A 115,343-nucleotide genomic window follows, 5' to 3' on the forward strand; every position below is an offset into this window, starting at 1 on the left:
ATTTATAACGGTTAAAGATTAAAGGAATATGTTTAATGAGAACACAGTATTTACCATATGAGGACATCCATTTATGGATGTCTTTTTTCAATGAGAATGCATATAAATGTACTACACATGTGGACGAAAGGAGGACTCTGCGTGCAAGAGTATATTCGTAAACGGGTACTCGATATAGGGACATATATTTTAGAATCGAGTGCAACAGTAAGGCAAACGGCAGATGTTTTTGGTGTATCAAAGAGTACTGTACATAAAGATGTGACAGAAAGGCTGCCTTTGGTTAATGAAAAACTATCTATGGAAGTCAAGCACATCCTAGAAACGAATAAGGCAGAGCGTCATATTCGGGGAGGAGAAGCGACAAGAAAGAAATATCAAGAAAATTAGCCAAAATCATGGACTAGAAAATAAAGAGAATGTGTAAAAAAGTTAAGAATCATAAAGGATTTAGAAATTATATCACGAATTGATACCATAGAAGTAAGCAAATCTCCCGTAAGGGAGATTATGCTATTTGATGCTATATTTGGAATTGAATTTGGACAAGCTATTGATAACGAAAGGGGTATTTCCGGGAATGTTTGGAATAGACTTAGGGATAGATTTAGGTACGGCAAGCGTTTTAGTTTATGCCAAAGGGAAAGGGATCGTCTTACACGAACCTTCAGTAATTGCTATTGACCGTAATTCCAGCAAACGTATAGCAGTAGGAGAAGAAGCGCGCTTAATGATAGGACGGACGCCGGGAAATATTGTTGCCGTGCGGCCTATGCGTGATGGCGTAATTGCAGATTATCAGACAACTGAATTAATGTTGAAATATTTTTTGGAAAAGGCGGGAGCAAAACGCTTGCCCTTTTTTAGGACTCGGGTGGTTGTCTGCATTCCCTCTGGGGTAACTGAAGTAGAGCAGAGGGCGGTGAAACAAGCAGCCTATCAGGCTGGTGCCAAAGACGTCAAAGTCGTTGAAGAACCCTTCGCGGCAGCCTTAGGTGCAGGCCTGGACATTTCCGGACCTACTGGCAGCATGGTTGTTGATATTGGCGGAGGAACAACAGATATCGCCGTTCTTTCTCTCAATGGTATTGTAGCAAAACGCAGTCTTCGAGTTGGCGGCGATAAATTTGATGAAGCCATAAGTCGATATATTCGAAGAGAACATAATTTAATGATTGGTGAGAGAACCGCTGAGGAAATTAAAATTGCCGTCGGAGCTGCAATACCTGAAGGCAGACCATCTGCAGATATTGATGTACGCGGACGGGATCTTATCACGGGGTTGCCCAAGACAGTAAAAGTCAATTCACAAGAGTGTTACGTCGCCTTAGAGGAATCCGTTGAAGCCATCGTCGCAGGTGTCAAGGAAGTCTTAGAGAGAACTCCGCCAGAGCTTTCTTCGGATATTCTTGATAAAGGAATAATAATGACTGGCGGAGGCTCTTTGATTTATGGATTTGATACGCGTATTTCCCGCGAAACAGGATTGCCGGTTAGTTTGGCAGAAGATCCTATTTCCTGTGTAGCCTTAGGCACGGGCAAAGTTCTCAATGGGTTTTAGGACTTCAGATCATAACTCTTTATCCCCCACGATATTGTCCAAGGTGAGTGCCCTGGCGGATGGAGCCTTCCGTTCGATTTTAGGCCTCCCCTTGGATTTTTTACGTGATACCCTAAGCGAAAGGAAAGATTGTTGTGAGAGTAACTGTCTTGGGGATTACTGTAGATACATATTCCATGGCTGAAACCGTGGAGAAAATCAAACTAGCGGTTCAAGTTCAGACAGCGATTCGAATTGTAACGGCAAACCCTGAAATGATATATGCTTCTCAGTATAAGTCTGATTTGAAGAACGTATTAAATTCGGCCGACATAATTACCGCAGATGGAATTGGAGTCGTCTGGGCAGTGCGTCAATTAGGAGCTCAAATTAAGGAGCGAGTGACAGGGATTGACTTAGTACAATCGCTTTTTCCAATTGCTAATGTTGAGAAATGGCGGATATTTTTTTTAGGTGGAAGACCGGGAGTTGCAGAGCGGGCAGTGGAAGAAGTTTCTTCTGACTATCCTGCAATAACGTTCTGCTTCAGTCATGGTTATTTTAGCTTACAAGAAGAGGCCGACATTATAAAAAAAATTACAGATTTCAAACCGGATGTTCTGCTGGTTGGTTTAGGGGCCCCGCGCCAGGAATTTTGGCTGGAGGAGCATCCGGGTTTAGCATATGTGGGTATTGGTGTAGGGGGCAGTTTTGATGCGCTTGCCGGGACAGTCCAACGTGCACCTAAAAAAATTCAGGACCTTCATGTTGAGTGGCTCTATCGTTTGCTGAAAGAACCTTGGCGGTGGAAGCGTCAAAGCGTTTTGCCCCGATTTCTTTTTAAAGTATTGTGGCAGCGTTTTAAACTAAAGAGCCTTTGAGGCAGAGTCTTGGTTACGATATTATGCAAGCAGCATCCTATATAGCTCCTCAGTCGCTCGAACCATCTCTTCAATGGAAAATAAAGGCCAGCGTCTCTGCCCTGAAGAAACAAGGGAATGAGCCAGCTCAGGATTTTCAAGAAGCAGAGTACAGGCTTTGATAAGTTCCGGAACATTTTCAGGAGGTACTAATAAAGCCTCTTTCTCAGGGCGAACAATCTCAGGAATTCCGCCAACGTCACTAGCCACAATGGGTATTCCTATTTGCATGGCTTCGAGAAGAACTAAGCCCATACCTTCACTGACGGAAGGCAGCACAAAAATATCCATGGCTGGGAGAGCCCTATAAGCTTGTGGAAGATATCCGGCTAAAGTATAAGACAACGAAGTTTTTTGCAGCTCTGATTCTAGACTTGCATGCAGGGGTCCCTCACCAATGATCAAAAGATGAAGTCTTGGGAAGCGGCGACTTAGTTCGCTGGCAGCACGGCCTAAATAAACATGACCTTTGGTAGGATGCAAACGGCCGATAGTTCCTAGCACAAGAGCATCATTGGGAATCCCCCATTGCTTTCGAAATCGATCCCGTAGTATCGATGCATCGAGAAGGGGAACAGGAGCTTGCCCGTTATAAATCGTTGTAAGGTGTTTACCTCCTCGGGAAGAGACTTCGTTCGCGAGGTAGCGGGAGACAGTAATTATAGATGAGGTCAACGGGAGGGTGAGCCGATCGAGGCCAATTGCCAGACGTGCCGACCAAGGAGACAAATAATCATGAGCAAGTGAACTGTGGACAGTTGTTACATTAGGGATCTTAAGCAGACCTGCTCCAAGTCGGCCAAGAAGATTGGCCCGTGAACCATGGGTATGGACAAGGTCAATGTTTTGTTGACGGATCCAGCGCATAAGGCTGGGAAGGAGGGAAAGATCCAGGGGGTGGCGCATAGAGAAGGTTTGAGTAGGCACAATGGGTTCTGCAAGTGCAGCAAAAGGCCCCTGGGTCAAACAGACTAACGAGGGAAAAAAATGTGATCGATCCAGATTTTGAAGAAGGGTAAGAACATGCTGTTCAGCTCCTCCAATTTCCCCTCCTCCTATAATATGTAAAATTTTGAAGGTTTTCATAAGGCTTATCATCTTCCCTTCACCTTGAAACTTAGGTATACTAGGTATAAGAATTATCATGAAATAAGATATGGATGTCAACGTTATGAAGAGTATCTGATTCTCATCATAAGATAAAGGTGTACATGTCTGCAAGTATTTGCTTTGGCAAGATTCAAGGAGGAGTTTTCGTGCTAACTAGTCAAGAGATTCAGGAGATTATTCCTCACCGCTATCCTTTCTTATTGGTGGATCGTATTATTGAATTGGAGGAAGGAAAACGGGGTGTAGGAATTAAAAATGTATCGATAAATGAACCTTTTTTCCAAGGGCATTTTCCGGGCCATCCTATTATGCCTGGGGTTTTAATTCTTGAGGCTTTGGCTCAAGTTGGGGCAGTAGTCATTCTGAAAATGCCTGAATATGCCGGATTCTTAGGGTTATTTGCCGGTTTGGATGAGGTGAAAATTCGAAGACAAGTTACCCCCGGAGACCAATTGCGTTTGGAAATCGAGCTATTAAAACTTAGGAAGACCTTCGGAGTTGCCAAAGGCAAGGCCTATGTGGGAAATGAACTGGCCGTTGAAGGTGTTCTTAAATTTTTCTTAGAGAAACGACAAGACACGTAAGACACCCGCTAGTCCATCCATCGACTGAACGAGTTCACTGCAGTAACTATACTATAAGTCAGCAAAGCCAGGAGCAGCTTCGTACGCCTCCTGGCTTTTTGTACTATCAGCACACCTGCTTCTTTCGCCGGAGGCTGCAAGAGAATTCACTCACCTTCTGATTAGAACATAAGTTGTAAGCAGGAGGTGAAAAGAATGTTATTGTGGTCGCTTATGATAACGCTGATTATTTTACTGTGGAATACGAATCCCCATTGGGAATGGAGAGTTCCCCTGAAATTGCAAAGGTATATTCATGCAGGAAAGGAAACGTTAGAACGTAAGACGAAACGAATAGTCTATGATCGGAAGAAATTAAGGGAAGATGAACTAGAGAAGAGTATAAGAGATCTTCATAAAGAATTTTTCCGTCTGCATAATATCCATCATTGTCCCGTTTGGATTGAGGTTCTAGTGGACCAAACAATGTCCCTAGAACCAAGAAATAAATACTTAGCATGTCTTCAGCGCAGATTCCCAGATATAGAAATTTCAGCGAGTCAACAAGAGTATGGAGAGTTAGGGTAATGACTCGAACATAGATTGGAATATGAGGATTATTATGTACTTTTATCTGACGTTAAATGAAGACGGTGACGTCGGTTATACTTTTAATAAAGAAATGGACAGGTTATCTTCCAAGGCCGGCTGTCTTAAGATACCACTGCCTTTGGGGGTCATTCAGTCTGTACAAATTCAAATGACAAAATTTAAAAACCAAAGGTGTTTTGGATTGCGAAGAAACCGCCATGAAAGGATAAAATCTGAGCTATGCCGGGTATTAAATAACCGTGACTGGGACGTGCCGAACGTTTCTTGGGAAGAGGACTTTGTAAGTTTAACGAGTGAAATGTCAGTTTCAACAACTGGTCAAGGAGATGACAAGGGGCCTGCTTTTCAATCCTTTGATCGGCTTGTTCGGGGAAGACAACTTTTTTGGGAAGACTTAAAAATCTTGGCTCATGAGTTAAAGTGTCATGAGGAGACTATTTTACAGTTTGCCCAGATAAATGTTGCAGAGAAGAAGGCAGCGTGGATCCCTGCCGTGCTGCGCCAAGGAGAGGACTGGCAATGTCAGCGATGCGGCGAGAAAAATATCAAAGAGTGGCCTAGTTTTTACGGCAGGGCAGGGACTTGTCTGAGCTGTAAGTCCTTGGGATCAAGCACTTCACTGAAGGCAATTTACCGTGACTATCGTTCCTTGCTTGGGAACTCGGAAAAGGTTGATTTCCGTCCGCATTGGAAATTAACAGAGGCTCAGCGCCTTGCCGGTGAGGAAATCTTGGATTTCTTAAAGGATCCTTCCGAGACAAAAGCTCTTTTATGGGCGGCATGTGGCAGCGGGAAAACAGAAGTGTGTTTTCCTTCTGCAGCTTGGGCTCTCGAACAAGGAAAGTCAGTTCTATTCGCAGCCCCCCGCCAAGATGTTATTAATGATGTAGCCCCAAGACTGAAACGAGACTTTCCTGGAGTCGACATCCAAGTTCTGACAGGTAATGCACCTGTTAAATTTCAAAGGGGAAGGATGGTCTTGGCAACAACCCATCAAGTCCTTAGATTTTGGCAGGCTTTTGACTTAATAGTTCTTGACGAGATGGATGCATTTCCGTATCAGGGAAACGGGGCTTTGGAGTGGGGCCTGAAACACGCCTTACGCTCAAATGGCAAGCTGCTATATTTAACGGCCACGCCTTCGCCTGATGGTTTAAAAGAAGTTTACCTCAGGAAGATGCGTCTGATTCGTCTTCCGGCACGGCATCACCGCTTTCCGTTGCCGGTTCCGATTATCGAGAGATCTTCTCAGGGGTTTGATCCCGAACGGAATCCGCCGTCTCTGAAAAGGGGCCGTTTTGAATCATTACGTCATGAAGGGCAAATTCTGGTTTTTGTCCCGAAAATATCTTGGCTTCAGCCCTGGATCAATCGATTTCGCCAAGGCTTTCCTGAGTGGGAGATTGACGGAAGCTATAGTTCAGATAAGGAGCGGTCGGTAAAACTCGAAAAGTTACGCCAAGGCAAATTTGATCTGTTTTTAAGTACGACAATTTTAGAACGGGGAATAACCTTAGAAGGGATACAGGTTGTTGTTTTAGGAGCTGATCATCCAGTATTTGATGAACGAGCCCTGGTCCAAATGGCAGGCAGAGTTGGGAGGACCCGGAAAAATCCTGGTGGTAACATTTTATTTATGGCTCATTTGGAGACAACGGCTATGAAAAAAGCAATCCGGTGGATTGAAGATCAAAACCGATTGGCGCTTAAGAAGGGACTTATTGACTAAGGCCTTAAGGGGATTTCAAATGAATGAGCTTGTTAAAGAAGGAATTAAAATAATTCGTGCCTTATGGTATTTGGAAAGATCCGGCTGTGCTCTCTGCGGAAGACATCCTGGCCCAATTTGCCCAAACTGCAGTGAAGAGCTCCTTCATCCGGAATTAAGCCGCTGCCTGAGATGTGGGAAACTAATTGCTCAAGAAAGGATTCTTTGTACAGATTGCTCAGAGGGAAGAGGTCCCAAGCATTTAAAAAAGGTAATTGCCTGGGGGCATTATACTGGCTGCTTAAAGGAATTTATCCGAGACGTAAAGTTTGGAGCAAATCCCATGCGCTTGATGCAGATTAGTCGGCCATTAGCTGATTGGGCGATTAAAGAGCTGCCTCTGGTTGACGGTATTTTAGCAGTGCCAATGCATTCAGCACGCTTGGCGGAGCGGGGATTTAACCAGGCAGAGGTTATAGCATCACGAATACACTGGGAGCTGGGGCTGCCGATTCTTCAAGGAGTCAAACGGGTTAAAGCAACTCCGCCTCAAGTTTCCCTCTCCCGCCAAGAACGGCTGCTGAACTTAAAAGACGCTTTTGCCTTGCAGGGCAAAGAGCCTTTTAAGGGACGAAGTGTATGGATTATCGATGATGTCACAACTACAGGATCTACTTTAGATGTTGTGGCAGAAGTCCTGTATGAAGGCGGCGCCAAAGAGGTTTATGGTTTATGTTTGGCTGCCGGCTTTGAAAAAGTACTTGTGCCCGAGTTTGATTAGAGTTATAATAACAAGTGGATGGGCAGAGCCTGTTACATTTTTTTACGTAAGGGGAATATCTTTCATGGCCTTTGAAGACAAAGAACTAGTATGTAAGGACTGCGGAGCAACATTCATTTTTACCGCCGGAGAACAAGAATTCTACGCTGAAAAAGGGTTCGAAAATGAACCACAACGTTGCCGCGAGTGCCGTAACGCACGTAAAGCCAGCCGTAATGCACAAGAGGGCAGATCACGTGAAATGTTTACTGTAGTTTGTGCGGATTGCGGAGTGGAAACTCAAGTTCCTTTCCAACCGACATCCGATCGCCCGGTATATTGCCGCGAGTGCTATCAACATCATCGTCCTGCTCGTGAACAATATTAATTTGATGCATTTAGATTGATTAATTACGATTTAACAAGCATTGGTTGACTATGTCGGCCAATGCTTTTCTTCTTGTCTGCCTGGAAATATTCATCGACAAAGTTACCCACAACCTTTCTGGGAGAAAAAGCGCATTTTTGACACTTATCCACATTATCCACAATTGGTTGTGTGTAACTTTCGAGGGATAACTTAATAAGAGCCATTCTTTTAATATCTACGAAGGTATGTAGATAGTTTTTTATAAGAAAACTTCATCAGTCACAAGAATAGAGTTAAAACTGCATTGAGTAGTATTAGCGTTAAATAATTTGAACAAAGGAAATTAAAGAAGGGAAAAAATAGGTATTGAATAATTATGCATCTATATGTATAATTGTAACCACAAGGATAAGCTGCCTGAATGTACACCTTATTTTAGGATTATTCAAGGACAGTGCGTAAAAAGGGAGGAAAATTAAAATGTTCAAACCAAAGTTTCGTGTGATTTTGGCTGGATTACTTAGTCTCAGTTTGTTTGCTCTCGCAGGATGCGGAAGCACAAGTGCCTCTTCATCAACGTCAACTCCAGCATCGTCGTCCACCGAGAAGGTTCTGAAAGTCGGTTCTGATATCACCTATGCACCCTTTGAATTTATGGATGATAAACAACAACCAACGGGATTCGACATGGAACTCATTCAAGCTATCGGAAAAGATATTGGATACAAAGTGAGTATTGAAACGTGTTCCTTTGATGGTTTGATCACCGCTCTGCAAGCGGGCAAGTACAATGCCGTTGTTTCTGCCATGACAATTACCCCTAAACGTGAAAAGAGCGTAACTTTTAGTGACAAGTACTTTAAATCTATGCAGTATATCGCTATGAAAAAGGGTTCAAACTTTAAAACTCTTGAAGATTTAAAAGGGAAAAGAGTTGGGGTTCAACTCAATACGACTGGTCAATTTGATTGTGAAGATAAGGGAATTACCCCCAAAAAATATGATACTACTCCAGACGCTCTTACTGACTTGCTCAATGGCGGGGTGGATGCTGTTGTTGCAGATTCACCGGTTGTCCTGTGGTTCCAAGCCCAAAATCCAACGGCTCAAATTGAAGTGGTTCCGGCAAATGTTGATCCTGAGTATTATGGAATTGCTATGAAGAAAGGAGATACGGAACTAGCCAGCAAGGTCAATGCTTCCTTGAAAAAACTGATCGATAATGGAACATACGGCCAAATTTACAAAAAATGGTTCAAGAAAGATGCCCCTAAATTATAAAAGCCCCAATCAACAAAAACTAATGATGTTATTCTTTAAATACTAGAATGAATTTATCCTGGTAAATCATCTTTGATAAATAATTAATACTAAAGAGAGAAGGTAATCTAAGTACCTTCTCTTTTGCTTCTAAAAAGCTCATCCAAAATTAATATTTAGTGGCATAAAATTGTATTCATGGCTTATGTGGGTATTTTGGCTTGTATAAATTTAAGCAAATAGGTATAATTTTAGACAGCGATCACGGAATCATAAATTTCTATTGCCCGTTATTGGATTGTCCTGACAAAATGAAAATGAGGAGGATTTTTCGTGGGATTGAACTGGAATGCAGCCATTGAAAGCATCCCTGTATTAAATCGTGCGGCTCTACTTACACTGGAATTAACAGCCGGTGCAGTGGCCATCGGGGTTGTGATTGGACTTATTATGGCCTTAGGACGGTTGTCGAAAATAACAATTTTGCGCGGAGCTGCTATTACCTATATTGATTTTTTTCGAGGGACCCCTTTATTAGTCCAAATCTTTTTGGTATATTTTTTAATACCTAAACTTCTCCATTGGCAGGAGCTTCCTGACAACTATCAATATATTGCGGGTATTGCTGCGATGGGGCTTAATTCGGGAGCATATATAGCCGAGATTTTTAGAGCAGGGATTCAATCAATTGACAGGGGACAAACCGAGGCTGCTCGTTCCTTAGGTATGACGCATTCACAGGCCATGCGTCATGTTATTCTTCCACAAGCCTTCAAGCGTGTTATCCCGCCGTTAGGAAATGAGTTCATTGCTTTACTGAAAGATTCCTCCTTATTGTCGATTATTGCTATTGAGGAGCTTTTTTACAGTTCCAAAATTATTGCCGGGCGAACCTTCCAACCGATACCCATGTATATTGCAGCTGCATTGTACTATTTAGTAATGACTCAATTAATTTCTCGGTGGGTTGCGTATATGGAGAGGAGGCTGGGCAAAAATGATTTACGTTAAGAATTTGCATAAATCCTATGGGAAGCTGGAAGTGCTTAAAGGGATTGACTGTCATATTCGTGAAAAAGAGGTCGTCGTGGTAATCGGACCCAGCGGCTCTGGGAAAAGCACTTTCCTGCGCTGCCTCAATAAGTTGGAAGAGCCAACCAAAGGGGAAATAATTATTGACGGCATCCCCCTTAATTCTGAGGTAAATGTTAATGCCATTCGCCGCGAGGTCGGAATGGTTTTTCAACGCTTCAATTTATTTCCCCATATGACAGCTATTCAGAATATAACCTTGGCTCCGGTAATCGTAAGAAATATGAATAAAGCGGAAGCTGAAAAAATAGCCCTGGAGCTTTTGGCCAAAGTTGGACTTTCCGACAAAGCCCATGAATATCCGGATCACCTCTCAGGCGGACAACAACAACGGATAGCCATAGCCCGGGCACTGGCCATGAAACCAAAAGTCATGCTCTTTGACGAGACAACATCAGCCTTAGACCCGGAAATGGTTGGAGAAGTTCTCGCAGTTATGAAAGACTTGGCTCGGGAAGGTATGACTATGGTGGCAGTAACCCATGAGATGGGTTTTGCTCGTGAAGTCGGGGACCGAGTGATTTTCATGGATGAGGGAATTATCATGGAAGAAGGAGAACCTGATGAGGTGTTCTCAAATCCCAAGAATTCCAGAACGCAGGCATTTTTGAGTAAGATATTATAAAAAACCCTTTTAAGCGCGCCGAGGCTACAAGCTAAAGGCGCGCTTTTCTGTGCAGCGTGTCAGGCGTGTCAGGGCGTGTCGGGGGGACGGTCCTAGTGACACGCAAAGGTTGCGTGTCGCCAGGACCGTCCCCCCGACACGCGTCCCCGACACGCTGACGTTTAGACTTTCCCAAACTTGGTTATCCTCCTTAAGGTAAGTATTAGTTCAAGGAGTTATCCTTTGAGCTATAATAATCAAGGAAGGTGTATTTTTTGTGGTAGGTAAAGTCAAATGGTTTAACAAACAGAAAGGCTATGGCTTCATCGAGCAGGAAAATGGCCAGGATATCTTTGTCCATTTTCAATCGGTTGTCGGAGAAGGCTTTCGTACTCTCGAGGAAGGCCAAAATGTAGAGTTTGATATTGTTCAAGGCCCGCGAGGGGAACAGGCTTCTAATGTAATGGTTCGTTGAGAAGGGTTTGGACTGCCAGGGAAAGAATCGTTTTTTTAAAACGATTCTCTCTTTAGGTTTAAACAAAAATATCTTGGAGAAAGTTAAAAATCAGCAGGATTTTTTCGAGAAATCGGGAATGTTACATATACCAGCTATAAAGGGGGTTGAAATATGAATATCATTATTCGTGGTAAACATATTGAACTAACAGACGCATTGAAAGAATATGTTACAAAACGGGTAGGAAAACTTGAAAAATTTTCGGATGAGTTTATGGATGTCCAAGTAACATTACTTGTTGAGAGAGATCGCCATCGTGTTGAGGTAACTGCACCGATTCATGGAATGATTCTACGCGGTGAAGAAGAAACTGAAGATATGTATTCATCAATTGATATGGTCGTAGAAAAGCTGGAACGTCAAATTGATAAATATCGGACACGAATTAATAAGCGCATGCGTTCTAAAGTTATGAAAGATCATGATATTCAACCGGCTTCAACCGTCGAGGAACCGCGTGAGGAAGTTGTGCGCCATAAGAAATTCCCAGTGAAACCCATGTCCGTCGAGGAGGCTATTATGCAAATGAACCTCATTGGACACACCTTCTTTGTATTCACAAATTCCGAAACGCAAGAAATGAATGTGGTATATCTGCGTAACAATGGAGACTATGGTTTACTTCAGCCCCAATTTTAAAGTGTCAAAATAATTATACTTCAAGCGCAGGCCCGCGTTCGCGGGCCTTTTAATGTGAAGGAAAATTATCCCATTGACAAATCGCCTGCTTCAGTTGCAGAGGGCTGTCTGGAATGTTAAAATTATGAAGACATAAGATGAAGAAGGGTGGATATAATGGGGCTTTTAAATTTATTTGATGATAATGCCCGGGAAATCAGGAAGTACCAAAAACGTGTTGATGTGATTAACAGCCTTGAACCAAAGATCCAAGCCTTGAGTGATGATGAACTGAAGGGAAAGACTATTGAATTCAAAGAACGCTTAGATCAAGGGGAAAGTTTGGATAGCTTATTGCCGGAAGCTTTTGCCGTTGTTCGTGAAGCCAGTCTCAGGGTTATTGGACAACGTCACTATGACGTGCAGCTTATCGGAGGAATGGTTTTACATGATGGCCGGATTGCTGAGATGCGTACTGGGGAAGGAAAAACTCTTGTAGCGACATTGCCGTCCTATTTGAATGCACTGACCGGACAAGGAGTCCATGTCGTAACAGTTAATGATTATTTGGCCCGCCGCGACAGTGAATGGATGGGCCAAATTCACCGCTTTTTGGGGTTAACTGTGGGCCTCATTGTTCACGGTCTAAGCTATGAGGAGCGACGCACCAGTTATGCCGCGGATATAACCTACGGAACTAACAACGAGTTTGGGTTTGACTATTTGCGGGATAATATGGTTACACGTCCGGACAGTCTTGTTCAACGGGAACTCAATTATTCCATCGTTGACGAAGTGGACTCAATTCTCATTGATGAAGCCAGGACTCCTTTAATTATTTCTGGTGAAGCGGACAAGCCAACAGAACTATATTTTAGGGTTGCTATGGTTATTCCCCGCTTAAAGCCGGAAGAAGATTACAAGGTCGTTGAAAAAGAGCGTGTTGTTACCCTGACAGAACAAGGGGTAAGCCGCGTAGAGAGCATGTTGGGCGTGGAAAATCTCTATGAAGATATCCATACAGAGTTAGCCCATCACGTGAACCAGGCCTTAAAAGCTTATACTCTTTTTAAACGTGATCGCGATTACGTAGTAAAAGACGGTGAAGTTATCATAGTCGATGAATTTACCGGGCGGTTAATGTTTGGCCGTCGTTACAGCGAAGGGTTACACCAAGCTATTGAGGCCAAAGAAGGCGTGAAAGTCGAAAAAGAGTCACAAACCTTAGCGACAATTACCTTTCAAAATTACTTTAGGATGTATAAGAAACTTTCCGGCATGACGGGAACAGCTATGACCGAAGAACCGGAGTTTCGAAAAATTTACAAACTTGATGTTGTGGAGATTCCTACCAATAAGCCTGCGGTCAGGAAAGATGAGTCTGATGTCATTTATCGCACGGAAAAAGGCAAATTCTTAGCGGTTGTGGAAAGCATAATTGAACGAAATGCTAAAGGGCAGCCCGTTCTTGTCGGAACCGTTTCTGTAGAAAAATCTGAACATCTTAGTGCTATGTTAGAGCGGCGGGGAATCCCCCATCAAGTTCTCAACGCCAAGTATCACGAAAAAGAGGCTGAGATTGTTGCCCAAGCAGGGCAGCTCGGCATGGTTACCATCGCGACGAATATGGCTGGTCGTGGAACCGATATTATCCTTGGCGAGGGTGTCGACGAACTTGGAGGTCTGCACATTATTGGTACGGAACGCCATGAATCCCGCCGGATTGATAACCAATTGCGAGGCCGGGCAGGACGTCAGGGAGACCCAGGTTCAACACAGTTCTTTATTTCTCTGGAAGACGATTTAATGCGGATGTTTGGCGCGGAAAATATTATGGGGATTATGGATAAATTGGGAATGGACGATTCTGTGCCGATTGCTTCCCGTATGATTTCCCGCTCCATAGAGTCTGCTCAACGCCGCGTCGAGAATCGCAACTTTGATATTCGGAAACACGTCCTTGATTATGATGATGTCATGAATCAACAACGTGAGGTCATTTATGCTCAGCGTCGTGCTGTATTAATGGGTGAGAATCTCAGAGATAATATTCTCGATATGCTTGAAAAAACCGTTAAAGACAGCATTGCTATGTTTAGCGGAGAAAGTCCTTTCCCGGAAGAATGGGATTTGGAAGGTTTGGCTGGTTATGTAGAAAACTTCTATTTGCCTGGAACCCATTTGGACCCTGAAAAGTTAGGCGATCTTTCCAATGAAGAGGTTGAAGAATTCTTATTGGAAAAAGCTAAAGAACTGTATCAAAAACGTGAAGAAGAGTTTGGCTCGGAATTAATGCGTGAAGTTGAACGTGCGGTTATGCTGCAAGTAGTGGACAGCAAATGGATGGATCATCTTGACGCTATGGACATGCTGCGGGAAGGAATTGGGCTGCGAGCTTACGGACAAAAAGATCCTTTGGTTGAATATCGGCGTGAAGGATTTGAAATGTTCCAGGCGATGATCGATTCTATTCAAGATGATATTATTCGTTATGTTCTCCGAGTGACTCCTCAGGTTCGAGAAGAAACTTCAGAGCAGCCTCGAAACATTACTGAGAACCGCTATGAGGAAGAACCCAGCGCCCCGGTGCATACGGGGGATCAGATTGGTCGGAATGATCTCTGTCCTTGTGGCAGCGGAAAAAAGTATAAGAAATGCTGCGGCGCAGAAGACAAAGCGAAATCAAAATAAAACGAAAAAGTTATACGTTTAAAAATTAGGTTTGGAAGGGTGAATTGACAGTGCTTTCTGATTGGAAAAAGGATCTGGAAACTTTAAATGCACGCTTGGCAGATTTGAGGGTCTCCCTTTGACGTCACCCAGAGAATAGAAAAGATAAGTGCTCTGGAGACCGAATTTCATCGCCCTGATTTATGGGATGATCCTGTTCTTGCTCAAAAGATTATGCAAGACTTAGCGTTTCACCAGGGAAAGGTAAAACTCTATGAGGAGTTAAAAAAGGATCTGGAAGAAACGGAAACTCTTTGGCAGTTAGCGATGGAGGAAGATGATCTAACTCTTGAGCCGGACGTCGAGCAGGGAGTTAAAGCACTGTTAACCAAATTTGAAGCCTTGGAACTGGAACTTCTTTTAGCAGGTCCCTATGACAGGAATAATGCCATTGTCACGCTCCATGCCGGTGCAGGGGGCACCGAGGCCCAGGACTGGGTACAAATGCTCTGCCGGATGTATACCAGATGGGGCGAACAACACGGATTTAAAGTCGAAACTTTGGATTTCTTACCCGGTGAGGAAGCGGGTATAAAAAGTGCCACGCTGTCTTTTAGCGGTGAAAATGCTTATGGATACGCTAAGTCGGAAAAAGGAGTCCATCGACTGGTACGAATCTCCCCCTTTGATGCTTCTGGTCGTCGTCATACTTCCTTTGCTTCCGTTGATGTTATTCCGGAAGTTGCCGACGACAGCGAAATTACAATTGATCCGGAGGATTTGAGGGTAGACACTTACCGCTCAGGCGGAGCGGGCGGTCAGCACGTCAACAAGACTGATTCGGCCATTCGGATTACTCACTTGCCTACCGGAGTTGTTGTTCAATGCCAAAGTGAACGTTCCCAGATTCAAAATCGAGCCTACGCTATGAGGGTTTTGCAGGCTAAGCTGCTGGAGTTAAAACGCAAAGAGCAAGAAAATGAGATCTCGGAACTACGAGGTGAACAACAAGAGATTGCTTGGGGCAGCCAAATTCGTTCCTACGTCTTCCATCCCTACAGTATGGTGAAGGACCATCGAACGAATGTTGAAACAGGGAATGTGTCTGCCGTGATGGACGGTGAACTTGATCCTTTTATTGCAGCCTACCTGCAAAAAACAAAAACAGTCCGTTAATGTTAGCGATAAAATAATCTTGTTGTGAGTATTGAAGAAAAACCTCACTCGGAAAAGGGATCTAAAGGAGGGAATCTCTTGAGCATTGTTGATTTAAAACGCAAAGCGAATCTCATTCGCCAAGACATTATTACCATGCTGGTGCCCGCAAAGGCGGGACATCCCGGGGGAAGCCTATCAGCTGCCGATATTGTGGCAACTTTGTACTTTAAGGAAATGAGAATAAATCCACAAGAACCTAATTGGGCAGATCGAGATCGTTTTGTTCTTTCTAAAGGACATGCTGCCCCAGTTCTCTATGCTGCTCTTGCTGAAAAAGGCTATTTCCCCAAGGATGAACTTTTGGGTCTGCGGCAAACGGGCCGAATGCTTCAAGGGCATCCCGATATGAAAAGGACGCCTGGTGTCGATATGTCATCAGGTTCTTTAGGACAAGGCCTTTCAGTAGCCAATGGTATGGCTCTGGCTGGGAAGCTTGATCAGAAAGACTATCATGTTTACGTATTGCTTGGTGACGGAGAAGTGGCTGAAGGACAGGTTTGGGAAGCGGCGATGGCTGCAGCGCATTATAAACTGGATAATCTTACAGCCATCTTAGATTATAACGGCTTGCAAATTGACGGACCAACAGACAGTGTTATGTCGTCAGCGCCTTTGGCGGATAAATGGCGTGCATTTTGCTGGCATGTGATTGAAGTTGATGGGCACGATATTGAGGCTTTAGAAAAGGCCTTTGCTGAAGCAAAACAGGTTAAAGGAAAACCAACAATTCTCATCGCTAAAACAGTAAAGGGCAAGGGGGTTTCCTTCATGGAAAACCAAGTGGGTTGGCATGGCAGCGCACCGAATGCTGAACAAGCTGAACAGGCCCTCAAAGAATTACGAGAGGAGGGACTATCCCTTGGCTAATAAAGCAGCAACACGAGACGCATACGGCAAAGCTCTTCTTATCTTAGGGAAGGAAAATCCTAATGTCGTTGTTTTAGATGCCGATTTATCGAAGTCGACGAAGACTGCGGAATTTGGCAAGAACTATCCCGAACGTTTCTTTAATATGGGCATTGCTGAAGGGAATTTGTTGGGAACGGCAGCGGGGTTAGCTGCCGCCGGAAAGATTCCTTTTGCCAGTAGTTTTGCTATTTTTGCTACCGGCCGGGCATTTGAGCAGATTCGTAATTCCATTGCCTATCCGAAACTGAATGTAAAGATTGCGGCAACTCATGCAGGAATCTCTGTCGGGGAAGACGGCGGTTCTCATCAAGCCATCGAAGATGTCGCTATTATGCGTGCTCTCCCGAATATGGTAGTCCTAGTTCCCGCAGACGGGGAGGAAACTCGCCAGATGATTTTAGCGGCTGCCGAGCACCAAGGCCCCGTTTACATTCGCATGGGACGCTTAGAAGTGCCTGTGCTCTTTGACGAGGACTATCATTTTGAAATCGGGAAGGCAACGGTTCTCAAAGAAGGAACCGATGCTGCTATTATGGCCAATGGCCTGATGGTAGCTGCCGCCATGGAAGCTGCTGAACTATTAGCCGGTGAAGGAATCAGCGTCAGTGTCGTTAATGTTTCTTCAGTAAAACCTCTTGACGAAGAGACAATCCTGCGCGTGGCTAAAGAGACAAGAGCTGTTGTAACTGCAGAAGAGCATAACATTATCGGCGGTCTGGGCAGTGCCATTGCCGAGGTTTTGGGAGAAAAACTGCCGACACCTATGGTACGGGTCGGTCTCAAAGATACCTTTGGAGAGTCCGGACGTCCTTACGAACTTCTTGAGAAATTTGGCTTAGGGAAAGAAGATCTCGTGAAAGCCGTTCGCGAAGTGCTGGCGAAAAAATAAACTGAAATCTATCTGATTGTAAATAATCCCGTGGGGAACAAAACTCTGAGTTTTGTTCCCCACGGGATACTTTTTTGTATTTGTAAAGTTTCTCGACCCTAAGGATCACTTTCATGCTTCCGAGCAAGGCAGGTTCGCCCACAAGAGTGAACTCATTGTATGGAGAGGCGGTAAAGTCCACGAAGATTGCGTAGGAGAGCGGAGCCATGGTTCACATCAGGTATTACCCGGAGGTTTGGTGGAGCTCCCTCGCAACCGAGTGGGCGAGCCTTGGAATGCTGAGTGAACGGTGTGGGCGAATCTGCCTGACCCGAGGACTTTGTTTCATTCCTTCACGCATAAAGGAGATTAGACTCAGGCTGTCATCAGATACCCGTGACTTAGAATTCCCTATGGGCATAAAATCTCAGCGATAGTCCGGCAGATAGACTAAACATAATAATGTTCAGCGCCGCCAGATAACAGCCAATTTGCCAATCGGTTTGGAATTTCAGCCACCCGGCAAACTTCAGCAAAGCCGCTGAAACCGATTGCAGAAGCAGGCCATGATATATTCCGGAGGAATAAGCCAGAAGTCCGGCAGCAAAAGGAATAGAAAAGAAACAAGCAAAAAAGAGAATCATACCGAACATTCGGGAACGAAGGTATCCGAATTTGAAGTAAAGAGGAAAATAGATTGAAACAAGGATAATGAGAGCACTGACAGCACCTATAAGTCCGGGAATCGTGATTTTCTGGACCTCAAGGGATATTCCTAAGAACGACACGACGACCTGAGCCAGGAGATAAGAAAATAAGCCGATAATCCCGTAGAGAAGGGCTGAGAAATACTTAGCCAGGACTATATCTCTTCGTAAAAGGGGGAGACAAATGACCATAATTTCAGATTTGTTTTTTTCGTCCTGGGCACAAGCTTGGGTAATAAGACTATAAGCTACACCAACAAAAACAGCGCTTAGTACTCCACTTTTAAGGTTGCTAAAAGCAATGAGAGCAAAAAAACCATAAAAAACTGGAATCCATAAAGACCTTTTTAAAATGAAAAAATCTTTTTTGATCAGATTAAGGATGGTCAGCATGCAGATTCCCCCTTTACGGTATAAAGCATGATATCTTCTAAGGTTGGCTTTTCCAAAACGACACGTTCTTTAAAGCTTTGAGCTAAGCTTCTTTTATCCTTGATTAGTCCCTCGAAACCATAACTATTTATTTTTAGGCCAACGAATAGACGTTTTGTTTCAGAGGTTAGCAGCTCTTGTGCTCCTTTAACAATTCCGTAATTATCTAAAATGTCATCCTTGGGCGAACTTAAGACAATTCGGCCCTTGTTAAGAAAGGTAACAAAATCGGCGATCCTATCGAGATCAGAGGTAATGTGGGTTGAGAAGAAGACGGATTTTCGCTCATCTTGGAGCAGAGCGGTTAGGATTTCCAACAGTTCAGAGCGAACCAGCGGATCCAGGCCTGCCGTTGGTTCATCCATAATTAAGAGTTCTGCTTGATGGGAGAGAGCAATGGCAAGGGAGAATTTCATTTTCATTCCTTTGGACAGTTGCTTAATTTTTTGCGTAGGATTGAGATCGAAGTCCTTTAAATACCGGGCAAATACCTTAGAATCCCAGTACTTATAAAAAGAAGCAACGATTCTACTCATGTCCCGCAGGCTTAGTTCGTCATAGTAATGGTTCTCATCGAAGACGAAGCCAATTCGCTCTCTAATCTCTAGGGCGTGGGCCTGATGATCCAGCCCGAAAATATTGATCTCTCCGCTGTCTTTGCGCAGCAAATTCATAATTAACTTAAGAGTTGTAGTTTTCCCGGAGCCGTTGGGACCGATGAATCCCATGACATAACCCCGTGGCAAATTAAAACTGACCGATTGCAGGGTAAAATCTTTGAAGTGTTTTGTCAAATTTTGCACAGAAAGAATATCATCTGTTGAAGTCATACCGCTTCCTCCTTAGAAAAAAATTTGTGGGAATTCAATCTTGCAGGCAAGGTTTCAGCTGTCTTCATAAAGTAACGTGAACATTTCCAGAAGTTCTTGTTGGCTTAAACCAGCGATTCTGGCCGCGGTAATAGCTTCAGAAACTTTTTCCTCAACAACACGTAAGCGTTTTTCCCGCAATAGTTCTTTATTCTGAGCTGATACAAAAGAACCCTTTCCGGGGACAGTTTCTATATACCCATCTCTTTCCAGATCTTCATAGGCTCTCTTAGAAGTAATGACACTAATTTGCAATTCCTTCGCCAGAGAGCGAATGGAAGGGAGCGCTTCGGCTTCGGAGAGTTCTCCATTGAGAATGAGGTGTTTGAATTGGTTGACAATTTGTTGGTAGATAGGCTCAGGAGAAGAATTAGAAATAATAATGTTCATAGCCAGACATTCACTTCCTTCCAAATAAGGCTGCCTGAATTCCAGTTCGCCTGTACTGTGCATAAACAATATATACGGTATGAGCGGTATTGTCAAGGGTGCCGTAAAAGAGGTTTAACAAAATCTTTAGATTTAAAAAGAAATTGGCTGAATTTATGAACAGGAAAATCGCGAGAGGTGTCGAATAAATAAGGGTTATGCTAAAAAGGGCGTGGCTCACGAAAATCAAGGAGGACTGTATGATTCAGTTAAGAAATGTATCCAAGATTTATCCGAATGGTGCCAGAGCCCTCGTAGATGTCAATCTGAAAATTGACAAAGGGGAGTTTGTGTTTTTGGTGGGACCAAGCGGAGCCGGAAAGTCGACTCTGATTAAATTATTCTACCGCGATGAAACTCCGACTCGGGGACAGGTTCAAATCAACGGAAAAAACTTAGTTCGGATGAAAGAAAGGGAAGTTCCCTACCTGCGGCGCAGTATTGGGGTAATCTTTCAAGATTTTAAATTATTGCCCAATAAAACTGTTCAGGAAAATGTGGCCTTTGCCCTTGAGGTAATTGGTGTCCCTAGGAAAGAGGTTCGGGCTCGTACCAGCAATATGTTGGAACTTGTTGGGCTTGCGGGTAAGGAGAATGCCTTTCCCAATGAATTGTCCGGCGGGGAACAGCAGCGTGTTTGTGTGGCACGTGCTATAATTAACAACCCGGCTTTATTAATAGCAGATGAGCCGACAGGGAATCTTGATCCTGAGACTGCATGGGGGATTATGGACTTGCTTTTTAACATTAACAAGCGAGGAACAACGATCGTTATGGCTACTCATGCTCGCGCTATTGTTAATAAAATGCAAAAACGAGTAATTGCGATTGAAAATGGTCGAGTTGCACGAGATGAGGAAATGGGAGGATACGGTTATGACGTTTAATTTTCCTCGCTATATTTTGCGCGAAACTGGCCATTCCATGAAACGAAATCCTTGGCTAAGTATTGCATCGGTACTGACGGTTATGGTATCCCTCGTTATCTTAGGCTTTTCCATCTTCTTTTTAGCCAATGCTTCCAATGTGGCCCAATCCTTCGAATCTCAGCTGGAAATTGCTGCCTTTGTCAAAGACGATGCTACCGTGGACCAAGTTCAGACTCTTCAGAGTCAAATTCAAGGGATGACGGGGGTTTCTTCTGTGACTATTGTAACCAAGCAGCAAGCCTTAGCTGATTTTGGGAAAAACATGGGAGGTTCGCAAAGTAATCTTGTGACAGATTTGGGGGGGACTAATCCTTTTCCTGATAAGTTAACGATTAAAGCAACCAATCCTCAAGATGTTGAAAACCTTGCCGCCGCCATATCGGCTTTACCGGAAATTGATACTGTACGTTATGGACAAGGGTATGTGGATAAGCTTTTGCAATTTACTAAATGGCTGCGCTGGATCGGTTTTGCTGTCGTTGGTGCCTTTAGTATTGCATCGGTGGTGCTTATTTCTATTAATGTTAAAATGAATGTTTTTTCCAAACGCCGCGAGATTCAGATCATGAAATTAGTAGGAGCAAGCAATGGATTTATACGCTGGCCGTTTCTGATTGAAGGGCTGACCTTAGGCCTTCTGGGAGGGGGGCTCGCAGCTCTGGTTGTCGGAATGGGCTACAATTGGATAACGATGTATATTCAGTCAACACTTACCTTTTTGCCGGTTGTGCGCAATGTTGTCCTCTTCCGTCAAGTATTAGGAGGGCTTTTACTTGCCGGTATGGCTATGGGTGCTGTTGGCAGCGGGGTTTCTTTGCAGAAATTCCTGCATTCCTGACCAAAAATGAGTTATGTGCTAAGGATAATGCGTAATAATGCATTCCTTAGCACGTTTTTGAATCTGTGAGTCCTAGGGGGGAGTGTATGTCCAAGAAAAAAGTGAGCCTAATCATGACATTATGTCTTGCGCTGCTTATAACCTCAAGGGTGCCCACTCAGGCCAGTGAGCTTAACGACGCAGTAGATCAGCAGCAATCAATCTCCAGCCAAAAAAATCAAGCACAGAACAAATTACACCAATTGACCTATACTGCTGATAAATTGAAAGTACAGCTTGCTCAGTTGGATACCCAAATTTCCGCCGCCCAGTCGCTGCTAGCACAAAAGCAGATTGCTTTTACCCAGGCACAAACTCAAGTCCGGATTGCCCAGAAAGAATTGGCACAGAAACAACAGGAGTTAGACGATCGCAGAACTGCCCTTGGGAAACGAGCGCGGGGAATTTATGAGAATGGGCAAATTAGTTATTTTGAACTGCTCTTTCAATCTGCCAATTTGGGTGATTTTATAACGCGAATGGAATACTTTAACAAATTGATAGCTAATGATCACAAGTTATTAACAGACATTAAGGATCAAAAAGAAAAAATCACTCAGAAAACGCAAGACTTGCAAAAAAAGAGGGATCAAGCCGCTCAGCTGCAAGTTCAGGCGGCAAAGGCCAAAGCGGATCTAGATGGCAAAAAGGCACAACAGCGAACAGCCTTGGAGGAAAATCAGAAAGCAGTACAAGCTTCTTATGACGAAGTAGAACGTCTGCAAACAGAGGCTAATGCTCTTAATGATAAGATTCGAAAACTTCAGGCGGCTCAAGCCGGAAAAAACAAAGGAGACGGGACTATCTCCACCTGGCCCTTGCCAGGGCATTATGAGATCAGTGACCCTTATGGTTGGCGGACTCATCCTATTACCCATCAGCAAAGCTTACATACGGGGACGGATATAATGGCTCCCATGGGTACCGAGATTCATGCTGCCGGAAGCGGGGTCGTTATCGTGGCCGGTTGGAATGTTGCCTATGGCAACATGGTCATCATCGATCATGGTCATGGGATTTCCTCGCTTTATGGACACCAATCAAAATTGAATGTTACCGAAGGGCAAACCGTGGAAGCGAATCAAGTGATTGGCTATGTTGGTTCCACTGGCTGGAGCACCGGTCCGCATTTGCATTTCGAGGTAAGAGTTAGTGGAAACCCAACGGATCCGCTGCAATTTTTCCCCCACTAAGGGATAAGCAGTATTTCTGCAGGGGGATAAGCATATAATAGAGCAAGACTTGAGGAAAGGGTTTGACTTTGAGTGCAGGAGTGGAATTGGAAAAGAATATTAAAACCTATTGGCGTTGTCTTACTTATAGTTTGTGTTCTGGTAACTGCCACCGTAGGCGGAATTGTGATCGCCAACGTCGATAATATTGGACGTTTGGTTCACGTTGTCCAACTTATTCACAACGATTATCTCGAGAATGTTTCGAATGCTCAGTTAGTGGAGGGGGCTACGAAGGGAATTGTTGACATTTTAGGGGATCCCTACTCAACCTATATGAATGCTCAGGAGAACCAAGAATTGTTTCAAGCTCTGGAGGGCAAGTTTGGCGGTGTGGGAATCGTTCTAAGTTTAAAGGACCCTAAAAAACTTGTAGTTTTGCGTCCAATCAAAAATTCGCCGGCAAGCAAAGCGGGAATTCAGCCTGGGGATGTTGTAAACAAAATTAATAACACTGATACAGCCGGGATGGATCAAGATAAAGCGGTGAATTTAATGCGTGGTGACCCTGGAACAAAGGTCGTCTTAGGCTTATATCGGGCGAGCACAAACAAAAATTATACGGTGAGCTTGACGAGGGAAGATATTACAGTTCCCACCGTCGATGGGGAAACATTGCCGGGGCATCCTAATATTGCTTATATTAATATTACTCAGTTTGCCTCAGATACCGGTGATGAATTAAAAGAGACATTAAACACGATGAATATCAAAAAATACAAAGGCATAATCTTAGATTTAAGATATAATCATGGCGGCGAGCTTAATGCAGCAGTTCAGGTTGCGAGTTATTTTGTTCCATCGGGACCTGTAGTGTATATAGTTGATAAACAAGGTAACGTAGATACTAAAATGGCTGCCGGGACGTATCTAGGAATGCCCTTAGTTGTCCTTGTCAATGAAGAGAGTGCTTCAGCTGCTGAGATTGTCTCCGGTGCCATTAAAGACGATAAAACCGGAACTTTAGTAGGCGTGAAGACTTTTGGCAAAGGGATAGTCCAAACAATTTTCCCCCTTGACGCAGGGACGAGCGTTAAACTAACGACGGCGAAATATCTCACTCCTAAAAAGATCTCCATCCATAAAATTGGAATTGAGCCCGATGTGAAGGTTGAACTGGGTAAGGGCCAGCAGGCTACTCTTTCACCGACGGATACTAATTTTGATCCTCAGCTTTTAAAAGCAGTTCAAACGTTGCAAGGAAAATTTAAGTAAACTCGGGAATAATTCCTGCTCGCAGAAGTGGGTATCATACGATTGAATAAAACTAAACTAAACTAAACTAAACTAAACTAAACTAAACTAAACTAAACTAAACTAAACGAGGTTGCTGCAAACCATTTTGCACAACCTCGTTTTTTATCCACTAGCTATAGATTCACCCCCGCAGGCCCAGCTGCATAGACTACGCTGATATAAAAAAACAACGGGGGTTGGTTGAGGATGGGAAATAAAACAGGGGTGAGACATTACTTTGGTGAAGGAATAACGACACGAGGGTATATTTCCCTGCTGCCCAATATGATGCCTAATTGGCAAAGAGTCTATGTGCTGTTAGGGGGGCTCGGAACAGGTAAATCGACCCTAATTAAAGTAATTGGCTTGGAATTATTGGATCGGGGATATGAGATTGATTTTATGCGTTCTGCTCGAGACCCGGATTCCATGGCAGGTTTTATTATGCCGCGTATGGGACTGGTGATGCTGGATATGATGGAAATCTCGCCACTGCGCTGGCGTGCGCCGGGAGTAGTGGAAACGTTTATAGATTTCAATCGTTTTTGCGATCAGCAAAAGCTTGAGAAGCAGCGGTTACATATTCTAAAGCTTGAAACCCAGCTTCAGCTGCTTCAACAGAGTGTGGAAGAAGAATTGGCAGCTGAATTAAGTTCTTTAATCGGGAGAAGCACAGCAAGAAAGCAGAAAGGTGAAGATATGTCTTGGATTTTGGGCAATTCCGCTCATTTAAAGGTGAAAAAGGAAAACACCGGTCCTTGGCCACTGGCAGAGAATGCTGTAAAACTACTGCAAAAGAGTAGTATTAATCCGTACTTTTTGCATGGCTTGACTGCAGAAGGCTGGCTTAACCTTGCGCCTTATTTCCTCATGGACTTCGATCAGATACGTCTTGAAGGAGACGAAACGTTGGATGCTTTAGATTGGGTTTTAAGTGAAGCTCAGCAACTTGGGCAATTGATCGAAATTGTGTTACATCCTCTTAACCCAGATGAAGTCATAGGAATTGTATTTCCGGAGCGTCATTTGGCTATTTGGCAAGGTAATCCGGATAACTTAGCTGACCAGAGTTTGGAACGGCCATTTGGTGAAAAACTGATTGAAGCATTGGCAGTTTGGCAGACCCATAGATCACAGCTTAAAGCTTATTATACCGAAACCGTAGATTTTGAAAGGCTCGATGGCTGCAGGGAAACTATTCTCAATAACATTTTGGGAGACTTAAAATTAATGGGTGATTTAAAGCGAGTTTGATGTCTAGCCAAAAATGGAGGGATCAACGAGGTACTCGCCAACTTCTGCAATAAGACGTTCCAGATCTTTTTCCTTGAGGTTAAAGCGGTCTAGAATTTCTTGCTGCAGGGGGTTGAAGAAGCTGTCCACACCGCCGCCGGTACCGAGTAAGCTTGCCAGGCCATTAGCAATATGGATGATTGATGCTAAATCAATGTGGTTTTGGGCCTTCAAGGGAAAATGATGGTAAGAGATCCCCTCCACCAGGTCATCCGGCAGATTCCAGTTGATGGCTAAGTATCCGCCGACCGTTGCATGGTCATAGCCAATTACTTTTTCTTCTAGTTCAACATAAGAAAGGGCAGATTCCTGGACTTTCCTAACCAAAACAGCATTGACTTCCTGTATATAAATGGAAATGACTAATTTTCCAATGTCATGAAGCAAACCGGTGGTAAAGGCTACTTCGGTAAAGGGAAGTTTTAAATATTGACACAGGCGCTTTGCTGCCATAGCTGTGAGCATGGAATGTTTCCAGAGGCCTTCTTGTTCAATTTCGTAGCCGATAAGACCGGTTTTAAGCATTGGAGCTACGGCAGAGGCCATGGCCAATCCTTGAACTGCCTGAAATCCCAACATAACTATTGCTTCTTGCAAAGAGGAGATGCGGCGAGCGTAGCCATAGTAGGCGGAGTTAGCCTGTTTCAGCATCCCGGCAGCTAAAGCAGGATCTTGTCCAATAACAGCTTCCAGTTCTTTTACTGTAGTAGAAGGATTTTTTGTTAATGTCACGACTCGTACGGCTGCAGTAGGCAGAGGAGGAAGAGCATTAACACGATTAAGAATATGTTCCAATTTGACAGGCAATTTCAGCCCTCCTTTAAGCTATTGAGAATGTCATCCAAATTAAGAAATAGTCAAATGTCACTTAAACAAGCAGTTGGACAAACTGCATTATTTTAAAGGACAAGGGAAAACTAAAGGCAAGACAAAATTAGGAGTTCGAAAGGAGCGTTTCCATGGCAAAAAGAAAACGAACCCTAGTTAGTTTTTTCAGTTTTTGTTTATGTCTTAGTTTAACCACAAGTGGCTGTGGTCTTCAAGCCCTTTTAGGCAACAAAAACAAAACTTCTTCAGCCAGCACGTCGAAAACTTCAACTATAGCAGTTTCGTTAAATGATAATGATCCTAATAAATTGCTGATTACTAAAGGCATTGATGATTTGGCAAAGAAAGAAGAGGTTAAAGTCAAATATCTTGGCGCCAGCGGATCCGGAGATGATTCAGCCTTAAAAGGGGCTAAAGTTTTGATCTATCAGGCAGGGAACGCCAATCTCTTAAAAAATGCCCAGACGAATAAAGTCCCCGTCCTAGCTCTCAGTCAAGTACCGGCAGGCATTAACCTCGCAGGAGTAGTAACGCCGGATCAAGAAAAAACGGGTGAGCTTATGGCCCAAGCTCTGGTAAGCAAAGTTTCAGAGGGGCAAGTCGTCATTTTACAGGGCGATCCCAGTGAGACAGGTTCACAAGAACTTTTGGCCGGGAATAAATCGGTGCTCAGCAAGTACCCAAAAATATCTCTGCAAACGTTTGCCAGTCCTTCGGGATCGGAATCAACGGTTAAGCAAAGCCTGACTGATTACTTGCAAAAAAATTCCGGAAAGGTTCAGGCTGTTTTGGCTCATACGGCAAAATTGGAGGAAGCCGCCAGCGATGCTTTGAAACAATTACAATTAGCTAAAAAGGTTTTGTTGATTGGAGGGCAGGCAACTATCCCTTCCCTGGAACGGATGGCGAGTGGAAGTCAGGTGAGTGATGTGGATACCAACCCCTATCTCCAAGGTGCAAACGCCTTTCAGTGGGCTCAAAAAATTATTAACAAAGAGCCTCTTGATATCAGCGATTCTATTACCAGCGAGCAAGGAGAAATTCCTGCCAAGATAATTCAAGTTAAAACAGTGACTCCGGAAAATCTGGCTGTTATTCAAAAGAGTTATGTTAAAACGATGCAGAGTGCAGAACAAGATCAAAAACAGCAGACCGCAAAGGCTAAACCACAGAGCAAAAGCCAAGGAGACAGCAAAACCCAGGGAGACAGTAAAAGCAAAGGAGGGGATCAGCAAGGGTCAGGCGGCGGCGATAATCAAGGCCAAAATTCAAGCAATGTTCCTCCGGGGGTAAAAAAAGTTACGGAAACAGTTAAGACGGAAACTACGCGAGAGTATTTAGATGGCCAGGGAAAAGTCATTGGAACCGAAAAAACAACCAATGAACAAGTTAAAACGGTGCCCCCGGAAATGTTGCAGCAAGAACAAAAAGCTCAATCCTCACAAAGTTCGTCGCAAGGCCAGGGAGATCAGGCAGCTCAAGAAAAAGTAGGCAGTGGAGGCAGCGGAGACAGCGGAGGCTGATAAAACCATATAAAAAATGATTCAGGGGGAACATACTGGGCAGCTCCCCTTTTAGTAGACGGTTTAACAATGAAAAACTATTTACTAAAAGGAGGAGCTTTTAACATTGCCCAGCGAGAGACTCCCATCCTCTATAGGTAAGATGAAGCGCCGTCTCAAAATATTACCGGAACATCAGTTCCAAAGTTGTTCTCTATGTAGTAAAATAAGTATCAGATCAACAACCGCTATTTCTCTTAGATAATTTCGGAAAGGTTAAGAATAATAAGGATCTTAGGGCTGCCTAAGTAAACTAAGGTCTGATTTGTTGAATGTACATCTCTTTAGAGGTAAAATAAACTTAGAAAAATTATAATTATATGCTTTATCATTGAGTTAAATACTAACTTGCATATTTCCAAATAAGAGATATCTTATTGTAATTATCTTGCTTTTATAAAGGGGATCGAAGGATGGAATTTCGTTTGCATGCTCCATACCAATCTTCGGGGGATCAACCCCAAGCCGTCGAATCTTTGACAGCCGGCGTGAAGGAAGGACGGCGTTTTCAAACCTTGCTTGGGGTCACCGGCTCGGGTAAGACTTTTACCATGGCAAACATTATCACGAAAGTCCAAAGGCCAACCCTTGTTCTGGCCCATAATAAAACATTAGCGGCGCAGCTCTATAGTGAATTTAAAGAGTATTTCCCGGAAAATGCCGTCGAGTATTTTGTGAGTTATTACGATTATTATCAGCCGGAGGCTTACGTTCCCTCCAGCGATACCTTTATTGAGAAGGATGCTTCAATTAACGACGAGATAGAAAAATTGCGTCACTCCGCTACGGCGGCACTTTTCGAGCGGCGAGATGTTCTGGTAGTTGCCAGCGTTTCCTGCATTTATGGTTTGGGTTCACCTGAGGAGTATCGTGATCTGGTGCTTTCTTTGCGACAGGGACAAGTTATTGACCGCAATGATATTTTACGCAAATTGATTTCAATTCAATATGACCGCAATGACATCGCTTTTACTCGGGGAACTTTTCGTGTGCGCGGTGACGTTGTAGAAGTTTATCCGGCATCGTCTAGTGAAAAAGTTCTTCGGGTCGAGATGTTCGGTGATGAAATTGAACACATTTACGAAATCAATGTTTTAACAGGGGAAATATTAGGCGAAAGAAACCATGTTGCAATTTTCCCTAATTCTCACTATGTAACTGCCCACGAAAAGGTCATGAAGGCTGCAGAGAATATTGAACTCGAATTAACTGAACGTCTGCAGGTATTGCAATCGCAAAATAAACTCTTAGAGGCCCAACGTCTTGAACAGAGGACACGGTATGATTTGGAAATGCTCAGAGAAATGGGCTTTTGCAACGGGATTGAAAATTACTCCCGACATTTAACGTTCCGTGAACCGGGAGAGACGCCTTATACCTTGCTCCACTATTTCCCGGAAGATTTCTTGCTTTTTGTCGATGAGTCTCATGTTTCAATTCCCCAGGTGAGAGGAATGTACGAAGGAGACCGTTCACGGAAGACTACGCTCGTAGATTTTGGCTTTAGGCTTCCATCTGCTTTAGATAACCGCCCCTTGACCTTTGCCGAGTTCGAAAGGATAATTAACCAAATAGTTTTTGTCAGTGCTACACCTGGTCCTTATGAACTAGCTCACTGCCCGACAGTCGTTGAACAAATTATCCGCCCAACGGGTCTCCTGGATCCGGAAGTGGTGGTCCGTCCGACGAAAGGTCAGATTGATGATCTATTGGGAGAAATCCGCGAGAGAATTTCTCGCAGCGAAAGAGTCCTAATTACTACGCTGACCAAAAAAATGGCTGAGGATTTGACCGATTATTTAAAAAATCTGGAAATAAAGGTAAAATACCTTCATTCTGATATTAAGACCCTAGAACGTGTGGAAATCCTGCGCGAGCTGCGCCTGGGCATGATTGACGTTGTTGTCGGGATCAATCTTCTGAGGGAAGGACTGGATTTGCCTGAAGTTTCCCTGGTAGCCATTCTTGATGCTGACAAAGAAGGCTTCCTCAGATCGGATCGCTCACTGATCCAGACCATTGGCCGCGCCGCGCGTAATGCCCAAGGAAAGGTCATCATGTACGGAGATAAGATAACTCAATCGATGCAAGTTGCCCTCGATGAGACAAATCGACGCCGGGCAATTCAAATGGCTTATAATGAGAAGATGGGAATTATCCCGCAAACGATTCGCAAGATAGTTCATGATGCGCCGGAAGCAACAAAAGTGGCCGAAACCAAACAAGCATACGGATCGCAGCTTCCGCCTGAGGAGCTGGCTGCCCTTATTGCGAGCTTAGAGCAAGAAATGCGTCTCGCTGCTCAAAACCTAGATTTTGAACGAGCCGCAGAAATTCGTGATGCGATGATAGAATTAAAAGGTGAAGAAAATAAGTATAAGATGACAAGCCAGCAGCGCGGAAGCGGCAGTCGTTACAACCGGGCTAAAAGTAATAGTAAAAAGAGAAAGAAAACAAGTTAGACAAGGGAGTGGATCTCTTGTCCCGTATATACAATTTAGGAGGCAATCATGAGCCAAGAATACTTGCGTGTGCGTGGAGCACGCGCCCATAATTTGAAGAATATTAATATTGATATCCCCCGGGACAAACTGGTTGTAATTACCGGCTTGTCTGGTTCCGGAAAATCGTCGCTGGCTTTTGATACGATCTATGCTGAAGGTCAGCGGAGATATGTAGAATCTCTTTCTGCCTACGCCCGGCAGTTTTTAGGGCAAATGGACAAGCCGGATGTCGATTCCATCGAGGGCCTTTCGCCGGCAATTTCCATTGATCAGAAAACAACGAATCGAAATCCCCGTTCAACGGTGGGAACGGCAACGGAAGTTTCGGATTATTTGCGTTTGTTATATGCTCGTATAGGTCACCCCCACTGTCCAAAATGCGGACGTGAAATTTCACAGCAAACTGTTCAACAAATGGTAGATCAGATTTTGGGGCTGCCGGAGCGAACGAAACTTCAAGTTTTGGCTCCTTTGGTCAAAGGGAAAAAAGGAGAACATCTTAAAGTTTTTGAGGAGGCCCGCAAAGCCGGATATGTGCGAGTCCGAGTTGACGGCGAAATTCATGATTTGAGTGAAGAAATCAAATTAGTGAAAAACAAAAAACATTCAATTGAAGTCGTGATTGACAGAATAATTCTTAAATCTGAGAGCGCTGAACGTTTGGCGGATTCTTTAGAGACGGCACTTAAACTTGGCGAAGGAAATGTTATTATCGATGTCACGGAGGGAGACGAACTGCTGTTTAGTGAAAATTTTGCCTGTCCTGACTGCGGTATAGCATTGGAGGAAATTTCGCCCCGGCTTTTTTCCTTTAACAGCCCTTATGGTGCCTGCCCCACCTGTACGGGTTTAGGTGCTAATTTGGTCGTGGATATTGACTTGATTATCCCGGACCGTTCTAAATCCTTGTCCGAAGGCGCCATAGCGCCCTGGGCCAAATCGACCTCGACCTACTATCCCAAAATGATGGAGGCCGCGGCTCAGAATCTCGGCTTTAAGATGGATACTCCACTGCAGGATCTCTCTGAAAAACAATGGCAGGGTCTGCTCTATGGCACAGAAACACCTATTCGCTTTCAATACCACAATATTTTTGAACAGTTAAAAACCTATCATTCAAACTTCGAAGGGCTAGTCCCATTGTTTGAACGTCGATATCGGGAATCCACCTCTGACATGGTACGTACCGAAATCGAAAGTTATATGACGGAACGGCCTTGTCCTGACTGTCAGGGAAAACGCTTAAAACCTGAAGCCTTGGCAGTAAAGGTGGGCGGGATTTCCATTGATGATTTATCCCGGCTTTCCATTACGGAGGCCATTGACTTTATTAATCATTTGACATTAACGCCGAAAGAAGAAACGATCGCTCATCAAATCTTAAAGGAAATCAGAGAGAGATTAGGCTTTCTGATTAATGTGGGATTAGACTACCTTACCATGGCTCGTTCCGCAGGTACGCTCTCCGGCGGAGAAGCTCAGCGAATTCGCCTTGCCACCCAAATTGGATCAAGCCTTATGGGTGTGCTTTATGTCCTGGATGAACCAAGTATCGGGCTTCATCAACGGGACAATGCCAGGCTGCTTTCCACCCTAAAACACTTAAGGGACTTAGGAAATACCTTAATTGTTGTCGAACACGATGAAGACACAATGCTTGAAGCTGATCATATTATTGACATTGGCCCGGGGGCCGGGGCCCACGGCGGTTATGTAGTCGCTGAGGGAACAATGCAGCAAATTAAGGCCAATAAGAAGTCCGTAACGGGCCAGTATTTATGCGGGGAAAAACAAATCCCCGTACCGGAGAAGCGGCGAGAAACTAATGGTAAATGGTTGGAAGTATTCGGGGCTCGGGAAAACAATCTCAAAACCATTAATGTAAGGATTCCTTTGGGGCTTTTGACTTGTGTTACCGGGGTTTCCGGGTCGGGAAAGAGTACTCTGGTTAATGAGATCATTTATAAAGGCTTGGCTGCAAAGCTGAACGGAGCTCGGAAGCGCCCTGGTGCTTTCGACAGTTTGGCGGGATTGGAGCACCTGGATAAGATTATTGATATTGACCAATCTCCTATCGGACGAACCCCCCGTTCCAATCCGGCAACGTATACAGGTGTTTTTGATCTGATACGCGAGCTGTTCTCCTTGACTCCTGAAGCTAAGATGAGAGGTTATAAACCGGGTCGGTTTAGTTTTAACGTTAAAGGCGGACGCTGTGAAGCGTGTCACGGAGATGGAATTATTAAGATTGAGATGCATTTTCTCCCCGACGTCTATGTTCCTTGTGAAGTTTGCGAAGGAAAGCGATACAACCGGGAAACCCTTGAAGTTCGCTATAAAGGGAAAAGCATTTCTCAAGTTCTGGATATGACCGTAGATGAGGCCGTAGAGTTTTTCCAGGCCGTTCCTAAAATCTCCAGGAAACTTCAAACCCTTCAGGATGTCGGGCTCGGGTATATTCATTTAGGACAGCCCGCGACAACCTTATCCGGAGGAGAAGCTCAACGCATTAAACTAGCCACAGAACTGAGCCGGCGCAGTACGGGAAAAACCATCTATATTCTTGATGAACCTACTACCGGACTACACATGGCGGATATTGACAAGCTTCTCCAAGTCCTGCATCGTTTAGTGGACGCTGGAGATACTGTACTAATTATTGAGCATAATCTCGATGTAATAAAAACTGCCGATTGGCTTATCGACCTTGGACCTGAAGGAGGCGATAAAGGAGGCGAAGTTGTTATTACAGGGACGCCTGAGGAAGTGGCTGCTTTCCCTTCATCCTATACGGGACAATATCTCGGACGTTTTCTTTCGCGGGCGCAGGCGGAGGATCTAGCTAAGATTATTAATTCCTAATGGAGAATTTTAAACTATATATTGGGGCCTCAGGCTTATATTATTAGGGAATGTGGGGTATGAGTAATGAAAATGACGATGAAGACAGTTCGCGAAGCCGCCCGTGAAAAACTTAAGGGATATTGCCGAGTTTGTCCTGAATGTAATGGCAAAGCTTGTGTCGGAGAAGTTCCGGGGATGGGCGGTGCCGGCACCGGTGCTTCCTTTAAGAATAACGTTGAAGCCCTGGCCGCTTATCGGATAAATTTAAGGACACTCCATGGGGCGAAAAATCCCAATACAAAGCTGGAGCTTTTTGGCCAAGAATTGACTACCCCGATCATTGCCGCCCCGATTACCGGCAATAAGTTCAATATGGGCGGGGCCTTGAACGAAGAGGAATGGGCGGAGGCTATTCTTCGAGGTTGTCAAGATGAAGGATCTTTGGGAACAACCGGTGACGGCCCGGACGTAGCCCTGTATAACAGTGGTGTGGATCAAATCGCTAAATTTCAAGGACGCGGTATACCTTTCACAAAACCCAGAGAGCCTGAAGAAGTCATTAAATGTCTTAAGCGTGCTGAGGAAGCGAACGTTGTTGCCGTTGGTATGGATGTTGACGCTGCAGGTTTGATTACTATGGCTGTAGGCCCTAAGCCGCTGGATGATCTGAAATTGATTATATCCAGTACGAGGCTGCCGGTGATTCTTAAGGGAATTATGACTGTTGATGAAGCAGAATTGGCAATTGAAGCCGGTGCGGCGGGAATTGTTGTTTCTAATCACGGGGGACGAATGATTGATCATACTCCGGGAACGGCAGAGACTCTGCCGGAAATTGCGGCAGCTGTCGATGGACGAATTGCCGTTCTCGTTGACGGGGGAATTCGATCAGGGGTTGATGTCTTAAAGATGCTGGCACTTGGAGCGGATGCAGTCCTGATTGGACGTCCTCTTGTCATTGCTGCTTATGGCGGAGGCGCTGAGGGAGTAGCCTTAACTGTTCGCAGGATGACAAACGAATTGAAACAAGCTATGATCTTGACAGGATGTGCTTCCCTGAATGATATCAGTATGGACGTCATCTTTTAAAAATAGGAAACTAGCATAGCAGAATGTACGAGGGCCTTCCATTAATATAATGAATGGAAGGCCCTCGTGCATTCTGGCACATGAATTGCATTAAAAGGTTTAAAACGCTATACTTAGGGCGAAGGGGGATTTTATTTGCGTGTTCTCTTGGTGGCACTTAATGCAAAATATGTCCATACTAATTTGGCCCTTCGTTATTTGAAAGAAGGACTTTTGCGCTCCGTAACTTCGGATGTAATTTTGCGGGAATATAGTATTAATGATCGCCTTGAGCGTATTGCCGGGGAAATTTATGAAACCAGAGCTGATGTCATTGGCTTCTCATGTTATATTTGGAACATCAAGGAAGTCCTGAGTGTCGTTAGGCAGCTGCATCCCGTTTGCCCTGATGTCCGCTTTGTACTTGGAGGTCCGGAGGTATCCTTTGACGTCGAAGACCTGTTAAGCGCTCATCAGGAAGTGGATGCCGTAATTCTTGGTGAAGGTGAGAAATCTTTTAATGACTTGCTTTTAGCTTGGCAGAAGGGAGAGGACCTTTCGCAGGTTGAGGGCTTAGCCTGGAACCATAATGCGAAAGTGATTGTTAATCCTCCCAGTCGGAAATCACTTAATTTGAATGAACTTCCTTTTCCCTATGCAGATGAAGAGGATTTTTCCGGTCGAATTGTATATGTTGAAACGACTCGAGGCTGTCCTTTTTCCTGCCAGTATTGTCTGTCCTCCACCTTCCAAGGTGTTCGTTATTTGGAGCCCGAAGGGTTTCGCCGAATGTTTCGCCGTCTTTTAAGCCAAGGTGCGCGTACAATTAAGTTTGTTGACCGGACCTTTAATGCCCATAAACGACATGCTTTTGAAATTTTAAATATTGTCCGCGACGAGTGCTGCTCTCTGGGATTATCCAGTCAGGTGCGGGTTCACTGTGAAATAGCAGGGGATCTTTTAGATGACGAATGGATGGATTATTTCAAGAATTATCCTCCAGGTTTGATTCAACTGGAAATTGGTGTTCAGTCCACCTACCAACCAACATTAGAAATAGTTGCCCGGCATCAAAACTTCGATGCTTGGAAAAAGTATGTACCTATTATGCAGAAATTGAAAATTCCTTTGCACCTCGATTTGATTGCCGGCCTGCCTCTCGAAAACTGGTCGAATTTCCGGAATTCCTTCAATGACGTTTATGCAGTCAAACCAGATATGCTTCAATTGGGATTTCTGAAAGTCCTCAAAGGATCTGGCCTGCGTCTGAACAGCCAAAAGTATGGTCTTCTGTTTAACCCTGAGCCTCCATATACTATATTAGAAACAGCTGTCTTAGCGCATGAAGAAATGCTTCAATTGCAGCGTATGGAAGAGGTTCTTGACAAATATTATAATTCAGGGAAGTTCGTTCACTCATTGCGTGAAGCCCTTCACATGTTTCCTTCGGCCTTTGACTTCTATCATGAATTGGCCGAGTATTGGGAGAAAAAAGGTTGGTTTCAGCGCTTATGGCCGGGTAAAGCATTATTTGATAAATTGTGGGAGTTTATAGAATGGGCTCAATCTCAAAGGGTGAGCCGGAGAGCGTTTCTGGATGCTTTGCGTTTCGACTATTATTTATGGGAACGTCCCAAGACGCTGCCTGACTATTTTGTCAGAAGTGAAGGGCAGGGAGAATGGACCAACGGCGGGGAAGCAAAGAGCACCGGCGAAGAGATTCAGCGAGATGGCTGCTGGGCCAATGTAGTTCCTGAGTTTGCAGCCATGGATCGTCGCCAGTGGAATCGTAACACAGCCGTGGCCTATTTCGAGACAGATGTGTTAAAAGAGGGTGAATCTGGTCCGGGCTGGTTCCTCTTCCTTTATCAGCAGGGCAAGGCTAGGATTTATCGCTATCAAGTATGAATGGAGTGCAGAGCCATGATTTCCCGTACTCTACCCCGCAGTATTTTCTGTTTGCTTATCATTATTTTCTTAGTTATTGGCTGCGCCCAGGCGCCTCAGACAGGACAGCCCGGCGGTCCGGCTCCCGCCGTCATCGAAGTTTGGCATTCCCTCCTCGGGGCCCAGGCAGACGCCTTACAGGCCCAGACTGAGGCAATCATGAAAGCTCATCCAGAGGTGATCGTTAAACTTAAATATATTCCCGAAGAGAAGTTTGCATCTTTTTCTTATCAGGCTGAAGCAGGCGGAGAAGGACCGGAAATTTTCATTGCCCGACGAGAGGTTATTCGCCAGCTCTATAGTCAGGGAACCTTAGCCAAGACGGCCTATTCTGATCAAGAAAGTTTTCCAGCTGCTTCGGCCGGTTTTCGCTTTGGGGATACCCAGTATGCCTTACCTTGGTTAACAGATGTTCCTCTGCTTTATTACAGAACAGATATGGTAAGTGCTCCTAGTACTCTTGCCAGCCTCTTTTCATCCCAAGGAGGCACTTCTGTCCTTGCGGCGGATACTGGGACCCTTTCCGCTTGGTGGAATGGACAAGGCGGAAAGTTGATGAATGCCGGGAAGCCATCTCTGGATGATCCAAGTAATCTTGCGTTTTTACAGAAGCTAATAGCTTGGCAAAGCGCAAAGACACTGAGAATTGATCCGCAGGCTATGTCTGCCTTTGCAAATGGTAAAACTCCCTATGTGATTGCCGGAGCGAGCCAGGCAGCACTTTTAAATCAGCAGAAAGTCCCCTGGGGATGTATTCCTCTGGCTGATTTAACGGGGGGTCAGGGAGAGCCCCTTTTAGGTTTAACTTTCGGGATTGCGAATTCTGCGATCATGACAAAAGATCTTGGCCCGGAGATCCAGATCGTTGAAAAGGGACTTCTGCAGCCTGAGGCTGAGGGAGCTCTTGTCAAGGCAGGATCCCTTCTGCCGGCGAATATGGCCTATTATAAGTTACCCGAAGCTCAAACAGGAGTTTATCCCCAAGCTTATCAAGCTTTTGCAAAAGCCTGGGTCCTGTCGGGCAGTGCTCAGGAGTGGAACTTGATTTCTCTTCAGGATACAGCCTGGAGCAGTGCTTTGGCGGGAAGTCTCAGTCCGCAGGATGCTTTGACAAATGCTCAGACCCAAGCCTTAAAAGCTTTAACGAAAAGTTCTTAAATGAAGATATAACTATGCAGAGGGGGTGAAAGGAATGGATAAAGAGGGGTTGGAAATCATTGTAATTACTGGCTTGTCCGGGGCTGGAAGAACTCAGGCCATGCAGAGTCTTGAAGATCAAGGGTTTTTTTGTGTCGACAATTTGCCGCCAACCTTCTTGGTCAAATTTGCTGAGTTGTGTGCTCAATCTCGCGGCAAGGTTTCCAAAGCGGCTATTGTTTGCGACTTGCGGGGAGGGGAATTCTTTTCTTCACTGAGTGAAGCATTAACTAATTTGGAGAAAGAAGGGTTTCATCTTCAAGTCCTCTTTTTGGATGCTGCGGATAAAACCTTGATCAGGCGCTATAAGGAATCTCGCCGTCGTCATCCCCTGTCACCTCAAGGAAGAGTCTTAGACGGGATTCAGGCAGAACGTCAGCAGCTTGAAGAGTTAAGGATCCGAGCTGATGAAATTATTGACACTTCCGATTTAACAGCCTCGCAGCTTCGTGCAAAGGTGGCCGAACGCTTTGCCAAAGGGCAAGGCAGGCAAATGGCGGTATCTGTAATTTCCTTTGGCTTTAAATACGGAACACCTCTCGATGCTGATTTGCTGATGGATGTGAGGTTTTTGCCTAACCCGTTTTATGTGGAATTATTGCGTCCTTTGACTGGCGAGGATAAGTTAGTGCAGGATTATGTTTTCGGCAATCAAATGGCTCAAGAATTTATGGAAAAATATTTAGCCTTGCTCGAATATATTCTTCCTAACTATGTGAAAGAAGGAAAAACTCATTTAGTCATCGGTATCGGCTGTACAGGCGGGCAGCACCGTTCCGTGGCCATCGCTGAACGGGTTGGGCAATTTTTAAGGGAACGCAATTATGCAATTAGTATAAAACATCGGGATGCCGCAAAAAATCGGAAGGGCGGAATCCCTCGATGAGAAGTGTAAGACATGATAAGATTGTTCAATATCTGAAATGGCTTTACCCAAATTTGAAAGTGAAACGATGGTTCCTAGTAGCAGTCTTTGGAATTTTTCTATTTGCTACAGGCTTTGCCGTTATGAATGATGGAGTGGCCTTGGGATATGCGGAATTGCAATTTCGGGAAATAATTTATCATCTTACAGGAAGCACTCAACACGTAGCAATACCGACAGGTTTGATTATAAGTGCCCTTGGAGTTTTAGCAATTGCTATCGGTTTTAAGCGCATGTTGTATTCGATTATTTCCGGTGTTTTACCGGGAAACGAAGGTAAAATTGTTGATGTTATTTATGCTCGGCAACATTTAATGAGGGGGCCCAAGATTGTCGTTGTAGGTGGGGGAACAGGGCTGTCATCGCTTCTGCGCGGTTTAAAACACTACACGCGCAATCTTACAGCCATCGTAACAGTTTCAGATGATGGCGGAAGTTCCGGCCGTTTACGTGAGGAGATGGGTATTCAGCCGCCGGGTGATGTGCGAAACTGTTTAGTGGCCCTCGCCGACACCGAGGATATTATGGATACCTTGTTTTCCTACCGCTTTGAAAGTGGGACTCTCGAAGGCCATAGCCTGGGAAACTTGCTTTTGGCAGGGCTGACCGATACCTTTGGCGATTTTCAGAAGGGAATTGAACGAGTCAGCAAAGTTTTTGCCCTGCGCGGCAAGGTTTTTCCTTCAACCTTGGAACAAGTTGAGTTAATGGCCGATTTTGAAGACGGGCGACATATAAGGGGCGAGACATCTGTGCGGGAAACTGATGGTAAGATCTGCCGAGTTTCTTTAGATCCCAGTAACTGTACTCCTTTACCTGGTGCTTTACGAGCTTTGGAAGAGGCCGATCTTATCGTTTTAGGTCCCGGAAGCCTTTATACCAGCGTTTTGCCTAATCTCTTAGTTAACGGTCTTCGCGATCAAATTCGAAAGGTCAATGCGCCCTGTGTTTACGTCTGCAATGTTATGACCGAAAAAGGGGAAACTGATGGCTACAGTGTGTCTGATCATTTGAAAGCAATCTTGGATCACTGCGGACCTGGTTTTGTGGATGCAGTATTGGCAACCAAAGGAGAAATTACAGCCTCAATTTTGCAGCGATACGTTGAGGAAGAGGCTGCTCCTGTAGTCACGGATCCTAAAGAAGTGGAACGGTTAGGTGCAAGGTATTTTGAAGCTAACCTTGTTCAGGAGAGAAATGTCGTCCGTCATGATCCTGATCTTCTGGCTAAAGAACTCATCCGTTTGCTGTTTCGCTTAAAACCTATGGGTGAACGTATTGCACTTGTCGATGCTTATTTATTATCCCAGAAGCTCCGTAAAAATTCATAAAAGTATTGAATTATGTGAGTCAAGCTTCTATCCTGGTGTTCAAACCACGATAAAGGAGGGCTTAGCATTGTCCTTTAGTGCTGTAACCAAAGAAGAGTTGGCACGTTTGTCCGAAAAAAAAGTGTGTTGTGAGCTGGCAGAATTAGCTGCTTTAGTTCGCATGGATGGTACCCTTCAAATTAGTGCTCATCAACAATACACTCTGAATGTTATCACGGAAAGTGCGCCTGTAGCCCGCAAAATCTATCGCTTAGCGAAAGATGTCCTGAAGAGACCCGTAGATATCGTCGTCCGGCGTAAATTAAGGCTGCGCAAGAATAATTCCTATATGGTTCGAATTTATCCCCGGGGAACAGAAGACTTACAGAGTCTCGGCTTACTTAATGAAGATGGGCAAATATACCATGGCATTTCGCCGGATTTAATCAAAAAGCGCTGTGATCAAAGGGCTTATTTGCGCGGGGCTTTTTTGGCCGGAGGTTCCATTAATAATCCTGAAGGAACGTATCACCTGGAAATCGTCAGCAATGACGAAGAACATGCCCAAGCATTATGTCAGTTGGTTAATTGCTTTAAATTAGGGGCTAAAGTTAGTATGCGGAAGCATTGGTATGTTGTTTATATTAAAGAAAGTGAACGAATTGTGGAGTTCCTCGGCTTTATTGGAGCACATCACGCTCTCTTGGAATTTGAAAATGTCCGGGTTCTTAAAGATGTTCGCAATCAAGTTAACCGTCTTGTCAATTGCGAAACGGCAAACCTGGATAAAATTGTTGATGCTGCCGTAAGACAGCTGGAAAATATTCAGCTTATTCAAAATACAATTGGACTTCAGGCCTTGCCACCTACCCTTAGGGGTATGGCTGAACTGCGTCTGGAATATACAGATGCCAGTTTAAAAGAACTTGGCGAAATGCTCCAGCCTAAAGTCGGCAAATCAGGCGTTAATCATCGGATGCGCAAAATCGAAGAATTAGCCGAGCGAATTAGGAACGAAAAGACAGGAAATTCTAAGCTTATGGTTTAAAATATTTTGAATAACGATCCCGTGACATTTAGAGGAGATGGGGGGATTAGGTGCGGTTAGGATATGGCTTAAGTTTAGAGCAGACTCAAAAACTAATTATGACTCCGGAATTGCGACAGGCGATTACAATTTTGCAATTGTCCGCACTTGAATTGTCCACATATGTTGAGGAACAGCTGTTAGAAAACCCCTTACTGGAAACACAGGAAGAAAATTCGGATGTTAAAGGAGAATCTGAGCAAAATAGTGCGGAAGAAAGTCCTTTAGACAATAAATGGGATGTGGATTGGCAGGATTATTTCCATGATCAAGATGAAAATCGTCCCCGGCAAGAACGGGTAACTCCTGACGAAAAGCAGCGATTTGATCCTTTTATATCTGCTGCACCGACCCTTCAGGAACATTTGCTGGAACAACTTCATGTTCAAAAGATTTCGGCTCCTTTAAACGTTGCTGAGTATATTGTTGGGAATCTTAATGATAATGGCGGTTTGACCTTGACCTTGGAAGATATAGCTCGGGAGACTCATGTTTCTCTGGAAACAGCGGAAAAGGCTTTGGCGGTCGTGCAAACTTTGGACCCATTAGGCGTAGGAGCGCGCAACCTTGAAGAATGTCTGAGACTTCAGCTCCCGCTCATTCCCGATTGTCCTGCTGAACTGTCTGAATTATTAAAGTATCTTGAAGATTTGGCGGCAGGACGTCTGCAAAAGATTGCCCATGCTCTGAAACTGTCAATTACTCGTGTTCAGGAACTTGCAGATATGATTCGAAAATTAGACCCTAAGCCTGGTCTGCGTTTTTCTGGTCCTGGAGATGTGCGCTATATTGTTCCCGACGTTGTCATTGAAGAGATTGGCGGAGAGTTTATTATTTTGGTTAATGATGTTACTGTTCCTCGCCTTGGGATTAATAAAGCCTACCGCGAAGCTTTAAGCCATGAGGAAGAAACGGATACCCGCAAGTTTGTCGAGCAAAAACTAAACGCAGCTGCCTGGTTGATTCGCAGCATTGAGCAGCGGCGCTTAACACTCTATAAAGTTGCTAATGCTATTGTGAAATGGCAAACTGACTTTTTGCGCTATGGTATTCACCGTCTGAAACCACTTACCTTAAGGGATATTGCTGAGGAAATCGGGGTCCACGAGTCGACGGTCAGCCGGGCAACCTCTCATAAATACGTTCAGACGCCGCGAGGAATTTACGAATTTAAATTTTTCTTTGCCAACGGCATGGGGCGTGGGCATAGCAGCGAGTCAAATATCACAACGGGGGAGATTAAGCTCGCCCTGAGAGAGATTATTTCTGCGGAAAATCCTAAGAGCCCTTACTCTGATCAGAAATTAGCGGATCTGCTTAAAGCTAAAAATATGGAAATTTCCAGGCGGACGGTAGCCAAGTATCGAGATGAGTTGGGGATACCTACGGCTACAGTAAGAAAACGATATTAATATAAGTTCTTTCTGAATTGAACAAAAGGACAATGTTAATATTTCTAGTATAGGAGAGTGAAGCAAGGTATGGGAATCACTCTCACTTGTAGATTTGGGAGTCTTACGATTGGGCAAAGGAATAAGAATTATTGGAAATTTTATTATTTTAGTCTTGAAAAACGCTAAGAGAAAGAATAGACTAATAGCAACGATAGAATGATGTCATAGAATGGTGTCATGAATTTGAAAGTTAATCAGATAATCCAATATGTGGCAGAGTATCAGAGAAGCCGAATTATATTAGTTGTTTTAATGAATGACTAGTATAATTGGGCTTTTTGTTTTTTTAATAGGTTAAGAATACTTCAATAATTAGGGATTTTGCCTAAATTCTCTGTTCATAGGTACCTTGCCCCTAGAATTGCTTTCATACTATTCCCGATACTTGGAAAAGGAAAATCATATACTTTGGCTGGAAACTCATAAAAACTTAACTATAATTAGAAGAGGAGGCCTTATTATTATAGTGAAGAAATATGTCATGGCTCTTGACCAAGGGACTACGAGCTGCAGAGCAATCCTATTTGACCGGGAAAGTAAAATTGTGGGAATAACTCAAAAGGAGTTCACCCAGATTTACCCTAAAGCAGGTTGGGTTGAACATGATCCGGAAGAGATATGGAGTACGCAATACGGGGTAATTGCTGAACTCGTTGCCAAAACAGGTATAAAAGTCGATGAAATAGCTTCGATCGGCATAACGAATCAACGTGAAACAACGGTGGTTTGGGATAAAAATACCGGTAAGCCGGTTTACAACGCCATTGTCTGGCAGTGCCGCAGAACGACTGCCATTTGCGACGATATAAAGGCGAAGGGCTGCGAAGAAATGGTTCGGAAAAAAACAGGCCTGGTGGTTGACGCCTATTTTTCCGGAACTAAGGTAAAATGGATTTTGGATCATGTTGAAGGAGCTCGTGCTAAAGCCGAAATAGGCGATTTGTTGTTTGGGACAACAGATACCTGGCTGATCTGGAAGCTCACGGGCGGAAAGGTCCATGTTACGGATTATTCCAATGCCTCTCGAACGATGATGTATAATATTCGTGAATTGCAATGGGATCAGGAATTACTCAAAATGCTGGATGTTCCCAAGGAAATGCTGCCAGAGGTGCGAAATTCCAGCGAAGTCTATGGTCATACTGATGCCGGAGTCTTCTTGGGTTGTGAGATTCCTATTGCCGGTGTGGCCGGCGATCAGCAAGCTGCTTTGTTTGGACAAGCATGCTATGAGCCTGGAGATGCGAAAAACACCTATGGAACAGGCTGCTTTATGCTTATGAATACGGGAAGTAAAATTCATGTTTCCAAACACGGTTTATTGACCACGATTGCTTGGGGGATTGACGGTAAAGTCGAATATGCCTTAGAAGGAAGTATCTTTATTGCCGGAGCAGCGATTCAATGGCTGCGAGACGGTCTGAAGATGATTGACGTTGCCCCTGACTCCGAGTATTTTGCCAAGAAGGTTAAAGACACTGATGGAGTTTATTTTGTCCCTGCTTTCGTGGGCTTAGGCGCTCCCTATTGGAATATGCGCGCCAGAGGCGGAATCTTTGGGCTTACTCGCGGAACCACAAAGTCCCATATTATTCGCGCGGCTCTTGATTCCCTGGCCTATCAAACCAAAGATGTTCTGGGATCAATGGAAGCCGATTCCGGTATTTCCTTAAAATCCTTGAAAGTTGACGGCGGTGCAGTGGCCAATAATTTGCTCATGCAGTTCCAAGCAGATATCTTAGGAACAAAGGTTGACAGACCGGAAATCATCGAGACGACAGCCCTGGGCGCTGCCTACCTTGCCGGTTTAGCGGTGGGTTTTTGGAAGAGCAAAGAGGAATTGGCAAGCCGCTGGCTGCTGAATCAGCGTTTCGAGCCTGCAATAGAAGCTGAAAAGAGAGAGAAATTGTACAAGGGCTGGCTAAAAGCCGTTGAGCGGACAAAAGATTGGGAAGAAGACTGAGCTGTGCTTGTAAACTCTGATAAGAATAGATAAGGCGGCTTGAGAATAAGTGAAGCCACCAAAGAGGCCATTGCGAAACAACGGTTTCTTTGGTGGCTCTTAATTTCTGGCAAGGAGGAGCTATGGATGTGTGAGATTGAGACCCAAGTTGTGGTAATCGGCGGAGGAGCGACAGGGGTTGGAATATTGAGGGACCTGAGTATGCGTGGTATTCCAGCGCTTTTATTAGAACAAGGAGATCTGGCACATGGGACAAGTTCACGCTTTCATGGACTTTTGCACAGCGGTGCGCGCTATGCAGTTAAAGATGGTAAAGCAGCCCAAGAGTGTATCGAGGAAAATAGAATTGTGAAACAGATTGCGGCTCATTGTATCGAAGATACCTCCGGCTGGTTTGTATATTTAAAAGAGGATGATCCGGGCTATTTACAGTTATGGCTTCAAGGATGCGATCAAGCTGGAATACCTGTGAAGGAGGTTCCTCTTGAAGAGGCCTTTCGCCTTGAACCTTTATTATCACGACAAACAGCACGGGTTTTTGAAGTGCCGGATGCTACGGTCGACGGTTTTAAACTGTTATGGGCCAATGTGAAATCAGCAGAAAAATACGGAGGAACGTATCGTACGTATTGCAAAGTAAAATCCCTGTGGCTAGAGAATAAAGACATCAAAGGTGTGTACGCCGAGGATCTCATTACCGGGGAAATGATTCAAGTCCGCAGCAAAATTGTCGTCAATGCCGCAGGTCCTTGGTCGGCTGAGATTGCTGCTATGTCTGGTTTTGATGTCCATATGCTGAAAAATAAAGGTTCACTCCTAGTGTTTAATCAACGGATGTTCAATCGAGTAATTAATCGTTTGCGAACTCCGGGTGATGGGGATATCTTTGTACCTCATGAAACCGTAACCATCTTGGGGACGACCTCACAGATGGTCGATCTGCCAGATGACAATCAGGTTAGAGAACAAGATGTTTCGTATTTGTTGGAAATGGGCAAAGATCTTGCGGAAGAAATTGAACAGCACCGTGTTTTGCGTGCCTTTGCAGGCATTCGTCCCTTGTATGAAAGTGAAGATGCCTCAGAGCATGAAGGACGAGGGGTAAGCCGCAACTTTGCTCTCATTGACCATGAAAAAAGAGACGGAGTTCACGGGCTGGTTAGTATAGTGGGCGGTAAATTAACGACCTATCGCTTAATGGCTGAAAAAGTGACGGATTGGGCGGCCGCCAGATTAAATGTTACAACCGCTTGCCGCACAGCTGAGGAGCCTTTGCATCATGAACTCCCGGCAGACGTCTGGAATAAGGCGCGCCAACTGCTAGGAGCTGCAGCTGCGGATAAGATGATGGAACGTTTGAACGAAGAAGCTGCTTCTGTCATAGCGGCCATCGAAAAACAGCCTGAACTTGGACAATTTATCTGTGAATGTGAAATGGTCACACAGGCCGAAGTCCTCCATGCACTCCAAGATCCTGCGGTTCATTCCCTTGATGATCTGCGCCGTAAGACAAGGCTGGGAATGGGGACCTGTCAAGGAACCTATTGTACCTATCGCTCGACGCCTATGCTTAAAGATACCTTTGGCAGTTGGGAGAGAACCCTGAAAGAATATCGGATTTTATTAAGTGAACGCTGGCGGGGGATAACCCCGGTGCTTTGGGGAGATCAGCTGCGTGAGAGCGAATTGGCACGGGCTTTGTATTTAAACGTTTTGGATTTTAAGGCAGTTGAAAGTGAGGAATGAGCAAAATGTGGGATGCCATAGTGGTGGGGGGCGGTTTAGCAGGTTGGACAGCAGGAATTCGTGCCGCACAACGGGGCAAAAAGGTGCTTATTGTGACAGAAGGAGTCGGTACACTCTATTATTTCTCAGGGATTTTTGATTATGGAGATGTGGAGGGTTTGCGCCATTTGCCGAAACACCCTTATTCCTTATTTGATGCTGAGACAATTGATCGCGGCAAACGCTTTATCCAAGAGCTATGCCCGGAATATATAGAAACAAACAGGTCCCAGTATGCTTTAACGGTATTGGGAACAGCCCGCCAAGGTGATCTTATGCCCCGCGGCATGGTTCTGCCGGATTATCAGGAACAGGGGACCTTCGTACTATTAGTGCCTGAAGGATTGAAGGATTTCTTTCCGGAAATTGTAGAGTCGAACCTGGTTCGCGAATTTCCCAGATGGCAAGTGAATGTAAAGAGAGTACACGCGGAAAGTTTTGCAGAATGGCAAAGAATGGGCAAGAGTGCATCCGGTATTGATTATGCGGCTATCTGGAGATCAAAGGAGGGGCAAAACCTTCTCGCCCAGGAAATTGAGACGATTAAACGAGAATATCAAGGAGCAGGCAGCAGATCGGGAAGAATCGCTGTGGTTTTGCCCAGTCTGGTAAACGAGTACTTTGATGCTTCGCGTACTAAAACTTACGTGCAGGATTATTCCTTGCCGGTCATAGAAATGAGTTCCTTTCTACCAAGTCCGCATGGCCGTTACTTTGCGGAATATTTAAAGCATCAATTTACGGATTTGGGCGGTGAATTAATGATTGGAGCGCGCGTGGCTGCTCTGACTGGAGAGCAGGTGTCGGCTAAGCCTCCTAAGTCCTGTCAGGAAATAATAGTCCAGAGTATGGGTAAAGTTTTGCACTTAAAAGCCAAGAAGTTCATTCTGGCTACCGGCGGACTCTTAGGCGGCGGAATTAAAGTGGGCATAGAAAGAAAATTGATTCAAGAAGACGTTTTTGATTTGCCCTTATATGTGCCCCAGGAATGGAGCACTTCCCAGTTCTTTGCTTCCCAGCCATTTGCCCAAATTGGCGTAGAAACGGATAGCTATCTGCGTCCCTTGGACACGAATCAAGGACAAGTTATCTGGGATAATGTCCATGTCGTGGGAAGAATGCTGGCCCATTGGGATCCCTGGACTCAACGCTGCGGCGGAGGTGTATCGGTAACCTCAGGCTGCGCTGCAGCTGAAATTATATAGGGCCTATCCACTTGAGACGGAAAGGAGGATCCTTGACAATGGATGTAAGAAATGAATTGACGGCACGGTTGGATGCTTGTCAAAAATGTAATGTATGTACGGCTCAGTGCCCAGTGGCCAAAGTAAATCCTCATTTTCCGGGACCGAAAGGTTTAGGACCGGATATGGAACGATTCCGCAGGGGGCAGTTTATTCCAGGGGAGACAACTTTGGATGATTGCTCAAATTGCAAAACTTGTGAAGTAACCTGCCCCTCAGGGGTAAAAATAACGGAGATGATCCTTGAAGCCCGGAGGGCAGCCCGTAAAGGGCCCCATAAAACGCTGCCCAGCCTCAAATTACGCTTAAGAGGATATGTTCTGGGCCGGGCAGAATATCTTGGCAAGCTCGGGGTTTTATGGCCTGGGATGGCCAATCAAGCCTTGAAACTAAATTTAGTACGGTGGGCCCTTGACAAAGGACTTGCGGTCAGTCAAAAAAGTCCCTTGCCTGCTTATGGAAGACCTTTAGAAGTAATTGAGGATAAGGGCGGAAGAGCTGGAGGCGCGTTCGGTAAGCAAGTAATCTACTTCCCAGGTTGTTATACGCGTTATAATGAAGGAGATACAGGCCGAATCATGATCAAAGTTTTAGAGCATCTTGGCTATAAAACTATTGTGCCTAATTTTCACTGTTGTGGTTTGCCGTTAGAAGCTAATGGCCAGTTCGACAAGGCCCGTAAGAACGGACTTTATAACTTGGAATTAATGCGCCCCTATCTGGAGGCAGGCGTGCCTGTTATAACCTCCTGTACCAGCTGCGGTCTGACCTTGAAAGAAGACTATCCTAAGCTATCGGCACCGGGGGCTCAGATGATTGGGGCTCAGACCTATGATTTGTTCGAATTTTTATGGCAGCTTTACGAAAAGCGAGAATTGCCTCTGGACTTTCAAGAGGTCAAAGCTTGTTTTGGCTACCATCTCCCGTGCCACTTAAAAGCTCAAGGGATCGGAACTCCTGCTTTGCGCATTTTACGCTTAATCCCCGGCGTTAAAATACGCAATCTTGATGCCGGATGCTGCGGCTTATCCGGGAGTTATGGATTTAAAGCTGAAAAGTATGATAAGGCAATGAAAATTGGAAACCCCCTTTTTGAGGCGGTCAATGTCGGAGTTGAACGAGGAGACTTTCAGGAAATGTTAACGGAATGCGGGGTTTGTAAAGTTCAAATTCAACATGGTACTTCTATTCCTACGAAACACCCTTTGCGTATTTTGGCAAAAGCATATAAGATAATACTCGAATAAGCTTGGGGCAGCAAAGAGTATAGTTTAATCCTTGGCTTGTGATATAATCAAAGACTGTTGCGGGTTTTGATTTGATAATGAATAAGTTAATTAATTAAACCTTGGGGGATAGTAACATGGATTTTTTAAGTACTGTTATGAAGGGAAAAAGGGTTGGTGCAACAATTCGGAGAGTCGAGGATTTAAGTGAAGCCATGCTTCATCCCAATATCAGCGCTATCTTTCTTTTAGGTGCGAACATTAATCTCCTGCCTTCCATTGTGAAAAAGGTTCATGGTGATAATAAAGTTTTGATGGTCCATCTTGACATGCTGGAAGGTGCCGGAAAGGACAAGGCGGGGATACATTTGTTGGCGAGAATGGGACTGCGCGGTCTTGTCACGACGAAGCCAAACTTAGTTAAATATGCGCTTGACGAAGGTATGGTGGTGATTCAGCGCCTGTTTGTTTTAGATTCGGAGTCTGTTAAAACAGGGATAAAAATGGCTGCCGCTGTCAAACCAAATGCCGTGGAAATTTTACCGGCCACGATCCCGCGCTTTGTTATCCAGGAAATGAAAGATTCCTTGGGGATACCCGTTCTTGGCGGAGGATTATTAAGAACTGAAGAAGACGTTACGACTGCTTTAGCAAAGGGAATTGATGCTGTTTCTACAAGCTTGCGCCATTTATGGGATATGAGCTTTGACTGAGGTTTTAGTAAAGTCAGGCAGGAATCTCATGTTTTAACGAAGAATTTAAAGTTTTAATGAACTATTAAATTTGAAACTCTTCTGGAGAAGATACCATCAATAGTTTTATAAACTTGGAGTTTGGGAGAGTAGGAAGTTTCTTTTCTCGGTATACTAAGATATATTATTGAAGTTATATAAAACACTGAGAAACACCAAACCCTTGTGCCTAAGAAAGGGGATTTTTGTATGAACAAGAAAAGCGTTAAAGATGCCGCTGTTAAGGGAAAGCGAGTATTAGTTCGGGCGGATTTTAATGTGCCGTTAGACGAGCAAGGGCAGATAACAGATGATACGCGCATACGTGCTTCTCTCCCCACCGTTGAATATCTCGTTAAAGAGGGAGCCCGTGTCATCCTTGCTTCTCATTTGGGACGCCCCAAGGGCCAGGTCAATGCGAAATATTCTTTGGCGCCTGTTGCTAAACGATTGAGCGAACGACTGGGACAAAATGTCGTCCTGGTTCAAGATTGTATTGGGGAAGCGGCTAAAGAGGCTGTCGATAAGTTACAAGATGGTCAAGTTCTTTTGTTGGAAAACGTTCGTTTCCACAAAGAAGAAGAAAAGAATGATCCAGAGTTTGCTCGTGAGATGGCTTCCTTGGCAGATATCTTCGTCAATGATGCCTTTGGAACAGCACATCGTGCTCATGCTTCGACGGAGGGAGTCACTCACTATATTCCTGCGGTGGCAGGGCTGCTGATGCAAAAAGAAGTAGAGTTCATGGGGAATGCTTTGGAACGACCTGAGCGCCCCTTTGTGGCAATTATCGGCGGAGCGAAAGTAAGTGATAAGATCGGAGTTATCGAAAATCTCTTGGCTAAGGTTAATGCCTTGATTATCGGCGGAGGAATGGCTAACACCTTTCTCAAAGCCCAGGGTTATAAGGTCGGTAAATCCTTGCTGGAAGAGGATAAGCTCGAGCTGGCGAAACAACTGATCGAGAAGGCCAAGAGCAAAGGCGTCGCTTTAGAATTGCCTATTGATGTTGTTGCAGCTAAGGAATTTGCCGCTGAGGCCTCACATCGTATAGCTGCTTTATCAGATATTCAGGATGACGAAATGGCCTTGGATATCGGTCCGGCAAGTGCTGAACGGTTTAGTACTATCATTTCTTCAGCCCAAACCGTTGTTTGGAACGGTCCAATGGGAGTTTTTGAGATGGAAGCTTTTGCTAAAGGAACTGAACGAGTGGCTAAGGCTGTTGCAGATTGTCAAGGTACTACGATTGTTGGGGGCGGAGACTCTGTAGCGGCTGTTGAAAAGACCGGTGTGGCAGAGCGGATGACGCATATTTCTACAGGCGGGGGAGCATCTCTCGAATTTTTAGAAGGGAAAGTTTTGCCAGGTGTTGCGGCCTTACAGGACGCATAAAGGATGAATTGCGGCTGAACCTTTTGCTTTTTAGAAAGATCACATCGTATAAATTTTATTAAGAACTAGGAGACAAAGTTTCAATTGATTGCGGGAGGAATTGCACTGTGGTAAAGCGAAGACCTGTCATTGCGGGTAACTGGAAAATGTTTAAAACCGTAAAGGAAGCTGAAGATTATGCTGTAACGTTTTTAGAGGAAATTAAAGATGTCACTGCTCTTGATATTGTTCTCTGTGCTCCCTTTACTGCCCTCTATTCCCTTAAAAATGAAATGGAAGAAAGTATTGTCCATTTAGGGGCACAAAATATGTCCTGGGCTGATCAAGGTGCCTATACAGGTGAAATATCGGCCCAGATGCTGTTAGAAGCTGCTTGTACTTACGTAATCTTAGGACACTCCGAGCGCAGAGAAATGTTTGGCGAAACCGACGAAACTATTGCCAAGAAGGTCCGCAAGGCCTTGGCTGCAGGGCTGACTCCTATTCTTTGCGTAGGAGAAAATCTCAGCATTCGTGAAGAGGGAAAAGCTGTTGAACGAGTGCAGGGTCAGGTGTCTAAGGCCTTGGAAGGTATTTCTCCGGAAGATCTTAGCCGGGTTGTTATTGCTTATGAACCTATCTGGGCTATTGGAACGGGGAAAACGGCTTCGAGTCAAGATGCTCAAGAAATGTGTGCCGCCATACGTTCCACACTTGCCGAGTTCATGGGAGCAGCTTCCGAAAAGGTGCCGATTCTTTATGGAGGAAGTGTTAAGGCGGACAATATTGCCGAATTATTGTCGGAATCCGATGTTGACGGGGCACTCGTCGGAGGGGCTAGCCTTGATCCTCAGGGATTTGCCAAATTAATACATAACGCTGCTTCAGTTTAGGCACGCGTGGAAGGAAACTAGAAATGAGTACTGACAAACCACTATTGCTGATGATTCTTGATGGCTGGGGATATCGCGCAACCCGAGAGGGGAATGCCATTGCTCAAGCGAACTTGCCCAATTTTCGGCGTTTGGAAAAGGATTATCCTCATACTCTGCTTCAGGCGTCAGGGGAAGCGGTGGGATTACCCAATGGTCAAATGGGCAACTCGGAAGTAGGACATTTGAACTTGGGAGCGGGGAGAGTTGTTTATCAGGAATTAACCCGTATCTTTAAAGCCGTCAAGGACAAAACACTTTTTGAGAATCCTGTTCTCATAGAGGCTATGAAATCTGCCCGCCTTCATAATCAGGCCTTTCATCTGATGGGCTTGCTGTCTAATGGCGGAGTGCATTCTCATATTGAACATTTATTTGCACTTCTCGAGATGGCTAAAAAAGAAGGTTTAAAGAAGGTGTTTATTCATGTCATTCTTGACGGTCGAGATGTCTTGCCCCAGAGTGCCAAAGAATACATTGCCCAGCTTGAGGAAAAGATTAAAGAACTGGGCATTGGACAAATTGCTTCAGTAAGCGGGCGTTATTACCTGATGGATCGGGATAAACGCTGGGAACGTTTGGAAAAGGGCTATCAAGCCTTGGTTTACGGCCAAGGAAAATTTGCTCCCAGTGCTCTTGCAGCAGTAGAAAATTCTTATGATATGCGTGTAACCGATGAGTTTGTACTTCCCACGGTAATTCTTGGGGATGATGAAAAGCCTGTAGGCTTAATTCAAGAAGGAGACAGTGTGCTCTTTTATAATTTCCGCTCTGACCGAGCGCGGGAAATTACCAGGGCTTTTGTGGACGAGGAATTCGCAGGTTTTGAGAGGCCGAATCGTCCCCATGTAAATTATGTGTGTATGACACAATATGACGACACGATTCCGGCTCCCATTGCTTTTCCCCAGCAAGACTTGAAGAATACTCTGGGTGAAGTCCTTTCCAAACTGGGGCATAAACAATTGAGAATTGCTGAGACTGAAAAGTACGCCCACGTAACTTTCTTTTTTAACGGCGGAATCGAAGAACCTGATCCGGGTGAAGAGCGAATTCTAATACCGTCGCCCAAAGTTGCAACCTATAATCTTCAGCCGGAAATGAGCGCTCCGGAAGTCACCAAAACACTTCTTGGTGAACTCAGAAAGAAGGCCTACGATGTAATCATTCTGAACTTCGCTAATCCGGATATGGTCGGACATACCGGTGTTTTCGAGGCAACGGTAAAGGCGGTGGAAACCGTCGATCAATGTCTGGGACAGATCGAGGCTGAATTGCACAGCATGGGCGGAACACTGCTCGTGACGGCAGATCACGGAAATGCCGAAGAGAAGATAGATCCTGAGACAAATCTTCCCCTAACGGCTCATTCCACAAATCTGGTACCGTTCATTTTGGTCAGTGACCAATTGAAGAGTGCCGCTCTGCGTGAAGGCGGAGCCCTATGCGATGTGGCACCAACTATTTTGGAAATACTTCAGGTTCCCCAACCCAAGGAAATGACGGGGAAATCATTACTGAGGTCTTAATAAGAATAAGGGGGATTTTTCAATGAGTGTGATTACCGATGTTTATGCCCGGGAGATTCTTGATTCCCGCGGCAACCCGACTGTAGAAGTGGATGTTGTTTTAGCTGATGGCATTATGGGCCGAGCTGCTGTTCCTTCAGGTGCTTCGACAGGGGCTTTTGAAGCTGTGGAACTTCGTGACGGCGATAAGGCTCGTTTTATGGGAAAAGGTGTTCTGCAAGCGGTCGATAATGTCAACTCCGTGATTGCTCCAGAAGTCGAGGGACTATCTCCCTTTGATCAACCGGGTCTTGACCAATTGCTCAAGGAACTTGACGGTACAGAAAACAAAGGCAAACTAGGCGCTAATGCGATCCTTGGGGTATCATTAGCTGCGGCCAAAGCCGGAGCAGAATCCTTAGGTCTGCCACTCTATCAATATTTGGGCGGAGTCAACGCCAAAGAACTTCCCGTTCCCATGATGAATATCCTCAACGGCGGGAAGCATGCGGACAATAATGTGGATATTCAGGAATTTATGATTATGCCCGTGGGAGCATCGAGCTTTGCTGAAGCTCTGCGTATGGGTACAGAAGTCTATCATAGTTTGAAATCTGTCCTTAAAGAAAAGTCCCTGGCCACATCAATTGGCGATGAAGGCGGATTTGCACCGAGTTTGGAATCCAATGAGGATGCCTTGCTTTGCATCATGGACGCCATTCAAAGGGCTGGGTTTGTTCCCGGCGAACAAATAGCCTTGGCACTGGATGTAGCGGCTACTGAAATTTATGACAACGGGGCTTATCATCTAGCCGGAGAAGGTCTAACCAAGAGCTCTGTAGAAATGATTGACTACTATGAAGGCCTAATCAACCGTTACCCTATTGTCTCCATCGAAGACGGCCTTGCCGAAGAAGACTGGGAAGGCTGGGCTAAATTAACCCAGCGTTTAGGGGATCGGGTTCAGCTCGTTGGCGACGATTTATTTGTCACAAATCCTGCTCGTTTAGAACGTGGAATTGAAGCAAAATGTGCCAACTCTATTTTGATTAAAGTTAATCAAATCGGAACTCTCACTGAAACATTAGATGCCATCGAAATGGCTAAAAGGGCAGGGTATACTGCAGTTGTCTCCCACCGTTCCGGTGAGACCGAAGATGTTACCTTAGCCCATATTGCAGTCGCAGTCAATGCCGGCATGATTAAAACCGGGGCTCCGGCACGAACAGAACGGGTTGCAAAATATAACGAACTGCTCCGCATTGAAGAAGAGCTTGGGGACAGTGCCATCTATCGTGGCAGAAAAGCCCTTGCCAGAAGCAAGTAATTACTCCGGCCAACATCCTTTTATGTTTGTTGAGTTTTCAGGCTGCTTGTGCTAAAATAGTCCTACTGACTATTTACGGTGACGATACAGCAGAGTGTTGTATTGGGGGGGTGTTTACTTGAAAATTGCTTTGATCGTGGTTTTAGTGCTTAGTTCTATAGGATTGATTGCCACTGTCCTTCTCCAATCGGGAAGAAGTGCGGGGCTGTCCGGAGCAATCTCTGGTGCCGGCGAATCCATTTTTGGAAAAAAGAAGGGCATGGATGAATTACTTGCTAAAGTTACAGCTGTCTTGGCTGCTGTCTTTCTTTTAAGCTCGCTGGGATTAGCAATGCTTCAGTAACAAGAGGAGTTTGGCCTTGATGATTCGTTCCAAAGTCCGAACTGCGCTATAGTTATGATACATAAGGGACACTTCATATGAGGTGCCCCTTTCGTGCTATGTTTTGTGTGGTAAATTTAGACAGGAGGGGATCGAGTGAAACCGCAGAAACGGTTGGTGGATCCATTTTATTTTCCGGGAAATCCTGTAGGCTGTTTGCTTATTCATGGTTTTTCAGGATCGCCTTCTGAAATGCGTTATTTAGGCGAGCGATTGGCTGCCCTCGGCTGGACAGTTCTGGGAATTCGACTTTCAGGGCACGGGACCACGCCGGAAGAAATGGCGAAAACACGGTGGGAGGATTGGGTCAGTGATGCAGAAGCAGGTGTAACTGAGTTAAGAAAGACATGTTCCAAGGTAATCGGAATGGGACTTTCAATGGGCGGGTTATTAGCTCTGCATTTGGCAACACTAGATTTAGTTGATGGCCTGGTATCTATGAATTCACCGATGCTGCTGGCTGACCGAAGAACACGGTATGTACGCTTGATCCGTCCCTTCCGAAAATTTGTAACAAAACCAAAGTCACCTATTGCTGGCCAAGTTCCTTCGGATTCTCGGGTAACTCAATTAAAACCGGAACGTTTTGTCTACGATAAAATTCCTATCGATTCTCTGATATCCTTGAACAAAGCCATTCACAAAGTTCGCCGCGAACTTAAACATATAAAATGCCCGGCCTTATTGATGCAAAGCCGAAAAGATTTCACCGTTGACCCAGCCAGTGTTCAAATGATTCGTAAGAGCATCCAGGCTTGTGAACCCGAAGTGCTTTATTGGGAACATTCCGGACATATCTTGACGCTGGGGACTGAACGAGACGACGTTGTCCTCAAGGTTCATGAGTTTCTTCAAAGATATAATGAGTTTCTATAAGGGTTTTATTGGTAGTTTTAGTGGAAAGATGAAATGCTTAGAGCATGGATAAAATAGGGAATTGGGATGATTTGTTGTATAATAAGTTGTTGTATGCTAGAGATGAAAGGAGGAACTAAATATGCCTTCTGAAGGGATAAAGGTTGTCTCTGAAAACCGTAAAGCTTTTCACGATTATTTCATAGAAGACCGACTCGAAGCTGGAATAATCCTTACCGGAACTGAGATAAAATCAATCAGGAATGGACGTGTAAACTTAAAGGACAGTTATGCCCATTTAGATAATGGCGAGATTTGGGTGTATCAAATGCATATCAGTCCTTATGAACAAGGAAACCGCTTTAACCATGATCCGTTAAGGCCTCGAAAGCTGCTATTACACCGGTCAGAAATTAGTAAATTAGTCGGAAAGATTCAGCAGCAAGGCCTAACCCTAATTCCGACTAAAATGTATTTAAAAAAGGGCTTGGCAAAAGTCGAATTAGGAGTTGCTCAAGGGAAGAAAAATTACGATAAGCGTCAAGCACTAGCCGAAAAGGAAAGTAAACGAGATATTGAACGAGCATTAAAAGATCGGAACAGAAGTTAACAGAGTAAAGACATTTTTGCCAATATCAATCCCACTGATTATAGTTATTTAATTATTTATAAACTATAGATTTATTTCAACTAAATTTTGGAATTATATTCGTTCCTTTTGCTCAGGGTAAATAATATTAAAGGAACACACAGAGATGATAATTAAAATAACTATAAATACTTACCATGATAATCCTCATATTCCAAAGAAAATTAGTTTGTTTTATGCTTAAATATGATATACTAATCATGTAATTAATTCGGGGGCGTTTTAGACTCGCTCGGGGAAGCGGTGGCAAAAGTTGCGCGTCGAGATTCCACCTGGTCTCGTTAAACGGTGGAAACAAATAGTTAACGAAGATAATTTCGCTCTAGCTGCCTAAGTGCCGCTAGCATCCTGCCTTCTGACCTACGGTGAAGGGTTCAGGGTGTCAAATTAGTAGGACGCTCTAATGTCAATGCTCGGAGACATTAGCTAAGATGATCGAGCTAGCCTGAAATGAATCCTTGCCTTTAGGAGTCACGACCGGCGAAACTTAAATTAAAGGACACACGCGTAGACGCTTTTGTGGTCGTTCTTCGATACAGGGGTGCAAGTCCCCTCGCCTCCGCCAAATAAGTACTCAATAATTGATACAATTTTTGAACATAAAAAGTCCAGCAATACTGGGCTTTTCGGCGTTTTTGGGCAGTGTAAGCATCGTTTAGGGCGGTGCTTTCTCTGTTTTTGAACCCAAATCGTTAAATGATGCACCCAACTTTTTAACGATTACTACTTTCGTTGAAAAGTATAGGAATCGTTAAAAGGTGTAAAGAATTGCTAAATCAAGATTCAGATAGTCTTATTGTTAAATACGCTTTTGAGCTAGAATATAAACCTCATCATCTGCTCTTGCGGAAACCACCACGATCTTCATGATGCTGTTTTCCCGTACGACCTTATATACTACCCGTAACCCAAGTTTTAACAGTTTGATCTTGCAATAACCGGCAAGGTTCGTGCCGGTTTTATTGCTAAGAGGTTTTCCGTAGCCGCCTTCAGCCTGGGATAATGGGTTAACGGCAACTTTATTGATGGCTTTCACGACCTGTAAACGCTGAGTGTGATCGAGTCGCTTAATATCAGCTAAAGCTTCCTTTAAATATTCTACTTTCCACATGCTATTCAAGTTCCACTTCTAAATCTATTAGATCATTTTCACTAATGCCCAGTTCCTGCATGGCTTGTTCCGCTGGAATAAAATCCTCATCCTTGGAATTTTCTAGGCGTTTTTCAGCTTCTACAAGTAGGCGGTAATTTTCAATTGTTTCGAGCATTTGTTCATAGGCTTCAGGTGTGAGCAGCACACAGGTCGGAGTATTGTTTTTTAGCACAATCTTGAAGCCGGTTTCCCGGACTTCCTCAAAGATTTTATTGGCTTCACCCTTATTGAAACGGGAAATCGGCACCAGAGAATTCATAGCACTACTGATAAAATTAGGGTTAATCATAAAAGGAATCCTCCCCTACAGTTTCTATTGTTATTTTATGGAATATTAATAAATTTGTCAATATATTTATCTATATTGAGCTTTAGCAAACTGTTTAAAGTATAAGTAAATGCCGGGGCGTGGAAGTCACTCCCCCTAATATTGCACCCCTGTGATCTTCAATATCAAGATATAATGTGAAATTGTATTAAGTAATGTGTTTTTTAGCCTTATCATTGAAATGGTAGATCAGCAGTTAAATGAAAGTAATTTTTCCCCTGTATTACAAGCAGGGAAATTCTTTGATAAAGCCAATAAAAAATGATGCCATTATCGATCACGGTACATCACGCTGTAGCAGATGGATATCATGTTGGTTTTTTCCTCAAAAAATTCCAAGAAAATATGAATTATCCAGAAGAGTGGATTTAAGTGGGAAGTAGAATAATTATTGCCTAAAGGTATAAAGCTGGATTTCGAAACGCCCCCCCTGTTGGGGCAAAGACCGGGGGCTGCTTGACCATTATTCAAAATTGTGCTAATATTAAGCCATAATTACTGTTAATGCTGTATATGGATTGGCTGGAGTTTAAAGAGAAAAGCCTTTTTTTAAGACGTACGGGAACGTATGCCTTAGAAGAAGGCTTTTTATTTTATCTTTACCAGCTTGTAATGTCCATTTCGTAATTCACAATGAAGCGTAATTATAGAAAAATGGATACAAGAAAGTATGCTGAATTATGAGTATTACGAAGCGCAACGGTAATATGTCAGGGGGTGAAAAAGCGAGTATTAGCGAACTAATTTTAATTCATTGAAAGAGGGGGGTTAGCATGAAAAACGGTGAATTTGTCGTTAAAACAAAAGATGATATTATCCGATTTATTGATCAGAATCCTACTCAAAAACGAGCATTCATGCTTGTTCTGATTGCACTTGGGGGTATCTTCCTTGAAGCCTACGATCTGACTATCTTAGGAACAGCCACCGATCAATTAATCAAGCAATTCCACCTAACAGCTGCTGGTTTGTCGGTTATTATGACGATAATGCCTTTCGGAGGGATGATTGGAGCGCTTGTAGGAGGACTATACACAGATCGATTTGGACGCAAATTGATGTTTCTAATTGATTTAATATTACTCGTGATAAGTTCTTTCGGCGCCGCTTTATCCCCTAGTCCGCAGATTCTGGGCTTTTTCAGATTTTTTCTGGGGATTGGAATTGGAATTGATGTCCCCATAGCATTTAGCTTTATTACAGAGCTTAGTAATTTCAAATCAAGAGGGAAGTACACTAATTATTGGCAAGTGTTTTGGTATCTTGCCACAACATCTTCGGCTTTAGTGGTAATAGGACTTTATAGTTTAGGTACTGGAAATACATTATGGAGATGGAGTGTAGCTGGGGGTGGACTCATTGCTCTGGCTGTTCTGATTCTGCGGTTAATGTTCTTAAAGGAAAGTCCAATGTGGGCAGCGAAAAATTTGCCCTTAAAAGAGGCAACGGAGATTTTAGAAAAAACCTATAAAATTAAGGTTAAATTGGAACAACCAGATGTAAGCGAAGACAAACATCTGAAAAAAGTACCTTTAAAGATCCTCTTTAACAAGAGATATAGGCCGCGCACAATATTGGCAACTGCTATAAAAACGACCCAAAGCTTGCAGTATTATGCTGTAGGATTATACATTCCGCTTATCGCAGTCTTTGTAATGGGTGAAGGGAAACTGCAGAGTCTTGGCGGAACAGCTTTAATTAATTTGGCAGGGATTCTCGGTGGGTTTATCGGAGCTCAATTAACATTTAAGCTGGGTTCGCGCAAGCTGTCAATTTTTGGTTACGTAATTGTCATTATCGCCATGCTTTCTATCGGATTTTCATATGGTGGGGTCCCGATGTGGGTCATAGCGTTATTAGTCGCTTTATTTCTCTTTGGACACTCGGCTGGACCAGGGTCAAATGGAATGACTATGGGGGCGTTATCATTTCCAACAAGCCTTCGTGGACTCGGTTCAGGGTTCGTTGAGGGATCAAGTCGCTTAGGCAGTATGATTGGTACGTTCGCTTTTCCTATTATTCTTACGAACTTCGGACTTTCCAAAACCATGCTTATTTTATCATTAGCTCCACTAATTGGCTTGATTTCAGCATTAATTATTAAATGGGAACCCGTTGGTAAAGACATTGAACGAGAGGACGAAGAAGTTAGAGAGGAAATAAGACTGCAAACGACAGCACGTTGATTTTAAAAAGCTTGAATGCCTTGTGTTTGTCGGTACTCTGGTATTTGCAAGGCGTTCAAGCTTTTCCTGCTTCATCACATCAAGCGGGACTACGTGCCGAAGTCGGTCATACACCAGCATCAGCAATGATTTAACCAAAGATCTGCGTTGACATCAATTGAAGACTAAGGTATACTACAAAAATACTCGGTGAAGGATTATATGGTTGTAATCCAAATTTTTTAATGAAATTCCGTGGATTAAAAATGGCCTCGTTAGTCATCAGAAAAACAAAAGCTGTGGAAAACTATGGTTTGGAGATGTGAGAAAACCGTAGCCTTAAATTTCCTTCTTGAAAGGATAGATAAGGTTGCGGTTTTTTGTTTTAACGATGTCTTAGCTTAGAAATAAGGGGGTTGAATAATGCTTAACGACGACCTTAGCGGATATGCCTTTATATTTGATCTCGACGGAACACTATACATAGGTGATGAAATTATCGAGGGTGCACCATCTGCTTTGGAATGGATAAGGTCTAAAGATGCAAAGGTTAGATTTCTTACTAATAATCCTCGTTTTAGTGTTGAATATTATGTAAAAAAATTAAAGGGACTAGGGATATACGCCCTTCCAGAAGAAGTAATTACTTCTGCAGTAATCACAGCCAACTACCTAAAAAAGCGAAAGCAAAAGTATGGCCGCCTCTATGTAATTGGTGAACAGGAGCTGATTGAGCAGCTTACAAAAGCCGGCATAGCAATTTCTGCAGACTCCTCAGCGGAAACTGTACTTGTTAGTTTTGATACAACATTGAATTACGAAAAGCTGCTCAACGGGCATCGTGCCCTGAAAAAGGGTGCTGCATTTATTGCCACGAATCCCGATCCAGTATGCCCTTACCGGAATGATGGCTTACCTGATGCAGGAGCAATTATCGCAGCTTTTGAGGCTACGACTGGGCGAAAAGTTGAAATGATTTTCGGTAAGCCATCCAAGGATTTAGCGCTGCAAATAATAGAGGATTTAGGAATTACAAGAGACCATTGCATAGTAATTGGGGACAGGCTGACAACTGATATACAGTTCGGTAGCGAAGGCGGAATGAAAACGATCTGGGTAAACCCTGGGTTTAAAGAGTCTAAGACAGTTATTCCAGCGAACGGTGTGCAGCCTGATTTTACAATAAATTCTGTTCGCGAACTGCCAAAAGTTTGTAATGAAATTATTGAATAACGCTTCACTGGCACTATCAAAGAAGAGGTGGAGGACACATGATCGATTATGAGGTTGTCATCGTTGGAGGCGGCGCAACTGGGGTAGGAATATTACGGGATTTAAGCATGCGGGGGATTACTGCTTTACTTTTAGAACAGGGTGATCTCGCTCATGGAACAAGCTCTAGGTTTCATGGATTACTGCACAGCGGGGCACGTTACGCAGTAAAGGATCCCATTTCCGCTTCGGAATGCATTGAGGAGAATCTGATTCTCAAGAAAATTGCAGCACCTTGCATATCCGACACAGGCGGCTGGTTCGTACAGACGGTTGAGGATGATTCGTCGTTTGTTGAGCAATGGATTAAAGGATGTGCTCAAGCCCAAATTCCGATCCATGAAGTGCCTCTATCCGAGGCCTATGAAAAAGAACCTTTGTTAAGCAAGGAAATAGTAAGGGTATTCGAAGTTCCCGATGCCGCGGTTGATGGTTTTAAACTTGTTTGGGCGAATGCGAAATCCGCTAAACGTTATGGTGGACACTATAAAACCTACCATCAAGTTGAGAACCTTCAATTAGAGGGCCGGAAGGTTACGGGTGTGATCGCTCGAAACCTTTTGAATGGAGAAATGTTGACCATCTCTTGTAAAATTGTTGTCAATGCGGCGGGAGCATGGGCATCTAAGATTGCTGCTTTCGCGGGGGTTTCATTAGAGGTTATTTGCGACAAAGGAACGCTATTGGCATTTAATCAACGTCTCTTCCAACGGGTTATCAATCGGCTGCATACGCCTGGAGATGGAGATATTTTTGTTCCCCATGAAACGATAACGATTTTAGGAACGACTTCGGAAATTGTTGATTCTCCCCGAGAAAACAGTCCCTTAAAGGAAGAAGCAAGGAAGTTGTTGGCAATAGGAGAAGAGGTGCTGCCTGAGCTGGAAAAATATCGAGTTATAAGGGCTTTTGCCGGAGTTCGGCCTCTTCATCGGGAAGACAGTGATGTTCCAGGGGCAGCGGAAGAAGGCCGGGAAGTCAGCCGAACGTTCGCCTTACTTGACCATGAGCTCCGAGATGGAGTTCGTGGGATTGTGAGCATCGTTGGCGGAAAGTTTACCACTTATCGGCTAATGGCTGAGAAGGTTACGGATTGGGTTTCCGATAAGTTAGGAAATGCCACACCTTGCCGCACGGCAGAGGAATGTTTGTCAGAGGTCCCCAATACCGTTCATGAAAAAGCACGGCGGCTTTTGCCCTGTGCTGCTGCTGAAAAAATGATTGATCGCCTGGGTGAGGATGCTGACAGTGTTTTGGCAGAGATTGAACGAAACCCCGGCAAAGGAAAAATGCTTTGCGAATGTGAAATGGTCAGTGTTGCAGAAGTTGAAAAGATAGCTTCAGACCAAGATACACATCATTTAGCAGACATACGGCGTAAGACACGCTTAGGTATGGGAACTTGCCAAGGAGCCTTCTGTACTTACCGTGCCCTGCCCTTGTTATGGAAGGATAAGGGGAGATATGACCCTATAGAAAAAGAATTGACACTCTTTATTAATCAGCGCTGGAAAGGAATCCACCGGGTTCTCTGGGGACAACAGCTGAGGGAAACGGAGTTAACTCGGGCGATTTATGCAAGTATCCTTCAGCTGAACGATAACCGAGGTGAATAAGGAGGTATTCCCATGTGGGATGGAATTGTCATTGGTGGGGGCCTCTCCGGGCTTATAGCAGGAATTCGGGCATCTGAAAAAGGCAAGCGGATGCTGGTGATTTCTGAAGGCGTGGGAAGCTTGACCTATAGTTCGGGGGTTATGGATTTTGGAGATGTTGAACGCCTAAAGGAAGAAAAGAATCATCCGTATGCTTTAATGGGTGAAACAGTGGTGCGAGCGGGAATGGAGTATTTTCAAAGGCTTTTTCCGGATTATCAAGGAGCATGGCAGAATTCCCAGCAGGTACTTACTCCTTTAGGCTCCCCGAGAGAGGCCGATTTGGTGCCAACTGGGCTAAATGCGGGAGTTTTGCAGAAAGCCAAGGAAATTGTGCTGATAGCTCCCGAAGGAATGAAAGACTTTTTTCCGGAGGTCATCAAAGCCAAGTTAGAGCGAGTTTATTCCAAAGCCAAGATTGAGATATACCCTGTTGCAGTTGAAGCCTTTGACATTTGGCGTAATTCTGGAAAATTAATAACGGGAATGGATTATGCAAAATACTGGCGTTCAGATCAGGGAGCAGTCAATTTAAAAAATATCCTAGGTAAACTTACCGAAGAAATGGCTTGTAGTTCCTCTGGGGCAACTTCAGGCGAAAAGCAAGGCGAAAAGAGCGCAATTATCTTTCCTGGGTTGGCAGCATGTTTTTCAAATGTCTTAAAAGGAGTTCTCGAGGAAGTTCCCTTGCCAATCGTCGAAATGACTGCTTTTCCGCCTTCTGCCAGCGGACAGTTCCTGTATGAAGCCTTGAAACAGAAGTTTAAAGCACTTGGCGGGGAATTACTTGTGGGGACCGGTGTCAAGAAAGTAGAGTTTCAAGGGAAACGCTGTCATACGGTCATTGTAAAGAGCAAAGGCAAAGATGTCGCTTTTTCTGCGCAGTCATTTATCCTGGCGACGGGTGGCATTTTCGGAGGAGGAATTCAGGTAGGGCCTAAAGATGCAGCTGAGTCTGTTATGGGGCTGCCTTTATACGTACCTGCTCAATGGACAAACAGTGAATTTTTAGGTGAACAGCCCTATGCCAAGATGGGGGTTGAGGTTGATCCTGAACTTCGTCCGCTCGCTGCCGGAAATCAGGAACCGCTCTTCGATAATGTTCGGATTGTTGGGCGCCTATTGGCTCATTGGGATCCCTGGTTGGATCATTGTGGCGGAGGGGTGTCACTCGCTTCCGGATGGTTAGCCGGAGAGATCTTATAGAAAGGATGCGGGATAATGGATCTGAAACAGGACAACGTTAAAAATTTGGATGCTTGTATTAAATGCAGCGCTTGTACAGCTCTGTGTCCGGTAGCCGCAGTGAACCCACTTTTCCCGGGTCCGAAGAGTGTTGGACCGGATGCCGAACGATTTAGACTTGAAGGAATCGAGATGGATATAAAATGTCTTAATTATTGTTCAAATTGCAAGACCTGTGAGGTAACCTGTCCCTCCGGTGTAAGAATTACATCAATGATCCTGGGAGCCAGGGAAAGAGCCAAACAGAGTAAGCATAGTGACGGGAAGACACTCCAACACAGATTCCGAGATCTCGTCTTGGGCAGAGCGGAATATTTAGGCCGCTTGGGTACAATCTGGCCGAGTATGACAAATACAGTGCTAAGTATATCTTTAATGCGTGTTTTGATGGAACAGATCTTGGGTCTCAGTCGTCATGCCCCTCTGCCTTCGTATCATACCAAATTCAAACCTCAAGGAAGCTTTGTCCAATCAGACAAACAGGTCGTCTATTTTCCCGGTTGTTTTGCCAAGTATAATGATGCCCAGACGGCACAGGCGGTTGTTAAAGTATTAGAGCACAATGGTTACCAAGTGATTGTTCCTAATTTCCACTGCTGTGGAGTTCCGCTGCAAGCCAACGGTTACTTTTCTCGTGGAAGAGAGAACGCCAAGAAGAACCTGGCCCTTATGGAGCCGTATTTGAAGGCCGGCCTACCTGTTATTACTTCTTGTACCAGCTGTGGTTTGGCACTTAAGGAAGAATATCCTGAACTTGCTGCCGCAGGCGCAGAATACATCGGACAGCAAACGTATGACTTATTTGAGTTCCTGTGGGAGCTGCACGAACGGGGAGAGCTCCGTGAAGACTTTCAATCGGTGCCGGTTTCTCTAGGTTATCATGCACCTTGCCATTTAAAGACTCAAGGAATTGGTACGCCATCGGTGCGCTTGCTGCGCTTAATTCCCGGAGTGCAGATCCAAGATCTCGATGCCGGATGCTGTGGCTTATCTGGAAGTTACGGTTTTAAAGAAGAAAAGTATGATATAGCCATGCAAATCGGGAAACCATTGTATCAGAGCGTTCAACAAGGAGTTGCGGAGGGGAGATTTCAGACAATGACCACTGAATGCGGAGGGTGTCAGGTTCAAATTCAGCATGGGTCCGGTGTTAAAACAGAGCATCCTGTGTGGTACCTAATAAGAGCGTATGATTTATAGACCGGTATCGGCAGGACTCTATTCATAGTTTAACGAAGTATTCATTATAGTTGAGAAGGCTCGCGTGGATAGTTCAGTTGTTTTAAGAAATCGATGTATTTATAAAACGGTGATTTTATATTATAATGGAAATGATAAGATATTTTTTTATTTTTTGAGTCTTTACAAAATTTGATAGGCTAGGCAAGAGGTATAGAGAAAGCCGCAAATTTATCTGTATGTACAGGTTTATTTGTGCTTTTTTATTTTATCTAGATACTTAGAACGTTTACTTAGTGATATTTTGGGGAAGGAGTTGAGAGAGTATTAGCAGTATAGAGACTATATTGTATTTCTTAGGTGGATTGGCTATTTTTATGTATGGGGTTCAAACAACTTCAGAAGCATTACAAAAATTTGCTGCCAATCGTTTGAAACAAATCCTACAGTCCATTACAAAGAAGAAATTTTTAGCGGTTTTATTTGGCGTTATCATGACAGTTGCGTTTCAAAGCAGCGCCGCGACCACAGTTTTAGTTGTTGAGTTTGTGAATACAGGGTTGCTCAATCTTGCCCAGGCCTTGGGAATTGTCTTAGGTTCTGCGGTAGGAACATCAATCTCTATTCAGCTTATCGCTTTTCAAATCCTTGATGTTGCCTTAGGTGCTTTATTTATTGGGTTTATACTTTATTTTGCAGGAAATAAACAGTGGAAGCATTTAGGCCAATCACTGATCGGATTTGGTTTGATCTTTGTCGGGATGGCTGATATGTCTACAGCCTCGGCTCCGCTTCGCGATATTCCTCAGGTCTATACGTTTTTGTCCCAATTGGGATCAAGGCCTTTATTAGCAATTATAGTAGGACTGATTTTAACGACAGTAATTCAAAGCAGCACCGGTGTTTTTGCAATCATGATGTCTCTGGCAGGTCATCATTTGTTAGGCTTGGCTGCTATCGTTCCGTTAGTTATCGGTGCACATATCGGCGGTACGGTAACAACGTTACTAACCAGCATTACGGCCCAAAAAATGGATGCTAAGCGTACGGCAATAGCGAATACAGCTTATAAGGTCATAGCAGCAGTTTTAGTATATCCCTTTATGACACAATTTTCCTATCTTATTAAATGGACAACGAGCGATGTACAGCGGCAGGTGGCGAATGCCCATTTACTGTTTGCGGTTTTCATGGTTATAATATTTTTCCCCTTTAATAACCTAATAGCTAAAGCCTTGAATCGTTTGATTCAGGATCGCACTGGCCAAGACAGCGAATTAAAATTCAGGGCTATCGATGAGGATTCCTTGGAAGTGTCGGCAGTTGCCTTGAAACAGGCGAATCAGGAAATCTGTCTTTTAGGAGATTTTATTTGTACTAAAATGTTGCAGAGAATTCCGGAAGCTTATTTAGAGGATAATGAGAATTTAGCAGAGAACGTTGAGAAGGCTGAAGAGCATGTGGATTGGTATTACCGACACATCATGCGCTTCTTGGCAATTTTATCTCAAAAAGGCTTAACGGATGAACAAGCGGAAGAAAGTATGAATATCCAGTTTATCCTCAAGGAATTTGAAGATATTGGAGATGCAGTCATGGCAATGATTCAATTGTTTAAGAAATTGCATCTTGAAAAGTTAAATGGTCAAAAAGAAAGCTGGGAACACTTAGCTGAGTTATATCAACAAGTATTCGAGCATCTTGTAATTGTCGTCAAGGCATTAAAGCATTGGGATTCGGAGGCAGCAGGGGAAGTGATACGGGACCATCCAGAGACAGTTCGCCTGCAGCGCACCTTACAGTTTAATTATTTGGCTCAAAACCCGCAAAATGAGGCAGACAATGAGATCAGGAATAAAGAGATATTCCGTTATGCTGTATTAGACTTAATTAGTTTACTGTATCTTGTAGATGAGCATACAGTAAATATTGCTCAGGTCATCATGGGAATTGTTTAATAAGGAAGGATAAAAAGATGAAGATTATAGGTCATCGAGGAGCGGCTGGCTCAGCTCCGGAAAATACGTTAGTAGCCTTTGAAAAAGGCCTTGAATATGGGGTCGATGGTTTTGAGTTTGATGTACAGCTTTCAAAAGATGGAGAAATCGTAATTTGTCACGACGAGCGCGTTGATCGTACGAGCGATGGCGTAGGCTGGGTTAAGGATTTTAGCTTAAAGGAACTCAAGCAGCTTAATTTTGGAGTGGCCTTTGAAAAATATGCCCCCATTCCGACACTCTACGAATTACTTGCAATGTTAAAAGGCAGGTCTCTTACACTTAATGTTGAAATAAAGACGGGGCTTATACCATATCCGGGAATTGTAGGCAAAGTGGTTAAATTGCTTGATAAGTTCGGAGTGACCGATCAAAGTATTATTTCTTCGTTTGAACATAAGACAATCGTTGAAGTGATCAAGAACCATCCTCAAATCAGTACGGGATTGCTATATGAGTGTGGGCCAATCAATCCTTGGATTTATGCCCAGAATTTGGGAGCTGTTAATCTTCACCCCCATTTTGCCTTTGTTAATCCGGAGTTAGTGTCAGAAAGCCATAGCCGAGGTATTGGTATTAATACATGGACAGTGAATGAACCGTGGCAAATGGAACATGTCCTGGAGTCAGGAGTGGACATGATTATTACAAATTATCCGGAACGGTTTGTAAAAAACAGGTAAAAGATTTGGCAATTCGTTTTTGTGTAATTCATCATAAATGCAGTGATAAAAATCAAATAGCCGTAACTAAATTAAATGGCATCTTGTATAATAGGGATACCCCTGAAAATATATGTAAATATTTATGAAAAGAGGTACTGCATCATGGGAGCTTTTCGTACATCAGGGTATGATAAAGTATTAATGAATCTACCGGTGATGACCATAGAATTGGCGGAGGCTGTTCAAAAACAAATTTCTTTGGCGATTGAGACTTTAGCTAATAAAGCCATCACCCAAGACTGGGAGCAATGCGACGATATTATCGATCAAATGCGGGACAATATAATAAACCGTTGTTTATATATCATGAGCCTGCAGCAGCTTAGAAGTCAGGATTTACGCTGGATTTTGGGTTTTCAGCGTATTGCCCAGGAACTAGAACGTGTCGCAGACTATGCTTGCGATATCACTGAATTGAGTGATCTCAAAGCTGATAGAAATTGGTTCGAAGATGTTTTGCAAATGGCAGAGCATTTACTTGAAATGATGGAGTATACAGTTAATGTCTTAAAAGGAGAAAAAGAGTATACTGAAGATTTGGCAGATCAGGACGATCTGTTAGATGAAGCCTATCACAGATTAAAAACCGCTTTGGCTAAAGGCAATCTAACAAAAAGCGATGAGGGGCAGCTGGGTATAAGTATACTTGTTGCTCGGACGCTTGAACGAATGGGGGACCATATTGTTAATGTGGCAGAGACTCTTTTTTATATAAAGACAGGAAAGAAGCGCCTAGATGCGGAAATATCATAATAGACTAAGATCAAGATAAAACGGTTAGGCCCTCTTCGCAGCTACTATTTCTTTGTCCCTACTAAGCCCCAGCTCGCCTGTGGCTTTTTCTATGCCTTAACATAATAATCAGTTGGCTCCGTGGAACGTCGCGAATATGTAAAACCCTTTCTTTTTGGCTAGCTGTTTCAGAGCAGAGAAAGGAATTCCAGACCTACACAAGTAGTTAATAGTAGAAAAAATAAAAAATTTTAATACTTCATATTACGACAGAGTATGCCAAAGATATATGGTAATATAAAGGAAAACCAGGAATCAATTGGATAGCAGATTAACCAGTTATGACTTAACTGCCGGGTATTGTTACAGCCCATAATGTAATGCTTGATTAGTGATGTTCATTCTGTTCAACAGTAATAAAATTTAAAAATAAGGAAATCGATGAAGTGTGTATAACATTTGGGCGCTTAGTACACATGGAGAGAGTAGCGCAACCGACCTGAATATAAATATAGTCAGGTCTTTTTTTATGTGCCATATTTATTTGCTGCCTTTACCGCGAGACCAAATTGACAAGGAGAAAATAAAAGTGGCACTGATTAGGCCTAAAAACCAATTGCTTTGGAAGTAAGGTGAACTAGAGTGAATTTTTAAGGGGTGGATGCAGCGGTGAGGAAATTTAGAGGGGATAATGTAGCAGCTTTTGTGATTAAGAATCTTAGTGCTTTTAGTAACAAGGGGTTTGGCTTAATTATTAAGTAATAATTATTGGGGAAAATCCGACAAGGAGATGAGTAGATGCTTAACAATATAAGCGAAAAATCGGTAAAAACTCTTGTAACTCTTTTATTTATAGTGATGTTCACCTTAGGTACAGCAACTGTCGCTTTAGCATCATCAACAGTTAATTTTGAAAACTCAACAGTATCTAATATTACAGGAAGTTCTGCAACTATTAACGGATCTCTATCAGGAGAGTATACATCAAACGAAGTTAAATCTTATGGTGTGTTGTATTTCAAAGGATCTTATGATGTGCTGTTTTTCAAAGAATCTCTTGATCTTAAGTCTCTGAACGCAAATTCTCAAGAAGTAACTATGGCAGCAGTAACAGTTCCAAAGGTAAGTCAAAAAAATGGTAAATATACTTATACAATTACCGACCTTAATTTAACCGGATTATCTTCAAATACAGAATACTATTATTGTGAATATATCTATACGTCTGGTAAGGGGTATGAGCTCGGACCTGTATCTAATTTTACTACGTTAGCTAAAGTAGTTACTACTGAACAAGCAAACAATATAGAAGCCAATGAAGCAACGCTAAATGGAACGGTGGATAAAGGTAAAGGTAAAGGTCCAGGTCCAGGTGTTGCAGATACGGGATTTTACTGTTCTGCGGTTGCATCAACTTTAGATCAACTAAAAAATACAAACGAATTAAGCTCAGAGGAAGTAAGAACAGAAAAAAGAAAATGGAAATTTTCTAGAAGGCTTACGGGACTGCAATCTGGTACAAAATATTATTACGTTGCTTATGAGACTAAGGATGGTGTTACAAATTTCGGTTCGGTAGAGTGCTTTACTACGACTGTGAAATATCAAGGTGTGCAAAAGAGAAATAAAGTTAATATCAGTTGTGATAATCGTTGTGGTGATCGTTATGATCTTCGTTTTTTAGCGACGATTGATACCTTAAATGCTGATTCAGTTGGTTTTGTTTACTCAGAGTCAAATCACAACCCAACAATCGAGGATGGCACTTGCTCTAAAGTAATTCCAACAACTACAGTGTATGATGAGGTAACTGTAGAGGGTAAAAAGGTTTCGGCCCATTCTAGGGGAGGAAATTATTTTATCGCTTGTATTTTAAAAGATATTCCGGAGAAAACCAAGCTCTATGTTAGAGCCTTTTCAACCATAGGAGGAGTAACAACATATACCTCTGCGCAGAAAGTCGATGTTCATAAACTAAGATAAGGGAAGGAAGGAAGGGGTATCCCGTGAAAAAGGCATATGAAAAACCGTTGATTGAAATCGAAGAATTCGAAGCAGAAGATATCTGTACATTAAGTTGTAAACATAGCCCCAGTGATGACAGCGGTTGGGGCGGCATTAATTCGTAATTTTGGCATAAATAGGGCAGGCGGATCAAATTGCCTGCCCTGTTTAGAAAGAATTTTCCATCATCAGAGAACTGCCCTAAAATTCATCAGTGGCGTTGCGAAGGATGCCAACGATTCATCAGATAATATGCCTAATGTAGTCAATAAAGATCTGAGGAAGTGAATTCTAAATTGTTCAGATGTAAAAATTTCCTATTTTTAAGAATAAAAGGTTTAATTATTACCGCTTTGCTGCTTGCCTTAAGCTTAGTTATGGTATTACCTCAAATCACAAATGCTTCACAAGTGGGCAAACGTTTATCAGGGCACGATCGCTTCCAAACAGCAAAAGTTATCTCTGAACAGGTTTATGCAGGGCCAGTTAACGACGTCATTTTAGCTTCAGGTTATAATTTTCCTGACGCTCTCTCAGCAAGTGTCTTAGCTAAGAAGCTGAATGCTCCGATATTGCTCGTAGATGCTGCGCCCCAAAGTTCGCAGGAAGCGTTTGACTACCTAACTCAACACCTAAGTAAATCGGGGACGGTCCATATAGTTGGGGGGATGGGGATCGTTGGGTCGGATTTTGATACTGAGCTCAAGCAAATGGGATTTCAAAATATTGATCGTATCGCTGGAATTAACCGCTATGATACGAGTGCCCAAATTGCTCAAGAACTAGCTGCAGCCAAGAATACACCAGTCGTTTTGGCATCGGGAGAAAATTTCTCCGACGCTTTGAGCATAGCGAGTGTTGCCGGAACAAAGGGATGGCCAATTTTATTAGTTGGCAAAGATAATCTGCCTCAAGGAATTAAGGATTATGTCTCATCTGATCAGCCATCGCAAGTGTATATAGTTGGCGGTACCGGGGTGATAGCTGATGATATTAAATCTCAAGTGCAATCACTTGTCCCTAATACCACAATAAGTCGCTTAGCAGGACAAGACTGCTTTGATACAAATGCTTTGATTATCAAAACCTTTGTGCCAAATCCCACTTGCATATATCTTGCCACTGGATACAATTTTGCTGATGCTTTAGCAGGAAGTGTTCTTGCAGCTAAAACCGGTGATCCTATCGTATTAATTGATCCGAATAGAATGGTTTTGACTAAGTATACTGCTGATTACTTAAGCGGTATAGCAACATCAAATCCTAGTGTAACTTCTTTGGGTGGAACATCAGTAGTTCCTGATGCTATTGTTAGTGACGTTAGTCAGTTAGTCAGCGGTCCGGTTTCGGCAGGCTCACATTCAAATGGTTTGACAGAGAAGGCAGACGGTGATGGAGATGAGTCCAGTTGGATTGATATGCAGTAAAGGATGGCTTTCTCATGACACGATATAAAATCGCAGAATTATCGATCGAAATGAAATATGCGAGCCAAACCTTGCTAAAGCAGGCAGAGTCTTATCGGAAGGATGGCAACGATCCCGTCGATATGACAATTCAAATCGCAGAGCAAAGGCTGAAAAGGGTCAAAGAAGCCCACACCCATCTATCTCTAAACGATTGTGAATATATCCTGACAGGGTTTGATTTTTACCGGTTATTACTAGATTTTAATGGCTTTGGTCTCCATTCTTCGGCAGTTGCCTTAAACAATAAGGCGGTCTTGTTTTCCGCTCCTTGCGGAACTGGGAAATCGACCCATGCCAGACTGTGGCAGCAGCAATTCGGTACAGACAAGGCGCTCATACTCAATGATGATAAGCCGGCTCTCCGCCTCATAGAGAATACTTTCTATGTTTACGGTACGCCGTGGAGTGGGAAAAGCGACCTTAACTTAAATCAAAAGGTGCCCTTACAGGCCATTGTCTTTTTAGAACAGGCAAAAGAAAATCACATCCGCCAATTAAATTCCAAAGAAGCGCTCAAGCTGCTTATTTATCAAAGCTTACGTACCGACAGCGACCCAGATAAAATGATCAAGCTATTGACATTGCACGATCATTTGCTGAACAAGATACCCATTTATCAAATGGGCTGTACCGTCAGCACCGATGCAGTAATGTTGGTTTATCACACAGTGAATAAATAATGGCACGAGAGGGTGAACGTTATTATGAGAATCAAATCCGGTTACCTCATGAAAGAGATTGCTAAAAACCATGTGGTTGTGCCGACAGGCAAAGCAGCCCTGGATTTCAGTGGTATGATGACTTTAAACGAGACAGGGGCTTTTTTATGGAGGCAGTTAGAAGCCGGCACAACCGAGTCGGAGCTGGTTGCTTCTCTGCTGAAAGACTATGATACGAATGAAACTACGGCTCGGGCAGATATCTCGGAATTTCTCACCAAGTTAAAGACGGCTGATTTATTTGAGTAAAAAGGTTGCTATGGCAGAGCTTTCCCCATTAATGACAGAGGCCTTAAAAAACGGCAGGGATGTCATTATTACGATAACAGGCAGTAGTATGGCCCCATTACTATATCATCGCCGGGACAAAGTGTGCCTCGTTCCGCCCCCGAAGCATAAACCCCTGAAGAAGTATGATATTCCTTTGTTTGTGCGTCAGGATAGGAAATATATTTTACATCGAATTGTTGGTGTAAAGGCAGAGGGCTATGTGACTAGAGGGGATAATCAGTGGGACAAGGAATACCCGGTGTTACCGTCTCAGATCATTGGGGTAGTCAAAGGCTTCTGGCGAAACGGGAAGTACTTCAGTTGCGACAATTTCTGGTATAAGGTTTATTGCCGGTTTTGGCTTTTCAACTATTTTGCCCGCTGGATATACTCAAGATTGCTGCACCATAGGGCAAGAACGTAATTATTTTTTGGAGACAAGGAAGATGAAGGATAGGCGACCCCTAATATGGCTTTATTCGAATACTAAGAGCTATTTATGGGCTATTGTGCTGCTTGCCATTACCAGTGGTGCAATTGCCCTAGGCTTTATCCTTTTGGCTTTGGTGTCAAGTCAGCTTTTGGATATCGCAACCGGAAAAACAGCCGGTAATGTGCTGAGGCAATGCCTGCTGATAGCTGGGTTAATCGGTTTGCAGGCAGTTCTAAATATTATTAACAGCAATATTGGCATCCGGGTCTCAGGAAAAATAGAAATGAATATAAAACAAAGGCTGTTTTCAGTTCTCCTTTTAAAAAAATATCAGCAGATAACTAAAATTCATTCCGGTGAAATATTAAACCGCTTCACCAGTGATCTACAACTTGTAGTTAATACAGTGGTGTCCCTTATCCCTCAGGTAATATCACTTAGCACCAAGCTCGTGGCAGGACTTTTTGTGTTGGCGAGAATAAACGTTCTGTTTACTGCGGTTATAACAGGCTTAGGCCTTATCATGTATTTTTTCTCCAGACTTTATAGTAAGCACTTTAAATACCTTCATAAAGAGGTTCAGGAAAGTGACGGAAAAACCCGCTCCTTTATACAGGAGTGTGTAGAGAATATTATTGTTATAAAGTCCTTTATGAATGAACGTTGGCTGAAACAGAAGTTTGATGATTATCAGGGCATAAATTATAAAGCAAAAGTAAAACGGAATGGAATTAGTAATATAGCCAACACCTTTTTTTATGTTATGGTAACATCCGGCTATTTCTTAACGCTAGCCTGGGGAGCTATGCAGATTTCCAAGGGCGGCATGACCTTTGGAACACTTACTGCTTTTTTACAAATCATTGAGCAGATAAAGGCACCATTTAGGAATATGTCAGGAATTATTCCACAGTACTATGCAATGATAGCTTCTACAGAGCGCCTAATGGAAATAGAGGAGCTTAAGGATGAAGCTGTACTGAAACGGAGGTTTAATGCCGGGGAGCTTTATAGGGATATAAAGAGTATTGTATTGGAAAATATTAAGTTTGCCTATGAGAAGAATCTGATCTTTGAATCAGCAAATTTGATAATCAATAAAAGGGACATCATTGCAATTACGGGAGAATCAGGTTCAGGAAAGAGCACGTTGATTAAATTGATACTAGGTCTTGTAGAATCTGACAGTGGCAGGATTTATTTTAATATGGCTCAACAAGGACAAATAGTTATAGATGCTGGGACAAGGGCTTTATTTGCCTATGTGCCTCAGGGAAATATGATATTGTCAGGAACGCTCAGAGAGAATATTTCCTTTTACAACCCTGATACTGATGAAGAAAGATTAAAAGAAGTGGCAAAAATAGCTTGCATTTATGATTTTATTCAAAGACTGCCCCAAGGATTTGACACGGTAATAGGGGAAAGGGGGTTAGGCCTGTCTGAAGGACAGGCCCAGAGATTGGCAATAGCAAGGGCGATCCTGAGCGATGCGCCGATTTTACTGCTTGATGAATGTACCGCAGCTCTAGATGAAAAAACAGAATGGCAGGTTTTAGAAAACATTAAATCAAGTACGAGTAAAACAGTGTTCTGTATTTCTCACAGACCTGCGGCAATTAATAGTTGTGATCGAGTAATACATATCGAAAATAAAAGGATTGTCGAGGATTATATGAATGGATAAGAATACAATCTATTTTATCTCTTTGCTCTCCGCATTTATCAACAGGCAAGATCCTCAACAGGAAGGCGAGCTTATTTGGGAGAAGATTTACAAGCTTTCTAGAATTCATTCTGTTAGCGGAATACTTTATTTGATGGCTCAAAAGCTTAGAAACGATTATCAGCCGGATATCGTGCTGCTTAATAAAATGAAAAGGGATTATAATTCAACCTTAGTAAGGTCGGTAAGACAAGAGGCTGAGATAAAACTGATTATTGAGAAGCTAAATGCAGCTAAAATATGCCACGCTTTTATGAAAGGTTATGTGATTAAAAACTACTATCCGGTAAAAGAAATGAGAACCATGGGGGATATAGACTTCCTAATAAAACCTGAGGATAGGGAGAAAGCCCATCAGCTTATGCTGGAGATTGGTTACGAAGCAGGTGAAACTAATGAAGGCGGGCATTGGGACTATACTTTGGGTTCAGTTCATATTGAAATTCATACTCAAGTTATGTATCGAAATATTAGCAATGGTCTTGATTATGTTTCTTACTTCTCTGACATATGGAGCCATATGAAACAAAAACCAAATGATTATACCTACGAACTTACTGTGGAATATCACTTTTTATTTCTTCTAGTGCATATGGCAAAGCATTTCGATGATTGCGGCTGTGGGATCCGTATGATTATGGATATTTCGATGTTTCTGATCTATTTTCAAGATAGGCTTGATTGGGATTATATCAAAGGAGAGCTTAAAAGGCTGAATTTAGAGGCGTTTTCTAAGAATATTTTTGTTTTATGTAGTCAATGGTTTAATGTTCTATTCCCAGAGAAAATAGGAAGGCTTGATGAAAGCTTTTACGAGGATTTGAGCTCTTATATTTTATCGGCAGGAACCTTTGGCTTTTATCAAAGAAATATTCATGCAAGTGTGCTTCGTAAAGAATATAAGCATGAAGAAGGGGCATCAATGGTGCCCGCAGTATTAAGGGCCTATAGGAAGATATGCTTCCCAAGTTATGAAAATATGAGTAAGGTCAAACGATATTCATTCTTAAGGAATCGTCCTTTTTTATTACCGGCTGCCTGGATATATAGGGCTTTTTACAGTATTTTAGTTAAAGATAAAAGCTCCCTTGGAATGTTGTTCAATCTCGCCCTTGAAAGCAAAGAAGATGTCAAAGGGCAATATGAGGTTATTTCCAAACTGGGGCTGTGAATCAATTAAGGCAGATTTTAAGAGTTGCAGACAGTGAATGTGTTAAGAGAGGAAGATCAAATAACGTTAAATTTTCTGGGATATGATTAAAAGGCATAAGTGAGGTAATTATTTTGGGCAAACGTTATCCTTATCCGGGCGTTGCATTGATTTGTTTTCTAGTATTAGCTTTAGCAGCTATTATGTATTTTGGAGCTCAGAATGACAAAAAAGTACAGGCTAAAATTGATGAATCAATACGCGCTGCAAAGATAGCAGATACCAAAACGAATGCAGAAGAAGATGCGAACATTGCGGAGGCTCAAACGATTAAAGTTATGGGGCATGGTCATACCATTAAATATTCTCCAATGGGGGACAGTATCACAGCCGGTTCATTTGCCACAACTGAACAAAACGATTTTGTACATAAACTGAGCACTTCATTAATAAAAAAAATGGGGTTTAGTGTAACTACATTTGCAGCTGGTAATTATGGAGGACTCCTTTCCACTGGCTTAAAGGGATTAAACGGTGTAAACAGCCAAAACCCAAATTTGATTACCATTGAATTTGGCTCCGTCGATTGTAACACTCAACACCAAGTAGATCCGAAAATTTTTGAGACAGAACTAAACAATTTAATCGATGGTTTAACGGTTAAGGTTGAAAGAGATCCAATAATTGTTTTGGTTACAACCTGGAACCAAGGACCAATGGGTGTCCCTTTCGATCAGGTTATCACAAAAGTGGGTAACGAACGCCATATTCCTGTGGCAAATGTTGAACCAATTTGGTCTAACCCTACGAACAAAGGTCCGGAAAGCTCAACGACATTCAATGGGCCCAGTGATGCTTTCCACCCCAATGATTACGGTCATGAAGCTATTGCAGAAGCTATTTATCAACAAATTAAACCAATTTTAATAGAACGAATTAAGCAAGGTAAATTATAATCAAGCTAAGCTGAAAAGCCCCAGCTCGCCTGTAGCTTTTTCTATGCCTTGAACGAGTTCACTTTCATATCCAACTATGTTAACATTTAAGACATTGAGAAATTATATAGACTAAGGGGATTAAGAATGGACAAAAATGATCTCGCCAAGCTCAGAAAAGAATTTAAGGCAGGCAATGACGGGCTAAAATTAGGGGAAATTTGCAGTGTTTATATCAAAAAAGATAATGCACAAATTCTTGGGGTGGAAACCGAATACTTTGAGCAAATGGACGAATTAAAACAAGAGTTTTACCTCAAAGGATTTAAAAAGCTCCTAACAGGTCAACTGGATAGTAAACTATTTGAACTAAGTTTTGCGGACAACAAACTTGGCGAAAACCCGGAGCAAAAAGTCCTGTTTGAGGCCCTAAACTCGGATTTCAAAGAACAGATTGGGCACATCGTGAAAAAAATTATGGATCACAGTGAATCCTACGAATCGGATTATATGATTTCATTTACCCGTGGGGAATTTTGGATTCCTGCCAAAAACGAAGTGGGCGAAGATGACGCAGCGAAAAACGATGTTGTTAATGCTTTTCAATTTATGATGGGTACAGTCAACTTGGTGTCCAGTCCCAAACGGGCCTTAATGTTTGATTTTGAGGAAAAGAACTTTAGAGTTGATGTCCCGATGAATGTCTATATCAATGCCGTATCACCTGAAGAGGGATTTGTGTTTCCGTCCATGAGTGATGGGTATGCAGATACAAATAAGGTCATTTATTATACTAAAAAGGATAATCAACCTAGTGAAGCTTTCATTCACCATGTTTTAAATTGCGAACTAGTCCCAACAGCTCAAGATGATAAAGAACGGTTTTTAACGATTATCAAAGATGTCGCCGGAGATCAGGTTGAACCTGAAGTAATAGCCAATGTTTATGAACAGATAAGTGATTGCATCCTTGATGCCAATGAAGACGGCGAGATCCCGACTCTTGGCGTCAAGGCTATTGAACAAATTCTTGTCAAAAGCGGAATTGAAGATACACGTAAATTAGAAAGTTCATTTTTAGTCAATACCGAAAAGGCTGATTATGAATTTAAGGCGACCAACCTGTTACCAAGCAGCAAGGTGATTGAAATTAAAAGCAACGTCGCCCAAATTAAAATTCGTCATGAGGACTTAAAACGCATCAAACAAGTCAAGAGGAATGGGCGACAGTATTTACTAATTGAGATTGATGACCCTGCAATTTTGGAAGGCTTTGAATTAAGTACAGAGGAATTTTAAAACATGATTAAAAACGCAATTAAAACACGATCAAATATAGCGAAAATTTATCCGGTTCTTAAGCTCTCCACTTTTATAAGTGAGGTCACTAAAAACTTTATCTCCGAGAAGGTCAGCACATATATAGTGCTGACTTTCTATTTTACCTACTGTATATGGCGGTTTTGAATAACAGAGCAGTAGATTTGCTTAGATTTTCAGTGGCTTCCTATAAGTGGGGTGGGTCCTTCGAGTTCACTACCATCCGCAAATGATAATAGGCTCATTAAATTCTAATAAATAGTCAATGAATTACCTTGACATACTGTTTTATCTGTATATAATGTGTATATACAGATAAAATTCCTTACTGGTTGGTAAGCATTAATATCCAAAAGAAAGAGAGGGAAATACTATGAAACCAAGAAAAAAATTAATGTCAGCCGCGCTTGGGGTCTCTATGCTCCTAGTTGCAACCGGGTGCAGCCCGAACCAATCTCAAATTTTTCAGGCGTCCATGAATCTTGGAAATGCTAACTCCTTGCAGGAGCACACGACCATGACATTTCAGGCCGACGGGTCGGGATTTTCTTCAAGTGACCAGCCGCAAGTTGACAAGGTCCTCGCGGTTTTAAACAACGCCAAGCTGGATCTTGATGTTAAATCCAACAGCAACGAGCAAAAAACGGCCTCGACTGCAGAGATGGAAATGAAACTGGCGCTGCAGGGTATGAATATCGATGTGCCCGTCTGGGTGAATTCCGACATGAAGGGGAAAACACCAGAAATTACAGAGATTGTAAAAGTCCCTTCCCTCGCAGCAGCTTCTTTGCCTTCGCAGTTCGCAAGCAAGGAATACATGATTTTTAAGCCCTTCGACAAGGGTGCGAAGAACATAGACGCCACAGCGCTCATGAATTTAAACAAGAATCTGCAAGCCGCAACAATGCAGTTCTTAACGGCTTATGCTCAGCAGTTCAATCCCGACATCGATGTCATTGATCAAGGGGTTAAAGACATCCAGACGAGTAAGGGCACGGTTCCGGCCCGAATTTATGAAATTAAGTTGAATGACGCTCAGTTTAAGAAACTTATTCGCTATGCGGTCAATAACTTTGTTCAAAATGCTGATGCAATGAACTATGTCAAAGAACTGATGGATTCCAGCCTCCAGTTCAGCCAGGCTCCCGATAAAAACGAGATCATCAGTCAATTCGACCAGGCCTTTGCTCAGTTCAAAGCCAACCGATCGGCGTTTCTCAGCCAATTTAACACGGTCATGGACAAATTGCAGAACGTCACGATTTTAGGAGACAAAGGCATAGATATTCAGTATGATATTTCCGGCGGTTATGTTGTAAAAGAAAACGGAACCGTGGATCTTAAGCTTGACTTGGCCCAGCTCAGTCAACTCATGAATACTCTGACCCCGACCCAAAATGCCCAAGGACAACAAACCAATGGACAGAAAGATGTCGTTAAATCTTCCAATGCGACAGGAACTTTGGATTTGGCGATTAACTTCACGACCGATGTTTCAAACATCAACAGTCTGCCTATGATTGAGATGCCGCAAGTTGACAGCAGCAATTCATTCGATTATCAGGATTTAGTCAATTCTCTGCACGGAAACGCTAAGGCGGAATCGGCAAAGCAAGTCGGTGTGAGAACGCGATAAGGCTATGCTAGCGACGAAGAGGTTTGCGAGCGCATAAAAAAAAGTGTGTTCTCGGCCTTTTTTCCTCTGGCAAAACGCTATAGTTTATGGCCTAAAATATGACAAAGTATTATCTCAAATGCAGTCTAGTTTAGATTAATAAGTATGAAAGAAGTGGATGTTCATTGTCTCTTAGGAAAAGAAGTTTAAGGTTATGTCTAATCTTCACCTTAATCACTCTTATGATTTTAGCTATTCCTGCAGTAACTTTAGCAAATTCATCGCCAACAATTACTCGATTAGCGGGTTATGATCGTTATGAAACGGCATCTCAGATTGCTCAGGCAGGGTGGTCTCAATCTGATTATGCTATTCTGGCCTTCGGTGGAGACTATACTGATGCGGTTTCCGCTGCCCCTTTAGCTAAGAAATTTGATGCCCCTATCTTATTAACAAATACTGGAAATTTACCGAGTACTACAAAACAAACTCTGTCAGATTTACAAGTAAAAAATGTATTTATTGTTGGCGGAACAGCGGTGATATCTCAAGCGGTCGAGTCTGAACTTCAGACGATGGGACTTAAGACAACAAGAATTTACGGGATTGATCGGTACGCTACTGCGATTCAAGTTGCTCAACAAGTCAATTCAAATCCATCAACTTTGTTTGTTGTCACCGGCGAGGACTATCCCGATGCTTTGTCAGTCGCATCTATTGCTTCTATGCAGCAGATTCCAATTATTCTTGTACCTCATGATTCTCTGCCTGACGTTGTTAAAAATTACATTTCGTCTCTTAATGTCAGTAAAACCTATGTTGTCGGGGATTCGGACATTATTAGTGATCAAGTGGCCCAACAGTTTCCAAATGTCGAACGAATTTCAGGGGCCGATAAGTATGCAAGAAATGTTGCCGTAAATCAGTTATTCAATACGGACTTTAATTCAGACAGTATCTGTTTAGCATCGGGAGAAGGTTTTGCTGATGCTTTAACAGGTGCAGCCTATAGTTCTAAACTATCAGAGCCAATTATCCTTATTAATAATGACTCTCCGGCCAAAACAAGAGGTTTTTATCAGGAAAGATTAGCTAACGCAAGCCATGTTTATGTATTTGGCGGAACAGGGATTATCCCTGATTCGGTAATAACTAATCTAAATTCGTCCGCTGCTGCCAATGGAAGTACCTCAACTGAAAAAAGCAGATCGCTTAACTTGAGTGATTTTAAAAAAGTCGGGACTACAACGGCAACCTTTAACTACCAGGTAGTTGATGAAAGCGGGAAAGATATTACGTCAACGGTTCCTGTGACACAGTTATCAGCAATAGCCCCCCTAAGTTCATCAATTACTTTAGATTCAAGCAAAGGTTTAGGTACGATAACCTTTAAATCTTCTTCAGATCTTGATAAACCAATTATTATCACACTAATGGACTTAACTACCGGAAAAGTTGTGAGTTATAATTCCTCTTCGCCCAATGCCAGCCCTGCGACTGGAGTTGTCTCAATTGGAACACATCGAACTCTTAATATGAGCAGTTTCTCAAAAGTTGGGACTACAACGGCAACCTTTAACTACCAAGTACTCGATGAAAGCGGGAAAGATATTACGTCAACCGTTCCGGCTGCACAGTTATCAGCGGTAACCTCCGTAAGTTCATCAATTACCCTGGATCCGAGCAAAGGTTTAGGTACGATAACCTATAAGTCTGCTTCAGATAGTGATAAATCAATTATCATTACACTTGTAGACTTAATTACCGGAAATGTTGCGACTCTTGATTCTTCTTCCGGAGTAAGCTCTTATACTGCCCCCGCTAATAATTCTGCGTCTGAAGTTTCAAGCTCCAATCAATACTCAGATCAAAAGGTCAGTAAAATTACAATTAACTCAACGAAATTGGGAATACCCTTACCTTACGGTAATCAAAGGGTAGGTTATGCGACATACACCGTATATGATCAATACGGCGCTGATATTACAAGTACTTCTCTGGCCAATAATATTCAATTCACCTCAAATGTGGGGACAATTACGGCCAAGCGTGGTTTAATCACATTGAGTTTATTCTCGAATATCAATCCCGAATCACTTACTAACATTACAATAACTGGTGTTGACTCAACCAGCAATGTTACAACAACTGCGACGTTGGCAGTTGGGCATTAGTTCGGTTAAACACTGAACAAGTTTGTGTTGGGCTTCTGCTTTCCTTTGTTTGTGTGAAGATGCTGGCGAGGAACAAAACTTGATTTAATGTCTTTAAACTGTTAAACTAGTGTTTAACAATTAAATAGTAATTTAAAGCGATGATAGAGAAGAGTAAATGTTTAGGAAGCATTAGAGAGCTGATGGTTGGTGAGAATCAGTGTGGAGTAAATATTGAATGGTCTCTTGAGCAGCAACCCGAAATGGTAGTAGGAGTTGACGTGATAATCCACACGTTACAAAAGGTGCCGTATTATTTTTAGTACGGAAAGAGTGATTTAATATATGTAATATTAAATAATTATGGGTGGTACCACGGTCCAATCGTCCCTTTTAGGATGATTGGACTTTTTTTATTTTAGTTAAAAGTAAAAGGAGAGTTATTTATGGCGGTAATTTTCTCAGGTGTACAACCTAGTGGCACAATTACTTTAGGGAATTATCTCGGAGCAATGAAAAGCTTTACAAAGTATCAAAATGAGCATGAGTGCTATTTCTGTATTGTCAACCAACATGCTATCACGGTTCCCCAAGAACCGAATCAACTCAGAAATAACATCAGGAATTTAGCCGCATTATATTTGGCAATAGGTTTGGATCCGGATAAAGTTACACTTTTTATCCAATCCGAAGTACCCGAACATGCCAAATTGGGATGGATAATGACTACTTTATCTTATATTGGAGAGCTTGAACGGATGACTCAATATAAAGATAAATCTCAACGTCATGGGAGTGGTGACTCTATCCCTGCTGGCTTATTAACTTATCCGCCGTTAATGGCCGCGGATATACTCCTTTATCAAACTGACTATGTTCCGGTTGGAGATGATCAGAAACAACATATTGAAATAACCAGGGATTTAGCACAGCGTTTTAATAATCGTTATGGAGAAACGTTTAAAATTCCGGCTATTCACACTCCAGAAGTTGGAGCAAGAATTATGTCATTACAAGAACCAAAGAAAAAGATGAGTAAATCTGATGTAAATTCCTCGGCAACTATTTTTTTGCTTGACGAACCTGAGATAATCCTGAAAAAGCTTAAAAAGGCTCAAACAGATTCGGAAAACAGAATTTCTTACGATAAAGAGCTTAAAGCAGGGATATCGAATCTTATGGCGATATATGCTTTAATTACTAATAAGTCATTTAAAGAAATTGAACACCTTTATGACGGAAAAGGCTACGGACAATTTAAAAATGATGTAGCTGAAGTGATTATTGGGGCTATCCGTCCCATTCAAGAAAGGTATAAGGAATTTGTTAATAGTGACTATCTTGATCAAGTATTGACGGATGGTGCAGCCAAAGCTTCCCAAAAAGCGGCAGCGACACTTAATAAAGTCGAAGATCTAATGGGTTTATCAAGAAGAAGATAAGTGTTCGGAAATAGGTGATGCATAAAGCATGACCCAGTAGAAAAATATCTATTGGGTCATTTACATTGTTAGTACATCAGTTTTAACCATGAATCAACTTCTGGATTCTCCTTACGTAAAGGATATAAAACACTATTTAGTCGCTTGGGATATAATGGGAAGGTATGAAGGACTACTAGGAGGGTGCTTCTGGTTGATTCAATGAGTATGCCTGTTTATAATGAAGGAGAAATATACATCTAAGAGTACAATTAAGTAGAAAACTTAATCGTTCTGATGGTGAATGATAGATCTCATAACGTAGGAGTTCATATTTCAAAGATTTATGAAGAAGTGAAATATAGGTATAGACTCAGATATTTGAGTTTCAAGAATACGAGGAAAAGGACTTAATAATGAATAAAGAGATGGAAGGTTCAACTAACTTTAAGGATAAAGGAAAGTATTCTTTGCCAAGGTATATTAAATATTTAATTGTTGGCGGATCGTCTGCGTTAATTGAGCTTTTGATATTCTCCTTTTTAAGGATGTTATTCATTGATCTTACGATATCCAATATTATTGCTGTCGTTTTAGCGACCGTATTCAATTTCTTTGTCAACAGAGGATGGTCATTTTCCACTAGTTCAAACTTAAAACGAAGTTTCATACTATATCTTACTCTATTCTTATTAAACTTAACGTTTAGCACTAATGCAATACGAATAATGGTCAGGCTTGGATTTGTTGAGATATTTGCAAAAATAACCACTATGGCTTGTATAACAATATGGAATTACGTTCTTTATCGTAAAGTAGTTTTTAAGCAGCAGTGAAAAAAATCCCCTGGACTTTTTGTCCAGGGGATTTTTTTAGGGGGATACTTGTCGAAAAAAAGACGATATGAAAAGACATCTTTGACAAATTATCGTTAAATAGGCTGAATATTTAGTAAATTGGAGCAACTAAAGGAAAAATACGTCGAAATTTTGTACTAACACAGTTTAGTGATTGACACATTAATGTATAAAATATAGAATATGCATAAATGGGAATTTTGGCAAACCTTAGTTTTTTTCGAAAAGGTTATGCGGAGGTGGGAGCAAGACTTAAAAAAGCATCGTTGAACGATATCCAAAGATACAATTAAAGAAAGAGATTTTAGGGGGAGAAGTAGAAATGAAAAAACTATTTGCAATGGCTACTGCCGCAGTATTGAGCCTAAGCCTGCTCGCTGGATGCGGTACCACAGGTGCCAGTTCTAACGGAGGCGGTTCAGCTGCCGGCGGTAATCTAAAGATCGGAGCTGACCTTGAACTTACAGGCAGCGTGGCAATGTTTGGTACGGCTGCCCAGAAAGCTATTGATCTTGCAGTTGAGCAGCAAAATGCCAAGGGCGGCCTTTTAGGCAAACAAATCAAAATGGATTACGCTGACAATAAATCCGACCCTGGTGAGTCTACTAACGCAGCTACAAAGCTGATTACCCAAGATAATGTTGTCGCCGTAATCGGAGCGATGACCAGCGGTAACACCTTGGCAGCGTCACAAGTTGCCATCGACAACAAAGTTCCGCTCATCACGCCGACCGGAACGGCAGACAAAGTGACTGTAGAGAATGGACAGGTTAAACCCTATATCTTTCGTGCTTGCTTCATCGATCCCTTCCAAGGCCAAGTCGCTGCACAATTTGCTGCCAATACTCTGAAGGCCCAAAAGGCTGCCATCTTCATTGACCAAAAGAGCGATTATTCCATTGGCCTGGCAGATGCATTCAGTACTAATCTTAAGAATGCTAACGGACAAATCGTTTCCCAAGAAAAATATGTTGCCGGTGACAAGGACTTCCGTCCGCAGCTTGCCCGGATTAAGTCATCCAACCCTGATGTCGTGTTCGTACCCGGATATTATGGTGAAGTTGGACCAATTGTTAAACAAGCCCGAGAAATGGGTATGAAACAGGCCTTTATTGGCGGTGACGGCTGGGGTTCGCCGGAACTGTTCAACTTGGCCAGTGCCGACCAGTTAAATAATTGCTATTATGTTAACCATGTAGCCATTGACGACCCGAGTATGGCTGATTTCGTCAAAGCTTTTAAGGCTAAATACAACCAGGATCCTGATTCGTTTGCCGCTCTGGGCTATGATGCTGCTCGTCTCATGTTCCAAGCAATCAAGGATGCGAACAGCACAAACGGTGATAAGATTCGTACAGCTCTCGAAGGCCTAAAGGGCTTCAAAGGTTTGAACGGTGACATCACGATGGATCCCAAGACTCACAATCCAATCAAAGATGCAGTCATCATCAAGATCGAAAACGGCAAGAATGTCTTTATGACAAAAGTATCGCCGAAATAAGCCTCGTAGGGAGAAGGGGGGCAATCCCCCTTCTTTTAATTTTTAAACTGACAGTAGGAGGAACATTATGCACAGCATCACAGAGCTTCTGCAACAGCTCGTGTATGGACTGTCACTCGGAAGCATTTATGCCTTAATTGCTTTAGGGTACACCATGGTTTACGGAATCGTTAAGCTCATTAATTTCGCCCATGGCGACGTCATGATGGTTGGCGCTTACATGGGTTGGCTTGCAATCACAGTATTCCACTTTCCCTTTTTCCCAGCAATTCTCTTTGCGATGATCGTGGCAGCGATCGCCGGAATTATTATTGAACGGGCAGCGTATAAGCCTTTGCGCAACGCAACTCGTATTGCTGCTCTTATTACTGCTATTGGTGTTTCCTTGTTTCTTGAATACGGCGGCATGCTGGTTGTCGGGGCGCAAATGCGCACCTACCCCAACGTTTTTCCTGAGACTATGTATAAAATTGGAGGAATTACTTTTAAGTTTGGGGACATTGTCATGCTGGTGACCGCTATCGTACTCATGCTCTTACTTCACTTCACGGTTCAATATACGAAGATTGGTAAAGCTATGCGTGCTTCTTCATTTGATATGGAAGCTGCTCTTTTGATGGGTGTAAACGTCAACACAACGATCTCTGCTACATTTGCTATAGGTTCAGCCCTGGCTGCTGCAGCAGGTGTTCTGTACGGAATTTATTTCAACTCTATTGACCCATTGATGGGTATCACTCCGGGATTGAAGGCTTTTGTTGCGGCTGTTTTGGGAGGAATCGGGATTATCCCCGGGGCGATGGTCGGAGGGCTGGTTCTGGGTGTCACCGAGTCTCTCGTCAGTGGTTTTGGAGCTTCGACCTGGCGTGATGCCGTGGCCTTCTTAATCTTGATTCTTGTTCTGATTATCAAGCCAAGCGGGCTCTTTGGGAAAAATCTGCGGGAGAAAGTGTAGGTGAAAAGAGTGAGTATTCTTAACCGAAAAAATGCCTTGACGTTGTTCCTCGTTATTGTGATTTATGCTGTCATTCAGGGCTTGATCGTCACCGACATTTTACCTCCCCTTTATACGTCTACCCTGATTCAGGTCTGTATTTATGTGATTTTAGCAGCAAGCCTGAATTTAATTAACGGAATTACCGGACAGTTTTCCATCGGTCATGCGGGCTTCATGGCTATCGGAGCCTACTTTGCCGGGATTGTAAGTGTCAAATTCCATGGCCCCTTATTTCTGGCCCTACTCGCAGGTGGTATTGTAGCAGCAGTGGCCGGTTTCATTGTTGGTTTGCCAACGTTGCGTCTGCGAGGAGATTATTTGGCGATTGCCACACTTGGATTGGGCCAGATCGTCATGATTATCTTCCAAAATATTGACTATTTTGGTGGAGCGGCAGGTATGCAAGTCGGCCGCCACGTCAATTGGTCATGGGCTTTTTGGGGGACAATCATTAGCCTTGTCGTAATCCACAACTTTGTTAATTCCACTCATGGGCGGGCTTGTATCTCTGTGCGCGAGAATGAGATTGCTGCCGAAGCAATGGGGGTTAATACAACGAAATACAAAGTTCTAGCCTTTACCTTGGGTGCTTTTTTCGCCGGTGTTGCCGGTGGTATCTATTCGAATTATATGTATTTTATTCAACCCACGACGTTTAACTTCCTAACGTCATTCAACATTCTTGTTATGGTAGTGCTTGGAGGGTTAGGCAGCATGACAGGCAGCATTCTAGGTGCATTAATTATGACAGTTTTAAATGTGGCTTTGTCAGGGATTCCATCGCTGCGGATGGTTATTACAGCCCTTCTTCTCATCATCATGATGTTATTCCGGCCTTCGGGTTTAATGGGGACGAAGGAGTTCAACCTAAATTTCCTGGAGAAGAAGGAGGAGAGAACCGTTGCTTAAAATTGAAAGTCTCTCCAAATCCTTTGGCGGGCTTAAAGCTGTTTCAAATCTAAATATAGACATTAAGGACGGCGAGCTGATTGGCTTGATTGGGCCTAACGGTGCCGGGAAAACAACCGTATTTAATTTAATCACGGGAGTTTATGAACCCACGGAAGGGGAAATCTTGTTTCGGGAACGTAAGATCGGCGGCCTCAAACCATATCAAGTAACCCACAGAGGGATAGCCCGTACGTTTCAGAACATTCGCTTGTTTGCTGATTTGACTGTTATCGACAATGTAAAGATCGCTTACCATCAACACGCCAAGTACAGCTCTCTAGGAGCAATCCTGCGGTTACCCAGTTATTTCAAAGGGGAGGCCGAGATGGAGAATAAGGCCCTGGAACTGTTGAAGGTCTTTCATCTTGAGAGCAAAGCCAAAGAGGCTGCTAAAAACCTCCCTTACGGTGAACAACGAAGGCTGGAGATAGCAAGAGCGTTGGCTGCGGAACCTAAGCTTTTGCTTCTTGATGAACCGGCGGCCGGTATGAATCCTCAAGAGACACATGAATTAATGGAACTCATCCGCTGGATCCGCGATACTTTTAAGCTTACTATTTTACTGATTGAACACGATATGTCCTTAGTCATGGGAGTCTGTGAACGGATTTATGTTCTAGACTATGGAACAATCATCGCTCAGGGCGGTCCGGATGAGATTAAGTCCAATCCGAAAGTCATTGAAGCTTACCTGGGAGAGGAGGCCATCTAATGTTAGTGCTTGAAGATGTCCATGTTTATTATGGAGCCATTCACGCTTTAAAGGGGATCTCCCTCCAGGTAAACCAAGGGGAAATTGTCACGCTGATCGGATCCAATGGAGCCGGAAAGAGTACATCTCTAAAAACAATTTCTGGCTTGCTGCGCCCGAAACAAGGAAAAATTAGTTTTAATGGTGAAGATTTAGCCAAGATTCCACCACAGAAAATTGTGGCCAAGGGTATTTCCCAAGTTCCCGAGGGCCGCCGGATTTTTGCCAATATGACTGTTTCGGAAAACCTTGATATGGGTGCTTATCTGCGCAAAGACAAAAGCGGCATCAAGCAAGATGTAGAGAGAGTTTTTGAACTTTTCCCACGTCTCAAGGAGCGTAAAAGCCAAGTCGCAGGCACCCTGTCCGGCGGAGAACAGCAAATGCTGGCTATGGGGAGAGCCTTGATGTCCAGGCCGCAGCTGCTGTTGCTCGATGAACCATCTATGGGACTTGCTCCTATTTTAGTTAAGCAGATTTTTACGATCATCCAGGAAATCAATGCTCAAGGCACTACTATTTTATTAGTGGAGCAGAATGCACATATGGCCTTGTCGATTGCCAACCGCGCCTATGTTTTAGAGACCGGTAAGATCGTTTTGGGCGGACAAGCTCAGGATTTGGCCGCAAGTGAAGATGTTCGCAAAGCTTATCTGGGGGGGTGAGCTTTCCCATCTTGCCTTAGGTTTGCATAATAATATGGAGTTATAATATTTAACGGGATTCCTTATGGAGTCCCGTTAATATTTTTTGTGATAAATTTAAGACGGTATCAGCGTTTTGGATATCCATTTGAACTTGGAGCCATAAATTCACTTGCTTTATGATGTTTATGCCAAATTGGAAATACGATAAAGGGCTTCAAGAAGATCATCCTTATCGCTGAAAAATTTAACATAATTCCAGAAAGTCAGGAGATAATAGCGAGTGGAAATCTAAAATTTTAGATGGAGGGTTACAACAATGGATAATAACTCTGCTTTAGGACAACAAAACATGAATAGGGCTCAAGAATTTGAGCAAAAAGCACAAGAAGCTGCTTCGGGAGAGCAAAAGGCTAGAAACTTTAATGCTCAGAATTCAAGTGATCAGAATAATCAACAAGGTCAGTTTGGGAGCATGAATCAGCAAGTATCGGGGAACCAATCTATGATGATGAATACCACAAATAGTCAACAAGATGTTCAAAGAGCCCAGGAGTTTGAACAACAAGCACAGCAAGCTGCCATGGGAGAGCAGAAAGCAGATAGCTTTAATGCCCAGAATTCTGATCAGTGAACTCGTTCAGCTAAAGCTGAACATCGAGACTTCGGTGGGGGACTCTACCGTTAATCTATTATTAATAGAATAAACGACAAAATGATGCATCTAAAAGGATAGTAAGGTTATCTTCAAGTAACTAATTGAAGATAACCTTAACTTTTTGGCGAATAATTATTAACACCCATAAATAACCTGCTTTAATGTCTTTTTCGGTCTAAGAGCCACTATATATAGAGGTATATAGTGGCTGCTGTAAAACTTGTGATGTTAGTTAATACATTGATGCTTATTTCGGCTGCGGTGGTTTGATTTGAGGAGTTGGATTACTTTTTTGGGGAGAAGATGGAGGATTACCTTGATCAAACGTACTCATGTTTTGACACTCCTTTAAATTCAATTTGAATTATTCTTTGCAATAACTAAATTTCTAAACCTAGATTCAATCTGCCAATTTCCGGTGATCTATATATTAAGTGCGAACCATCACACGTCATGTTTACAGACATGCTTAAGACTAAGCTAATTAGGCAGATACCGTGACAATTAAAAACCCTCATACTAGTACCAAAGGAATATTATCTTCACTAGAGAATAGAACAATACAAGGGGGATAATATGAGCGGTTTTGGTTTATCAGTGGAAGAAATTGAAAAGCTGTTAGGCGGTAAAGTAATAAATGCGGAAGTTATTGCAGAGGTAATAGCCAAAAACAATAAATGTATCGAATTGGATATCGAAGAGAAAAATAAGAGATTTTATGAGTGTGTTAAGCGTATGGTTGATCTTGAATTATTGTATTGATCAAATCAAATATAATGCAATGAGTGTCGCGGAATAGACGAAAGGTTCCAGATTTCTTCAAGAATTCTTGATAGAGTAATCACATAAACATCACAATTTGTTAAGACCATAACGATATGTTTCAGTTATTATAAAATTATACTCATAACAGTTAATATGCCCAAGCTAAATAAAAATCGGAGATTAAATTTATGTCTAACAAAGAAAAGTTTGGAGAAGAATTAATAAAAGAGGAAATCTATAAGGCAATAAGAGAAATCGAGGAGTTGCTTCTTACTCTGATCGAGTTGAAAGAAGATGATTTAAATATGGATTTTGAAACTACTGCCGCCAGTCTTGGATTAGGTGAATTTCAATTTCTGAAAATGTATCTGGAATCACTTATGTCCCCGAAAAGTGGCAATACGTTGGTAAGAGAAGCAGCAAATTAAGTCTTTTATATAAATAATTATTATCGATAACATACTGTTTACCTATGGACGAAGCGTGGTGGCAATGATACTCTTTATATAACACCTTTTACCATACTCTTGCACCTTAAATTTTCCTCTTCGACTTCCATCGGTAAGGATGGGAGTTCTTTTTTGTCAAAAACGGTTCACAGAAATAGCATAAGTTGAAGTTAAGATGTTTTGTATCGTATGCGCTGTATAATTAATAAAAAGCCGGAGAGAATATTCAATGTTACTGGAACTCTTTTTACTTAAATACTCCCACCAACGGTGCTGGGAGTATTCTTCTTCGCGGGAATAACCTCTTGTCCTCTTGTTGGGATAAGGGGTTTGTTAGTTTTCGAAGCTCTTGCCGTTATATATTAGACACTAGGGAATAGTTGCTCTATACTTATATTTAGAGTTGACCGAATTGGAGTTTTAAATAGAGCAAACCATGTTTGAATTCTGGACACTATTTTTTCTAAGGTGGTATTAAAATGCTTCTGCAGCTATTTTTTAAATTGGCTCAGAATATAAGTGTCATTGTAACTATTTCATTTCTTTTGAGTAAGACTCGGATCTTTAAAAAAGCCATGAAATTAAAAAATAATCTCTGGGAAAAGCTCTTATTAATTTCAGTTTTTAGTGCTATTGGAATTATGGGTACATACACGGGAGTTTCAATCAAGGGCGCTTTAGCTAATTCGCGGGTTGTTGGTGTTGTGGTTGGCGCTTTAATCGGAGGGCCGGTTGTCGGGATTGGAGCGGGGATCATAGCGGGGCTTCACCGTTACTTAATTGGAGGTTTTACAGCGGCTGCCTGCGGATTAGCTACAGTAGCAGAGGCCTGTACAGCGGCTTGGTATGCTCGAAAGAGAAGCTCCAAAGATTTTTCCTGGAAGTTTGGACTTATCATTGGGGTACTGACTGAGACGCTGCAAATGTTAATTATCCTGGCGATCGCCCGCCCTTTTTCGGCAGCCTGGGATTTAGTCAGTGCTATTGGACTGCCTATGATTGTCATGAATTCTGTTGGAATTGCTATCTTTGTTGTCATAGCTCGAAACTCCCTTGAGGAAGAGGAAAGAGCCGGAGCTTTACAGGCCCAAAAGGCTTTAGAAATCGCTAAAATTACCTTGCCTATTTTAAGTAAAGGTTTAGACGAGTATACAGCCAAACAGGTTGCTCAGCTAATATATGACCGTGTGGAAGTCGAAGCGGTGGCACTGACAAACAAAGAAGTGATTTTAGCCCACGTGGGAAATGGTTGTTCTCATCATTTAGTTGGTACCCCGATAATGACTGAGGCTACCAAAGAGGCTTTGAATGCCGGCGAAATGAAATTGGCTCTGGACAAGGAGCAGATCGGCTGCCCAAATAAGGACTGTACGTTACGCTCCGCAGTAATTGTTCCTTTATTCAGCCGTGGAGCAGTGAGCGGTTCCTTAAAACTCTATCAGGACCGTGAACGTGGCATTGGAAGTGTTGAGATTCAGCTGGCTCAAGGATTGGCGGGTTTGTTTTCCACACAATTGGAATTGGCAGTCTTGGAGGAGCAGGCGAAATTAATCAGTAAAGCTGAGCTTAAAGCACTTCAGGCTCAGATTAACCCCCACTTCCTCTTTAATGCTCTAAATACAATTGTGGCCCTCGTGCGGACGGATGGCGAAAAGGCCAGAAAGCTGCTTATACAATTGGGCGAATTTTTTCGCAAGAATATTCAACGTGGAGACAAATTTGTAACTCTACGGCAAGAGCTTGAGCATATTAGGGCTTACCTGACTATTGAACAGGCGCGCTTTGGTGATAATCTTAAAGTAGTTGAAAACATACAAGCAGAGGCGGAAGATTGGCAATTACCGGCTTTAACATTACAGCCGCTTGTGGAAAACGCAATTAAGCATGGGATTTATCCCAAAATTGAAGGTGGTACTGTAGATATTAGCTGCTGGGTTGAGGATAATGCTCTGCGGGTCGTAATTAGTGATGACGGAGTGGGAATTGAAGCGGAAAGGCTCGAAGAAATCTATCAAAAGAAGGGCAATTCCAGTCAAGGAATGGGACTGGGGCTGAGCAATGTGAACGATCGATTAAAATATCTCTACGGTTCCGGCCTTTTAATAGAAAGTGAACAAGGGAAGGGAACACGGATTTTGTTTAGTATTCCCAGTTGAAAGGTGAGGAGAAAATGATGCGGGCGTTTATTGTTGATGACGAGGCTTTATCCCGGGATGAACTAAGGTATCTGCTGGAACAGGAGGAGGATGTTTCTATTGTGGGGATGGCTCGTAACGGGCGAGAAGCTCTGGAGTTGATTCCCCAAATGCATCCTGACGTTGTTTTTTTGGATATACAGATGCCGGATTTATCCGGTTTGACTGTGGCGCGTGAACTGCTGACTGCGATGGCACCGCATGACGTTCCCCTGTTTGTCTTTGCCACAGCCTTTGATCAACACGCCCTGGAAGCGTTTGAGGTTAATGCTATTGACTATATCCTTAAACCCTTCAGCGATGAACGTTTGCAAAATACACTTGAGCGCTTGCGCAGCTTCTTGGAAAAGGTCGGAGATTCTGATAGGCTCGAAAAGAATAAACTTGATCGAATCTTGAACCTCCTGGAGAAGCCTTCAGGTCAGGCGAAACTTCCGGTAGAAGAGAATGAACGGATTATACTTTTGGAAGCAAATAAGATTATTTATGCCTGGGCGGAAGATCGGCGTGTTTTAGTGAAGACAGACACGACCACTTATAAAACAGGATATAGTTTGAGTGAACTGGAAGCAAAATTGGGTTTATTGCAAACGCATAAGAGTTACTTAGTTAACAAAGATATGGTTCGGGAAATCGTGCCTTGGTTTAACGGGACTTACAATTTAATTATGTCAGATTCGGAAAAATCACAAGTACCGGTTAGTCGAACCTACGTAAAATCTGTGCGCTCCGCGCTGAAATTTTAGCAGATCGCTATTGATCCGAGTTCACTCAAGTGATCTATAATCTTATCAAAGAAAACGTGCCCTTTAGGCGCGTTTTTTTACGTCTTGGTCAAAGATTTCTCCGCTTTTAAAAAAAGTCTGCTATGATAAAAACACAGTGGCCGCTGTAAATATTCTTTAGGAATCTAAGATAATTAAAAATTGGTACTAATAATTACTCAAAATTCCCAATATTTCGTTTGCTTTAGAAGAATTTAGAAAGGAAGGGTTAAGTATGCATGCGATTTATCTCGTCATTGCTGCCGCCTGTATATTACTGATTGGCTACCGCCTTTATGGAACGTTTATGGCCTCCAAAGTTCTGGCCATTGACCCTCGGATAGTTACACCGGCTAAACGTTTGGAAGATGGGCATGACTTTGTGCCGACGAATCGCTGGGTCGCATTTGGTCATCACTTCGCGGCAATCGCTGCCGCCGGACCTTTAGTAGGACCGGTTTTGGCTGCTCAATTTGGCTACCTGCCTGGTACCTTGTGGATTCTGATTGGAGGAGTCCTGGGAGGAGCAGTCCATGATATGGTGGTTCTGTTTGCTTCAATCAGGCACGATGGTCAATCTCTACCTCAGATTGCTAAAAAGGAAATAGGTCCTGTAACAGGGGCTGCGGCATCATTAGCGGTATTATTCATCTTGATTATTACGATGGCCGGCTTGTCAATTGTTATTGTTAGTTCTTTGAATACCAATCCCTGGGGGGCCTTCACAGTTGCCATGACGATTCCCATCGCCATCTTTATTGGAATTTATATGCGTTACCTGCGCCCGGGAAAATTGGGTGAGGCATCCGTAATTGGAGTTGCGCTTATTCTTCTGGCAGTGGCACTCGGGCCCATGATAAAGAGTTCAGCTTTAGCTCCTTACTTTAATTACAGTGTTCATGCTATCGAAATTGCTCTCCCTGTCTATGCCTTTGTCGCCGCGGCTTTGCCTGTTTGGCTCCTTTTGGCGCCGCGCGATTATTTAAGTTCTTATCTTAAGATTGGCACAATCGGTGCCTTGGCTCTGGGAATCATATTTGTGAATCCCGTACTGCAAATGCCGCCTGTAACAAAGTTCATCAACGGCGGCGGCCCAATAATTGCTGGTAAAGTCTGGCCCTTTGTCTTTATCACCATTGCTTGCGGAGCCATGTCCGGTTTCCATAGCTTAATTGCTGCCGGGACGACACCGAAAATGCTGGAAAGTGAAAAAGATATTAAGATTGTTGGCTTTGGCGCGATGCTTATGGAATCTTTCGTCGCCATTATGGCTATGATTGCCGCATCCGTTCTCCCAGTAGGGGATTACTTTGCAATTAATACCACACCGGCAGTTTTTGCTCACCTTGGCATGCATGTTGACAAATTACCCATGCTTTCCAATCTTATTGGGTTGAATGTCGCAGGCCGTCCCGGTGGATCAGTTTCTTTAGCAGTCGGAATGTCTTATGTATTTAGCAGCATACCTGGTTTAAGTCATTTAGTTGCATACTGGTATCAATTCGCTATCATGTTTGAAGCCGTATTTATTCTCACTGCAGTAGATGCAGGAACGAGAGCAGCGCGCTATGTTGTTCAAGATATGATCGGCGTTGTCATTAAACCTTTTAAAAAGATTACCTGGTGGCCGGGTGCTGTCATCAGTGCAGCTCTTGTCTCATTCGCTTGGGGTTATCTCTTGTATGGCGGGAATATTTCCACAGTTTGGCCGCTCTTTGGAGTTTCGAACCAACTGCTCGCTTCATTAGCTATGGTGGTCGGTACGTCGATTATTTTAAAGAGCACCGGGCGAATCTCCTATGCCCTTACCACCTTTATCCCATTTGTTTTTCTGTTCATAACGACCTTGGATGCCTCCTACTTTAATGTCACAAAAGTTTATCTGCCTCAACACATGACCTTAAATGTTATTCTTTCCGTCATTATGGCAATTTTGGCTTTGATCATCGTTGCCGATGCTTTTGTTAAATGGGCAGCCTTGATAAGAGATAAGAAAACGCTTGAGAGCCAAAGACTCCGACATCAAGAAATCGTTAAAGATCTTGCAGCGAAGTAATTGAGGTGGCGAACAATGTGGACAATCTCTCCGGAGGCTCTGGCTTTTCTTGAGAAAAGAGAAGTCGCGACGATTTCAGTAGATATGCCGATAATTGTTAATGGATGCTGCCTCCAGATTTCTGAGCCGCCCCCTGTGTATTTGGGTGAGCTCAAGGTGAGAAAAGGGTTAAAGGTCCCTGCAGGATCTTATACGACATTGGAAGTCCAAGGGATTAAACTCAATGTTCCCTCTCATTTACGCAACATGAATCTTGTGATTGATTTGACTCGCTTTTTTCGCAGAGAGAAATTGGTCATCGAAGGATGGAATCTTTGCTAGGTATTGAAGATTCGTTCTCGTGAACAAAATTAATTTAATGCAGAAAAAGTATTGACAGAAAGAAATAAATGGATTAAAATCAATCCCAATACAACGTTCGAAATACACTTCAACACGATGAAGGGAAGTCCCAGTCTTAAGCCGTTTAGAGAGCTGGCGGTTGGTGCAAGTCAGTCTGCTAAGTCTAAGGATTCCATCCCGGAGTGGCCAATGATGAATTGTGACGGGTTCCGCCCGATAGCGCGGACAAAAGTTGGCCGATTTAGGCAACATGGGTGGCAACGCGGGAATAACCTCTCGTCCCTTTAAGGGATGAGAGGTTTGTTTGTGTTTATAGCGTTTATTTCCTATGCTCTTAACTGGCTTGAACTTGGGTGGCACCGCGGAATTCCCGCCCCAATGAAGGGGCGGGTTTTGTTGTTTTCTGGACATCCAGTATATTACAATTTAATTAAAATATTTAAGAAAAGGAGAGTTGTGTAAATTGTTAACGAAAAATTGTAATAGCAGTAATAGGTAGTGACACGCAGTAATACGCAATATTACGCAGTGGTAGGTAGTAATAGGCAGTGATAGTAGTGAGAGATAACAATAGATACTGACAATAGTGATAATGAGAAAGTTAAATTTGAGGATAGAATAAAAGGAGGATTATTTCATGGCAAGAATATACAATTTTTCAGCAGGTCCGGCCGTATTACCGGAAGAGGTGTTGAAAGAAGCAGCAGAAGAGATGTTGGATTATAACGGTACAGGTATGTCCGTTATGGAGATGAGTCACCGGTCAAAAGCCTTTGAAGAAATAATTACGGATGCTGAGAAAACATTAAGAGATTTAATGAACATTCCGGAGAATTACAAGGTATTGTTCCTCCAAGGCGGAGCATCCCAACAATTCGCGATGATTCCAATGAACTTGATGAAGAATAGAGTAGCAGATCACATTAATACCGGGCAATGGGCTAAAAAGGCCATCGCCGAAGGCAAAATTTATGGCAAAATCAATGTCATCGCTTCTTCTGAGGATAAGATGTTTTCCTATATACCTGACCTCAAGAACCTGGCAATATCCGATGATGCTGATTATGTGTATATTTGCCATAACAACACAATCTATGGCACAAAATATAATCAGTTACCAGAAACAGGCGGCAAGATCTTAGTTGCGGATATGTCCTCGGATATTCTTTCAGAACCGGTTGACGTCACGAAATATGGCATCATTTTTGCCGGCGTTCAGAAAAATATTGGCCCCGCAGGAGTTGTGGTCGTTATTATTCGCGAAGATCTGATTACCGATGATGTCTTGCCCGGGACGCCGACAATGTTAAGATATAAGACCCATGCCCAAAACAAATCCCTTTATAATACCCCTCCTGCCTACGGTATCTATATCTGCGGCAAAGTATTTAAGTGGGTTCAAAAGTTAGGCGGTCTTGAGGCTATGAAGAAACGAAACGAGGAGAAGGCAGCGATCTTGTATAACTATCTCGATTCAAGCAAACTGTTTAAGGGAACTGTCGTCAAGAAGGATCGTTCGCTCATGAATGTGCCCTTTGTTACGGGTTCAGAGGAACTTGACGCTAAATTTATCAAAGAATCAAAGGCAGCCGGCTTTGAAAACTTAAAAGGGCATAGAACCGTTGGCGGGATGAGAGCGAGTATTTATAATGCTATGCCTATCGAAGGTGTTAAAAAGCTCGTGGAATTTATGAAAAAGTTTGAGGACGAAAACAAGCAGCTTTAGTGAACTCGCTTACTCTAAGCTGAACATCGGGACTTCAGATACAATAATGTCCAGTGGCCATTATTGCTGGCCATTATTGCCGAGCCGCCTTTCCCAAGAGGAATACTTAGCGGCGAAGGAGGACTCTACCCTACCTGAAGTTAACGAAGGACCCACCCCCACTTATAAAAGCGGGGCCTAAAAAATGGATAAAAGCAGATTTGAGAAGGAGTCGATGAAACAATGTTTAAGATTAATCGGTTAAATAATATAGCCCATGTAGGCTTGGACTTACTCACGGACAATTATGAGATGGTGGAGGGCCTTAATGCTGCCGATGCGGCACTTGTCAGGAGCGCAAATCTTCATGAAATAGAACTGCCGAATTCTTTGAAGGCTATAGCCCGAGCCGGAGCCGGAGTTAATAATATTCCTCTCGATAAATGTGCTGAAAAAGGAATTGTTGTTTTTAATACACCGGGCGCGAATGCCAATGGAGTCAAAGAGATTGTAATCGCCTCATTGATTCTTGCTTCTCGTGACCTTCTGGGAGGAATAAACTGGGTGACTTCTGTTAAGGAGGAGCCCGAGGTTGCCAAACTCGTGGAAAAAAATAAAGCTAAGTTCGTAGGAACTGAAATTAAAGGTAAAAAACTAGGGGTAATCGGATTGGGAGCCATCGGAGTTATGGTTGCCAATGTGGCCATTAAACTGGAAATGGAAGTCTACGGCTATGATCCCTTTATTTCTGTGGGCTCTGCCTGGAAACTTTCAAAGTATATTAAGCCAAGTAAATCTTTGGAAGAGATCTATCGTGAGTGTGATTTTATTACGGTTCATGTACCCTTAACCGATACGACCAAGGGTATGTTCAATCAAGACGCTTTCGCCCTAATGAAGGATGGAGTTAAACTTCTTAACTTCTCCAGAGATACTTTGGTTAATGATGACGACATCATCGCAGCTTTAGATTCAGGCAAAGTTGGCAAATATGTAACAGATTTTCCCAATCCTAAAGTGGTTGGACATCAAGGAGTTATCGCAATTCCTCACTTAGGAGCTTCGACGAATGAATCAGAAGATAATTGTGCCGTCATGGCAGTTGTTCAGCTGATGGACTATCTGGAAAATGGGAATATCAAAAACTCGGTCAACTTCCCCAATTGTGACATGGGAGTTTGTACTCAGGCAGAGCGTATTGCTATTCATCATCGCAATGTACCCAACATGTTAAGTCAATTTACCGCAGCGTTTGCCAAAGAAAACATTAATATTTCGGACATGATGAATAGGAGTAAAGGACAGTGGGCATATACCATGCTCGATATCGAACCTCCTTCCAATCCTGACATTATTAAGAGAATCGAAGACATTGATGGGGTTTTGAGAATCAGGGTCATTAAGTAATTCCACCTATTTACACTTCGATAAGCAGAAGAACATGTTTAAACACAATAGGAATACTAAGCGGTGAAGGAGGACTCTACCCCACCTGAGGCTAACGGAGGCCCCCCCACTTAGAAGAATTAACTTGAGGGGACCATTTTTGATCCCCTTGAATTTTTCCCATTGGAGAATAATCGTGAAATTTAATAATACTAGAAGCAACGAATAAGAATTTATAGGAATGGAGGAATTGTACTTTGGCTGCAATCAAACCTTTTAAAGCTGTAAGACCCCGAGAAGATATTGCCGGCAGAGTCGCTGCACTGCCGTATGACGTTTATAATCGAGAAGAAGCTCTGGCTGAAGTCTTAAAAGAACCGTTCTCTTTTTTGAAGATTGACAGAGCTGAAACTCAATTTGCCGAGGACTTCAACCCGTATGATGCAAAAGTGTATGAAAAAGCGAGAGATATCCTCCAAAAAATGATCAGCGAAGGTATCTTCATCAAGGAGAGCAAGGACTGTTACTATATCTACGAGTTAACGATGAACGGCCGTTCCCAGGCGGGTCTTGTTGGCTGTGCCTCGATTGATGATTATCTGCATAACGTTATCAAAAAGCATGAGAAAACGCGGGAAGAGAAAGAAATTGACCGCATCAATCATGTGGATAGTTGCAATGCTCAGACCGGTCCAATATTTTTGGCGTATCGTTCCCAAAAAACTATTAATGACATAGTGGAGAAAATAAAAAGGGAAAAGCCAATATATGATTTTATCGCTCCTGACCGAATTAAGCATACAGTATGGAAAATTGCTAACGAGACTGATATCGAAAAGCTCGAAAGAGAATTTAGAAAGATCGAAAGTGTCTATATCGCGGATGGTCATCATCGCACGGCTTCCGCAGTAAAAGTCGGACTAAAACGAAGAGAAGCCAATCCCAATTATACCGGAGAAGAGGAGTTTAACTTTTTTCTCTCCGTGCTGTTTCCCCATGACCAGTTGATGATCTTAGATTACAACCGTGTGGTCAAAGATTTAAACGGTTATACGAAAGAAGAGTTTCTCAACGCTGTGAGTCAATCATTTTTAATCGAAAATATTGGCCAAGACCCCTATAAACCAACAGAAAAGGCTGCATTCGGGATGTACTTGGAAGGAGTCTGGTATAAGTTAACCGCCAAGAAGGAGATTCGCTCAGATGACCCGGTTGAGGGGCTTGACGTTTCTTTACTGCAGAATTATCTATTGACACCTATTCTGAAGATAAAGGATATTCGGACAGACAAGAGAATTGATTTTGTCGGCGGAATAAGGGGCCTTAAGGAACTTGAAAGAAGGGTCAATAGTGACATGAAGGTCGCCTTCGCAATGTACCCAACCTCTATTAATGAATTGCTTAATGTATCCGATGCAGGTCAACTAATGCCGCCAAAGTCGACCTGGTTTGAACCGAAACTCAGGAGCGGATTATTTATTCATGAACTGGACTAAGATAATTATTTCGCCCAAGCACCGAACAAACTCCTCGTGGAATATTTTGGGATGTAGTCAAAATGAGGAGGGTGATATTTAATGTATCATTACGTTCGCAGAGGCGATACTTTGCATAAAATAGCTCAATGTCATGGAACTAGTGTGCGAAGACTTATATCTTTAAATCCACAGATTTCTAATCCAAATTATATCTATCCTGGGCAGCGAATTAGAGTTCATTAATTTTTGCAACGTGGAGGGTTTAAGCTCTCCACGTTGCATTTATATCGGGATTTTATCCAATCGTAAGACTCCCATTTCTTATAAGTGGGAGTCGGTCCCCCGTACTCTGCTTCGGTGGGGGTAAAGTTTTGTTTTCAGTTTTAACCCTAACCTCAACCTTCCCGTTATGTTGGCCTTTGTTTTTGATATTTAATTGAAGGAAAGAATCAATTAGGGTCGATACTCTCGTTCAAGGTCGTGGATTCTGGTTAAGGTCGGCGGATGATCATAGCTAAACCAGACTATGAACCCTGGAGGGTCTAGATCAGCTAAACTATTGCGTGCCAAATCTTCCTGAAGTTGAATTTCCGCTGGAAGGTTGCCGGTTAGCTCTAAGGAGAAATAATCGGCATTTCGTTCCATTTGTCTGGAAATGGCATTTTGAAGGGGGCTGCTTACAAAAAGGAGGAGAATAAGTGCAAGCTGCAAGGCGGCCCAGAGCTCTGGTGGTTTAGCGGAGTTTTTGGGCAGCCATGGCTTTAAGAGAAAGGTTAAGATACTAAAAACGATAAAACCGCCTGCCATTCCCAACAAAAGTCCGTGGGCAACATCGTTATGACGCCAATGTCCCATTTCGTGAGCAATAACAGCTTTGATCTCGGGAAGGGAATAATTTTTTAACAGAGTATCATAAATTACAATTCGTTTTGTACTGCCTACTCCGGTAAAATAGGCATTGGCAAAGGTCGTTTGTTTGCTGGCATCCATCTCGAGAACAGAGCCAACGTTTAATCCTGCCTTATGTGCAAGTTCATTAACCATGGAAGTAATGGCTGACTTAGGTAGAGGTTCAAAATGGTTGAAAATTGGGGATACGACAATGGGCCAAAAGAAATATTCCACAACGAGCCAAAGACTAAACAACAGTGAGCCGACTAACCACCAATAGCGGGATATTTTATTGACCAATAGGAAGAAAATAATCCCTCCTGCCAATGAGAGAACAAGATCAATACTTGTATTTTTTAGATAATCAATCCACCAAGCAACTTGACTTTGGGTACTAAAACCCCAGATTTTCTGCCAGTAGTATCCGCTGTAATATGAGAAAGGCAGAGAAATTAAAGTGCTTACAAGCCATATGGCAAGGATGGAAAGGACGGAAACTCCCCAATAATTTCGGCTAAGATTCCGGACACGCTGAAACAAAATGCGTCCTCTGGTACTAAAGAGCAGCCAGGTTAAAAAACCGATCTGCAAACACAAATGGACGATATAAACAATACGGGGAGCGTAATTGTATATTCTGGCCTTCTCTGCTAAAGCTAAAGAAAAATACTTGCTTATGGAAGGGTCGATTGGCCTGGGAAAGAGGGCGGAAATGAGATAGAGAAGCGCAAAGACCGCTGTTAAACTTAGAAGAAGGAACCAGGCTTGAGAAATGCGGCGGAAGCTGTTGCCGATCGTTATCATTTTTTATTACCTCCTTGCAACTTTGCTTGTATGTTATTATTATAGATCCAATTAGAGTAACAATGGAGGTTGAGAGAATTGAAAATTGCAAACGGCGTTGAAGCCCTTGAACTGACAGTTAATCTCATGGGGCGTCAAACAACCATTTATCCAGCACTATTTTGGGATAAAGACTCTGTAATTCTAGTAGATGCCGGTTTCCCGGGTTTAGAACCACAAATTAAGGAGGCTATTGAAAAAACCGGGGTTTCCTTTGATCGCTTGACCAAGGTTATTATAACTCATCAAGATATTGATCATATTGGTAGTTTACCGGAAATCTTGGCTTGTTCACAACAAAACGTTGAAGTATTAGCACATGAGGTTGAAAAGCCGTACATTCAAGGGGATAAGCCCCTGATTAAAGCGGATGCTGCGAAACGATCTAAACTCTTTGAAACGTTACCGGAAGAACAACGAAAACGACTTCAAGCGGTATTTTCCAACCCTCCGAAAGCTAAGGTTGACAGAACTATTGAAGATGGTGAAGAACTCCCCTATTGCGGCGGAATTATCGTCATCCATACACCAGGACATACTCCCGGTCATATCTGTTTGTATCATAAAGCAACTAAAACGTTGGTGACCGGAGATGCCCTTACTGCCGATGACGGTCTATTAGCGGGACCTAATCCCTCGGCTACTTACGATCTTGATGAAGCGAATACGTCAGTGAAGAAACTAGCTCAATTTGATATTGATAACGTTATTTGTTACCATGGGGGCGTATTTACAAATGATGTACAAAAGCGGATTTTACAGCTAGCTCTTTAATTGTAGAATAGCATTTGGCATGGACTAGGAGTTTTCGGCGAACGTGTCCACAGGACACGTTTGCCACCGAAGTTCCGATGTTCAGGTAAAAATGTATTTAAAATTATTGACAAATGTGTTAAAATACTTCAGGAGAAGATTCTCAAAATTACGACATTCTGTAACTGCGTTTTCCCAATATACATAAAATCTCCATTTAAGTTATCTTATCTCGAAAAATGTTCTGAAAAAAGGCAAAATATCTGAAAAGGTATGACGCAAAGCTATGGGTCTAAAGCAGGAAAGATCCTGCCATGATTGCCAGGTTGCCGGAGGCTTAAATATGGATGATGTCTTCCACCAATTACGGAAGGCCCGAGAAACAAAAGGAATAGAGTTAAAAGACGTTGAGGAAGTTACCAAAATTCGGACGAAGTATTTACAAGCTTTAGAAGAAGGGAACTTCGGAATCCTTCCGGGAGGAGTATACGCAATAGCCTATTTGCGTTCTTATGCACGTTTTCTTGGCTTAGATGCTGATAGTTTAGTGCATACCTATCGAATGAAGGTAAATGAGCCTAATTTGGAAACTAGGAGTGAAATTTCTCCTAAAAAAGAGACTGGCCTAATCTTTAGATTCTTGAAAGCAAATAGTTTGAGAGCTTTAAGACGATGACTTAAAACTTAAAAAACCAGCCCTTTGACCTATTAAGTAGGCAGAGGGCTGGTTTTTTAGAGCTGCATACCGAGACTTATCAGAAACTTATTAGCGTACAGCAGTAGATTTGACTATAATCTATTTCTCATTTGAACTATCTGGTTTATCTTCAGTCTTAGGATTTTGGCCAAACTCTCTGGGATCAAAAGGAGACCGTCCCTCTTCTCTGCCGAAATGGTGGGCAAACTGTCCGCCATGGAAGGGCGGATGACCGCCTCTCCGGTCACAATGCGGGCCAAAACCCCTGCCGTCAAAAGGCGGATGTCCATGTTCATGTCCATGCCAATGTGTTCCGGGTTCAATATTTCCGAATTGCTGTTCTAACTTATCAATAATACGACTTAGATAGTCGCTGAGAGCTGATTGCTCCTCTTGATTTAGACAGCTGAATAAGGATTCAGGATCTCCCTGCTGTTCATTTTGGTCAGATACCGTTTTTCCCGCTTCCGTCAGACGTACTTCCATAACACGGCGGTCAGTCTGGGAAGGGGTTCGGGTGATAAAACCGCTTCGCTCTAATTTTGCCAGCAATTCCCCCAAAGATTGGGAGCGAATATCCAAGATATCGGAGAGTTCTTTCTGACTAATTTCCGGCTTTAACTTCAGCAGTGCCAGAACCCGGCCTTGGCCTCGATGAGAGTCCCCCATAGGGCCATGGTGCCTGTGGTTGTGTTGATGATAGCGGTGAAGGAGCCATTCAAGGCGGACAAATTGATCGAATAAGTCTAACTCATTGTTAGTCATAATTAATCCTCGCTTTCTATAAGCAATTAATATTTAGTAAGGTACCTTATGAATAGAATTATAAAGGTACCTTACTAAATTGTCAACCATGACTTTCATAGACTCCTTGGTGTATGATATAAAGCATGAGCGTTCAAGCAGATATAAAGGAGATGATCTAGGGTGTTAACGTTGACGACACTCTATATAGTTCTGGTTGTTTTGCTGGCCAGTCTTTTACAGACCTTGACCGGGTTTGGTTATGCTTTGCTGGCGACCCCCTTGCTTACCTTGGTTATAGACACAAAGGAAGTCGTAATGTTTACGCTGGTAACCTCAACACTGATCAGTGTAATTATGATTTGCCGAACGGCCGGGAAAGCAAGGTTCCGTCAGTTGATCCTCCCTTTTGCAGCCAGCATCATGGGGATACTTCCCGGTTTGTATGTTATGAGGGTTATAAGTGAGAGTCTTTTAAAAGGCTTTGTTGGCATTGTTCTTATAGCGAGTTCCATTCTCATGACTAAAAGTTCCAGGATTAAAATCCGCCGCCAAGGATTGTTTAAGGTTGTTCTTGGTTTTATAAGCGGTTTTCTGACTGCCACAACCGGCCTGGGCGGACCGCCGATGGTTTTATGCATGATAGCGCTGAGTGAAGATAAAGAGCTGGTGAGAGCCAGCCTGGCACGCTTTTTCCTCCTTTCAAACATCGTAACCCTAAGTATGTCTTATTTTGCTCAAACGTTTCACTTGGAATACCTCAATTTCAATGTCTTGGTTGCCTGTCTGGTCATTTTCTTAGGCTACTGGATCGGCGAAAAGTTATTCGTTCGCCTTGATTTTCCGACCCTTAAAAAATTTGGCCTAAGCGTTATCTTGTTCAGCGGTCTGGCCATGTTCGCTCAATTTATACATTAGTTTAAAACTTTGTTCCAAAAGAAAGTTCATTAGAACTAGTCAAAAAGAGTTTCAGGGTTCCTTGATAGGAATTCTGAAACTCTTTTTAACCTCCATTGGGGTAACTGAGTAGTTGGTTATATTGAATGATTTGGCTATTTTGTTGAAAGTATAACTATGGTCTTCTTTGCAAGTTCTGCAAATGATCTTTAAGAAGTTTCCGAGAAAGTGAGCTCGTTCAGCTAAAGGTAAAATTGCTTAAAAGTTCCAAACGAAATCATAAGAAAGGGACGTATCTGATGGATAAAATCGATGACCTTCAGAATTTCAGAATCACCTTGGAGCGCTCCCTTGATAATAAATATATCAGGGAAAATTAATGTGCATTTAAAACATGAACTAATGGTCTCCCACTACTGTAATCAATCTGATAAATAAATTTATTTGTTTTGTAACTAATTGAAGTTGGTATTGTTTTTTTGGCATTTGCAGATTCAATTATTTTGTAAGTTGAATTGAATAGTTTTATAAAATCAGCACCTAGACCATGATCCGTTGATTTTATCATTTCCCCGTCTACATCGGTTAACGTTATTTCATTGTACAAACAATTATCAACTTCACTACAAAATGTTTTTTTATCCGAAGAGCTTGTCATATTATCAGTAACTCCATGGTAGCAAATAATTTTACAGTCATTTTTAAATTTTTGATATAATAATGGAAGGGATACTATTTCAATATCATATGGAATTTTACTCACAAAGTAATCATAAGAAACATTTAATTGCACATCATTAATTATTTTGTGCTCAGTTCGATAACCAAATAAATATCCGGGTATTAGCCAAGCTGAATTGTCTATTATATGTGAGACCAAAAATGGAGCTAAGGCATTACACAAATATGCTAAATATCCTCCATGTGAATGGCCATAAATTATAATTTTACCCTGATTAAAATCTAATAGATTTTGTTTTAAGATATCAATCACAACGAATATAGCAGTAATGTTATCAATTGCCTGCATTAACCCCATATCATTGAAATTTGTTAGGTCTTCTTTTAATGGCATACTACAATATAGCGAATGGTTATTGTAAATTTTACTTATATTTAGAAGTGTATAGATATCAATAATATTCTGTTGCATTAGTTCATTTATTTCAGAATGTGCAAAGATTCTTTTCAAATAGTTCGTGTCAAAGGATAATTGTGAGATATCGAAACTTTGCATAAATTCCCATCCGAAATAGTCGCATTGTACAGTTATTAAATTGTATGCGTCTGAGAATTCAGATCGCATTTTTTTATATATATTGGAACTAGCATTGCCCCCAAAACCAGGTATAAAAAGAAGTAATCCTGTTTCTTGATTTACTCCTTTATCAGGTTCACTAAAATAAATTTTCAGTTGCCTTTTACTTTCTTTATAGATACTAGGGTGTCCGTCAATAAAGAATTCATAATCTTTTGACATAAAAACCTCTCTTTATATATTAGTACAAATATCGATTTCTTTCTTTATCGTCAATTTACTTGATAAACTTTAATGAAATAAAGGTGGATATATTACATTTGGGCTGGTCTATACTTAATATTGAAGAGTATCATATTGGCATTGAGGCGGATAAGAGAAGTAAAAAATTTGAGTACTGCTATAAATCCGAAATCAGACAAAACTATAAAGTGTGAATAATAATCAAATTAGAACTTTGGCAAAAATACTTGTTATTTTTAGCACGATAAGCTAATATTTGTTTTACATAGTGAAAACGTGTTTCGGATAATAGAACGAATATTGTAAATAATTATGAATTAATATCTATTGTTTATTTGCAGAACAAAACAAAGGGGTATTACAAATGAAAAAAGTCGAAGAGGTTTTGGAAAAGTTCCGATATGTTCAAGAAGACCTTATTCAAATTCTGCTCGAACTACAGATGCTTTCGGGGAAAAATTATTTGCCCGAGGAGTGGGTGGAATATGTTGCGCAGGCCCTTGACATGCCTATGAACAAGGTTTACGGAGTTATGACCTTCTATGGGATGTTTAGCACCAAGCCCAGAGGGAAAAATCTCATTGAAGTTTGTAAGAGCGGTCCCTGTCATGTGTCAGGTTCTGAAGGTATTGAACTGATGTTAGAAAAAGAGTTGGCAATTAAGCCGGGGGAAACAACTGACGATGGACTCTTTACTTTGGAACGTTCCAATTGCTTTGGTGCCTGCGATATAGCCCCTGCCATAAAAATCGGCGAAAAGGTTTATGGCAATTTAACGCCGGACTCGCTCAGAGCAGTCATCAAATCTTACAGAGAGGAGGCTTAACAGTATGGGAAACACCAAGATATTAAGTTCGCGTTTTGGGAAAATTAAGCCGGACTCCGTGGAAGAATTTGTTGCTGCCGGTGGCTACGAAGGGTTAAGAAAAGCAATTACTATGAAACCTGAAGAGATTATTCAGGAGATTAAAGACGCCTATCTTTTTGGACGAGGCGGAGCGGCATATCCCACGGGAGTTAAGTGGGAACAGGCTTATGCCATTCCTCTGGAAAAAGGGCCTAAATATATGATTTGTAATGCGGACGAAGGAGAACCGGGAACGTTTAAGGACCGCCATATTATGGCCGAGGATCCCTTGATGTTAATTGAAGGGATGACAATTGGGGCCTTTATTTTCGGGGCTAAGGAAGGATACATTTATTGCCGTGGTGAGTATTCCGGAATTCAAAAAATATTAAAAAGTGCCGTTAAGAACGCTACAGAGGCTGGATACCTTGGGGAAAACATCCTGGGTACCGGACTGAACTTTAATATAAAGGTAGTTTCAGGAGCAGGAGCTTATGTGTGCGGCGAAAATACCGCCTTAGTTGAATCAATCGAGGGAAAAACCGGCAGGCCCAGGCGTAAACCACCATATATCAAGAATGCGGGCCTTAATATGATGCCGACCGTCTTAAATAATGTAGAGACTTATGCCTGTATTCCCTGGATTGTTAAGGAAGGCGGAGAAACGTTTCTATCGTTGGGGACGGAATTCAGCGGCGGGACAAAATTGATGTGTCTCTCCGGAAATGTTGTGCAGCGGGGAGTTTATGAAGTGCCTTTTGGAACGACCCTTAGAGAACTTATTTATGACCTCGGCGGGGGAATTGCCGGCGGCAAAACGTTGAAATTTGTTCATTTGGGTGGATCAAGCGGAGCTTGTTTCCCTGAAGAATTACTGGATACAAAAATTTGTTATAACGACCTGCGAAAAAACGGTTTATCACTGGGTTCAGGAGCTGTTCTTGTTGTCGATGACAGTCATTGCGTTGTTGATTATCTCAAGACGGTCATGGAGTTCTTCGAAGACGAGTCCTGCGGTAAGTGTACTCCTTGCCGGGAAGGAAATCGAAGAATGGTTGAAATTCTAGAAAAGCTGACTTCAGGCAGAGGGACGAAGGAAGATCTCGAGCGTCTTCAGAGATTAGCTCGGACGATGAGAAATACAAGCTTTTGCGGCCTGGGCCAAAGCGCTCCAGTTCCTGTTACTACACTGCTCAAGCATTTTGCAGCTGAATTCGAAGCTCATGTTCAGGGCCGATGTCCCAGCGGAAAATGCAGCATGAGCGGGGTAAGGAGGTAAATAAGGATGGAAAAGATCAACCTGACAATTGATGGCATAGATATTTCCGTTGCCAAGGGGTCTACGATTTTACAAGCGGCTAAAGAAGCCAAAGTAGATATTCCAACACTTTGTTTCCTGCAAGGAGTTCATGAACCAGGCTCTTGCAGAATCTGTGTTGTTGAAGTTGAAGGCTGGAGGGGACTGCAGCCTGCCTGCGTGACGAAGGCTGAGGAAGGGATTGTGGTTAAAACCTCAAGCAGGCTGGTGCGGGAGACACGGAGAGACATCTTAGAGCTCATATTGGCAAACCATAATCGGGAATGCTTATCTTGCAAGAGAAATCAAAAATGTGAGCTGCAGAAACTAGCCGAAGATTTTGGCATTGACTCCAATTACTATGAAAAAAAAGGAACTTGCGTGGAGTTGGATCAATCCGGCCCGGTGGTCAGGGATACCAGCAAATGTGTTTTATGCGGCCGATGTGTCAGCGTTTGCTCGAACATTCAAAAGGTTAATGCCATTGACTTAGCCTATAGAGGGCCCAATACCTCTGTCACCACTCCCTATGAACAAAGTCTAACTCTGCGTTCCTGCATTAATTGCGGGCAGTGTATAAGGGTTTGTCCCGTAGGCGCACTTCAGGAAAGAGATGATACGGAAAAGGTTTGGAAGGCGCTTGAAGATCCGGAACTCCATGTCGTCGTCCAAACAGCTCCTGCTGTCAGAGTTGCTTTGGGTGAGGAATTTGGCCTGCCTGTTGGAACCAATGTTAAAGGGAAAATGGTAACTGCCCTTAAAAGATTAGGGTTTAATAAGATATTCGATACCACCTTTGGCGCAGATCTCACCATCATGGAAGAAGGTGCAGAACTGCTGCACAGGATCAAGAATGGAGGCAAGCTGCCGTTGATTACTTCTTGCTCTCCAGGATGGGTTAAATTCTGCGAGCATAATTATTCCGATTTTCTGGATAATCTATCAAGCTGCAAGTCGCCTCAGCAGATGTTTGGAGCGGTGGCTAAGTCCTATTATCCGCAAAAAGCAGGTCTTGATGCGAACAAGGTCTTTGTTGTCTCGGTTATGCCTTGTACAGCCAAAAAGTTTGAAGCAGACCGTGAAGAACTGAAGATCAATGGCCTTAAGGATGTTGATGCTGTCATAACGACGAGAGAACTCGCCAAAATGATTAAACAAGCGGGCATAAACTTTAATGAACTATCAGACAGCCATTATGATGAACTTCTTGGCATTTCAACCGGTGCAGGTGTAATCTTTGCCAATACCGGAGGGGTTATGGAAGCAGCTCTGCGAACAGTTGCTGATATTTTAACCGGTGAAGATCTTCAAACCATTGAATATCACGAGGTTCGTGGTTTAGAGGGAATTAAAGAAGCAACAGTCAATATCAATGGGATGGAATTAAACGTGGCAATTGCTCATGGGACAGGTAATGCGGCGAAGCTCCTCGATACGATCAGGGAAGGTAAAGCAGCCTATCATTTTATTGAAGTTATGGCTTGCCCTGGAGGCTGTATTAATGGCGGCGGTCAGCCGATTTTGATGGATAAATCCAAAACTCAAGAGGTTAATCAATTACGAGCTGCCAGTATCTATTCCTTAGACAGAACAGCCGTTAAGAGAAAATCCCATGATAATCCTGAAATTAAAAAGATTTACGCAGAATTTTTGGACAAGCCAGGCAGTAGTAAGGCTCATCAATTACTGCACACTCATTATATTGCCAGAAACTAAAGGGTTGTTCTTGGAAAGCTTGGCAACTGAATAATGGCTTTCGCTGAACGAGTTACTAAAATAAAAACAAATAGCGACTAAAATTAAAAGCGAAAAAGAAAAAGAACTCCGTACATGAAAATATTGCGGAGTTCTTTTTTGACGTTAGTTAAGTAATTCTGCATTCTCAAACCAGTTTCCGATAACTTCGGGTTGGTTCACTTTATCTAATTGATTAAGAAATTGGTCATCTTTATTAACGATAATCCATTCACCGGATTGTTCGCTATACTGAATTCTTCCCAAAGTTTTGGCTGAACTATTTGTTAAATTACCTGCAGGGCAGAAGGCAATAATGTCATTGCAGAAAATCTTCTTCCCTTTCTTGTCCCAAAGATTCGTGAATTGCATAATATCGAACCCTATATACGCTATGACCTTTTCCTCCCAATCGTTTTCATAATGGTTCGACAAACAATCTAAGGTATAATGAATCCCCTCTGAAGAAATATGAACGGGATATTCGGTATGCCCTAACTTTTTTAGATAATCAGGAAGCCATAAATCTTGATCATAAATCAAGGCCATCTCTTTTTTATCATAGGCTCTGAATTCTCTTACGTCTTTGCCCATAGCACCGCTCCCCTTATAATTTAGATATTTTCAGTATAATCTAAATAGTAGTGTTCGTCTATAATATTAGACTTTTCAATTATCTTATTTTAGTTACGCCATAGGTGCACAGCTTAGAGAAAATACTTTTGGAAAAGTTCAATATAAACCTAAAGGGACAGGCACGTTGTTTTTTAAAACAATGTCCTGTCCCTTTAGTTCTTGGCCTAAGTAGAATAAATGAACCTATTTTTGCTGAACCGTATACGACAGATCAGCAGTAGCCGAGATTGTAATCTTTTCCGGACTTTGTGGTTGGGGAGTTGCAGAAGTGCTAAGGGAAACAGAATTCCTAGTGTAAGGCTGAATATTGGAAGCTGAATTAAAATCAATTTTGAGGCTGTCTAATTTGTCTATCGTAACACCTAAAGCGTTGGCACTGCTAAGAATATTCTGTTTCGCAGCGGCAATCGCGGAGGCAATGACTTGATCTTTGTACTTCCCTGGATCTTGGATGGAATAGTTGACCGAATTTACATTGACTTCGCTGATATCTGCCAATTTATCGAGAATTTCCCCGACTTTGTCTAACTCTTTAATAGTTACGGTCATACCGCTGTTCGAAGAGTAGACGGTAACTTCATTCTTAGTATTATCATCTGTTTTTGTGTAGGAATAAGTAGAATAGTTTGTAGTCGTAATAGCATCTTTGCTTAGGCCTTCGCTTACGAGCAAATCCATGGCTTTGTTAACAGCAGTCGAATTGTTTTCCTGCGCTAATGCCGCACTGCTTGCTTCAGTCCTTACGGATAAATTGAGTTGGACCATGTCAGGGTCTACGTCTACGGAACTGGTTGCCGAAGTCTCGATTGTACCTGCTTGTTGCTGAATTTCTGCAGCAGATGCGGTTTGAGCAAATAATAGGGTTAGCACAAGGGCAAAAAATATAAGCTTAAGACTCTTTTTCAAAAGGGACGCCTCCTTAGTAATTAATCACTCTAAAAAATAATCTAACAAAACAGTAACCAAATTAGTTTTAAGGGCATTGACAGTTAGCCTTAGTAAGATAACTAATAACCATTCAATTGTGAGATGCCCGCTTCTATCGTTGTTGGGGAAGAGTCTTTCTACGGAATCCTGATGAACGTGCGAGCCGAAATAGTTATTATAGATCGAATCAAGGTGAAGGCGTTGTCTTAAGAAAGCGGGGCTTTTTCCTTGGCAATCACCCCTTTCATAGTAATTAATAGCCAGAGCTTGTTAACCACAAGTGAACTCGTTCAGCTAAAGCTGAACATCGAGACTTCAGTGGGGGACCCACTCCCACTTAAAGAAGTGGGAGTCTTACGATTGGATCAATTTGCTGGTTAAGTCAGCCCATTCCATAAGTTATTAAATGTAAGACTGTCCACTTTGAAGAATATATTAACGCCATTGATATAGACATAGCCTTCCTTAAAAAGCCGTAATTCCACACCGCTGCCATCCTTTAAGCGGATATCTAAAAATCGCTGATCTGTTGTACCTTGTTGAGAAAATAAATAGTCTAAGTCTTCTTCAGCCACAGGAACCGATTTTTCTAATGCTGCCAGAAAGACATTAAATTGATCAAGATTTGACAGGGATTTGAAATTATTTTTCCCGTTGTTCCAACTATCGAAGTCCTCATAACGAACGGAGGCAATATGGTTTTCGATCTGGAACTTACCAACTATATCATGTCCCGTTTTCACAGTGATGCCATTCAGACAATCAAAGAACTGAGCATCAACTTCACCGTTGATTTGTCCATACGTCATGATTCTGAAGCTCTTGTCATAGCCCTTGACGGAATAGACGTCTTGGATCCCAACTGTCGAAGCCAATTCTTCATCATAATCGTTCTGTTGACTCCATTCTGTGATAGTCCCCTTTGTGGTGCCAAGCTTTTCGCCCACCAGCGCGGCGGCCCTGTTCAGATCCAAGGGTAAAGAGCTGCGAATATATATCTTCCCTTGATAGACAATAAGCTCCATCATTTTTGCTGTTGTTACCGAATCTGTTGTCCTAACCGGTAATTGAACTTTGGGAATATAAATTCCCTCATTTTGCTGATTCAACCCTTGTGATATTGGCGCCTGTGAACTGACACCGTTATTGCCATTGTCTCTAAGCAAAGTTCTGGGTTCTGGCATTGTTTCATTTTCAGCAGGAATTTGCTGAGAACTGTTGGTCTCGTTGTTCTGGTGAAGTGCTTCTGAGTTGTCATTTTGCTTATCAAGGCTGGGAAGGGGTGGTGCTTGGACATCGGAGTCGCTGCGGGTTTGAGGAGCGACAGTTTCAGATTGGCTGTTATTTTGGCCAGTATGCTGGCCTATATATTGATCGTTAGTTTGACTGTTAATTTGACTATTATTTAAATTGTTATTAGGTTGCGGGAGGTTTGAATTTTGAACATTGTTTCTTTGTATTTTCTGTTCCGCTTGGTTGCCGCCTTTATTATCGGGAAGGAAGGCAATGGATGTGTTATCGGGGGTATTGTTTTGAACAGCTGATTTTGGAGGGGTTGCAATCTGATAATTGGCCAGTACACCTGCCCCAATAGCCACGATAAGCCCAGCGGCTATTACAGCGATAGGTTTGAAGGGCATTCCCCTTGCCAGCTTCCCGTTTAATTTGGCGGATAATCTCTGTTCCATGTCATCATCCGGCTCAAGTTTTCCGATGACGCGTTTAATATCAAAGCTGTTCATTTTCATTTCCTTCCAATTCCAGTTTTAGAAGCTGACGACCCCTCTGCAAACGCATTTTTATTGCTGACTCTTTGCAGCTTAGAATTTGGGCGATTTCTTTAATCGAATAATCTTCAAAATAATAAAGGTAAATTACCGATTTATACTTCGTAGGCAGGTTGATAATTTCTTTTAAAATACTGGAGTCTGTCGGATCATCGTAATAATGATCGATTTCCTCCATTTTTATGACTCGTTTGTGCCAAACACTGCGCAGGGTATCCCGACAAAGATTAACCGTAACTTTAATAAGCCATGCTTTCTCATGGCCGTCATTATTAAACGTTGGTGATTTGAACAGAAGCTTATAAAATACCTCTTGCATAATTTCTTCGGCATCATCTTTATTTCCGAGATGAACCATGGCAATTTTGAAAACCATGTCACCATACAACTTGTATTTTGTTGAAAAACTACTGCCAGGCCATTGGGGCATGTAAGAATCTCCTTTCATCTATAACACGATTGATTATAGAAAAAAGTCACAAAGTCAATTATAATTTTTTGAAGAAAAATAAACGTTATCTTTTTGCGGCGAGAAGACTCCCATCAGCATTATCCAAAATGGAATCCTGAAAACAAAAG

At 42.8% G+C, this 115,343-nt stretch carries 103 protein-coding genes, 1 other RNA gene, 2 riboswitches and 1 other annotated feature (1 of these 107 cut by a window edge); of the genes, 90 read left to right on the forward strand and 14 right to left on the reverse strand.

The genetic code is table 11. The annotated features are described in order from the left end of the window. The 4 genes from B5771_RS17790 to B5771_RS17805 form a co-directional block, all read left to right on the forward strand. Positions 1 to 8: the 3' end of a M23 family metallopeptidase gene (locus B5771_RS17790; protein WP_172408307.1), read on the forward strand. 634 nt of this gene lie to the left of the window's left edge; the window shows 8 of its 642 coding nt (coding positions 635–642); its start codon lies beyond the left edge, outside the window; it ends in the stop codon at positions 6 to 8. Between the two features lie 133 nt (positions 9 to 141). After that, positions 142 to 390 (forward strand): sporulation transcriptional regulator SpoIIID, encoded by a 249-nt coding sequence (spoIIID, locus tag B5771_RS17795; protein WP_009619498.1) that lies wholly within the window; start codon positions 142 to 144, stop codon positions 388 to 390. A gap of 190 nt (positions 391 to 580) precedes the next feature. After that, a complete protein-coding gene (mreB, locus tag B5771_RS17800; protein ID WP_088188991.1) occupies positions 581 to 1,561 on the forward strand; it encodes a rod shape-determining protein MreB in 981 nt (326 codons plus the stop codon). A gap of 134 nt (positions 1,562 to 1,695) precedes the next feature. Beyond that, a complete protein-coding gene (locus B5771_RS17805; protein ID WP_088188731.1) occupies positions 1,696 to 2,421 on the forward strand; it encodes a WecB/TagA/CpsF family glycosyltransferase in 726 nt (241 codons plus the stop codon). 21 nt (positions 2,422 to 2,442) lie between these two features. Here the strand turns inward: B5771_RS17805 and B5771_RS17810 are convergent, their stop codons facing one another. After that, entirely contained in the window at positions 2,443 to 3,546 is a 1,104-nt protein-coding gene (locus B5771_RS17810) for a glycosyltransferase family 4 protein (protein ID WP_088188992.1), read from the reverse strand. Positions 3,547 to 3,716: 170 nt separating this feature from the next. Between B5771_RS17810 and fabZ the strand changes: the two genes are divergently transcribed. The 14 genes from fabZ (at position 3,717) to B5771_RS17880 (ending at position 17,360) form a co-directional block, all read left to right on the forward strand. Further along, positions 3,717 to 4,154, forward strand: a complete 438-nt coding sequence (gene fabZ / locus B5771_RS17815) for a 3-hydroxyacyl-ACP dehydratase FabZ (protein WP_047808892.1) — start codon at positions 3,717 to 3,719, stop codon at positions 4,152 to 4,154. Positions 4,155 to 4,349: 195 nt separating this feature from the next. Next, on the forward strand, positions 4,350 to 4,721 hold the full coding sequence (locus B5771_RS17820; protein ID WP_088188732.1) for a hypothetical protein: 372 nt from the start codon (positions 4,350 to 4,352) through the stop codon (positions 4,719 to 4,721). 34 nt (positions 4,722 to 4,755) lie between these two features. Continuing rightward, positions 4,756 to 6,474 (forward strand): helicase-related protein, encoded by a 1,719-nt coding sequence (locus B5771_RS17825; protein ID WP_088188733.1) that lies wholly within the window; start codon positions 4,756 to 4,758, stop codon positions 6,472 to 6,474. A 19-nt stretch (positions 6,475 to 6,493) separates the two neighbouring features. Continuing rightward, positions 6,494 to 7,234, forward strand: a complete 741-nt coding sequence (locus tag B5771_RS17830) for a ComF family protein (protein WP_088188993.1) — start codon at positions 6,494 to 6,496, stop codon at positions 7,232 to 7,234. A 64-nt stretch (positions 7,235 to 7,298) separates the two neighbouring features. Next, positions 7,299 to 7,601, forward strand: a complete 303-nt coding sequence (locus tag B5771_RS17835) for a zinc-ribbon domain containing protein (protein WP_014829426.1) — start codon at positions 7,299 to 7,301, stop codon at positions 7,599 to 7,601. A gap of 462 nt (positions 7,602 to 8,063) precedes the next feature. Beyond that, positions 8,064 to 8,864 carry a basic amino acid ABC transporter substrate-binding protein gene (locus B5771_RS17840; RefSeq protein ID WP_088188734.1) on the forward strand — a complete coding sequence of 267 codons (801 nt, stop codon included), beginning with the start codon at positions 8,064 to 8,066 and terminating at the stop codon, positions 8,862 to 8,864. 312 nt (positions 8,865 to 9,176) lie between these two features. Continuing rightward, on the forward strand, positions 9,177 to 9,854 hold the full coding sequence (locus tag B5771_RS17845; RefSeq protein ID WP_088188735.1) for an amino acid ABC transporter permease: 678 nt from the start codon (positions 9,177 to 9,179) through the stop codon (positions 9,852 to 9,854). Further along, positions 9,841 to 10,560, forward strand: coding sequence for an amino acid ABC transporter ATP-binding protein (locus B5771_RS17850; RefSeq protein WP_088188736.1), 720 nt, complete (start codon positions 9,841 to 9,843; stop codon positions 10,558 to 10,560). The genes B5771_RS17845 and B5771_RS17850 overlap by 14 nt, the downstream gene beginning before the upstream one ends. Before the next feature lie 256 nt (positions 10,561 to 10,816). Further along, a complete protein-coding gene (locus B5771_RS17855; RefSeq protein ID WP_047808886.1) occupies positions 10,817 to 11,014 on the forward strand; it encodes a cold-shock protein in 198 nt (65 codons plus the stop codon). 153 nt (positions 11,015 to 11,167) lie between these two features. Further along, positions 11,168 to 11,695, forward strand: coding sequence for a ribosome-associated translation inhibitor RaiA (gene raiA / locus B5771_RS17860; RefSeq protein WP_047808885.1), 528 nt, complete (start codon positions 11,168 to 11,170; stop codon positions 11,693 to 11,695). Positions 11,696 to 11,851: 156 nt separating this feature from the next. Next, positions 11,852 to 14,365: a preprotein translocase subunit SecA gene (gene secA / locus B5771_RS17865; RefSeq protein WP_088188737.1), complete on the forward strand. Its 2,514-nt coding sequence runs from the start codon at positions 11,852 to 11,854 to the stop codon at positions 14,363 to 14,365. A gap of 50 nt (positions 14,366 to 14,415) precedes the next feature. Continuing rightward, a protein-coding gene (gene prfB, locus B5771_RS17870) for a peptide chain release factor 2 (protein WP_207652715.1) occupies positions 14,416 to 15,520 on the forward strand; the annotation gives its coding sequence in 2 pieces (ribosomal slippage) (positions 14,416 to 14,484 and positions 14,486 to 15,520; 1,104 coding nt in all). Between the two features lie 78 nt (positions 15,521 to 15,598). Then, a complete protein-coding gene (locus tag B5771_RS17875; RefSeq protein WP_088188738.1) occupies positions 15,599 to 16,429 on the forward strand; it encodes a transketolase in 831 nt (276 codons plus the stop codon). Next, the gene (locus B5771_RS17880) at positions 16,422 to 17,360 is read left to right on the forward strand and encodes a transketolase C-terminal domain-containing protein (protein WP_088188739.1); all 939 of its coding nucleotides are present in this window, start codon (positions 16,422 to 16,424) and stop codon (positions 17,358 to 17,360) included. Before B5771_RS17875 ends, B5771_RS17880 begins: the two co-directional genes overlap by 8 nt. Positions 17,361 to 17,740: 380 nt before the next feature. On the opposite strand, the gene B5771_RS17890 is transcribed toward B5771_RS17880, so the two are convergent. Genes B5771_RS17890 through B5771_RS17900 form a run of 3 tightly spaced genes read right to left on the reverse strand, consistent with a single transcriptional unit; the run spans position 17,741 to position 19,737 of the window. Continuing rightward, entirely contained in the window at positions 17,741 to 18,439 is a 699-nt protein-coding gene (locus B5771_RS17890) for an ABC-2 transporter permease (RefSeq protein ID WP_088188741.1), read from the reverse strand. Beyond that, the gene (locus tag B5771_RS17895; protein WP_088188742.1) at positions 18,433 to 19,308 is read right to left on the reverse strand and encodes an ABC transporter ATP-binding protein; all 876 of its coding nucleotides are present in this window, start codon (positions 19,306 to 19,308) and stop codon (positions 18,433 to 18,435) included. Before B5771_RS17895 ends, B5771_RS17890 begins: the two co-directional genes overlap by 7 nt. 54 nt (positions 19,309 to 19,362) lie before the next feature. Beyond that, positions 19,363 to 19,737, reverse strand: coding sequence for a GntR family transcriptional regulator (locus B5771_RS17900; RefSeq protein ID WP_088188743.1), 375 nt, complete (start codon positions 19,735 to 19,737; stop codon positions 19,363 to 19,365). A gap of 239 nt (positions 19,738 to 19,976) precedes the next feature. Here B5771_RS17900 and ftsE point away from each other — a divergent pair, with 239 nt between their 5' ends. The 5 genes from ftsE to B5771_RS17925 all read left to right on the forward strand — a co-directional run bounded on the left by ftsE (position 19,977) and on the right by B5771_RS17925 (position 25,304). Next, positions 19,977 to 20,663: a cell division ATP-binding protein FtsE gene (gene ftsE / locus B5771_RS17905; protein ID WP_088188744.1), complete on the forward strand. Its 687-nt coding sequence runs from the start codon at positions 19,977 to 19,979 to the stop codon at positions 20,661 to 20,663. Beyond that, positions 20,653 to 21,543 (forward strand): permease-like cell division protein FtsX, encoded by an 891-nt coding sequence (gene ftsX, locus B5771_RS17910; protein WP_088188745.1) that lies wholly within the window; start codon positions 20,653 to 20,655, stop codon positions 21,541 to 21,543. Before ftsE ends, ftsX begins: the two co-directional genes overlap by 11 nt. Positions 21,544 to 21,629: 86 nt before the next feature. Continuing rightward, positions 21,630 to 22,775 carry a M23 family metallopeptidase gene (locus B5771_RS17915; protein ID WP_088188746.1) on the forward strand — a complete coding sequence of 382 codons (1,146 nt, stop codon included), beginning with the start codon at positions 21,630 to 21,632 and terminating at the stop codon, positions 22,773 to 22,775. Between the two features lie 72 nt (positions 22,776 to 22,847). Continuing rightward, complete coding sequence (locus B5771_RS17920; RefSeq protein WP_088188747.1) at positions 22,848 to 24,029, forward strand: S41 family peptidase; 1,182 nt, start codon at positions 22,848 to 22,850, stop codon at positions 24,027 to 24,029. Between the two features lie 228 nt (positions 24,030 to 24,257). Beyond that, positions 24,258 to 25,304 (forward strand): hypothetical protein, encoded by a 1,047-nt coding sequence (locus B5771_RS17925; RefSeq protein ID WP_088188748.1) that lies wholly within the window; start codon positions 24,258 to 24,260, stop codon positions 25,302 to 25,304. 3 nt (positions 25,305 to 25,307) lie between these two features. On the opposite strand, the gene B5771_RS17930 is transcribed toward B5771_RS17925, so the two are convergent. Further along, complete coding sequence (locus B5771_RS17930; protein WP_088188749.1) at positions 25,308 to 26,150, reverse strand: HDOD domain-containing protein; 843 nt, start codon at positions 26,148 to 26,150, stop codon at positions 25,308 to 25,310. 152 nt (positions 26,151 to 26,302) lie between these two features. On the opposite strand from B5771_RS17930, the gene B5771_RS17935 reads away from it, so the two are divergent. The 23 genes from B5771_RS17935 (at position 26,303) to ssrA (ending at position 56,610) form a co-directional block, all read left to right on the forward strand. Further along, a complete protein-coding gene (locus B5771_RS17935) occupies positions 26,303 to 27,694 on the forward strand; it encodes a substrate-binding domain-containing protein (protein ID WP_088188750.1) in 1,392 nt (463 codons plus the stop codon). A gap of 452 nt (positions 27,695 to 28,146) precedes the next feature. Next, positions 28,147 to 30,195 (forward strand): excinuclease ABC subunit UvrB, encoded by a 2,049-nt coding sequence (gene uvrB, locus B5771_RS17940; protein WP_088188751.1) that lies wholly within the window; start codon positions 28,147 to 28,149, stop codon positions 30,193 to 30,195. Positions 30,196 to 30,243: 48 nt separating this feature from the next. Further along, entirely contained in the window at positions 30,244 to 33,099 is a 2,856-nt protein-coding gene (gene uvrA, locus B5771_RS17945; RefSeq protein WP_088188752.1) for an excinuclease ABC subunit UvrA, read from the forward strand. A gap of 72 nt (positions 33,100 to 33,171) precedes the next feature. Then, on the forward strand, positions 33,172 to 34,170 hold the full coding sequence (locus B5771_RS17950; RefSeq protein ID WP_088188994.1) for an alpha-hydroxy-acid oxidizing protein: 999 nt from the start codon (positions 33,172 to 33,174) through the stop codon (positions 34,168 to 34,170). Between the two features lie 135 nt (positions 34,171 to 34,305). After that, positions 34,306 to 36,057 (forward strand): B12-binding domain-containing radical SAM protein, encoded by a 1,752-nt coding sequence (locus B5771_RS17955; protein ID WP_088188753.1) that lies wholly within the window; start codon positions 34,306 to 34,308, stop codon positions 36,055 to 36,057. Positions 36,058 to 36,072: 15 nt separating this feature from the next. Beyond that, on the forward strand, positions 36,073 to 37,254 hold the full coding sequence (locus B5771_RS17960; RefSeq protein ID WP_088188754.1) for an extracellular solute-binding protein: 1,182 nt from the start codon (positions 36,073 to 36,075) through the stop codon (positions 37,252 to 37,254). A gap of 34 nt (positions 37,255 to 37,288) precedes the next feature. Beyond that, complete coding sequence (gene rapZ, locus B5771_RS17965; RefSeq protein ID WP_088188755.1) at positions 37,289 to 38,179, forward strand: RNase adapter RapZ; 891 nt, start codon at positions 37,289 to 37,291, stop codon at positions 38,177 to 38,179. Next, on the forward strand, positions 38,176 to 39,549 hold the full coding sequence (locus B5771_RS17970; RefSeq protein ID WP_088188756.1) for a gluconeogenesis factor YvcK family protein: 1,374 nt from the start codon (positions 38,176 to 38,178) through the stop codon (positions 39,547 to 39,549). The genes rapZ and B5771_RS17970 overlap by 4 nt, the downstream gene beginning before the upstream one ends. 67 nt (positions 39,550 to 39,616) lie before the next feature. Then, positions 39,617 to 40,576: a DNA-binding protein WhiA gene (whiA, locus tag B5771_RS17975; RefSeq protein ID WP_088188757.1), complete on the forward strand. Its 960-nt coding sequence runs from the start codon at positions 39,617 to 39,619 to the stop codon at positions 40,574 to 40,576. Between the two features lie 50 nt (positions 40,577 to 40,626). Continuing rightward, positions 40,627 to 42,027 carry an RNA polymerase factor sigma-54 gene (gene rpoN / locus B5771_RS17980; protein ID WP_088188758.1) on the forward strand — a complete coding sequence of 467 codons (1,401 nt, stop codon included), beginning with the start codon at positions 40,627 to 40,629 and terminating at the stop codon, positions 42,025 to 42,027. A 505-nt stretch (positions 42,028 to 42,532) separates the two neighbouring features. Further along, complete coding sequence (gene glpK, locus B5771_RS17985; RefSeq protein ID WP_172408318.1) at positions 42,533 to 44,032, forward strand: glycerol kinase GlpK; 1,500 nt, start codon at positions 42,533 to 42,535, stop codon at positions 44,030 to 44,032. Positions 44,033 to 44,158: 126 nt separating this feature from the next. Next, positions 44,159 to 45,778: an anaerobic glycerol-3-phosphate dehydrogenase subunit GlpA gene (gene glpA, locus B5771_RS17990; RefSeq protein WP_088188760.1), complete on the forward strand. Its 1,620-nt coding sequence runs from the start codon at positions 44,159 to 44,161 to the stop codon at positions 45,776 to 45,778. Continuing rightward, complete coding sequence (locus B5771_RS17995) at positions 45,775 to 47,022, forward strand: FAD-binding protein (protein WP_242966876.1); 1,248 nt, start codon at positions 45,775 to 45,777, stop codon at positions 47,020 to 47,022. The genes glpA (B5771_RS17990) and B5771_RS17995 overlap by 4 nt, the downstream gene beginning before the upstream one ends. Positions 47,023 to 47,060: 38 nt before the next feature. Continuing rightward, positions 47,061 to 48,308, forward strand: coding sequence for an anaerobic glycerol-3-phosphate dehydrogenase subunit C (locus B5771_RS18000; protein WP_088188762.1), 1,248 nt, complete (start codon positions 47,061 to 47,063; stop codon positions 48,306 to 48,308). A gap of 116 nt (positions 48,309 to 48,424) precedes the next feature. Beyond that, positions 48,425 to 49,000: a glycerol-3-phosphate responsive antiterminator gene (locus B5771_RS18005; RefSeq protein ID WP_047808856.1), complete on the forward strand. Its 576-nt coding sequence runs from the start codon at positions 48,425 to 48,427 to the stop codon at positions 48,998 to 49,000. A 228-nt stretch (positions 49,001 to 49,228) separates the two neighbouring features. Next, positions 49,229 to 50,413: a phosphoglycerate kinase gene (locus B5771_RS18010; RefSeq protein WP_088188763.1), complete on the forward strand. Its 1,185-nt coding sequence runs from the start codon at positions 49,229 to 49,231 to the stop codon at positions 50,411 to 50,413. 107 nt (positions 50,414 to 50,520) lie between these two features. After that, the gene (gene tpiA, locus B5771_RS18015; protein WP_088188764.1) at positions 50,521 to 51,285 is read left to right on the forward strand and encodes a triose-phosphate isomerase; all 765 of its coding nucleotides are present in this window, start codon (positions 50,521 to 50,523) and stop codon (positions 51,283 to 51,285) included. Between the two features lie 23 nt (positions 51,286 to 51,308). Then, a complete protein-coding gene (gene gpmI / locus B5771_RS18020) occupies positions 51,309 to 52,853 on the forward strand; it encodes a 2,3-bisphosphoglycerate-independent phosphoglycerate mutase (protein WP_088188765.1) in 1,545 nt (514 codons plus the stop codon). A gap of 22 nt (positions 52,854 to 52,875) precedes the next feature. Then, a complete protein-coding gene (gene eno, locus B5771_RS18025; protein ID WP_088188766.1) occupies positions 52,876 to 54,159 on the forward strand; it encodes a phosphopyruvate hydratase in 1,284 nt (427 codons plus the stop codon). Positions 54,160 to 54,277: 118 nt separating this feature from the next. Beyond that, complete coding sequence (secG, locus tag B5771_RS18030; protein WP_047808851.1) at positions 54,278 to 54,502, forward strand: preprotein translocase subunit SecG; 225 nt, start codon at positions 54,278 to 54,280, stop codon at positions 54,500 to 54,502. Positions 54,503 to 54,637: 135 nt separating this feature from the next. Continuing rightward, positions 54,638 to 55,417 carry an alpha/beta fold hydrolase gene (locus B5771_RS18035; RefSeq protein WP_088188767.1) on the forward strand — a complete coding sequence of 260 codons (780 nt, stop codon included), beginning with the start codon at positions 54,638 to 54,640 and terminating at the stop codon, positions 55,415 to 55,417. Positions 55,418 to 55,538: 121 nt separating this feature from the next. Next, positions 55,539 to 56,006, forward strand: coding sequence for an SsrA-binding protein SmpB (gene smpB, locus B5771_RS18040; RefSeq protein ID WP_047808849.1), 468 nt, complete (start codon positions 55,539 to 55,541; stop codon positions 56,004 to 56,006). 252 nt (positions 56,007 to 56,258) lie between these two features. Then, positions 56,259 to 56,610: a transfer-messenger RNA gene (gene ssrA, locus B5771_RS18045) on the forward strand. 234 nt (positions 56,611 to 56,844) lie between these two features. On the opposite strand, the gene B5771_RS18050 is transcribed toward ssrA, so the two are convergent. Continuing rightward, complete coding sequence (locus B5771_RS18050) at positions 56,845 to 57,156, reverse strand: type II toxin-antitoxin system RelE/ParE family toxin (protein WP_088188768.1); 312 nt, start codon at positions 57,154 to 57,156, stop codon at positions 56,845 to 56,847. 1 nt (position 57,157) lies between these two features. Further along, positions 57,158 to 57,487: a type II toxin-antitoxin system Phd/YefM family antitoxin gene (locus B5771_RS18055; protein WP_242966877.1), complete on the reverse strand. Its 330-nt coding sequence runs from the start codon at positions 57,485 to 57,487 to the stop codon at positions 57,158 to 57,160. Between the two features lie 303 nt (positions 57,488 to 57,790). Here B5771_RS18055 and B5771_RS24845 point away from each other — a divergent pair, with 303 nt between their 5' ends. The 38 genes from B5771_RS24845 (at position 57,791) to B5771_RS18245 (ending at position 101,453) form a co-directional block, all read left to right on the forward strand. Continuing rightward, positions 57,791 to 57,898 carry a CatA-like O-acetyltransferase gene (locus B5771_RS24845; RefSeq protein ID WP_242966899.1) on the forward strand — a complete coding sequence of 36 codons (108 nt, stop codon included), beginning with the start codon at positions 57,791 to 57,793 and terminating at the stop codon, positions 57,896 to 57,898. Positions 57,899 to 58,299: 401 nt separating this feature from the next. Then, positions 58,300 to 59,712 carry an MFS transporter gene (locus tag B5771_RS18065; protein ID WP_047808848.1) on the forward strand — a complete coding sequence of 471 codons (1,413 nt, stop codon included), beginning with the start codon at positions 58,300 to 58,302 and terminating at the stop codon, positions 59,710 to 59,712. Positions 59,713 to 60,114: 402 nt separating this feature from the next. After that, positions 60,115 to 60,924, forward strand: a complete 810-nt coding sequence (locus B5771_RS18070; RefSeq protein ID WP_047808847.1) for an HAD-IIA family hydrolase — start codon at positions 60,115 to 60,117, stop codon at positions 60,922 to 60,924. 38 nt (positions 60,925 to 60,962) lie between these two features. Then, positions 60,963 to 62,579, forward strand: a complete 1,617-nt coding sequence (glpA, locus tag B5771_RS18075; protein WP_088188769.1) for an anaerobic glycerol-3-phosphate dehydrogenase subunit GlpA — start codon at positions 60,963 to 60,965, stop codon at positions 62,577 to 62,579. 12 nt (positions 62,580 to 62,591) lie between these two features. Beyond that, the gene (gene glpB / locus B5771_RS18080) at positions 62,592 to 63,824 is read left to right on the forward strand and encodes an anaerobic glycerol-3-phosphate dehydrogenase subunit GlpB (RefSeq protein WP_088188770.1); all 1,233 of its coding nucleotides are present in this window, start codon (positions 62,592 to 62,594) and stop codon (positions 63,822 to 63,824) included. Between the two features lie 15 nt (positions 63,825 to 63,839). Further along, a complete protein-coding gene (locus tag B5771_RS18085; protein WP_047808844.1) occupies positions 63,840 to 65,063 on the forward strand; it encodes an anaerobic glycerol-3-phosphate dehydrogenase subunit C in 1,224 nt (407 codons plus the stop codon). A gap of 356 nt (positions 65,064 to 65,419) precedes the next feature. Then, the gene (locus tag B5771_RS18090) at positions 65,420 to 67,000 is read left to right on the forward strand and encodes a Na/Pi cotransporter family protein (RefSeq protein ID WP_088188771.1); all 1,581 of its coding nucleotides are present in this window, start codon (positions 65,420 to 65,422) and stop codon (positions 66,998 to 67,000) included. 17 nt (positions 67,001 to 67,017) lie between these two features. Then, a complete protein-coding gene (locus B5771_RS18095) occupies positions 67,018 to 67,722 on the forward strand; it encodes a glycerophosphodiester phosphodiesterase (protein WP_088188772.1) in 705 nt (234 codons plus the stop codon). A gap of 144 nt (positions 67,723 to 67,866) precedes the next feature. Beyond that, positions 67,867 to 68,517, forward strand: coding sequence for a phosphate uptake regulator PhoU (locus B5771_RS18100; RefSeq protein ID WP_088188773.1), 651 nt, complete (start codon positions 67,867 to 67,869; stop codon positions 68,515 to 68,517). A gap of 403 nt (positions 68,518 to 68,920) precedes the next feature. Then, a riboswitch (cyclic di-GMP riboswitch) is annotated at positions 68,921 to 69,005 on the forward strand. 289 nt (positions 69,006 to 69,294) lie between these two features. Continuing rightward, a complete protein-coding gene (locus B5771_RS18105; RefSeq protein WP_088188774.1) occupies positions 69,295 to 70,479 on the forward strand; it encodes a hypothetical protein in 1,185 nt (394 codons plus the stop codon). Between the two features lie 23 nt (positions 70,480 to 70,502). Next, entirely contained in the window at positions 70,503 to 70,625 is a 123-nt protein-coding gene (locus tag B5771_RS25105) for a hypothetical protein (protein WP_282433357.1), read from the forward strand. 171 nt (positions 70,626 to 70,796) lie between these two features. Further along, entirely contained in the window at positions 70,797 to 71,927 is a 1,131-nt protein-coding gene (locus B5771_RS18110) for a cell wall-binding repeat-containing protein (RefSeq protein WP_088188775.1), read from the forward strand. Between the two features lie 14 nt (positions 71,928 to 71,941). Then, positions 71,942 to 72,649: a hypothetical protein gene (locus tag B5771_RS18115; protein ID WP_088188776.1), complete on the forward strand. Its 708-nt coding sequence runs from the start codon at positions 71,942 to 71,944 to the stop codon at positions 72,647 to 72,649. Positions 72,650 to 72,673: 24 nt separating this feature from the next. Then, on the forward strand, positions 72,674 to 72,937 hold the full coding sequence (locus tag B5771_RS18120) for a PqqD family protein (RefSeq protein WP_088188777.1): 264 nt from the start codon (positions 72,674 to 72,676) through the stop codon (positions 72,935 to 72,937). Further along, positions 72,930 to 73,382, forward strand: coding sequence for a S24/S26 family peptidase (locus B5771_RS18125; protein ID WP_242966878.1), 453 nt, complete (start codon positions 72,930 to 72,932; stop codon positions 73,380 to 73,382). Before B5771_RS18120 ends, B5771_RS18125 begins: the two co-directional genes overlap by 8 nt. A gap of 22 nt (positions 73,383 to 73,404) precedes the next feature. Then, positions 73,405 to 75,078 (forward strand): ABC transporter ATP-binding protein, encoded by a 1,674-nt coding sequence (locus B5771_RS18130; RefSeq protein ID WP_088188778.1) that lies wholly within the window; start codon positions 73,405 to 73,407, stop codon positions 75,076 to 75,078. After that, positions 75,071 to 76,288 carry a nucleotidyltransferase family protein gene (locus tag B5771_RS18135; RefSeq protein ID WP_088188779.1) on the forward strand — a complete coding sequence of 406 codons (1,218 nt, stop codon included), beginning with the start codon at positions 75,071 to 75,073 and terminating at the stop codon, positions 76,286 to 76,288. Before B5771_RS18130 ends, B5771_RS18135 begins: the two co-directional genes overlap by 8 nt. A 113-nt stretch (positions 76,289 to 76,401) precedes the next feature. Further along, positions 76,402 to 77,223 (forward strand): SGNH/GDSL hydrolase family protein, encoded by an 822-nt coding sequence (locus B5771_RS18140; protein WP_140417758.1) that lies wholly within the window; start codon positions 76,402 to 76,404, stop codon positions 77,221 to 77,223. A gap of 126 nt (positions 77,224 to 77,349) precedes the next feature. Further along, positions 77,350 to 78,501: a DUF4317 domain-containing protein gene (locus tag B5771_RS18145; protein ID WP_088188780.1), complete on the forward strand. Its 1,152-nt coding sequence runs from the start codon at positions 77,350 to 77,352 to the stop codon at positions 78,499 to 78,501. 394 nt (positions 78,502 to 78,895) lie between these two features. Beyond that, the gene (locus B5771_RS18150) at positions 78,896 to 80,158 is read left to right on the forward strand and encodes a hypothetical protein (protein WP_088188781.1); all 1,263 of its coding nucleotides are present in this window, start codon (positions 78,896 to 78,898) and stop codon (positions 80,156 to 80,158) included. Positions 80,159 to 80,322: 164 nt separating this feature from the next. Further along, positions 80,323 to 82,311, forward strand: a complete 1,989-nt coding sequence (locus B5771_RS18155) for a cell wall-binding repeat-containing protein (RefSeq protein WP_242966879.1) — start codon at positions 80,323 to 80,325, stop codon at positions 82,309 to 82,311. Between the two features lie 131 nt (positions 82,312 to 82,442). After that, positions 82,443 to 82,685 (forward strand) — a binding site (T-box leader). A 51-nt stretch (positions 82,686 to 82,736) separates the two neighbouring features. Continuing rightward, positions 82,737 to 83,732 carry a tryptophan--tRNA ligase gene (gene trpS / locus B5771_RS18160; protein WP_088188782.1) on the forward strand — a complete coding sequence of 332 codons (996 nt, stop codon included), beginning with the start codon at positions 82,737 to 82,739 and terminating at the stop codon, positions 83,730 to 83,732. A 1,158-nt stretch (positions 83,733 to 84,890) separates the two neighbouring features. Continuing rightward, positions 84,891 to 86,069 carry an ABC transporter substrate-binding protein gene (locus tag B5771_RS18170; protein ID WP_088188784.1) on the forward strand — a complete coding sequence of 393 codons (1,179 nt, stop codon included), beginning with the start codon at positions 84,891 to 84,893 and terminating at the stop codon, positions 86,067 to 86,069. Positions 86,070 to 86,136: 67 nt separating this feature from the next. Next, a complete protein-coding gene (locus B5771_RS18175) occupies positions 86,137 to 87,024 on the forward strand; it encodes a branched-chain amino acid ABC transporter permease (RefSeq protein ID WP_088188785.1) in 888 nt (295 codons plus the stop codon). Further along, on the forward strand, positions 87,025 to 87,975 hold the full coding sequence (locus tag B5771_RS18180) for a branched-chain amino acid ABC transporter permease (RefSeq protein ID WP_242966880.1): 951 nt from the start codon (positions 87,025 to 87,027) through the stop codon (positions 87,973 to 87,975). Continuing rightward, positions 87,968 to 88,729: an ABC transporter ATP-binding protein gene (locus B5771_RS18185; protein WP_207652716.1), complete on the forward strand. Its 762-nt coding sequence runs from the start codon at positions 87,968 to 87,970 to the stop codon at positions 88,727 to 88,729. Before B5771_RS18180 ends, B5771_RS18185 begins: the two co-directional genes overlap by 8 nt. Further along, positions 88,729 to 89,433, forward strand: coding sequence for an ABC transporter ATP-binding protein (locus B5771_RS18190; protein WP_088188787.1), 705 nt, complete (start codon positions 88,729 to 88,731; stop codon positions 89,431 to 89,433). Before B5771_RS18185 ends, B5771_RS18190 begins: the two co-directional genes overlap by 1 nt. A gap of 298 nt (positions 89,434 to 89,731) precedes the next feature. Then, on the forward strand, positions 89,732 to 90,046 hold the full coding sequence (locus tag B5771_RS18195; protein ID WP_088188788.1) for a hypothetical protein: 315 nt from the start codon (positions 89,732 to 89,734) through the stop codon (positions 90,044 to 90,046). A gap of 600 nt (positions 90,047 to 90,646) precedes the next feature. Continuing rightward, positions 90,647 to 90,832 carry a hypothetical protein gene (locus B5771_RS18200; protein ID WP_088188789.1) on the forward strand — a complete coding sequence of 62 codons (186 nt, stop codon included), beginning with the start codon at positions 90,647 to 90,649 and terminating at the stop codon, positions 90,830 to 90,832. A gap of 191 nt (positions 90,833 to 91,023) precedes the next feature. After that, on the forward strand, positions 91,024 to 91,263 hold the full coding sequence (locus B5771_RS18205) for a hypothetical protein (RefSeq protein ID WP_088188790.1): 240 nt from the start codon (positions 91,024 to 91,026) through the stop codon (positions 91,261 to 91,263). Positions 91,264 to 91,763: 500 nt separating this feature from the next. Continuing rightward, a complete protein-coding gene (locus tag B5771_RS18210; protein WP_047808832.1) occupies positions 91,764 to 93,440 on the forward strand; it encodes a sensor histidine kinase in 1,677 nt (558 codons plus the stop codon). A 14-nt stretch (positions 93,441 to 93,454) separates the two neighbouring features. Then, a complete protein-coding gene (locus B5771_RS18215; RefSeq protein ID WP_088188791.1) occupies positions 93,455 to 94,225 on the forward strand; it encodes a LytTR family transcriptional regulator DNA-binding domain-containing protein in 771 nt (256 codons plus the stop codon). A 253-nt stretch (positions 94,226 to 94,478) separates the two neighbouring features. Then, positions 94,479 to 96,299 (forward strand): carbon starvation protein A, encoded by a 1,821-nt coding sequence (locus B5771_RS18220; RefSeq protein WP_088188792.1) that lies wholly within the window; start codon positions 94,479 to 94,481, stop codon positions 96,297 to 96,299. A gap of 15 nt (positions 96,300 to 96,314) precedes the next feature. Next, complete coding sequence (locus B5771_RS18225) at positions 96,315 to 96,620, forward strand: hypothetical protein (RefSeq protein ID WP_047808829.1); 306 nt, start codon at positions 96,315 to 96,317, stop codon at positions 96,618 to 96,620. Between the two features lie 658 nt (positions 96,621 to 97,278). Further along, the gene (gene serC, locus B5771_RS18230) at positions 97,279 to 98,367 is read left to right on the forward strand and encodes a 3-phosphoserine/phosphohydroxythreonine transaminase (RefSeq protein WP_088188793.1); all 1,089 of its coding nucleotides are present in this window, start codon (positions 97,279 to 97,281) and stop codon (positions 98,365 to 98,367) included. Between the two features lie 222 nt (positions 98,368 to 98,589). Further along, positions 98,590 to 99,753 carry a phosphoglycerate dehydrogenase gene (locus B5771_RS18235; protein ID WP_088188794.1) on the forward strand — a complete coding sequence of 388 codons (1,164 nt, stop codon included), beginning with the start codon at positions 98,590 to 98,592 and terminating at the stop codon, positions 99,751 to 99,753. A 236-nt stretch (positions 99,754 to 99,989) separates the two neighbouring features. Continuing rightward, positions 99,990 to 101,228, forward strand: coding sequence for a DUF1015 family protein (locus tag B5771_RS18240; protein WP_088188795.1), 1,239 nt, complete (start codon positions 99,990 to 99,992; stop codon positions 101,226 to 101,228). A gap of 81 nt (positions 101,229 to 101,309) precedes the next feature. Beyond that, entirely contained in the window at positions 101,310 to 101,453 is a 144-nt protein-coding gene (locus B5771_RS18245) for a LysM peptidoglycan-binding domain-containing protein (protein WP_083995897.1), read from the forward strand. A 210-nt stretch (positions 101,454 to 101,663) separates the two neighbouring features. Here the strand turns inward: B5771_RS18245 and B5771_RS18250 are convergent, their stop codons facing one another. Then, the gene (locus B5771_RS18250) at positions 101,664 to 102,905 is read right to left on the reverse strand and encodes a M48 family metallopeptidase (RefSeq protein WP_088188796.1); all 1,242 of its coding nucleotides are present in this window, start codon (positions 102,903 to 102,905) and stop codon (positions 101,664 to 101,666) included. A gap of 78 nt (positions 102,906 to 102,983) precedes the next feature. On the opposite strand from B5771_RS18250, the gene B5771_RS18255 reads away from it, so the two are divergent. Further along, entirely contained in the window at positions 102,984 to 103,718 is a 735-nt protein-coding gene (locus B5771_RS18255) for an MBL fold metallo-hydrolase (RefSeq protein WP_088188797.1), read from the forward strand. Positions 103,719 to 103,940: 222 nt separating this feature from the next. After that, a riboswitch (cyclic di-GMP riboswitch) is annotated at positions 103,941 to 104,031 on the forward strand. Between the two features lie 9 nt (positions 104,032 to 104,040). After that, complete coding sequence (locus B5771_RS18260; protein WP_088188798.1) at positions 104,041 to 104,373, forward strand: helix-turn-helix domain-containing protein; 333 nt, start codon at positions 104,041 to 104,043, stop codon at positions 104,371 to 104,373. 120 nt (positions 104,374 to 104,493) lie between these two features. Here B5771_RS18260 and B5771_RS18265 read toward each other — a convergent pair whose 3' ends face one another. Continuing rightward, entirely contained in the window at positions 104,494 to 105,159 is a 666-nt protein-coding gene (locus tag B5771_RS18265) for a MarR family transcriptional regulator (protein ID WP_088188799.1), read from the reverse strand. Positions 105,160 to 105,321: 162 nt separating this feature from the next. On the opposite strand from B5771_RS18265, the gene B5771_RS18270 reads away from it, so the two are divergent. Then, positions 105,322 to 106,056 (forward strand): sulfite exporter TauE/SafE family protein, encoded by a 735-nt coding sequence (locus B5771_RS18270; protein ID WP_088188800.1) that lies wholly within the window; start codon positions 105,322 to 105,324, stop codon positions 106,054 to 106,056. Positions 106,057 to 106,411: 355 nt separating this feature from the next. Here B5771_RS18270 and B5771_RS18275 read toward each other — a convergent pair whose 3' ends face one another. Further along, positions 106,412 to 107,515: a DUF2920 family protein gene (locus B5771_RS18275; RefSeq protein ID WP_088188801.1), complete on the reverse strand. Its 1,104-nt coding sequence runs from the start codon at positions 107,513 to 107,515 to the stop codon at positions 106,412 to 106,414. Between the two features lie 385 nt (positions 107,516 to 107,900). Here B5771_RS18275 and B5771_RS18280 point away from each other — a divergent pair, with 385 nt between their 5' ends. Genes B5771_RS18280 through B5771_RS18290 form a run of 3 tightly spaced genes read left to right on the forward strand, consistent with a single transcriptional unit; the run spans position 107,901 to position 111,396 of the window. Next, positions 107,901 to 108,362: an NAD(P)H-dependent oxidoreductase subunit E gene (locus B5771_RS18280; RefSeq protein WP_088188802.1), complete on the forward strand. Its 462-nt coding sequence runs from the start codon at positions 107,901 to 107,903 to the stop codon at positions 108,360 to 108,362. A 4-nt stretch (positions 108,363 to 108,366) separates the two neighbouring features. After that, positions 108,367 to 109,662: an NADH-ubiquinone oxidoreductase-F iron-sulfur binding region domain-containing protein gene (locus B5771_RS18285; RefSeq protein ID WP_088188803.1), complete on the forward strand. Its 1,296-nt coding sequence runs from the start codon at positions 108,367 to 108,369 to the stop codon at positions 109,660 to 109,662. A 6-nt stretch (positions 109,663 to 109,668) separates the two neighbouring features. After that, positions 109,669 to 111,396 carry an NADH-dependent [FeFe] hydrogenase, group A6 gene (locus tag B5771_RS18290; protein ID WP_088188804.1) on the forward strand — a complete coding sequence of 576 codons (1,728 nt, stop codon included), beginning with the start codon at positions 109,669 to 109,671 and terminating at the stop codon, positions 111,394 to 111,396. A 144-nt stretch (positions 111,397 to 111,540) separates the two neighbouring features. On the opposite strand, the gene B5771_RS18295 is transcribed toward B5771_RS18290, so the two are convergent. The 4 genes from B5771_RS18295 to B5771_RS18310 form a co-directional block, all read right to left on the reverse strand. Continuing rightward, the gene (locus B5771_RS18295) at positions 111,541 to 112,008 is read right to left on the reverse strand and encodes a YopX family protein (protein ID WP_088188805.1); all 468 of its coding nucleotides are present in this window, start codon (positions 112,006 to 112,008) and stop codon (positions 111,541 to 111,543) included. Between the two features lie 225 nt (positions 112,009 to 112,233). Then, entirely contained in the window at positions 112,234 to 112,956 is a 723-nt protein-coding gene (locus tag B5771_RS18300) for an SIMPL domain-containing protein (protein WP_088188806.1), read from the reverse strand. A gap of 398 nt (positions 112,957 to 113,354) precedes the next feature. After that, on the reverse strand, positions 113,355 to 114,719 hold the full coding sequence (locus B5771_RS18305) for a hypothetical protein (protein ID WP_088188807.1): 1,365 nt from the start codon (positions 114,717 to 114,719) through the stop codon (positions 113,355 to 113,357). Next, positions 114,706 to 115,194 (reverse strand): sigma-70 family RNA polymerase sigma factor, encoded by a 489-nt coding sequence (locus B5771_RS18310; RefSeq protein ID WP_088188808.1) that lies wholly within the window; start codon positions 115,192 to 115,194, stop codon positions 114,706 to 114,708. Before B5771_RS18310 ends, B5771_RS18305 begins: the two co-directional genes overlap by 14 nt. Between the last annotated feature and the right edge of the window lie 149 nt (positions 115,195 to 115,343).

Origin of the sequence: Desulfosporosinus sp. FKA (genome assembly GCF_002196785.1) — a bacterium.
GTDB classification, from domain to species: Bacteria; Bacillota; Desulfitobacteriia; order Desulfitobacteriales; family Desulfitobacteriaceae; genus Desulfosporosinus; species Desulfosporosinus acididurans.

Excerpts from the sequence above, each read along its gene's own strand:
- mreB (WP_088188991.1), top strand. The coding sequence starts at position 581 with ATGTTTGGAATAGACTTAGGGATAGATTTAGGTACGGCAAGCGTTTTA.
- B5771_RS17810 (WP_088188992.1), bottom strand. The coding sequence starts at position 3,546 with ATGAAAACCTTCAAAATTTTACATATTATAGGAGGAGGGGAAATTGGA.
- B5771_RS17820 (WP_088188732.1), top strand. The coding sequence starts at position 4,350 with ATGTTATTGTGGTCGCTTATGATAACGCTGATTATTTTACTGTGGAAT.
- B5771_RS17825 (WP_088188733.1), top strand. The coding sequence starts at position 4,756 with ATGTACTTTTATCTGACGTTAAATGAAGACGGTGACGTCGGTTATACT.
- B5771_RS17830 (WP_088188993.1), top strand. The coding sequence starts at position 6,494 with ATGAATGAGCTTGTTAAAGAAGGAATTAAAATAATTCGTGCCTTATGG.
- B5771_RS17835 (WP_014829426.1), top strand. The coding sequence starts at position 7,299 with ATGGCCTTTGAAGACAAAGAACTAGTATGTAAGGACTGCGGAGCAACA.
- B5771_RS17840 (WP_088188734.1), top strand. The coding sequence starts at position 8,064 with ATGTTCAAACCAAAGTTTCGTGTGATTTTGGCTGGATTACTTAGTCTC.
- B5771_RS17850 (WP_088188736.1), top strand. The coding sequence starts at position 9,841 with ATGATTTACGTTAAGAATTTGCATAAATCCTATGGGAAGCTGGAAGTG.
- raiA (WP_047808885.1), top strand. The coding sequence starts at position 11,168 with ATGAATATCATTATTCGTGGTAAACATATTGAACTAACAGACGCATTG.
- secA (WP_088188737.1), top strand. The coding sequence starts at position 11,852 with ATGGGGCTTTTAAATTTATTTGATGATAATGCCCGGGAAATCAGGAAG.
- B5771_RS17890 (WP_088188741.1), bottom strand. The coding sequence starts at position 18,439 with ATGCTGACCATCCTTAATCTGATCAAAAAAGATTTTTTCATTTTAAAA.
- B5771_RS17895 (WP_088188742.1), bottom strand. The coding sequence starts at position 19,308 with ATGACTTCAACAGATGATATTCTTTCTGTGCAAAATTTGACAAAACAC.
- B5771_RS17900 (WP_088188743.1), bottom strand. The coding sequence starts at position 19,737 with ATGAACATTATTATTTCTAATTCTTCTCCTGAGCCTATCTACCAACAA.
- ftsE (WP_088188744.1), top strand. The coding sequence starts at position 19,977 with ATGATTCAGTTAAGAAATGTATCCAAGATTTATCCGAATGGTGCCAGA.
- ftsX (WP_088188745.1), top strand. The coding sequence starts at position 20,653 with ATGACGTTTAATTTTCCTCGCTATATTTTGCGCGAAACTGGCCATTCC.
- B5771_RS17915 (WP_088188746.1), top strand. The coding sequence starts at position 21,630 with ATGTCCAAGAAAAAAGTGAGCCTAATCATGACATTATGTCTTGCGCTG.
- B5771_RS17925 (WP_088188748.1), top strand. The coding sequence starts at position 24,258 with ATGGGAAATAAAACAGGGGTGAGACATTACTTTGGTGAAGGAATAACG.
- B5771_RS17935 (WP_088188750.1), top strand. The coding sequence starts at position 26,303 with ATGGCAAAAAGAAAACGAACCCTAGTTAGTTTTTTCAGTTTTTGTTTA.
- uvrB (WP_088188751.1), top strand. The coding sequence starts at position 28,147 with ATGGAATTTCGTTTGCATGCTCCATACCAATCTTCGGGGGATCAACCC.
- uvrA (WP_088188752.1), top strand. The coding sequence starts at position 30,244 with ATGAGCCAAGAATACTTGCGTGTGCGTGGAGCACGCGCCCATAATTTG.
- B5771_RS17950 (WP_088188994.1), top strand. The coding sequence starts at position 33,172 with ATGACGATGAAGACAGTTCGCGAAGCCGCCCGTGAAAAACTTAAGGGA.
- B5771_RS17960 (WP_088188754.1), top strand. The coding sequence starts at position 36,073 with ATGATTTCCCGTACTCTACCCCGCAGTATTTTCTGTTTGCTTATCATT.
- rapZ (WP_088188755.1), top strand. The coding sequence starts at position 37,289 with ATGGATAAAGAGGGGTTGGAAATCATTGTAATTACTGGCTTGTCCGGG.
- B5771_RS17970 (WP_088188756.1), top strand. The coding sequence starts at position 38,176 with ATGAGAAGTGTAAGACATGATAAGATTGTTCAATATCTGAAATGGCTT.
- glpA (WP_088188760.1), top strand. The coding sequence starts at position 44,159 with ATGTGTGAGATTGAGACCCAAGTTGTGGTAATCGGCGGAGGAGCGACA.
- B5771_RS17995 (WP_242966876.1), top strand. The coding sequence starts at position 45,775 with ATGAGCAAAATGTGGGATGCCATAGTGGTGGGGGGCGGTTTAGCAGGT.
- B5771_RS18000 (WP_088188762.1), top strand. The coding sequence starts at position 47,061 with ATGGATGTAAGAAATGAATTGACGGCACGGTTGGATGCTTGTCAAAAA.
- B5771_RS18005 (WP_047808856.1), top strand. The coding sequence starts at position 48,425 with ATGGATTTTTTAAGTACTGTTATGAAGGGAAAAAGGGTTGGTGCAACA.
- B5771_RS18010 (WP_088188763.1), top strand. The coding sequence starts at position 49,229 with ATGAACAAGAAAAGCGTTAAAGATGCCGCTGTTAAGGGAAAGCGAGTA.
- gpmI (WP_088188765.1), top strand. The coding sequence starts at position 51,309 with ATGAGTACTGACAAACCACTATTGCTGATGATTCTTGATGGCTGGGGA.
- eno (WP_088188766.1), top strand. The coding sequence starts at position 52,876 with ATGAGTGTGATTACCGATGTTTATGCCCGGGAGATTCTTGATTCCCGC.
- smpB (WP_047808849.1), top strand. The coding sequence starts at position 55,539 with ATGCCTTCTGAAGGGATAAAGGTTGTCTCTGAAAACCGTAAAGCTTTT.
- B5771_RS18050 (WP_088188768.1), bottom strand. The coding sequence starts at position 57,156 with ATGTGGAAAGTAGAATATTTAAAGGAAGCTTTAGCTGATATTAAGCGA.
- B5771_RS18055 (WP_242966877.1), bottom strand. The coding sequence starts at position 57,487 with ATGATTAACCCTAATTTTATCAGTAGTGCTATGAATTCTCTGGTGCCG.
- B5771_RS24845 (WP_242966899.1), top strand. The coding sequence starts at position 57,791 with ATGCCATTATCGATCACGGTACATCACGCTGTAGCAGATGGATATCAT.
- B5771_RS18065 (WP_047808848.1), top strand. The coding sequence starts at position 58,300 with ATGAAAAACGGTGAATTTGTCGTTAAAACAAAAGATGATATTATCCGA.
- B5771_RS18070 (WP_047808847.1), top strand. The coding sequence starts at position 60,115 with ATGCTTAACGACGACCTTAGCGGATATGCCTTTATATTTGATCTCGAC.
- glpA (WP_088188769.1), top strand. The coding sequence starts at position 60,963 with ATGATCGATTATGAGGTTGTCATCGTTGGAGGCGGCGCAACTGGGGTA.
- glpB (WP_088188770.1), top strand. The coding sequence starts at position 62,592 with ATGTGGGATGGAATTGTCATTGGTGGGGGCCTCTCCGGGCTTATAGCA.
- B5771_RS18085 (WP_047808844.1), top strand. The coding sequence starts at position 63,840 with ATGGATCTGAAACAGGACAACGTTAAAAATTTGGATGCTTGTATTAAA.
- B5771_RS18090 (WP_088188771.1), top strand. The coding sequence starts at position 65,420 with ATGTATGGGGTTCAAACAACTTCAGAAGCATTACAAAAATTTGCTGCC.
- B5771_RS18095 (WP_088188772.1), top strand. The coding sequence starts at position 67,018 with ATGAAGATTATAGGTCATCGAGGAGCGGCTGGCTCAGCTCCGGAAAAT.
- B5771_RS18100 (WP_088188773.1), top strand. The coding sequence starts at position 67,867 with ATGGGAGCTTTTCGTACATCAGGGTATGATAAAGTATTAATGAATCTA.
- B5771_RS18105 (WP_088188774.1), top strand. The coding sequence starts at position 69,295 with ATGCTTAACAATATAAGCGAAAAATCGGTAAAAACTCTTGTAACTCTT.
- B5771_RS18115 (WP_088188776.1), top strand. The coding sequence starts at position 71,942 with ATGACACGATATAAAATCGCAGAATTATCGATCGAAATGAAATATGCG.
- B5771_RS18120 (WP_088188777.1), top strand. The coding sequence starts at position 72,674 with ATGAGAATCAAATCCGGTTACCTCATGAAAGAGATTGCTAAAAACCAT.
- B5771_RS18130 (WP_088188778.1), top strand. The coding sequence starts at position 73,405 with ATGAAGGATAGGCGACCCCTAATATGGCTTTATTCGAATACTAAGAGC.
- B5771_RS18135 (WP_088188779.1), top strand. The coding sequence starts at position 75,071 with ATGGATAAGAATACAATCTATTTTATCTCTTTGCTCTCCGCATTTATC.
- B5771_RS18145 (WP_088188780.1), top strand. The coding sequence starts at position 77,350 with ATGGACAAAAATGATCTCGCCAAGCTCAGAAAAGAATTTAAGGCAGGC.
- B5771_RS18150 (WP_088188781.1), top strand. The coding sequence starts at position 78,896 with ATGAAACCAAGAAAAAAATTAATGTCAGCCGCGCTTGGGGTCTCTATG.
- trpS (WP_088188782.1), top strand. The coding sequence starts at position 82,737 with ATGGCGGTAATTTTCTCAGGTGTACAACCTAGTGGCACAATTACTTTA.
- B5771_RS18170 (WP_088188784.1), top strand. The coding sequence starts at position 84,891 with ATGAAAAAACTATTTGCAATGGCTACTGCCGCAGTATTGAGCCTAAGC.
- B5771_RS18175 (WP_088188785.1), top strand. The coding sequence starts at position 86,137 with ATGCACAGCATCACAGAGCTTCTGCAACAGCTCGTGTATGGACTGTCA.
- B5771_RS18190 (WP_088188787.1), top strand. The coding sequence starts at position 88,729 with ATGTTAGTGCTTGAAGATGTCCATGTTTATTATGGAGCCATTCACGCT.
- B5771_RS18195 (WP_088188788.1), top strand. The coding sequence starts at position 89,732 with ATGGATAATAACTCTGCTTTAGGACAACAAAACATGAATAGGGCTCAA.
- B5771_RS18200 (WP_088188789.1), top strand. The coding sequence starts at position 90,647 with ATGAGCGGTTTTGGTTTATCAGTGGAAGAAATTGAAAAGCTGTTAGGC.
- B5771_RS18205 (WP_088188790.1), top strand. The coding sequence starts at position 91,024 with ATGTCTAACAAAGAAAAGTTTGGAGAAGAATTAATAAAAGAGGAAATC.
- B5771_RS18210 (WP_047808832.1), top strand. The coding sequence starts at position 91,764 with ATGCTTCTGCAGCTATTTTTTAAATTGGCTCAGAATATAAGTGTCATT.
- B5771_RS18215 (WP_088188791.1), top strand. The coding sequence starts at position 93,455 with ATGATGCGGGCGTTTATTGTTGATGACGAGGCTTTATCCCGGGATGAA.
- B5771_RS18220 (WP_088188792.1), top strand. The coding sequence starts at position 94,479 with ATGCATGCGATTTATCTCGTCATTGCTGCCGCCTGTATATTACTGATT.
- B5771_RS18225 (WP_047808829.1), top strand. The coding sequence starts at position 96,315 with ATGTGGACAATCTCTCCGGAGGCTCTGGCTTTTCTTGAGAAAAGAGAA.
- serC (WP_088188793.1), top strand. The coding sequence starts at position 97,279 with ATGGCAAGAATATACAATTTTTCAGCAGGTCCGGCCGTATTACCGGAA.
- B5771_RS18235 (WP_088188794.1), top strand. The coding sequence starts at position 98,590 with ATGTTTAAGATTAATCGGTTAAATAATATAGCCCATGTAGGCTTGGAC.
- B5771_RS18245 (WP_083995897.1), top strand. The coding sequence starts at position 101,310 with ATGTATCATTACGTTCGCAGAGGCGATACTTTGCATAAAATAGCTCAA.
- B5771_RS18250 (WP_088188796.1), bottom strand. The coding sequence starts at position 102,905 with ATGATAACGATCGGCAACAGCTTCCGCCGCATTTCTCAAGCCTGGTTC.
- B5771_RS18260 (WP_088188798.1), top strand. The coding sequence starts at position 104,041 with ATGGATGATGTCTTCCACCAATTACGGAAGGCCCGAGAAACAAAAGGA.
- B5771_RS18265 (WP_088188799.1), bottom strand. The coding sequence starts at position 105,159 with ATGACTAACAATGAGTTAGACTTATTCGATCAATTTGTCCGCCTTGAA.
- B5771_RS18275 (WP_088188801.1), bottom strand. The coding sequence starts at position 107,515 with ATGTCAAAAGATTATGAATTCTTTATTGACGGACACCCTAGTATCTAT.
- B5771_RS18280 (WP_088188802.1), top strand. The coding sequence starts at position 107,901 with ATGAAAAAAGTCGAAGAGGTTTTGGAAAAGTTCCGATATGTTCAAGAA.
- B5771_RS18285 (WP_088188803.1), top strand. The coding sequence starts at position 108,367 with ATGGGAAACACCAAGATATTAAGTTCGCGTTTTGGGAAAATTAAGCCG.
- B5771_RS18290 (WP_088188804.1), top strand. The coding sequence starts at position 109,669 with ATGGAAAAGATCAACCTGACAATTGATGGCATAGATATTTCCGTTGCC.
- B5771_RS18295 (WP_088188805.1), bottom strand. The coding sequence starts at position 112,008 with ATGGGCAAAGACGTAAGAGAATTCAGAGCCTATGATAAAAAAGAGATG.
- B5771_RS18305 (WP_088188807.1), bottom strand. The coding sequence starts at position 114,719 with ATGAACAGCTTTGATATTAAACGCGTCATCGGAAAACTTGAGCCGGAT.
- B5771_RS18310 (WP_088188808.1), bottom strand. The coding sequence starts at position 115,194 with ATGCCCCAATGGCCTGGCAGTAGTTTTTCAACAAAATACAAGTTGTAT.